At 45.8% G+C, this 115,343-nt stretch carries 99 protein-coding genes and 1 pseudogene (2 of these 100 running past the window's edge); 18 read left to right on the top strand and 82 right to left on the bottom strand.

Annotation, left to right across the window (positions count from 1 at the left end; translation table 11 throughout):
• Together ABD014_RS05140 and ABD014_RS05135 are read right to left on the bottom strand one after the other, a co-directional pair.
• A protein-coding gene (locus tag ABD014_RS05140; RefSeq protein WP_343858260.1) for a glycoside hydrolase family 1 protein crosses the window boundary here: on the bottom strand, positions 1-1,349 show its 5' portion. It extends 103 nt beyond the left edge of the window; 1,349 of the gene's 1,452 nt are visible here — the first part of the coding sequence; its start codon is at positions 1,347-1,349; its stop codon lies off the left edge, out of view.
• Between the two features lie 121 nt (positions 1,350-1,470).
• Complete coding sequence (locus ABD014_RS05135) at positions 1,471-2,310, bottom strand: PRD domain-containing protein (protein ID WP_343858258.1); 840 nt, start codon at positions 2,308-2,310, stop codon at positions 1,471-1,473.
• A gap of 203 nt (positions 2,311-2,513) precedes the next feature.
• Here ABD014_RS05135 and ABD014_RS05130 point away from each other — a divergent pair, with 203 nt between their 5' ends.
• Genes ABD014_RS05130 through ABD014_RS05120 form a run of 3 tightly spaced genes read left to right on the top strand, consistent with a single transcriptional unit; the run spans position 2,514 to position 3,476 of the window.
• Positions 2,514-2,843, top strand: coding sequence for a hypothetical protein (locus ABD014_RS05130; RefSeq protein ID WP_343858256.1), 330 nt, complete (start codon positions 2,514-2,516; stop codon positions 2,841-2,843).
• Positions 2,819-3,034, top strand: coding sequence for an HAD hydrolase family protein (locus ABD014_RS05125; protein ID WP_343858254.1), 216 nt, complete (start codon positions 2,819-2,821; stop codon positions 3,032-3,034). The genes ABD014_RS05130 and ABD014_RS05125 overlap by 25 nt, the downstream gene beginning before the upstream one ends.
• Complete coding sequence (locus ABD014_RS05120) at positions 3,021-3,476, top strand: HAD hydrolase family protein (protein WP_343858252.1); 456 nt, start codon at positions 3,021-3,023, stop codon at positions 3,474-3,476. Before ABD014_RS05125 ends, ABD014_RS05120 begins: the two co-directional genes overlap by 14 nt.
• Here ABD014_RS05120 and ABD014_RS05115 read toward each other — a convergent pair.
• Positions 3,468-4,364 (bottom strand): hypothetical protein, encoded by an 897-nt coding sequence (locus tag ABD014_RS05115; protein ID WP_343858250.1) that lies wholly within the window; start codon positions 4,362-4,364, stop codon positions 3,468-3,470. The two genes, ABD014_RS05120 and ABD014_RS05115, sit on opposite strands and share 9 nt — an antisense overlap.
• A 231-nt stretch (positions 4,365-4,595) precedes the next feature.
• Here ABD014_RS05115 and ABD014_RS05110 point away from each other — a divergent pair, with 231 nt between their 5' ends.
• The gene (locus ABD014_RS05110) at positions 4,596-6,842 is read left to right on the top strand and encodes an ATP-binding cassette domain-containing protein (RefSeq protein ID WP_343858248.1); all 2,247 of its coding nucleotides are present in this window, start codon (positions 4,596-4,598) and stop codon (positions 6,840-6,842) included.
• A 69-nt stretch (positions 6,843-6,911) separates the two neighbouring features.
• Here the strand turns inward: ABD014_RS05110 and ABD014_RS05105 are convergent, their stop codons facing one another.
• From ABD014_RS05105 to ABD014_RS05065, 9 genes and pseudogenes are all read right to left on the bottom strand, one after another.
• Entirely contained in the window at positions 6,912-8,096 is a 1,185-nt protein-coding gene (locus ABD014_RS05105; RefSeq protein WP_343858246.1) for an aminotransferase class I/II-fold pyridoxal phosphate-dependent enzyme, read from the bottom strand.
• On the bottom strand, positions 8,089-9,027 hold the full coding sequence (locus ABD014_RS05100; protein WP_343858358.1) for a D-alanine--D-alanine ligase: 939 nt from the start codon (positions 9,025-9,027) through the stop codon (positions 8,089-8,091). Before ABD014_RS05100 ends, ABD014_RS05105 begins: the two co-directional genes overlap by 8 nt.
• 29 nt (positions 9,028-9,056) lie before the next feature.
• Positions 9,057-10,547 carry an aminotransferase-like domain-containing protein gene (locus ABD014_RS05095; RefSeq protein WP_343858244.1) on the bottom strand — a complete coding sequence of 497 codons (1,491 nt, stop codon included), beginning with the start codon at positions 10,545-10,547 and terminating at the stop codon, positions 9,057-9,059.
• Between the two features lie 166 nt (positions 10,548-10,713).
• Positions 10,714-11,244: a DinB family protein gene (locus ABD014_RS05090; protein ID WP_343858242.1), complete on the bottom strand. Its 531-nt coding sequence runs from the start codon at positions 11,242-11,244 to the stop codon at positions 10,714-10,716.
• A 69-nt stretch (positions 11,245-11,313) separates the two neighbouring features.
• Positions 11,314-12,261 carry a helix-turn-helix transcriptional regulator gene (locus ABD014_RS05085; protein WP_343858240.1) on the bottom strand — a complete coding sequence of 316 codons (948 nt, stop codon included), beginning with the start codon at positions 12,259-12,261 and terminating at the stop codon, positions 11,314-11,316.
• A 181-nt stretch (positions 12,262-12,442) separates the two neighbouring features.
• A complete protein-coding gene (locus ABD014_RS05080) occupies positions 12,443-14,689 on the bottom strand; it encodes a M56 family metallopeptidase (RefSeq protein WP_343858238.1) in 2,247 nt (748 codons plus the stop codon).
• A gap of 47 nt (positions 14,690-14,736) precedes the next feature.
• Complete coding sequence (locus ABD014_RS05075; protein WP_343858236.1) at positions 14,737-15,147, bottom strand: BlaI/MecI/CopY family transcriptional regulator; 411 nt, start codon at positions 15,145-15,147, stop codon at positions 14,737-14,739.
• A gap of 219 nt (positions 15,148-15,366) precedes the next feature.
• Positions 15,367-16,644 carry a DUF4179 domain-containing protein gene (locus tag ABD014_RS05070; RefSeq protein WP_343858234.1) on the bottom strand — a complete coding sequence of 426 codons (1,278 nt, stop codon included), beginning with the start codon at positions 16,642-16,644 and terminating at the stop codon, positions 15,367-15,369.
• Positions 16,628-17,174: pseudogene (locus ABD014_RS05065) on the bottom strand (sigma-70 family RNA polymerase sigma factor). Before ABD014_RS05065 ends, ABD014_RS05070 begins: the two are co-directional and overlap by 17 nt.
• A gap of 187 nt (positions 17,175-17,361) precedes the next feature.
• Between ABD014_RS05065 and ABD014_RS05060 the strand changes: the two are divergent.
• A complete protein-coding gene (locus ABD014_RS05060) occupies positions 17,362-17,973 on the top strand; it encodes a nitroreductase family protein (RefSeq protein WP_343858232.1) in 612 nt (203 codons plus the stop codon).
• Between the two features lie 109 nt (positions 17,974-18,082).
• Here ABD014_RS05060 and ABD014_RS05055 read toward each other — a convergent pair whose 3' ends face one another.
• The 21 genes from ABD014_RS05055 to ABD014_RS04955 all read right to left on the bottom strand — a co-directional run bounded on the left by ABD014_RS05055 (position 18,083) and on the right by ABD014_RS04955 (position 43,107).
• Entirely contained in the window at positions 18,083-18,496 is a 414-nt protein-coding gene (locus ABD014_RS05055) for a hypothetical protein (RefSeq protein WP_343858230.1), read from the bottom strand.
• Between the two features lie 124 nt (positions 18,497-18,620).
• Positions 18,621-19,139: a GrpB family protein gene (locus ABD014_RS05050; RefSeq protein ID WP_343858227.1), complete on the bottom strand. Its 519-nt coding sequence runs from the start codon at positions 19,137-19,139 to the stop codon at positions 18,621-18,623.
• A gap of 73 nt (positions 19,140-19,212) precedes the next feature.
• The gene (locus ABD014_RS05045; protein WP_343858225.1) at positions 19,213-19,971 is read right to left on the bottom strand and encodes a GNAT family N-acetyltransferase; all 759 of its coding nucleotides are present in this window, start codon (positions 19,969-19,971) and stop codon (positions 19,213-19,215) included.
• Positions 19,972-20,162: 191 nt separating this feature from the next.
• Positions 20,163-21,149 (bottom strand): peroxiredoxin family protein, encoded by a 987-nt coding sequence (locus ABD014_RS05040; RefSeq protein ID WP_343858223.1) that lies wholly within the window; start codon positions 21,147-21,149, stop codon positions 20,163-20,165.
• 76 nt (positions 21,150-21,225) lie between these two features.
• Positions 21,226-22,524, bottom strand: a complete 1,299-nt coding sequence (locus ABD014_RS05035; protein WP_343858221.1) for an MFS transporter — start codon at positions 22,522-22,524, stop codon at positions 21,226-21,228.
• 36 nt (positions 22,525-22,560) lie between these two features.
• Positions 22,561-23,226, bottom strand: coding sequence for a metalloregulator ArsR/SmtB family transcription factor (locus ABD014_RS05030; RefSeq protein WP_343858219.1), 666 nt, complete (start codon positions 23,224-23,226; stop codon positions 22,561-22,563).
• 207 nt (positions 23,227-23,433) lie between these two features.
• The gene (locus ABD014_RS05025) at positions 23,434-24,825 is read right to left on the bottom strand and encodes an outer membrane protein assembly factor BamB family protein (RefSeq protein WP_343858216.1); all 1,392 of its coding nucleotides are present in this window, start codon (positions 24,823-24,825) and stop codon (positions 23,434-23,436) included.
• A gap of 101 nt (positions 24,826-24,926) precedes the next feature.
• The gene (locus ABD014_RS05020) at positions 24,927-28,040 is read right to left on the bottom strand and encodes a hybrid sensor histidine kinase/response regulator (protein ID WP_343858355.1); all 3,114 of its coding nucleotides are present in this window, start codon (positions 28,038-28,040) and stop codon (positions 24,927-24,929) included.
• Between the two features lie 73 nt (positions 28,041-28,113).
• Complete coding sequence (locus ABD014_RS05015; protein ID WP_343858353.1) at positions 28,114-28,890, bottom strand: SDR family oxidoreductase; 777 nt, start codon at positions 28,888-28,890, stop codon at positions 28,114-28,116.
• 291 nt (positions 28,891-29,181) lie between these two features.
• On the bottom strand, positions 29,182-30,066 hold the full coding sequence (locus ABD014_RS05010; RefSeq protein WP_343858214.1) for a YwqG family protein: 885 nt from the start codon (positions 30,064-30,066) through the stop codon (positions 29,182-29,184).
• Between the two features lie 56 nt (positions 30,067-30,122).
• On the bottom strand, positions 30,123-31,754 hold the full coding sequence (locus tag ABD014_RS05005) for a thiamine pyrophosphate-binding protein (protein ID WP_343858210.1): 1,632 nt from the start codon (positions 31,752-31,754) through the stop codon (positions 30,123-30,125).
• Positions 31,751-33,370: an ATP-binding protein gene (locus ABD014_RS05000; RefSeq protein ID WP_343858208.1), complete on the bottom strand. Its 1,620-nt coding sequence runs from the start codon at positions 33,368-33,370 to the stop codon at positions 31,751-31,753. Before ABD014_RS05000 ends, ABD014_RS05005 begins: the two co-directional genes overlap by 4 nt.
• A 658-nt stretch (positions 33,371-34,028) precedes the next feature.
• Positions 34,029-35,162 carry a zinc-dependent alcohol dehydrogenase gene (locus ABD014_RS04995; RefSeq protein ID WP_343858206.1) on the bottom strand — a complete coding sequence of 378 codons (1,134 nt, stop codon included), beginning with the start codon at positions 35,160-35,162 and terminating at the stop codon, positions 34,029-34,031.
• Positions 35,163-35,299: 137 nt separating this feature from the next.
• The gene (locus ABD014_RS04990; protein ID WP_343858204.1) at positions 35,300-36,106 is read right to left on the bottom strand and encodes a DUF2935 domain-containing protein; all 807 of its coding nucleotides are present in this window, start codon (positions 36,104-36,106) and stop codon (positions 35,300-35,302) included.
• A gap of 77 nt (positions 36,107-36,183) precedes the next feature.
• Positions 36,184-37,020 (bottom strand): alpha/beta fold hydrolase, encoded by an 837-nt coding sequence (locus ABD014_RS04985; RefSeq protein WP_343858202.1) that lies wholly within the window; start codon positions 37,018-37,020, stop codon positions 36,184-36,186.
• A gap of 55 nt (positions 37,021-37,075) precedes the next feature.
• Positions 37,076-37,498, bottom strand: coding sequence for a MarR family winged helix-turn-helix transcriptional regulator (locus ABD014_RS04980; RefSeq protein ID WP_343858200.1), 423 nt, complete (start codon positions 37,496-37,498; stop codon positions 37,076-37,078).
• A gap of 71 nt (positions 37,499-37,569) precedes the next feature.
• Entirely contained in the window at positions 37,570-38,418 is an 849-nt protein-coding gene (locus tag ABD014_RS04975) for an NAD-dependent epimerase/dehydratase family protein (RefSeq protein ID WP_343858197.1), read from the bottom strand.
• Between the two features lie 174 nt (positions 38,419-38,592).
• Complete coding sequence (locus ABD014_RS04970) at positions 38,593-39,540, bottom strand: SDR family oxidoreductase (protein ID WP_343858195.1); 948 nt, start codon at positions 39,538-39,540, stop codon at positions 38,593-38,595.
• Between the two features lie 223 nt (positions 39,541-39,763).
• On the bottom strand, positions 39,764-40,396 hold the full coding sequence (locus ABD014_RS04965) for a TetR/AcrR family transcriptional regulator (RefSeq protein WP_343858193.1): 633 nt from the start codon (positions 40,394-40,396) through the stop codon (positions 39,764-39,766).
• Positions 40,397-40,463: 67 nt separating this feature from the next.
• The gene (locus ABD014_RS04960) at positions 40,464-41,933 is read right to left on the bottom strand and encodes an MFS transporter (RefSeq protein WP_343858191.1); all 1,470 of its coding nucleotides are present in this window, start codon (positions 41,931-41,933) and stop codon (positions 40,464-40,466) included.
• Positions 41,934-42,126: 193 nt separating this feature from the next.
• Entirely contained in the window at positions 42,127-43,107 is a 981-nt protein-coding gene (locus ABD014_RS04955; RefSeq protein WP_343858189.1) for a helix-turn-helix transcriptional regulator, read from the bottom strand.
• Positions 43,108-43,291: 184 nt separating this feature from the next.
• Between ABD014_RS04955 and ABD014_RS04950 the strand changes: the two genes are divergently transcribed.
• Positions 43,292-44,215, top strand: a complete 924-nt coding sequence (locus tag ABD014_RS04950; protein ID WP_343858187.1) for a LysR family transcriptional regulator — start codon at positions 43,292-43,294, stop codon at positions 44,213-44,215.
• Between the two features lie 115 nt (positions 44,216-44,330).
• On the top strand, positions 44,331-45,491 hold the full coding sequence (locus ABD014_RS04945) for a cobalamin-independent methionine synthase II family protein (protein ID WP_343858184.1): 1,161 nt from the start codon (positions 44,331-44,333) through the stop codon (positions 45,489-45,491).
• Between the two features lie 71 nt (positions 45,492-45,562).
• Here the strand turns inward: ABD014_RS04945 and ABD014_RS04940 are convergent, their stop codons facing one another.
• Positions 45,563-47,839, bottom strand: a complete 2,277-nt coding sequence (locus ABD014_RS04940) for a glycoside hydrolase family 3 protein (RefSeq protein WP_343858351.1) — start codon at positions 47,837-47,839, stop codon at positions 45,563-45,565.
• A 69-nt stretch (positions 47,840-47,908) separates the two neighbouring features.
• Positions 47,909-49,198: an MFS transporter gene (locus tag ABD014_RS04935; protein WP_343858182.1), complete on the bottom strand. Its 1,290-nt coding sequence runs from the start codon at positions 49,196-49,198 to the stop codon at positions 47,909-47,911.
• Between the two features lie 339 nt (positions 49,199-49,537).
• Between ABD014_RS04935 and ABD014_RS04930 the strand changes: the two genes are divergently transcribed.
• Positions 49,538-50,776 carry a helix-turn-helix domain-containing protein gene (locus tag ABD014_RS04930; protein ID WP_343858180.1) on the top strand — a complete coding sequence of 413 codons (1,239 nt, stop codon included), beginning with the start codon at positions 49,538-49,540 and terminating at the stop codon, positions 50,774-50,776.
• Between the two features lie 218 nt (positions 50,777-50,994).
• On the opposite strand, the gene ABD014_RS04925 is transcribed toward ABD014_RS04930, so the two are convergent.
• From ABD014_RS04925 to ABD014_RS04885, 9 genes are all read right to left on the bottom strand, one after another.
• Positions 50,995-52,035: a YdcF family protein gene (locus ABD014_RS04925; RefSeq protein WP_379341119.1), complete on the bottom strand. Its 1,041-nt coding sequence runs from the start codon at positions 52,033-52,035 to the stop codon at positions 50,995-50,997.
• A 173-nt stretch (positions 52,036-52,208) separates the two neighbouring features.
• Positions 52,209-53,384: a DUF4272 domain-containing protein gene (locus ABD014_RS04920; RefSeq protein WP_343858177.1), complete on the bottom strand. Its 1,176-nt coding sequence runs from the start codon at positions 53,382-53,384 to the stop codon at positions 52,209-52,211.
• Between the two features lie 39 nt (positions 53,385-53,423).
• Positions 53,424-54,257, bottom strand: a complete 834-nt coding sequence (locus ABD014_RS04915; RefSeq protein WP_343858174.1) for a TIGR02452 family protein — start codon at positions 54,255-54,257, stop codon at positions 53,424-53,426.
• 9 nt (positions 54,258-54,266) lie between these two features.
• On the bottom strand, positions 54,267-54,827 hold the full coding sequence (gene ybiA / locus ABD014_RS04910; RefSeq protein WP_343858171.1) for a riboflavin biosynthesis intermediates N-glycosidase: 561 nt from the start codon (positions 54,825-54,827) through the stop codon (positions 54,267-54,269).
• Entirely contained in the window at positions 54,828-55,718 is an 891-nt protein-coding gene (locus ABD014_RS04905) for an NUDIX domain-containing protein (RefSeq protein ID WP_343858168.1), read from the bottom strand.
• A gap of 161 nt (positions 55,719-55,879) precedes the next feature.
• A complete protein-coding gene (locus tag ABD014_RS04900; protein WP_343858165.1) occupies positions 55,880-56,371 on the bottom strand; it encodes a DedA family protein in 492 nt (163 codons plus the stop codon).
• A gap of 12 nt (positions 56,372-56,383) precedes the next feature.
• Entirely contained in the window at positions 56,384-56,905 is a 522-nt protein-coding gene (gene pssA, locus ABD014_RS04895) for a CDP-diacylglycerol--serine O-phosphatidyltransferase (protein ID WP_343858162.1), read from the bottom strand.
• Positions 56,905-57,609 (bottom strand): response regulator transcription factor, encoded by a 705-nt coding sequence (locus ABD014_RS04890; RefSeq protein WP_343858159.1) that lies wholly within the window; start codon positions 57,607-57,609, stop codon positions 56,905-56,907. The genes pssA and ABD014_RS04890 overlap by 1 nt, the downstream gene beginning before the upstream one ends.
• A gap of 84 nt (positions 57,610-57,693) precedes the next feature.
• A complete protein-coding gene (locus ABD014_RS04885; RefSeq protein ID WP_343858156.1) occupies positions 57,694-59,454 on the bottom strand; it encodes a sensor histidine kinase in 1,761 nt (586 codons plus the stop codon).
• 261 nt (positions 59,455-59,715) lie between these two features.
• Between ABD014_RS04885 and ABD014_RS04880 the strand changes: the two genes are divergently transcribed.
• Positions 59,716-60,345 carry a LysE family transporter gene (locus ABD014_RS04880; RefSeq protein WP_343858153.1) on the top strand — a complete coding sequence of 210 codons (630 nt, stop codon included), beginning with the start codon at positions 59,716-59,718 and terminating at the stop codon, positions 60,343-60,345.
• On the opposite strand, the gene ABD014_RS04875 is transcribed toward ABD014_RS04880, so the two are convergent.
• The 4 genes from ABD014_RS04875 to ABD014_RS04860 all read right to left on the bottom strand — a co-directional run bounded on the left by ABD014_RS04875 (position 60,287) and on the right by ABD014_RS04860 (position 65,122).
• Entirely contained in the window at positions 60,287-61,723 is a 1,437-nt protein-coding gene (locus tag ABD014_RS04875; RefSeq protein WP_379341113.1) for an amino acid permease, read from the bottom strand. The two genes, ABD014_RS04880 and ABD014_RS04875, sit on opposite strands and share 59 nt — an antisense overlap.
• A gap of 119 nt (positions 61,724-61,842) precedes the next feature.
• Positions 61,843-62,313 (bottom strand): GNAT family N-acetyltransferase, encoded by a 471-nt coding sequence (locus ABD014_RS04870; protein WP_343858146.1) that lies wholly within the window; start codon positions 62,311-62,313, stop codon positions 61,843-61,845.
• 155 nt (positions 62,314-62,468) lie between these two features.
• On the bottom strand, positions 62,469-63,065 hold the full coding sequence (locus ABD014_RS04865) for a C40 family peptidase (RefSeq protein WP_343858143.1): 597 nt from the start codon (positions 63,063-63,065) through the stop codon (positions 62,469-62,471).
• A gap of 365 nt (positions 63,066-63,430) precedes the next feature.
• Positions 63,431-65,122, bottom strand: coding sequence for a cellulase family glycosylhydrolase (locus ABD014_RS04860; protein WP_343858140.1), 1,692 nt, complete (start codon positions 65,120-65,122; stop codon positions 63,431-63,433).
• Positions 65,123-65,365: 243 nt separating this feature from the next.
• On the opposite strand from ABD014_RS04860, the gene ABD014_RS04855 reads away from it, so the two are divergent.
• On the top strand, positions 65,366-66,358 hold the full coding sequence (locus ABD014_RS04855; RefSeq protein WP_343858138.1) for a quinone oxidoreductase family protein: 993 nt from the start codon (positions 65,366-65,368) through the stop codon (positions 66,356-66,358).
• A 56-nt stretch (positions 66,359-66,414) separates the two neighbouring features.
• Here ABD014_RS04855 and ABD014_RS04850 read toward each other — a convergent pair whose 3' ends face one another.
• The 5 genes from ABD014_RS04850 to ABD014_RS04830 all read right to left on the bottom strand — a co-directional run bounded on the left by ABD014_RS04850 (position 66,415) and on the right by ABD014_RS04830 (position 71,117).
• Positions 66,415-67,536, bottom strand: a complete 1,122-nt coding sequence (locus tag ABD014_RS04850) for an NAD(P)/FAD-dependent oxidoreductase (protein WP_343858136.1) — start codon at positions 67,534-67,536, stop codon at positions 66,415-66,417.
• 23 nt (positions 67,537-67,559) lie between these two features.
• A complete protein-coding gene (locus tag ABD014_RS04845) occupies positions 67,560-67,850 on the bottom strand; it encodes a hypothetical protein (RefSeq protein ID WP_343858134.1) in 291 nt (96 codons plus the stop codon).
• 181 nt (positions 67,851-68,031) lie between these two features.
• Positions 68,032-68,967 (bottom strand): lipoate--protein ligase, encoded by a 936-nt coding sequence (lplA, locus tag ABD014_RS04840; protein ID WP_343858132.1) that lies wholly within the window; start codon positions 68,965-68,967, stop codon positions 68,032-68,034.
• The gene (gene lpdA, locus ABD014_RS04835) at positions 68,960-70,666 is read right to left on the bottom strand and encodes a dihydrolipoyl dehydrogenase (RefSeq protein ID WP_343858130.1); all 1,707 of its coding nucleotides are present in this window, start codon (positions 70,664-70,666) and stop codon (positions 68,960-68,962) included. The genes lplA and lpdA overlap by 8 nt, the downstream gene beginning before the upstream one ends.
• 97 nt (positions 70,667-70,763) lie before the next feature.
• Positions 70,764-71,117: a carboxymuconolactone decarboxylase family protein gene (locus ABD014_RS04830; protein ID WP_343858128.1), complete on the bottom strand. Its 354-nt coding sequence runs from the start codon at positions 71,115-71,117 to the stop codon at positions 70,764-70,766.
• A gap of 187 nt (positions 71,118-71,304) precedes the next feature.
• On the opposite strand from ABD014_RS04830, the gene ABD014_RS04825 reads away from it, so the two are divergent.
• On the top strand, positions 71,305-72,660 hold the full coding sequence (locus ABD014_RS04825) for a sodium-dependent transporter (protein ID WP_343858126.1): 1,356 nt from the start codon (positions 71,305-71,307) through the stop codon (positions 72,658-72,660).
• A gap of 72 nt (positions 72,661-72,732) precedes the next feature.
• Here ABD014_RS04825 and ABD014_RS04820 read toward each other — a convergent pair whose 3' ends face one another.
• The 5 genes from ABD014_RS04820 to ABD014_RS04800 all read right to left on the bottom strand — a co-directional run bounded on the left by ABD014_RS04820 (position 72,733) and on the right by ABD014_RS04800 (position 78,299).
• Complete coding sequence (locus ABD014_RS04820) at positions 72,733-73,161, bottom strand: MarR family winged helix-turn-helix transcriptional regulator (protein ID WP_343858124.1); 429 nt, start codon at positions 73,159-73,161, stop codon at positions 72,733-72,735.
• A gap of 77 nt (positions 73,162-73,238) precedes the next feature.
• Positions 73,239-74,477, bottom strand: a complete 1,239-nt coding sequence (locus ABD014_RS04815) for an aminopeptidase (RefSeq protein ID WP_379341106.1) — start codon at positions 74,475-74,477, stop codon at positions 73,239-73,241.
• A 211-nt stretch (positions 74,478-74,688) separates the two neighbouring features.
• Positions 74,689-75,822 carry a glycoside hydrolase family 18 protein gene (locus tag ABD014_RS04810; RefSeq protein ID WP_343858119.1) on the bottom strand — a complete coding sequence of 378 codons (1,134 nt, stop codon included), beginning with the start codon at positions 75,820-75,822 and terminating at the stop codon, positions 74,689-74,691.
• Between the two features lie 4 nt (positions 75,823-75,826).
• On the bottom strand, positions 75,827-76,927 hold the full coding sequence (locus ABD014_RS04805) for an acyltransferase (protein WP_343858116.1): 1,101 nt from the start codon (positions 76,925-76,927) through the stop codon (positions 75,827-75,829).
• Positions 76,928-76,940: 13 nt separating this feature from the next.
• Positions 76,941-78,299 carry a glycosyltransferase family 2 protein gene (locus ABD014_RS04800; RefSeq protein ID WP_343858113.1) on the bottom strand — a complete coding sequence of 453 codons (1,359 nt, stop codon included), beginning with the start codon at positions 78,297-78,299 and terminating at the stop codon, positions 76,941-76,943.
• Between the two features lie 289 nt (positions 78,300-78,588).
• On the opposite strand from ABD014_RS04800, the gene ABD014_RS04795 reads away from it, so the two are divergent.
• The gene (locus ABD014_RS04795; RefSeq protein WP_343858109.1) at positions 78,589-79,515 is read left to right on the top strand and encodes an ArsR/SmtB family transcription factor; all 927 of its coding nucleotides are present in this window, start codon (positions 78,589-78,591) and stop codon (positions 79,513-79,515) included.
• Entirely contained in the window at positions 79,512-80,807 is a 1,296-nt protein-coding gene (locus ABD014_RS04790; protein WP_343858107.1) for an MDR family MFS transporter, read from the top strand. Before ABD014_RS04795 ends, ABD014_RS04790 begins: the two co-directional genes overlap by 4 nt.
• A 1-nt stretch (position 80,808) precedes the next feature.
• On the opposite strand, the gene ABD014_RS04785 is transcribed toward ABD014_RS04790, so the two are convergent.
• From ABD014_RS04785 to ABD014_RS04770, 4 genes are read right to left on the bottom strand one after another with little or no spacing between them, the layout of a single operon-like run.
• Positions 80,809-82,119: an MBL fold metallo-hydrolase gene (locus tag ABD014_RS04785; RefSeq protein ID WP_343858105.1), complete on the bottom strand. Its 1,311-nt coding sequence runs from the start codon at positions 82,117-82,119 to the stop codon at positions 80,809-80,811.
• Complete coding sequence (locus tag ABD014_RS04780; protein WP_343858102.1) at positions 82,119-83,798, bottom strand: ABC transporter permease; 1,680 nt, start codon at positions 83,796-83,798, stop codon at positions 82,119-82,121. The genes ABD014_RS04785 and ABD014_RS04780 overlap by 1 nt, the downstream gene beginning before the upstream one ends.
• Before the next feature lies 1 nt (position 83,799).
• Positions 83,800-84,861 carry an ABC transporter substrate-binding protein gene (locus ABD014_RS04775; RefSeq protein ID WP_379341099.1) on the bottom strand — a complete coding sequence of 354 codons (1,062 nt, stop codon included), beginning with the start codon at positions 84,859-84,861 and terminating at the stop codon, positions 83,800-83,802.
• A gap of 37 nt (positions 84,862-84,898) precedes the next feature.
• The gene (locus ABD014_RS04770; protein ID WP_343858097.1) at positions 84,899-85,870 is read right to left on the bottom strand and encodes an ABC transporter ATP-binding protein; all 972 of its coding nucleotides are present in this window, start codon (positions 85,868-85,870) and stop codon (positions 84,899-84,901) included.
• Between the two features lie 202 nt (positions 85,871-86,072).
• Between ABD014_RS04770 and ABD014_RS04765 the strand changes: the two genes are divergently transcribed.
• Together ABD014_RS04765 and ABD014_RS04760 are read left to right on the top strand one after the other, a co-directional pair.
• A complete protein-coding gene (locus tag ABD014_RS04765) occupies positions 86,073-86,975 on the top strand; it encodes a LysR family transcriptional regulator (protein WP_343858346.1) in 903 nt (300 codons plus the stop codon).
• A 139-nt stretch (positions 86,976-87,114) separates the two neighbouring features.
• Positions 87,115-87,978, top strand: a complete 864-nt coding sequence (locus ABD014_RS04760; RefSeq protein WP_343858343.1) for a CYTH domain-containing protein — start codon at positions 87,115-87,117, stop codon at positions 87,976-87,978.
• Between the two features lie 77 nt (positions 87,979-88,055).
• On the opposite strand, the gene ABD014_RS04755 is transcribed toward ABD014_RS04760, so the two are convergent.
• The 11 genes from ABD014_RS04755 to ABD014_RS04705 form a co-directional block, all read right to left on the bottom strand.
• Positions 88,056-88,304, bottom strand: a complete 249-nt coding sequence (locus tag ABD014_RS04755; protein ID WP_343858095.1) for a hypothetical protein — start codon at positions 88,302-88,304, stop codon at positions 88,056-88,058.
• Positions 88,305-88,377: 73 nt separating this feature from the next.
• Positions 88,378-90,354, bottom strand: a complete 1,977-nt coding sequence (locus ABD014_RS04750) for a methyl-accepting chemotaxis protein (RefSeq protein WP_343858093.1) — start codon at positions 90,352-90,354, stop codon at positions 88,378-88,380.
• 163 nt (positions 90,355-90,517) lie between these two features.
• Positions 90,518-91,456 (bottom strand): VanW family protein, encoded by a 939-nt coding sequence (locus tag ABD014_RS04745; RefSeq protein ID WP_343858090.1) that lies wholly within the window; start codon positions 91,454-91,456, stop codon positions 90,518-90,520.
• 203 nt (positions 91,457-91,659) lie between these two features.
• Positions 91,660-92,388, bottom strand: coding sequence for an amino acid ABC transporter ATP-binding protein (locus tag ABD014_RS04740; RefSeq protein WP_343858088.1), 729 nt, complete (start codon positions 92,386-92,388; stop codon positions 91,660-91,662).
• Complete coding sequence (locus tag ABD014_RS04735) at positions 92,381-93,781, bottom strand: amino acid ABC transporter substrate-binding protein/permease (RefSeq protein ID WP_343858341.1); 1,401 nt, start codon at positions 93,779-93,781, stop codon at positions 92,381-92,383. Before ABD014_RS04735 ends, ABD014_RS04740 begins: the two co-directional genes overlap by 8 nt.
• Before the next feature lie 445 nt (positions 93,782-94,226).
• Positions 94,227-94,490, bottom strand: a complete 264-nt coding sequence (locus tag ABD014_RS04730) for an HPr family phosphocarrier protein (RefSeq protein ID WP_343858085.1) — start codon at positions 94,488-94,490, stop codon at positions 94,227-94,229.
• Positions 94,491-94,492: 2 nt separating this feature from the next.
• Positions 94,493-96,217: a phosphoenolpyruvate--protein phosphotransferase gene (gene ptsP / locus ABD014_RS04725; RefSeq protein WP_343858083.1), complete on the bottom strand. Its 1,725-nt coding sequence runs from the start codon at positions 96,215-96,217 to the stop codon at positions 94,493-94,495.
• A gap of 65 nt (positions 96,218-96,282) precedes the next feature.
• On the bottom strand, positions 96,283-97,419 hold the full coding sequence (locus ABD014_RS04720) for a mannitol-1-phosphate 5-dehydrogenase (protein WP_343858080.1): 1,137 nt from the start codon (positions 97,417-97,419) through the stop codon (positions 96,283-96,285).
• The gene (locus ABD014_RS04715; RefSeq protein WP_343858078.1) at positions 97,416-97,853 is read right to left on the bottom strand and encodes a PTS mannitol transporter subunit IIA; all 438 of its coding nucleotides are present in this window, start codon (positions 97,851-97,853) and stop codon (positions 97,416-97,418) included. The genes ABD014_RS04720 and ABD014_RS04715 overlap by 4 nt, the downstream gene beginning before the upstream one ends.
• Before the next feature lie 6 nt (positions 97,854-97,859).
• On the bottom strand, positions 97,860-100,007 hold the full coding sequence (locus tag ABD014_RS04710) for a BglG family transcription antiterminator (RefSeq protein WP_343858076.1): 2,148 nt from the start codon (positions 100,005-100,007) through the stop codon (positions 97,860-97,862).
• Between the two features lie 79 nt (positions 100,008-100,086).
• Positions 100,087-101,550 (bottom strand): PTS mannitol transporter subunit IIBC, encoded by a 1,464-nt coding sequence (locus ABD014_RS04705; protein WP_343858075.1) that lies wholly within the window; start codon positions 101,548-101,550, stop codon positions 100,087-100,089.
• 316 nt (positions 101,551-101,866) lie between these two features.
• Here ABD014_RS04705 and ABD014_RS04700 point away from each other — a divergent pair, with 316 nt between their 5' ends.
• Positions 101,867-103,009: a family 8 glycosyl hydrolase gene (locus ABD014_RS04700; RefSeq protein ID WP_343858073.1), complete on the top strand. Its 1,143-nt coding sequence runs from the start codon at positions 101,867-101,869 to the stop codon at positions 103,007-103,009.
• A gap of 352 nt (positions 103,010-103,361) precedes the next feature.
• A complete protein-coding gene (locus ABD014_RS04695) occupies positions 103,362-103,757 on the top strand; it encodes a hypothetical protein (RefSeq protein ID WP_343858071.1) in 396 nt (131 codons plus the stop codon).
• A gap of 170 nt (positions 103,758-103,927) precedes the next feature.
• Here the strand turns inward: ABD014_RS04695 and nhaC are convergent, their stop codons facing one another.
• From nhaC to ABD014_RS04660, 7 genes are all read right to left on the bottom strand, one after another.
• On the bottom strand, positions 103,928-105,316 hold the full coding sequence (nhaC, locus tag ABD014_RS04690; protein ID WP_343858069.1) for a Na+/H+ antiporter NhaC: 1,389 nt from the start codon (positions 105,314-105,316) through the stop codon (positions 103,928-103,930).
• A 210-nt stretch (positions 105,317-105,526) separates the two neighbouring features.
• Entirely contained in the window at positions 105,527-106,444 is a 918-nt protein-coding gene (locus tag ABD014_RS04685) for an alpha/beta fold hydrolase (RefSeq protein ID WP_343858068.1), read from the bottom strand.
• Positions 106,445-106,448: 4 nt separating this feature from the next.
• On the bottom strand, positions 106,449-107,060 hold the full coding sequence (locus ABD014_RS04680) for a TetR/AcrR family transcriptional regulator (RefSeq protein ID WP_343858066.1): 612 nt from the start codon (positions 107,058-107,060) through the stop codon (positions 106,449-106,451).
• Between the two features lie 124 nt (positions 107,061-107,184).
• Positions 107,185-108,954 (bottom strand): oleate hydratase, encoded by a 1,770-nt coding sequence (locus ABD014_RS04675; protein ID WP_343858063.1) that lies wholly within the window; start codon positions 108,952-108,954, stop codon positions 107,185-107,187.
• 182 nt (positions 108,955-109,136) lie between these two features.
• Positions 109,137-109,697 (bottom strand): TetR/AcrR family transcriptional regulator, encoded by a 561-nt coding sequence (locus ABD014_RS04670; protein WP_343858061.1) that lies wholly within the window; start codon positions 109,695-109,697, stop codon positions 109,137-109,139.
• 285 nt (positions 109,698-109,982) lie between these two features.
• Positions 109,983-110,615, bottom strand: a complete 633-nt coding sequence (locus ABD014_RS04665) for an HAD family hydrolase (RefSeq protein ID WP_343858059.1) — start codon at positions 110,613-110,615, stop codon at positions 109,983-109,985.
• 65 nt (positions 110,616-110,680) lie between these two features.
• Positions 110,681-111,211, bottom strand: coding sequence for a GNAT family N-acetyltransferase (locus ABD014_RS04660; protein WP_343858057.1), 531 nt, complete (start codon positions 111,209-111,211; stop codon positions 110,681-110,683).
• 317 nt (positions 111,212-111,528) lie between these two features.
• Here ABD014_RS04660 and ABD014_RS04655 point away from each other — a divergent pair, with 317 nt between their 5' ends.
• Positions 111,529-112,710 (top strand): multidrug effflux MFS transporter, encoded by a 1,182-nt coding sequence (locus ABD014_RS04655; protein ID WP_343858055.1) that lies wholly within the window; start codon positions 111,529-111,531, stop codon positions 112,708-112,710.
• Positions 112,711-112,818: 108 nt separating this feature from the next.
• Here the strand turns inward: ABD014_RS04655 and ABD014_RS04650 are convergent, their stop codons facing one another.
• Both ABD014_RS04650 and ABD014_RS04645 read right to left on the bottom strand, forming a co-directional pair.
• Positions 112,819-113,574 (bottom strand): HAD-IIB family hydrolase, encoded by a 756-nt coding sequence (locus ABD014_RS04650; protein WP_343858053.1) that lies wholly within the window; start codon positions 113,572-113,574, stop codon positions 112,819-112,821.
• Between the two features lie 100 nt (positions 113,575-113,674).
• A protein-coding gene (locus tag ABD014_RS04645) for a cache domain-containing sensor histidine kinase (RefSeq protein ID WP_343858051.1) crosses the window boundary here: on the bottom strand, positions 113,675-115,343 show its 3' portion. Its footprint extends 110 nt past the window's final position; only the last 1,669 of its 1,779 coding nucleotides appear in the window; the start codon falls outside the window, past its right edge; it ends in the stop codon at positions 113,675-113,677.

The following is a 115,343-nucleotide window of genomic DNA, read 5'->3' as shown; positions in this document are numbered from 1 at the left end:
TATACAAAGCCATAACGTTTTTCCATTTCCTGCGTGGAAGCACTCACTAGATCTATAGGTCCCCAAGCACAGAAACCCATGATCTCAATTCCATCTTTAATACACTCTTTTAACTGAATCAAATGATCTTTAATATACTCAATTCTATAGTCATCATTTACAGTTTCATTTTCTAATTTGTCATACATACCTAAGCCATTTTCCGCAATTAGAATCGGTTTTTGGTAACGATCCCAGTATTGAGATAAGCAATTATAGAAACCTTTGGAATCGATAGCCCATCCCCATGGACTCACCTCAAGAAACGGATTTTTCTTAGCTGAACTATAGGAATAAGAGACATGTTGCTCCTTGTTCAACTCCATAGATACCATTTGTGAAAAATAATAAGAAACCGCTAAGAAATCAAGTGTGTTTTCTTTCAACAATGCTTCTTCTTCAGCAGTAATCTTGATATCAATTTCACTTTCATTAAAGAATCTTGTGATATATCCAGGATATTCACCTCTAAACTGAACATCGGTATAGAAATAATTCAAACGATTGTGTTTCATCGCCAATAGCACATTATCAGGGTGAGCATTTTCCGGATACGCCGTTAAGTCAGCCAGCATCGTACCCATTTGTATATCATACCCTTGTTCTTTAGCAAACTTCTTCAACAGGGCGCTTCCTACAATTTGATTGTGAACGCCTTGGTATTTTGCTTCTTCAAAGTTCTCAACGGTATCAATGCATGTCCCTATGGAGAGGAATGGTTCAATATGAAGCAAGTTAATTTGATTGATTGCAATCCAGTATTTAACTTTGCCATGATAACGTTCTAACAAGGTTTGTCCATACTTTTCATATAAATCAATGACGTCTTTATGTTTCCATCCTTGATATTTCTCTGTAATATATAGTGGAATTTCGTAATGTAAAATGGTTACGATAGGTTCCATCCCATTTTTGATGACCTCATCAATAAAGTTATCGTAAAATTCTAATCCTTTTTTATTAGGAGTATAGTCTTCTACATTAGGAAAAATCCGAGCCCAGTTAATTGAAAAACGCAGTGTTTTAAATCCCATTTCTTTAAGATATTTCAGGTCATCTTTATACGAATGATAGAAGTCAATGCCATGTCTTTTCGGATAGTATCCGTCTTTGTCATTGACTGCAAAATCAACCTCTGCTTGAGTCATATTCGCCGAGTGAAGTTTGGACTTATCCGCTTCAGGTCTATAAATAAACAAATCTGACAAGCCGATACTTTTCCCATCTTCATTCCAAGCTCCTTCAATCTGATTGGCCGCGATGGCCCCTCCCCATAAGAAATTCTGCGGAAATCCCTTCATGTTTTTCATTCTGTATTTCTCCTCCTGATCAAAAATATTGATATAAAAAAAGACACCTAAAACAGCATAGAGAACATCTCTATGTCATCCCAGGTATCGCCTGCATCGCAGTAACAATCCATTTTGATTATTATTTTGTTGTTAATTTATAAATATGCACGAATAAATAAAATTTTTCTTCATCACCAATGGTTATATCTTGTGACTCTTGCATGTACTCAGAAATCTTCTCAACACATTCATAAACCTGAGGCGTATTCTTCCTTAAAGACTTCAACATGGTGAGAGTTTGTGGATTATCTTCTTCATTTTGAGCATCAAGGCTTCTTTTAATGAAGTGTTTCAAGTGAGTAATAAACCGATCATAAAAAATTGACGACGCTTCCAATTGAATTGAAAAATGAGATTCCACAATCCGCAATATTTCTTTGATCATTTTGGGAATTTTCATGGTCTCATTATTGGTAACCTGCCCTTGTTGCGCATTTACAAAGTGTAAGGTAATAAAACCGGCCTCATCCTTTGCTAACCTGATTCCCGTTGACTCAAAAATGAGTTCCAACGCTCTTAAAGCGGCCTCATATTCTTTAGGATAGACGCCTTTAATCTCATTAAGTAAAGGATTACTAAGATCCATTCCTGCTTCATGTCGCTTAAAAGCATAAACCAAGTGATCTGAAAGTGACAAATATATATAATCATTTAATTGAACCTCAAGCAAACTCTCAGCAAGTTCAATTATATTTTTAATTAAATCAAGATGTTCTTTAGGAATATCAGCTAATAAATCAAAAGCTGCTTCCCGATTGTAATTCTTATCTAACACAAAAGTCTTTTCAATTTTACCTTTGTTAATTTTATCTCCTTTGCTCACTCCAAAACCAAGACCACAGCCAATCAAAATAACTTCTTGTTTGTTTTCGTTAAGTGACATAATTACATTGTTATTAAATTTCTTTACAACCTTCACTACCATCACCCCCCGTTCGTACAAATGCAAGAGAACACATAACCTCAAAAAAAGCACACAATCCAAAAACAATTATATAGAAAAAAATCTCTATATCACTGTTTTAGGTATTGCCTGCTTTACCAGTAACAATCCAGTTAATTAAATTTTACGTTATAAATATAAACAATAATAAAGGATAAGTCAATCCCCCGAAGTTTACCATGACTTGGATTATTCGAAAAGTAAATTATGCGAGTTATTTGCGCTGGAGTATGTTCGGCACCCTCGTAGTGATCGTCGTGTTTGCGTTATCCAGGGATGCTGTCGTCGGCTTTATCCTAGTCATCCTTATGGGCTTAACGATGTCGGGTGTTTATTCGATCACCCTGGTGTATGCGAATCATACGTTGCCTGGCATGACGCGTCTCGTTACCAGTCTAATTACAGCTTTTGCCGGTTTTGGAGCCGCGGTCTTCCCTGCACTGATTGGATATTCGATGGACCATTCAGGCATAGTGTCTGCGCTGTGGATGTACAAATCATTGCCGTAGACATGGATGGCACGTTTCTGAATGACCGTAAGGATTATAATCGAGATCGCTTTCTGGAACAATATGCACAGATGAAAACAAAAGGCATTCGATTTGTTGTGGCTAGCGGGAATCAATATTATCAGCTGCGGTCGTTCTTTCCTGAAATTGAGCATGAAATTGCTTTTGTTGCGGAGAATGGCGCTTATTGAGGATCAATTGTTTAAATTTGCCCTTCGTTTTCCACTTGAAGATCTGGATCAAGCACTTGTGAACCTGAACCTGGAAGAAGTTACGGCCGTATCGTGCGGTTATGGGGATGTGGATATTATTGTAACTGGCATTCACAAGGCGCATGGAATTCAGCTTCTTCAGCAAAGATGGCAAATCGCGAACGATAAGACGGCGGCTTTTGGAGATAGTGGCAATGATATCGAAATGCTAAGGCATGTACATTATAGTTATGCGATGGAACATGCGAGTGAACTTGTGAAGAGGACGGCGAAATATCAGATCGGTTCGAATAATGCCGAAGCTGTGCTGGATGCGATAGACCTAGACCCTATTTTGTGGACATTGAAAAAAGACCTTAAACTGCAAGCTGGTGCCGGTACTCAACCGGCATCAGCTTCTTTAATGCGTTTATCAACTTAACCTCTGCTGGAGGATTGACGCCAGCTCTTCAGCGGAATCCCAAACGATGGGGCGAATCTCTTTTATTTGTACAGGAAGTGTCTCTGCATCACGGCTGCTCATGCTCCAAATCACCGGAATGTTCAGACCAAGTGCATATCCCGCTGCAAAATACACCTCAGGGGGTTGTCCCGTTAAATCTGCGATAATCAATTTACTGTCAGCTATAAGCTCCAAGGAATACTTTTCGGCACCCGGTGTTTTCATATTTGCGTGTGGAAGCAATCGTGGCAGATAACCGTATTGCTCAATAATCGGCAATAATCTTTCCTGCCACTCCGTGCTCAAATTCTCATCATTCCCGATAAGAATCGTGCATGGCTTCAGCTTCTTTCCTCCGGCGCTTGCTGCCGCTTCGCGCCATCCTTGCTCCGTAAGCTGAAAGCTGGTTCCTTCTCTGATCATAAGCTGCTCGTTCCTTAATTTATCAATAATATATACGAGCTCTTGCAGATTAGGGGAATACGTCAGATTATAATTGCTAGAGAGTGGATGAATGACAACGGGTTCTCCTGCACGATCAGAATGCCTATATAAATATTGCAGTAGACGGATTCCTTTATCCTCTATGGTTACAGGAATCATCGGAGAATTAACAATCGTCTCCAGATCATTGGCGGATAGAACGACTGCTTCATCGCGATCCGTTAGCTCACGGATATAAGCCGATATGATGTGAAGCATATTACGCTTCTCAGGGTGGGGCAACGAATTAATAGATTCGTAACTATCTCTAAGTAAGCTATAGGATCCGTCCGGTGAACAGGAACAGCTTATATATCTATCATAATCACCTTCCGGTTTAGTCGGTACAATCTCATCGCAGAACAAACAGCGTTTCTTCATCATAATAACTCATCACCTCTTATCCATTTGCTATTCTCTACCTTACCAAGTTTTTGATATAAAATAGACAAGAAAAATCTTCCTGAATATTCAAATGCATCATTGATTCAAGCAATCAAAAAGAGAATCCCCCCAGAAAAATGGGGAAATTCTCAGATGTGACTATTAGTTTGCAGGACACGAAATAGTAACATATAATCAAAACGACACTAAATGATTAGATAAGGAGATACGATGTCCCAAGAATATATAGAAATTCGCGGCGCTCGGGAAAATAATCTTAAAAACGTATCTTTGCGCATTCCTAAGCGTAAGATCACGATTTTTACCGGTGTATCCGGTTCGGGTAAGTCTTCGATTGTATTCGATACTATCGCCGCTGAGTCCCAACGTCTATTGAACGAAAACTTCAGTATGTTCGTCCGCAATTTCCTGCCGCGTATTCCGCAGCCGGAAGCAGATGCAATTGAGAACTTGAGCATGGCAGTGATCGTTGATCAGAAACGCTTGGGTGGCGGCGCTCATTCAACCCTAGGCACGATTACCGATATCTCCCCCGTTCTCCGTCTTCTCTTTTCCCGTGTTGGTCAACCCTATGTAGGAGAAGCGCATATGTTCTCCTTCAATGATCCGCAAGGCATGTGTCCCGAATGCAACGGAACAGGCCGTATTCGCTGCGTAAATATGAGTAAGGCGCTGGATATGTCACTCTCATTAAATGAAGGAGCCATCCTGCTGCCGGACTACTCAATAGACAGTTTCGATTGGACGATGATCGTACAGTCAGGGTCCTATGATCTCGACAAGAAGCTGCGCGATTATCCGGAAGAGGATCTGGAAGAACTACTGTACGGCAAGGCGAAGAAAGTGGCGACACAGTTCGGCGGGAAGACCATGAATATAACAGTGGAAGGCTTCATCGAGAAGTTCACCAACAAGTATATCAAGCGGGACATTAAAGCGATGTCGGAGCGCACGCAAAAGAGGGCCCTGCCCTATATCACCGATGGACTCTGCCAGTTATGCGGCGGCACTCGTCTCAGCCAGGCTGCACTTAGCTGTAGGATCAATGGTAGCAATATTGCTGAACTATCTTCCATGGAAGCAAGTCAGCTGGTTAAGGTTATTCGTGAAATCACAGACCCAGTAGCTGCCCCAATGGTTAAAGCATTAACTGAAAGACTACAGCACCTGGTGGATATTGGCCTTGAATATCTGAGCCTCGACCGTGAGACTGACACTTTATCCGGCGGAGAGTCCCAACGGGTCAAGATGGTCAAGCATTTGAGTGGCAGCTTCGTCGATGTGGTCTACATCTTCGATGAGCCGAGTGTTGGGCTGCATCCTCGTGATGTGCATCGGCTGAATGAATTGCTGCAGAAACTGCGGGATAAAGGCAACACGGTCATCGTCGTTGAACACGACCCTGATGTGATCCAGGTGGCTGATCATATCGTTGATGTCGGACCATTGGCTGGTAGCCGCGGCGGGACCATTGTTTATGAAGGCAGCTATTCTGGGCTGCTAGATGCGGATACTCTGACAGGCAAGCATTTGAAGCATTCGATGCCGATCAAGGATCATTTTCGCATGGCAACGGGACAATTGTCCGTCGTGGACGCCAATCTGCACAATTTGAACCATGTCAATGTTGATATTCCTAAGGGAGTCTTAACCGTAGTGACAGGCGTAGCTGGTTCTGGCAAGAGTACATTAATCAACGAGGTATTCCTGCAGCAGCATTCCGACGCCATTGTGATTGACCAGGCGGCGGTCGGTACTTCGACCCGTTCAAATCCAGCCACGTACACCGGCATCATGGACGATGTGCGTAAGGCCTTCGCTTCAGCCAACAAAGTGAATGCTGGATTGTTCAGCTTCAATTCCAAGGGAGCCTGTGAGAACTGCCAAGGTCTTGGTGTTGTTTATACTGAATTGGCATTTATGGAAACTGTGAAGACACCTTGTGAAGTATGCGGCGGCAAACGCTTCAAAGAAGAAGTATTGGACTACAAATTGAATGGTAAATCAATCGCTGATGTTCTGGCGATGACTGTTCAAGATGCCCTCGATTTCTTTGAGATCAAGGAGGTTGTACGTAAGCTGCAGGCCCTGAGCGATGTTGGACTGGATTATCTGACACTCGGACAACCGCTTAGCTCATTGTCCGGCGGCGAATGCCAACGTATCAAGCTGGCCAGTGAACTGCATAAAAAAGGAAGTATCTACGTTATGGATGAACCGACGACCGGATTGCATATGTCGGACATCACCCATCTGCTAGCGATCATGAATCGCCTTGTAGATACCGGCAATACGGTCATTGTCATCGAACATAACCTGGATATCATTCGTAACGCCGATTGGATCATCGATATGGGTCCCGAAGGCGGCAGCAATGGCGGTCAAGTCGTATTCGAAGGCACGCCAAAGCAGCTGCTGAACGCAAAAGATTCGCTCACAAGCAAATATTTGATGTAGTCAAAATAAAAAACAGATCACTTTATGGTTTTAATTACCCATCTAGTGATCTGTTTCTATATGCTTTCATCAAACCGGCTGCAAGACCTGCACGAACCGTCCCATCCTCTCCAGTGCTTTCTCTAAATCAGTGAGCGATGTTGCATATGAGCAGCGGATAAAGCCCTCTCCTCCCGATCCGAATACATGACCTGGCACAACTGCGACCTTCGCTTCCTTCAGCAGCCGTAGAGCGAACTGCTCCGATGACATCCCTGTAGATGTAATAGAAGGAAATGCATAGAATGCTCCTTCAGGTTCATGACAGGTTAACCCGATCGCATTCAATACCGCTACAAACAGCTTGCGACGTTCATTATAGCTGGCCATCATCTCATCTTTGGAGGCCAGACCATAACGCAATGATTCAAGGGCTGCGATCTGTGCTATTGTAGGAGCACACATAGCCGTGTACTGATGGATTTTCAACATGCCTGCTATCAACTCACGCGGACCGCAAGCATAGCCTACGCGCCAGCCTGTCATCGCAAACGCCTTGGAGAAGCCGCTAATCACGATCGTACGCTCCTTCATCCCTGGCAAGGAAGCAATACTTGCATGTTTTCTCCCATAGGTCAGCTCGGCATACACTTCATCCGAAATGACAACCAGATTATGCTGGATCACGAGTTCAGCAATGGGCTGCCAATCTTGTTCCGTCATGACTGCTCCGGTCGGATTACTCGGATAATTAAGCATCAAAACCTTAGAATGGGGCGTAATCGCCGCCCGCAATGCTTGTGGCGTCAGCTTGAACTTCTCCTCTGGCTTCGTCGTCACCTCTACAATTTTACCACCATGCAGATGAGTGATGGGTTCATAAGCTATATAGCTTGGTGCTGGAATCAGTACTTCATCTCCCGGATCAAGTACGGCCCGTAGTGCCAGATCCACCGCCTCACTGCTTCCGACCGTCACGAAGATTTCATGACTGGGGTCATAGGAAAGTGCGAAGCTGTTAGCTAAATAAGACGAGAGTTCCTCGCGTAGCTCCATTAAGCCAGCGTTAGAGGTGTATTTTGTCTTCCCTTCACGCAAGGCCTGAATGCAGGCTTCACGTACCTTTTCCGGTGTAACGAAATCCGGTTCCCCAACTCCAAGAGCGATCGTATCCCCATCCGCCGTATTCAGATCAAAGAAAGCGCGGATTCCTGATGGTCGAATGTCCCTTACACTTGAGGACAAAAATTGTCCTGCATTCTTTTCACTATACATGCTGCAGCTTCCCCCATTCCTGTCTCCGCTCACGAAGCGAGCAGTCAATAATACGATCCAGCAGCTGGGTAAAGGTCAATCCTGCTGCTGCCGCACTCTTGGGAAGCAGGCTGCCTGCGGTCATTCCCGGCAAAGTATTGACTTCCAGTACATAAGGGATATCCTGACACAAGATCATATCGACCCTCGCATAGACTTTGCATTGCAGCAGTTGATAGCTGGCGAGCGCCGCCTCGCGCACGCGCTGATGAGTAGCTGGAGGAAGCTCGATCACCTTCTCCTCAGCGCCGCCAACCTCATATTTGGCCGTGTAGTCGAACCACTCCGAATGGGCGGAGCGAATGCCGATAATCGGCAGCATTTCCCCATCTATTATCGAGCAGGTAATCTCCATCCCTTCAATATAAGGTTCAATCAAGATCGTCTGATCCAAAGCGCAGGACTCTTGAACAGCATTCAGCAGTTCGGTCTCATGATGCACGAGCTGGATGCCGATACTCGATCCCCCCGTGTTCGGCTTTACAATCACCGGATAACCCATCCGCTCCACCGCCCGTGGATTATAATCCTCCATTCCCTGCCAGCAAAGGCCTGCCGGCGTATTCACACCCCCTGCCGTAAGCAGCATCTTGGATAGCCGCTTGTTCATGCACAGACTGCTTGCCAGAATACCACTGCCTGTATATGGAATCCCTAGCGTCTCCAGCGCTCCCTGTACCGTGCCGTCCTCGCCATATTGACCATGCAGAGCCAGTAGCGCAAGATCTATTTCAGCCAGTTGTACCTGTTCAATGAAGTCCGCTCGTTGATCAATTACAATAGGGACCGCCTCATAACGGCTATGATCCAAATGACGGATCATCTCCTGACCTGTCCGCAGCGAAATCTCTCGCTCGGAGGAAATACCGCCCATAATAACGCCAATCTTCATCATGACACCTCATTTGTCTGTAGTTATTGTTATGCCTTAAGAAGGTCGCGAACCTGCTCGGCGATGATCTGAATCCCCTGCACGATATTCTCATCCGTTACTCGTGAGAATCCGAGCCGCAATGTATTTGTCCCTTCTCCCTCTTGAATGAAAAATCTGTCTCCCGGTGTAAAAATAACCCCCTGTGCCGTACAAGCTTCCAGCAGTTCATGTGTGTCTATCTTTGATGGGAAGGTAAGGAACAAATGCAAGCCCCCGTCGCCAGACAGCTGCGCCTCAGGGAGATATGCTTCACAGCATGCCTTCGTCAGCTCGTATTTGCGTTTATATTCCGTTCGAGCTTTTTTGACATATTTATCGAAATTCCCGTTCAGTAAATATTGATATAGGATCGATTGATCGATCGTTGATGTATGAATTGTGCGTGCCCGCTTAATGCTCTCCAGATTGTCAATCAGCGCCCGGTCTGCGAGCACCCAACCAACCCTCAAACCCGGGAACAGCACCTTGGAGAAGCTGCCGATATAGATCACACCATTCCCTTGCCCTGCTGTCGCAATTATTGGTGCGATATGCGCTCCTGAGTAGCGCAGTTCCTCATTAAATCCATCCTCAATCACCGGAATCTGATAACGCATCATTAATTTCACAACGGCACTACGCTTGGCTGCCGACATGACAACCCCGGTTGGATTGTGATAGGAAGGCGTTAAATAAGCCAGATCGAAGTGGTTCGTCTGCTTTTGCAGCTCCTTCTCGAGCTGATCTACATCCATACCATCCCGCTCCATCGGAATGCCGGTAATCTCAAACCCCTGCAGCTTCAAATTTTTGATGGCTGTATGATGGGTCGGATTCTCGCAAATGGCTGCCCCGCGGCGTCCAGAAGGACGCAGTGCAGACAGGACAATATCGAAGCCTTCGGTAAAACCGCTTGTAATTAACATATCCTTGCCACTGATATCGACACCCTTATTCTCCATATAACGCATCAGATAATCGATCAGCGGCTTATAGCCTTTGGCATAACCATAGTTCAGCAGCACCTGCCCTTCGATGGCCATGCGATCCATAAAGGCTCGCTTCACATCTCCGAGATCGAATAATTGCTCATCCGGAGCAATGCTAGTGAACGAGATCGTCCCTTTCTGGGCCCGAATGCCTTGCTTCATCATATCCAGCTCTACAGCCGATCCGGCATACTCGTTCATTCTCGCCTTCCAGTCAATCTGCCATGTGGAGGAAGCAACTGAATCACCGTTGTCTCCAGCCAATTGAGTTCCCATTGCTGCTACATAGCTGCCTTTCCCGGGAATAGCGTACGTATATCCGTCATCCTCCAGCCCTTCATAGGCGGCAATGACTGTATTGCGGCTCACTTTGAGCAATCCGCTCATTTCTCTTGTAGAAGGCAGCTTCTGATCCGCTTGAAGCGCCCCTTTTATAATTAAACGTTTGACGTATTCTTTCACTTGTATCGCGACCGGACGGTCGTCAACGAGCTTGAAATCCTGGAACACTCTTCATCGCCCCCTTCTGTAATTCTGGCATAGGACGCGTAAGAAAAAAAGAACCACCCTGCAGGATTTTTCATCCTTGGGTGGTTCCCCTGAATATTATGCCACATTCATCCTCACATTTGTATTAGGGTATCTATATAAGTTGACAAACTGGACACAATCTAGTTCAAAGCTCCCTTTTCAAACGTTCCAACTGCAATAAGTGATGCCGATAATGCATTTCGACCAGTAAGAACCACTCTTTGGCGTTTAACGGGCCGAAAGCGGGATGTAGGATCTTATGCCGTAGAGATGCCTGACACAAAGCGGGTTCCGTTCGTCTCATCCGTTCTACCACACTTTGTAGCCCTTCCATCAGTTCTTCCTTGCTTTCCGGTTGCTGTGGGGTGTATTGCGGCGAGGCAGGGACCCGGATCCGAATGGGCGGAAAACTTCCTTGCTCGAATACGGCCCTGCCTTGCTCCGTTTTTTCTTCCTCATGGGCCAAAGTTTCATTACTTTCAGCCAAACACTGGTCGACATGTTGTAAATGCATAAATTGTGCCGATTGAATCAAATGCTTATACATTTGCCCAATGGACCAATCCTCTTCGTTCGTTTTTTTTAGCAGCTGCTTCAACTCGAGGTTGTCCAGTTCGAGTAAATATCGTTCTACCGTCACTTCAAAATCCTGTAATGCTTCCTTTGTACTTCTCATCAAGTAAACAACTCCTCATCAATAGTAGATATATTCCCAATATAAAAAAACGCTGCTGACAACAGTATGTCAGTAGCGTTTTAGTATTTTTTCGACCTCTGTCCGAATGCGAAGACGGAAGGATTCTGGCTTCAACACCTCGACATCTTCACCCCAGCCAAGGATATAAGGCAGTAACTCTTCCGGATGTCTAACGCGAAAGGTGACCAGAAGATGATTCTTCCGCGCCTCCATCGCTTCCATATAAAAATTAGCCATCTCGACGATTTTGTCGACAATATCAGGATTCACCCGAACCAGTATACGCATGTTGCGGTCGTCCGCTGGGCGGTATCGGCTCAGGTCAAACCCGGGCAGCATGGAAAAGCCCTCTTCCAATACGATAAGCTCCGTCATCCGCGACAATCGGAAATGACGGATATCCTGCCGTAGATCACAGCTTGCAATCAACACCCAGTTTCCCTGAACAAGTACTAGTCCGTATGGAGCAACCTCCCGCCTGCTTTCACGTTTACCGTCTGATTCTGAAATCTTTTTCAGATAGGTAAAACTTAATTTGCGACGTTCCAGAATCGCGCGCCGTACTTGTCCAAGATAATCCTTCTCCTTCCAACCAGCTACCGGTTCGCCAACATGAAGAAGGCGCATTGTCTCCCGTACGAGCGCTGATTCTTCACGCACCTGCTCCGGCAGGACCGCTTCGATTTTGCGCCTGGCCGCCTTGGCAGCGTTGCCGTATTCGCCATCCAGCTTCTGCTCGATAAAATCCGTTCCCATAAGCAGGGATACTGCTTCTTCTGCCGTAAATCCGACAGGTGGAAGAAAATACCCTTCCATCAAGGAATATCCCTGTCCGGGAGCTCCGACGATCGGGACCCCGGCTTCGCTTAGGGCTTGAATATCACGATATATCGTCCGTACGCTCGTCTCAAACTGAGCCGCCAAATCTTCCGCCCTGAGCACCTTACTCCGTTGTAGTTCAAGCGTAATGGCGAGTTGTCGTTCGGTTTTGTTCATTATAATTCCCTCTCTGCTCTATCAATTGCCTAATTCACAAAATTATGAGAGTGTTAGCTTTGATTATAACGCATACCAACGGGGTGAATACAAATGCTCCTCGACAAATGCTTGCAATCTATCGAGTAGGTAAGCAAACCCCCATCCTGCCTATTGCAGAATGAGGGCTGTTCTCTATAATTTAGCGATCCGTTGACATCAAATATCCAACGATTTTTTGCTCCTCCGGCCCTTGGCCTTGGAATACCGCCTGATAACAAACTTGACCGTCATACCAGAAGTAACTGACTAGTCTAACATCATCAGATCCTTTTGCTTTGCCATCCAGATTGTAAGGCTCAGTACGAAGCACTTCTTTCCCCTGTAAAGATAAAGCTGTGAGCTTAATAATATTCCGTTCACCGTTCATTTTCTCAAAAGAAACCTGGCCGTTCTTTTTCATCTCCTGATACATATCTCTGTCTAACATCTGCTTAAATGAAACGCCCTGGATACCCGGATTCGCTTTATTGTTGCTATGATCTTTGTCCCGACTGTATGCAACCGACAACAGCTTGCGCATGGAATCCTCATCATTTTCTACGTAATTGAAATTCGCTTTGCGGGACACATAGGAACTACTGGCGATAAAATCACCAGGCAATGCGCGAGGAAAAGCCGCTTTAAAACCAATCAACTCCTGAGCACGCCGGATATCCTCGGTATCATACAAAGCATTGAGGATTTTCCCATGATAATCATTATTTGCATGAAGCTGGTTCAGCTTCGCATCCGGCAACTTCATAGAAGCTATTAATTGCTCCATTTCATTGCTGGTTAGGATGTAGGAGCTTAATTCATAACTTATGCCTTGATCCTTCCAAATATAATAATATCTTTCCGGCTGCCCTTTCCAGGTGGTCATGCGAATGGTAATTTTATAGCCTCCCTCTATGCCAGCTAGGGCTAGAGGCTGTTTCTCGATCACTTTCCCGTCATCCGCCTGATCGGTTCCATCCAGCTCAATTTCGCGAATCAGATCATATTGTTTCTTGAGATCAGCGCCTGGCTCGATTCTTAAGCTGAAGTTGCCACTACTTCTGCTTATTTTATCTTTAACATACCCTAAGTGGACACGCGGTGGCGAATCATTGAACGTAATGCTTAAATCGCTAAAACCATAGCCCTCTGGCAGCAAGGATGGAACTTTAAATTTAAACGGTACCACCTTCGCTCCTTTTTCAAGGTTGTCATATACCCGGAATTTTTCATTCGGAAATAGCATTTCATTCCCGCCGTCTTCGGCATGAACCCAATCGGAAGATTTCGCTTCCGATGCTCGTGCATCGGTCAGCGTCGCCGTACCCATCAAAAGTACGAGAATGACCGCCATTATGGAAAATTTATAAGAACCCTTTTTAAAAGATTGAATCATTCGAATTCTCCTTACCATCTCTCTTTGACCGTTCGAACCTTTGAAATATAGAAGATGCGCCTGACTTCTTCCCGCAGCATACCTTCTCAGAAATCCGATCATCGTCATGCCATAAGGCACTGCCTCTTCTTCCCCAAGCACCTCCAGGACACAGGCGTCACAAGCCAGTTCCCGGTCGGCTTTCATCTGCCGTAGCATGAACCAGACGAAGGGATTCATCCAGTGAACAGCTAGCACTAGACTACCGATCATATTCCAGATTGTATCCTTTCGTTTGCAGTGGGCCAATTCATGCGCGATCACATGCTTAAGCAACTGCTCAGGAGCTTCTTCTGAGATAAGCGATTTCGGCAAATAAACGGCTGGACGGAAAATCCCCGTAATATACGGACTCTGAGCGGCAGAATCTGCAAATATCTCCACAGGGCGTTTAATAGAAAACAAGACTCGACATTCTTCTAAAATCTTTAATATCGCAACATGGTTTACGGGTCTGAGATATTTTTGTTTTCTTTGGATTTGCAGCCAATAGATCAGGTTGTATCCCGTCAAGATGACCGCACCTGTCAGCCAGACTACAGCCAGTATACGAATAGCTGGATGGCTTTCTCTCTTTATACCAGCTTCGGCATACTCATCCGTACTATTCTTGGTCATAGTTGGCTGTAAAATAGTATTCTTCTCAGCATCATTTGTTGTATAATATGGTTGATATGTGTTTTTTATTTGGCTGTGTTCGGATATCGTGTCAGACGTTTTCCACTGATGCGAGAACCCGATTACAGCATTTTTTATTTCTGTCCATGCAGGCACTGCATTGAACAAGCTTACCGGACTTTGCGGCAGTACCGGCAGCATGAGTCTCAACAATACAATGAGCCATAGTGCATGCCTTAATCGCGCATGGATGTGTCTGCGGAACAGATGCTGAACTGCCAGCACTACAAATGCAGCTGCACTTGCCATCAACGTTGAGGCAACAAACCAATTGAAGAGACGTTCAGCGATATCCATGGTATAACCTCGTTTGCTTTAATTTCACGCTCTTTGAACACATACTTTTAAGGCTGTGATCCATCTTTTGAATCTCTTGTTTCTTTTCCTTGCTTCTCCAATAGAATCCTCTGTAGCTGCTCAATCTCCTGATCCGACAGCTGCGTTTCCTCCAAGAAGTTGGTCATCATCAACCCGGCTGCACCGTTAAAGACCCGGTTTAGAAAAGAACGGCTTTCTTCGCGCACGCACTCTTTTTCCGAAATTAACGGATAATACAGGTAACTCCGGCCCGACTTCTGGTACCCCAACGCTTTTTTCTTCATTAACCGATTAATAAAAGTTCTGACCGTCTGATCACTCCAGTCCGTTCCCTCCGGCAAATGCTGCACGATTTGCTCCGCTGTCATCGGATTTTCCCGCCAAATGATCTTCATAATCTCCCACTCCGACTCCGAAATCTTTGGCATTTTCTCCATAGAACTTCCTCCTTTCCCTTTATAAATTAACTATTACATATGTAAATATAACCTATGATACTAACTATTACAACTGTAAATTTTAAAAATGCCTGAATATTTTTTAGATACCAACCTCCCCTTTCAAAATAGAAGAACTTATTTGCAATCATGATTGCAAATAAGTTCTTCACTACTAACAAATACCATTTTCATATCTTGTTTTTTTCTATATAAGAATCATTTTCTGCGATCTACGGGAATCGAAATTTTCTTATTGTAGGTTTTTATATATTGGTATCCGTCGCAAATTAAAAATTCCGGTATGTCCTCCGTGTTAAAAGAATACGTCTGCTCCCACAGGATATTGCCATTATTCAAGGTCCAAGGACGTTCCTCGGAAATCGACGCTACAGACACTGTTTTACCACCCGCTTGGATGGCTAAATTGTCTGTTTCCAAGAATGTAAACTGTTTTCTGGCAATGACGATATCATAGCCTGTTCTGGTTTTAGTAACGCTTCGAATCCACAACTTCTCATCACCCACTTTAACAGATCGATCAGACGGTGATGCCAGCGAGATGGGCTCATTGATTTTATGGTATCCTTCAAAATTATCAAGAACAAGTTCAATAGACTGAATATGGTCTGTAGGAAACGGATCAAATTGAAGCGAAAAGTCCGGATTATGTGCCTCTGCTCTCGTCCTTCCAACTTCTATTCCATTCACATAGAGCTTGGTTTCTCCTGAAAACCTCGGATACTCTTCGAGTTCATAATGTCCCTTCACGATAGTTGAAGTAGGCGAAGCCGTGATATAGTCATAGTGAATCGTTCCCTTATCAACCGCAATGGATTCTGATAATTTTTCTTTAATGATACTCTTCATCGCTTTATTCGCTTCAAAATCGAAGGAGATGGAATAGGATACCTTCTCCCCATTATCCAGCCATTCGTTAAATACAAGGGTTAAAGTTCGAGCGAATGGACTCACGGGTTCGAATTCATTTTCCCCTATGAACTGGCTCTTGTCTTTGCCTGGAGACCCGCCTCCACCAAGCGACTTGGAATGGGTCAAGAACCCTTGCACTTGATCAAAGCTATAACGTAAAAAATCATCGTCAGAATACTCAGTACCTGCAGGTCGATCAATCGTGTAATACATTCGAAATACATTATCGTCCGCAATCACGCCATTAATAGTAAGAACTGTACCGTCATTAAGTGTTAGGCTTTTGTCTACCCTTTGGCCAACCCCCTGCTCCATCACCTCAGCAAAACTTAGAGAGTTCAAGCTGACTTTGTTGAAATAATAAGCCAAGGCAGGATACTCATAAGCTCCGACCATTAGAATCAGTGCCGCAACAGCTGAAGATATCCACACCACCGTTTTACTTACTTTTCTATGTTTTACGGGAACATACTGCAATGCATCCCGAAGTCTTCCCTCTAGATCTGACGGAGCTTGTACCTGAATCTGTTTGTACTCCTCGAATTTCTTATCGATCGTTCTCATAACGATCCACCTCCGATCACAATCTCTAGCTTTTGAATTCCTTGCGAGATTCTCGATTTAATGGTTCCAAGCGGTGCACCGGTTATATCCGCAATCGTCTGATACGGAAGGTCATGAACATAACGAAGTTCAATCGCTTCACGCTGCTGTGCGTTTAGATGAGATAGCAATACCTGCATATTCATCTCGGACTCTGCATCACGATAGGGATTATCGTCAGTTAATGCAGCAAATAGTGGTACTATCTCGTTCTCTAGTGGAAGTAATCGATCCTTTTTACGAAGTAATGTTTTGCACCGGTTAACGAGAATGGTTTTACTCCAACTGTAGAAGGCCTCCCCTTTTTTCAACTGATCAATTTTTTCATACAGGGTAACAATCATATCCTCCATGGCATCCATGGCGTCATGCTCGTTCCCCATGTATGTATAGGCAAGACGATAATAAGCGTCCTTATCAGCCATGATGAGTTGTAATAAGGCTTCCTTGTTGCCTTTTTGGGCTTGTTTGACAAGATGATTTACTTTCATGCTCACTCCCCTTTTCATAGATAAGAGGTCGTTAAGGTTATAAAAGTTCATTTTATACGAAAAAATTTTCTTCGTACTATATTTATTTTACTTTGCAGTGTCCACGGCAGTTCAAAAAGTAATTTGATAAGTTTAAGTAAGTCGCATATACTGGAAAAGTAAATTACCTTCGGAAGGAGATATTCAGATGAGCAATGTACAAACCATCGTCAATCAAATTTCAGCAGAGGTGCAGGCTACACGCGTCTCCGAGTATCCGGTCAGCCCTCTCTTTCTGAATCGCTGGTCGACGCGCGCTTTTTCAACTCGTGAAGTGAGCGATCAAGATCTATATACGGTGTTGGATGCCGCACACTGGGCACCCTCTTCTTTTAACGATCAGCCATGGCGCTTCATTGTCGCCAAAACCGAGCAGCAGCGCAGCGTATTCCATCAATTCATTAATGAATTCAATTTAACCTGGGTGTCTACTGCCCCTGTTCTGATTGTTGTTGCTTCCGATAAACTAAGAGACAATGGCGATCCGAATGGCGCTCATGCTTTCGATGCAGGTGCAGCATGGGCTTCGATGGCGATTCAAGCGACGTTGCTTGGTATGGTCACTCATGCCCTGGGAGGTATTGATCGTCATAAAGCTAGACACCTGCTGAACATCCCGGATAACTTCGAGATTCATGCTCTTATCGCTCTTGGATATCATGGGGATAAATCCTTGCTGCCTGAAGGCATCCAACAGCGCGAAGTCCCGAACGGCCGCCGCCCGCTGAATGAACTTGTGTATGAAGGGAAAATCGAGTAGTAGTCATATCAACATCTAGCAAAAAAAATATAGCTGGCCTATTGGCCAGCTTAGTTGTATTTCCGCAAAATATAAATCTAATCAGATCAGCAACGACTATCCTTATGATTCATTTTGCTTCATTGTTGTCTATGGGTTGAATCGTACCTACAAATATCCATCCTGGTTCCCAACCACGATCTTTGTGAAGTTGATCTTTGACCGCTTGCTTCACATACGCCATATGGCTTACTTGAACGACAATACTTCCTGTTCTGGTATTTTTATCTCGGCCATGGTACGTGTAATTAGCTTTGAAAGCCATATCCTTTACGGGAATCTCCCCAGCACTACTTATCGTCGTGCCATCATCTGATAATCGTAAATCAAGAACCTTCTCGAATACCGATTGAGCAACTTTAATCTGATGATTAAGGAACTCCTTATCTGAAGGGTCTTCAAGCTCTCCTCGTAATTTTAGCAAGAAATGCTGAACACTTTGCATGATCAATGCAGACTCTTCATTAGATAAATTTTCTTGCATATCACGCACGCTCCTTAGCATCTAGTAACAGAACTATTTAGAATTACATCTACTAAATACTATTCTGTACTTTCTTTAGCAATTCCTCTTGTTCCTGTCCGTTTTTCCTGCAAGAATTCTCCTATTAGCGGTGAGTCCAATGCCAAATCAAGGCTTGCTTTTCTACTTTCTTTACAAAATCATCTTTTCCGTCACTATAACTCTCGTTGTCATTTGGATATTTCTTCGCCAATTCATCTTTTAATTCACCGTATTCCTTTGCTATTTCAGGATGATGGCACAGATAATCCCTGAAGGCGAGATGACGCTCAATTTCCTGGATATGATCATATTGAAAGGCATGAATGTGATGCGTCCGATTGTCTCCCCCTTTACGGAAATATCTTCTGCCAGGAATACCGAACTCTCCCATCACTTCATATCCAAGCTGCTCAAATTGAGCGGAATATTTGTCCAAAGCGTTGATATCACAAACTACAAGTAAGATATCAATAATAGGCTTCGCCTTCAGACCGGGAACCGAGGTACTACCAATATGAAAGCTATTCACTAATTCATCATGAAGAACGTTTTGAATATCACGCTCTTCCTTTAAATACGCTTCTTTCCACTCAGGATGATGTTCCACAACCATAATTTTCATAGTCTCACCTCATTTTTATTTGATATTTTCACGTTGCAGTCTGTTGAGGACATTACATCTTTCTAGTCGGATTTCAGTTCATGGAGTCGGGAGAAACCACATCCCACTTTCCAAACAGCGTCAACCCCGCCGCTTTAGCCAGTGAAATAGAAGCCAGATTATCGAGTTGGCAGCGGTACTGGGGCTCGTACCCCTGACCGTAGGCATATTTGCTTATTGAACGCACTACTTTGCGGGCGTGGCCTTTTCCTCTAAAGGTTGTCAGAGTCAGTACGCCGAGGTCGGCAATTTTCGCATTCTCCCAAGGATACATGCTGGCGGCGCTGACCAGGCGGTTCCGTTCAAAAGAACCGAACACCGCCCAGTGATCCAATTCTACATAAGCATCGTCCAAGTCTTGTTCCGAGGCGGAGGATTGGAAATTAGAGAAAACCGCATGATCTTGCCCTGTTAACCGGCGTAATTCACCTTCCAGATTTTCTTCCAGCACTACATTCTTATCGGTTTCCGAGAAATAAAATAAATAATCCGCGCCATGAAGGGAGATTCCAGCTTCATTTAATTTCCGGCGAAAAGTCTTTTCAGACAGGTCTTGTTCTTTATTCAGGGCTATCTTTTCAGCTAGTGCAGGTGTCAGGACCACCATAACCCTACCGTCAATGGTTTCAAGCATCATGATCCGGCGGTCTTCGTCCAGGTCTGGATTGATAGCGATACTAAAAACTTCATCCCTATAAAGAACGTCTCCATTCAGAAATTCTGTCTGCCAAAAGTCAGTTATCGTTTGCGAGAATAGAGGCATCCCTGTTTCTCGACTTGGTACATTCGCCACTATATTCACTTCCCTATACTTTGACCCCTCTACAATGAAGGGCAACAGATTTGAACTTTTATCATATCAAAGTAATGAAAGGTTAACCTGTGAATGTTCTACTATAATCGAATTTTACTAACTCTAGTTATTATTGAACTGGCTTGGATGGTTAAAGGTCTTTTGTACGCTAATTCAAATAAATAGCCTTATTAGTTGCCCTGATCCGTCAGTTTCGCCGCCTTCTTGAGGCTCTCATAGCTGACCGCACCTAAATACCGCTCTCGGATGTTGCCAGAAGGATTGACGATATAGGTAGTCGGATACGCGGTTACATTATACTTTTTCAACACATCTCCACTCTTGTCCAACACGATAGGGAAGCTTAGCCCTTCGTTATCCACGTAATTTCCTACAATATCACTGCTTCTCTCCTGGCTTGTTGCATTAATGGAAAGAACAACAACATCCTCATTCTGTTGTTCTCGATAAAACTTCTCCATGTGAGGCATTTCAGCCTGACAAACACGACACCAGGTTGCCCAGAAATTCATTACGACGGTTTTGCCGCGATAGTCGGATAACCGAATCGTGTTTCCATCCAAATCAGTTAGTTCAAAATCAGGAGCAGCTTGATCCATTCGAACGTTATTGCCGCCTGTCGAGTTGAGTACGGTATACCCCAGCATCATAGCGATAAGTGCGATTCCGAGCCACCGGGAGGCAATTTTGGGAGATGGGCTCAGTAGGAAAGCCAGTATAGTGACCGCCACCGCAAGTCCCATATATTCGATAATGCCGACCGCATCATCAAATACAATGAAACCGAAGAACGCAGCGGATGCCATTCCGGCTCCCCAGGTTATCGCAACTGTAATCGCTTCCCGACCTCCAGCCCGGCGATAGTTTCGTAGAAATAGATAAGCTATCGCAGCAATGGACGCAAGTAATACACCTCTCAGCCCTCCGCTAAAGAAGACTAAAGAAAGCGGATGCTTGATGACCCCTTTGGGGTCGAACAGAAATAAGCTTAGCTTCCAAGCGATTAACCATATAAAGACCGCGTTCCAAGCCTCTGATATTTGCATTTCTTTCTGCGGGCGTCCCCGTTCCCGAAAACGGACTGCCAGAACACCAACGATGCCCGAGATCAAATAAATTAACAGTTCAATATTCAGCACAAACGTACCAATTTGCAAATTCGGCAGTGCTATCGCCCCCTTTATACAACAATGATAGACTTAATGATTAGCTTAGCATCATTAACATGATTTTTTAACCAATCGACCTATTCTTTCTTTGTAACCATATCATCATTAGAATTAGTAAAAGAGAAAATATACTTCCAGCAAAAGAAAGAAAAGCATAGCTAGATTGAGCAACAACAATACCGGACAACGCTCCCCCAGAAGCGCCTGCCAGTGCAATCAGTACGTCAACAGATCCTTGAACTTTAGCTCGGTTGGATGGCGAGGTTGAATCCACGATAAGTGCCGTACCACTGATTAGTCCAAAGTTCCAGCCCAATCCTAATAGAGATAGCGCTACGATTAAGACGGTCAAAGAGTCACCTGGTGCCAGAGCAGCGACCACACCTGCTAGAAGCAAAGTAACACCCGAAGCGATCGCCATGATCTTACGTCCAACTTTATCAACCAGAATCCCTGTAATTAGAGATGGAAGATACATGGAGCCAATATGAAAACCAATAACCAAACCTACTTCACTTAATCCGTGTCCATGATGCTTCATATGAACCGGAGTCATTGTCATGATGGCTACCATCACAATCTGAGTCAAAATCATGATGGTAGCTCCAATAATTATTCCACGTTTCCCTACTTGTCTATCTACTCTTTCTGCACCAGAAGAAGAATTAGTATGATGACTGAACAGATCGGCAATCGCATTTGCCACTAGTAAAGGATCGGGACGAAGGAACAAGAGTAGAACGACTCCTGCTAAAAAATAGGCGACCGCAGCCAATATAAACGGACCTGCCAGGCGGGGGACTCCGATAGAAAATGCAAGCTGTCCTGTCACCTCTATCAAATTCGGTCCTGAAACCGCTCCAAATGTCGTAAATACCATTGCCATGCTTGCGGCAGTCGCTCGCTGCTTAGAATTAGCCAGGTCAGTACCAGCATAACGTGCTTGTAAATTTGTGGCTGAACCCGCGCCATAAATAAGAAGTGAAATCATAAGTAATACAATACTGTTTACGAGAGCGGATACTACAACTCCGATCGCTCCAAGCCCGCCTGCGAGAAAACCTAAACCAAGTCCAAGACGTCTTCCATATTTTTGAGAAAATCGACCTACTAGAAAGGCGGCCACAGCAGATCCCAGAGTAAATAAAGCTGTTGGGACGCCAGTAAAATGATCTGTTCCCAACATATCTTGAGCTAATAAAGCACCCACAGTTATGCCTGCTGCAAGCCCAGCCCCACCAAAAATTTGAGAGAAAATAACCGTTGCCAGTGTTCGACGGTACAATTTTTGTTGATTTTCAGGTGAATGGATATAGCTTGTCAGCTGTTCCTGTTGTTTCGTTGTATATTGTACTGACGACATATGTTAATTCCTCCATAATTCATATAATTCCAACTTTCATGACACACTCGCTCTCCTATCCATGAATTTATTCCAATCCATAACGCTCTTATCCAATCTAACGGCATCGTATCCATTGGCTTTCAGCAATTCAATAGCTCTAACGGACATCAAGCAATAAGGACCTCTACAATAAGCGACGATCTTAGTGCTTGCTGGTAATGAAGCGAGCTGTTCAGCCAATTCTTCAAATGGGATCGAGATTGCCCCGGGTATATGGGCCGCTTCATATTCATCTTTAGGACGTACATCGAGAAGGGTAACTTCTCCTGAGTCCATACGTTCCAGCAGTTCTTCCATAGATACTCCCTCTACATCCGCAAATTGACCGAGGAATTGATACTTCACATGTTGTACCTCAATTAATTGTTGTTCAGAGAGTCCATGCAAAGTGTCTAGAAAATTCATGACAGCTGGATCTGCCAGCTCATAATAAACAAAGTTACCTTGCTTCTTGGATACAACTAACTTAGCCTGATTCATGGTCTGTAAGTGTTGCGATACGTTAGCTATTGACATCGAAGTAAGCTTGGATATCCCTTCTACTGATTTCGGTCCTTGTGTCAAGATATCTAATATTTCTAATCGTTTTGGACTAGAAAGACATTTGCCAATACGGGCAAACTCCTGATAAAGCGCATCTTTAAACTCTCTTTCATTCATATTCCAAACCCCTCATCTATTCAATTGATCTATTGAACGGTTTAATTGTAGCTAGTGTCTATGGGTTTGTCAAAACACTTTCACCGTAGAGATGACCCCTATGCTTGGCGTACCAATAAAAAAACCACTGATAATCGTGATCAGTGGTTTAAAAAAAATTATTTAAACGTTTTATCGAAATATTCTATGCACTCGCTAATCGGCATATTACAGCGATGCTGGCAGTTTAACACCGAGAAGCTTACCCTCGGCCTGTATGATTAACATTCCATCCGTCTTTAGCGTCTTTTCATGATAGTCTACTCCAGTTTTCACTCTAAAGACTGGCGTTGTCGTCACCATATTAATTGCGAGGAGTGTGCCATTTCGCTGCGCCCGGTACATCCCCTTGCCATACACGTCAATCTGTGAAAATGGTGCATCGCCGGACCATACGACCTCCTGTCCATTCGCCAGCTTAATGCCCTTCAGCTCCCACGTTACTTTGTCTTGGAAGATCAGCCGTTCCTGGGTGATGTTGAGCAGCATCCAATCATCCCCATAAGGATGTTGAAATGTCTTTAGAGGAGCCGCGCCAGTCTTATATTGGTCAAAATCATATTGTGCCACTTTATCGCCTTGATCAATGTACAGCTTGTCTCCACTCATAAATACGCCCATTTGCCCATACTCATAAGGAGGATCACCAGGCATTTTCCAGTTATATTCGCGGTTACCCTTCTTTGCACCAGTCTTAAGGTTAAATATATTTAACGACAACTTCCGATCAGGCTGAGACTGATATTCAAACAGCAGTGGAGAATAGTAATCAACTGAATATACAAGACCGTCTTTAATTTGAAGCGCTTCCCCTTGACCCAATTGGCTCCATATCTTCTTGCCCGTCTTTTTATCATAAGCATTCAACTGAATGGTTGAGAGTGCACCTTGTACATAAAAGGTCCTAAGAACGACACCGTCCGACTCTTCCAGGTAAGCAGTTCCGTTTCCTTCAGCAAGCGGCTCATCTACTTTCCATTTCAGCTTGCCCGTCGCCATATCAAATGCGAAGGTTGTGCTCCCTTTAATCACATAAAGCGTATCTTCAGTTGGGATCAATGACTCCGTGCGCATCCGCGTATCGATCCAGGTCGATGAATCTGACCGCCACTTTACTTTTCCCGTCTTTGCATTCAATGCGTAAGGCTTGTGATCTCCTGATAGACCATAAATGACGCCCTTAGAATAGATTACAAAAGGTGTCAGATCTTTTCCATACGCCCATAGTCGTTTGCCTGTTTTCGCATCAATAGCAACCAGCTTAGTCTCGGCGAAAGTGAACACTTTGCCCTCTTCAGCAATAGCCTGTTTCCCAATATAGGGTTCATTCATATTAAGATAATTATCCACCTGCAGCGTCCAGACAGGTTTCAACTCGGGAACCGTGATATGTGGATAGGAATACCAATTTTGCACCGATACATCCGCTGTTTCTGCACTTGCCCGCGTAGGCAGGAAAAGGACCACTCCCTGCACAGTAAATACCACCACTGCGATGCTTGCTATAAAATACCGAAGAAGTTGATCTTTAAAGTTTTTATTCAATTTTCCCTTTACCATACTAACCACGCCCCCATTTGTAACGGTTTTTACCATATCAAACATAAAACGTTTGATGATTTGATAATGTTGCAATTACATAAGTCCAGGCCGCATACAACTCACCTGTTGTATACATAAAAAGTTACTTTTGTCCCTTCACCTAACACACTTTCTATATGAAGTCCCGATCCGAAATGCCGTTTTAAGCGTTGATCCGTGTTGATCAGACCAACTCCCGAACTGCGATCCGCTCTTCTCTCCAATATTCGCTGTAATTGAACCTCGTCCATCCCGACCCCGTCGTCTTCGACAGTAATCTTGGTATGCGAATCATAGACAGCAATCTGGATGATTAATTTGCCTCCACGGGTACGCTTCATAATGCCATGTCTTATCGCATTTTCAACCAAAGGCTGGATCGACAGGAATGGGACCATTAACCCCTCGCACTCATCAAGCTGCCAAATCACCTCTAGCCGTTCATCAAACCGAACCTTCTCAATATATAGATAAGAGCGCACTAGACTGAGCTCCTCCTCGATCGGAACAAGCCCATCCATATGATGAAAAGTGAACTTATGCCTCAAGAAGTGGCTGAACTGATCTAGCAGATCACGCATCTTATCCAGATTAACATCGCTTAAAGCGGCGATAGCGTTCAATGCATTAAATAGGAAGTGAGGCTGAATTTGCGCTTGCAGCCATGCAGCTTCTAAATGCAATTGCTCCTGTACACTTTGTTTTATCGTAACAAGCGCCTCAATCCGCGATCTGATCTCAATAGCTTCTACCGGCTTGGTCACATAATCATTGGCCCCTGCCAAGAAACCGTATTGAATGTCCATCGGTTGGCTTCTTGCCGTAAGGAGCAGAACAGGAAGCTCTGTAAGGGTAAAACGCTCGCGAATGATTCGTGTCAGCTCATAACCTGACATCTGCGGCATCATAATATCCGAGACGACCAGATCCCATTCCTTGGCATCCAGTACAGCGAGCGCTTCTTTGCCGCTTGTTACCATCGTCGCATCATACTCCTCGAACGGCAGAATGGCTTCAAGCACCTGTAGATTCACAGGATCATCATCCACGACGAGTATGATCGGGCGCTCGCGACTCATTTCAACGGAAGCTGTTGGGTTCGCTATCGCGGGAAGCTCCTCTTTCTCTAGACTGGCCGAGACTTGACGTAGTGCAGGCATATGTTCGGTTGCCAACTGCGCGAAAGAGTTAGGGATCGCATAGATTTCATTCTCTATCTCTGCTTCGTCAGATGCGAGCTGCAGCGAAAATGTAAATTTGGAACCTTGGCCGAGAGTAGACGATACATTGAGCCTACCTCCATGCAGCTCAACCAACTGCTTGCTGATACTCAAGCCTAATCCGAAACCGCCTTCAATCATCGTGTCGTTCGTGGCTGCTTGTTCATAGGGACGAAAGAGACGCTTAAGCATGTTCTCATCCATACCCATCCCGGTGTCGGCTATCTCAATATATGCTCTACCGTCCTGGACAGCTGCTTGAATCGAGACCGTTCCTTCATGGGTATATTTCACAGCATTATGTAGTAGATTGAAGACGATTTGCACGACCCGATTCTCATCCGCAATGACTGCGGGGAAATCTTCAGAAACTTGATTTACGAATTGAATGGATTTCACTTCCGCATTAAATTGCAGCATATCCATGACTCCAGTGATGACCGGTTGAAGGCGTATGGCCTTCTTCTGCAGACGCGGATTGCCTTCCCGCAAACTCATTACGTCAATTAAGTCATTTAATATCAAGCTAAGACGCCGTCCTACAGTTAGAACCGTTTCAAGCTCTTTGATGCTTCTCTCCTGCAACAGATGACGCTCCCTCTTTAATACTGATTGTGACATGTTCAAAATACTATGCAGCGGATTTTTAAATTCATGCGATGTATTCGCCAAAAATTGATCTTTATGGTCGTTCATTCTTTGCAATGTGGCAGCAAGCTCCTTGGTATTCGCATGCATCTTGAAATAGTCCTTAAACCATACGGAAGCAAGGCAACCCATTGCAATGATCAGATCGAATGGATAGTGAACATAGCTCATACCGCTATCCCGCCAGAATAACGACCATAGGACATGATGAAGCAGTGCCAGAATAGAAGACAACAGCAGCAGATTGCTCTTGATATCCTTGCTGACTAGCTTAAAGATAGCAGCCAATGCAACCCCTGCACCGGAAATCCCCAGCAGAAAATAAACGGGGAAGAGTATAATCACCTGTTGAGGGGCTAGAAACAACGTAACGACAGCCGTTCCTAAGATCAATACCTTATAAACAGGATATATCCTTCTCCAATATCGAAGTTTCTGATGGTTCGTACACTCCAACAAAGCATAGACACCGATCATTAATGAGACATTAGAGAACCGAAAGTCCCAGCCAGCGCCCATATAGAATAATTGATGGAACAGCTTCTCATCATTACTTAGCACATTCGAGAGAGTGATGCATAAGGTCAGCAATGAAAAGTAAAGCAGCCGCTTCTCTTTGTTCCCAAGCAAATACAACAGAATTGCGTAAATCGAGTGCATCAGAAAGATAATGACTGCTAGAAATTGCATTGAAATGGAAAGCTTCATCTCTCTAGTAATAGCTGATTCTGAACCGAATTTAATGGAGCGAATAATCCCGCTGCTTCGGCTATCCACATAGTTGGCCGCCTGAATTACCAGATCGATCTCGCCGTTCTCATCTGCTGCAAAAGTAGAGGAATAGGGGAGATTCTTAGCTGTATATTTATCCTTTGCCTCCCCAATCTGCCCTGATTTGGCTAGCAATCGACCATTGACGTATAACTCAGAGGCTGTGCGTACACTCGGTATACGAATACCATAGTTCATGTCCTTCGACGGATTCACATGAATGCGCAAACGATAAGAACCATAGCCATATGGAGTTGGCACCTCGGAATTCAGCGATTTATTCCAGCCTCCGGGGACATCGATAAATCTGAGGGGATTCCCGTTCGGTATGCGGAGCGACTTCCCATCCATCAACCATTGTGAAGGGTAGAACTCCCACTTTCCATCAAGTAATAGGATTTTACCGTCCTCTGCATCCCAATCACGTAAATCCAACTGACCATTCTGAATGGAGACGTGAGTCCGCTGAGGAGATACCTCCATCCACAAAATACGCAGACCGGACAAAGCTACTATAAATAGTATTAGTAATATAACAACATGGTTCTTCTTCATACCGTCATTTGGCGAAGCATCTGCCAAGGACCATTCCTCTCTTAATCATGATCTGTTATTACAACACGTTAGATTACCAGAAGCCTCCGTCTGAATGAATGATTTGTCCCGTAATCCACTCCGATTCCTCACTCGCTAGAAATACGATTAGCTTCGCAGCATCTCTAGGTTCACCGAGGCGGCCCATAGGGAATTTGGGCAATAAATGTTCCTTCAATTCAAGAGGCATCCATCCACTGTCCGTTGGTCCAGGATCTACAGCATTTACCGTAATTTTAAGCGGCGCTAGTTCAATAGCAACGGACTTAGTGAAGGTAGAGACAGCTCCCTTGGTCGCCACATAAGCCAAATTGCCAGGCTCAGGCGACTTGTCTTGACCTGATACCATATTAATAATTCGTCCCCCATGCTTCCCTTCGATTTGTCGCGCGAACTCTACCATTAGCAGACAAGTTCCTCTCACATTCATCGCATAATGGGCATCAAGAATATCCGCCGTGATGGAGCGAAAATCTACGTCCACCGAATGGGTTGCATTATTTACAAGAATGGAGGGTGAGCCTAATCTCTTGTGGACTTCATCAAGCAGGATCTTTGGAGCATCGGGGAGCGTCAGATCTATTTTCATCGATTCGCACCTTACTCCAAGCTCGCGGATCTCCTCCATCAGTTGCTGTGACCAATCCATATCATCTGCGATAAAATAATTCATTTGGCGATCATACTTTGACCAGTGCGTGAAGAATATATCTGCACCCTCTTGCGCTAATTCTCTACAAATAGCCGTACCAATACCATTTACCCGGCTAGCGCCAGTAACAATGGCGACTTTGTTCATTAATCTTTTTATGATCAGCATCCCCTTGTGGAAACGCCGAACAAAGTACTATGGGAGATGAATGTGCACCAACAAAAAAAAGCGAACACCATAGATTGGTATTCGCTCGGTGCGTTTATAGCACATGAATTCAGCGATCCTATAATGGTCTAATTAGAAATGGGCAATCGACCCCTTCAAAAAAGGAATCAACAAGGCCACTCAATTATTTAACCATTAAAGGGTACCTGCCATTATAATCCATGCTCCTCTCGTACATCTCCTGCTTCATATCGTATCACAATTACAAATTATAGTAAAACGTTAACTCGAATATAAAGAACAATAAGTATGCGAGAAGTCCCCTGCCAGTAGGTCCTCCTTGCGAATGAAAAATTGCAGTTCTCCAGCGTCCCACCAGCAGAACCCGACTTCTTGATCCGAGTCCAGAGCCAGGAGCAGAAGCGTATCGCAAACCTCCTGCTCTGCCTTGTTCACATCGCCTTTCAAGTGCTTAGTTATTTGCTTCATCGCATCCTGCACGGAATAATTATACTCTGCTCCCGTTAACATCTGCAGTGCCGCTTCATATTCACAATCCCCGTGCTGGGTTGCAGGATAACCAAACATGACGGCAAGATCATCTGAGTCCGTCTCAGTCAACTCGAAGCATAGATCTTCATATTGCTCATAATCATGCTCCTCGTCTTCCACCCGCTCGTAATCTACATAACCATAATTGGGGGGCTCAATGGTAAATCTGGCCTTTAACTTGTAACCCTTGAATTTCTCCTCAAGTGACGTCTCTTCAGGAGCCATCCGACGATAAGCTTCTTTCAGCTCCTCATCTCGCAAATACAGCACCTTATGTTCAATATTGTAGGCTGGCTCATCCACCCCCACAAAGAAATAAAGCATCCCTTCCTTTGGAAGCAGTGAAGACTCATCCTGAGCCGTTAATTCACTCAGACGAAGCTGAGCGAGGAATGTCATGGGGGTTCCGTCAGAATCCAGCGGCCATTCCAAACTCATGGGCAAATCCGGGTCACCGCCAATGCGGGAGGCACCTGATTCTCTATAATCCTCCAATTCCTTCTTGGACCATCGAATACCTTGGCGTACAGACTCCTGTAAATAACCTAGCGCATGTTCAAACTGGTGTTCACGGACCATTCGCTCCAGTCTGTTCTTGTTGTTCTCGCTCAACATCGCCTTCACCTTCCTTGTAGTTCGAATAAGTAATTTGGTTATGTAACCTGAAATGTTTAATCAAGCTTCATTGCTCGTGCTAATGAGGAAGGAATTTCTTCTTTATCAACGATCGCATCAATGACATATGGCTTGTTCAAAGCGAGTGCCTGTTGGAGTACCTGCTTAAAATCGTCAAGTGTGGAACACTTTGCACTATTTGCGCCCATTGAGGCAGCATAGGCGGCCACATCAAGGGGCTGCTTGAAGATTGTACCATCCGTTCGCCCGGTAAACTGCTGCATCCCTTTCAGAGCCATATCTAACTGTCCATTATTGATGACGATAAATATGACCGGCAACTGCTCAGCAACACAGGTATTGATCTCAGAGCCTAGCATAAATAAACAGCCGTCCCCTGTCAGACAGATGACGTTCCGTTCCCGGTCGGCGAACTTAGCGCCAATGGACATTCCGATCGCATTAGCCATCGAGGCGAAATAAGAATCGAAGAAAAACTTCACGCCAGGCTTGAGATCAAGCCAGCGAACAGCATGATAGCCATGAGCTCCATCATCGGCAAAGATCGTTGTATTCTCCGGAATAATATCACTAACGGCCTGACAGACTTCAGCAACAGACAGAAATTCCAAGACGGGAAGTGGATCATGATATGGTGTAGCCGTATGTAAAGGAACTGGTTCTTCATGGGGGTATAAACGTAGAATCTCCTCTAGATTAGTTCGTAAATCTCCTAGCACAGGCATATATTCTGCTGGAATGATGCCGCCCATAAATTCACGTGCTATATCAAACTGAATGATCTGCTGAGGATAATGAGAATGGTCGAGACCAGCCAGGGCCGTATCACTTAGCCGGGATCCCATCACCAAGATCAAGTCAACTCCTGATTCTAGCAAATCCATAGCTCTTCGATGTCCGCCTAGACCCAAAGGCCCATAATAAAGAGGATGTGATGAATGAATGCTTCCCTTGCCACCGGGGGTTGTTACGATTGGTAGATGAAACTTCTCGGCGAACCCGGCAAGCGCCTCTTGTGCACCCGAGAGTACTACTCCCTTGCCTGCAAGAATAACAGGCTTGCGAGCACTCTTCAGCTGATGAACAACGTCTGTCAGATTGGTAGCTATATAATCGATACCGCCGGACGGTAAATGAATAAGTGATTTACTTACAGGTGAGATCATAACATCAAAGGGAATGCACAGGTGCACAGGTCCTTTTCTATCGGTCAACGCCTCACGTAGAGCATAAGTCAGGATCGCGGGAAAAGTATCGGCCCTTGTCACCATCGTACTAAATAAAGTGACAGGCTTCATAATTTCCACCAAATCAATCCCAAATTGCGAAGAATCCTGACATTGCGGGATCCCCATTTCCGCTACCGACTGATGTCCGGTAATAAAAAGTACAGGCAGGCAGTTCATTTTCGCATGCGCTGCGGCTGTAACAAGATTAGTGCCTCCCGGTCCAGACGTTGCTACGACAACCCCCAAATTGTTATTCGTAAGAGCGTAGCCCCCGGCAGCGAATCCGGCTCCACTCTCGTGTCTTCCCAAGATAAATTCAATATCCTGGTTGCCAAACTCCAATACCAGAGGGGCAATCGATTTTCCTGGAATTCCAAAAGCATGTGAAATACCAAGGTTGACGAGGGTCTCAACTAAGATTTGTACAACATTTTTCACATTGAACACTCCTTTATGTTGTCACATGTCAAAGGTAAATGAATATTGAAATCCGTACCTACACCTAGTCTTGAATCGATGGTAATTTCTCCGTTGTGATTATTAATAATACGATAGGAAACAGATAACCCGAGGCCCGTTCCATTATCTTTCGTTGTAAAGAAAGGATTCTGAATTTTGGTCAGATTCTCTGGACTAATCCCGATGCCATTGTCAGAGACTGTGATTACTAGACTATTGCCCAGCTTCCTTGTCTTCAAAGTAACGATCTCCTTTGGTTCGGAAGCCTCAACGGCATTTTGCAAAATATTAATCAACACCTGCTTGATCTGAGCTGCGTCAGCAAGCAAAATCTCCTCAGAGGCGGTATAGTAGTCTCGAGCAAAGCGTACATCATGCAGAGCGGCATGCCCTTCCATAAATCGAAGCACGCTATCCAGAAAGGTATTGATTTCAATCGGTTTAATTATCGGAACAGATGGCTTGGACATCGTAACGAAATCGGAGACGAGGTTCTTAACACGCTCCAATTCTTCATGAACATAGCCCAGATACCGTGTAGTTACAGGGTCAAGTGGTCGTGAACGGGTAATTTGCACGAAGCCCATAATCGTAGTTAGCGGATTACGTATCTCGTGCGCCAGACCCGCTGCCAGCTTGCCAATCGCTGAGAGCTTCTCACTGACAATCACCTGCTGCTCTAAATAATAGCGTTCCGTGATATCGCGAAACTGAGCATATGCGCCTTCAATATTTCCCTTCTCAAAAATGGGAATGATATCCACGAGACAAATCGTGTGTACTCCTTTGTCATTGTAATGGATCTCAAAGTCCCGCTGAGGAAGGCCATTCGTAATCGCTTCACTAAAATAAGGTCCCAGCTCAGTGATATGGAGAGAAGACCGCCCTATCGCAATGAAATCCGGGATCATATTATGCGCGACCTTGTTATAATCAACAATAATTCCTTTACGATCCACCAAGAGGATTCCTGTATCCAGATTATTGACCATCAAGTGATGCAAATCTAATTGACGCTGATTCGTTCTTCTTAAGATCAACTCTCGCGCCATTGACTCAACCATGTTAACTAGCATTGCAAGGGGATAATTGCTAAATTCAACAACACTGGTCATAAGTGAGATTGTACCTTCCAACACTCCCTGTCCTCCATAACCGTCAGGGAAAGAAAACGGAACACTATGACAAGCAGAATTGTGTAAAGCAAGATGGAAATGATCCGTCCCTACTGTCTGGAAAGGAATCTTCTTGTCAAGGGCGATCAGAGTGGCGCAAATCCCCACTTCTCGCTCAATAAGCAAACTACCTTCTTTAATGTTTAACTGCGATAGATTTTCTTTCATGATCCGATCCCCGAAGGAATCAATAACGAGACCTTTGTCATCCGTAACGAGAAATAGTACCATCTGACCATTCAATAGCTTAATTGTGTTCTCTCCAAAAATCTCCGTAACCTCTAGGATGTCGGCATAAAGCCTCTGTTGCTGCTGTAAATGTTCTTCAGTCGCCATTGTTAATGGAGAAGGGACATCTGTTGGCTGCATGCCATTCTCAATACAACGCTGGCGGATCTCAGCAAGGAGATTGTTTGTCATATGATCGCCACCTCAGGTTAGCAAATTATACTACATTCTCTACTAGTTATTCTATATACTTTATCGGTACTTTAATAGGTTAACGGTATAGGTCTTGCCGCCTTCCTTAACGTCTCGTAGCTCGTCACCCCCAAGTACTCAAGGCCATCGCTCCTTGTATATTATTTGAACAGATCCTCGATGACACTAGGATTGAATTGGTTCACAATTTCATATTCGGGAGCTATATTTCTTCTGATTACTGGAACCGTTATAAATTCGCAGGTAATCTGGACTATCATAACGTATACCAAAGGTTGGACCGCTCCATGTATGAAACCAGATTTCATACTCATCCCCGTTATACCCCTTAGCAGAATCCTTCCGCAGCTTGATGCCGGATAAATGGTTCATGATAGATTCGATCGTTGCTTGATCGGTAATTTTCAGTTCACTTTATCTAGCAATCTACTATGTGATCATAGAATGCATCCATCAAATGAAAAAACATCCTCAAGGATAATTTCCATATCTTACGACATGAACACGATCTCTTGAAGATGTTCAGCTTAGTCCGTCAATAATATTTTAATTTTGTATCATCTACATTAATATTAATGGAATTCTTCATCCTAATCAACATATTGCCGAGCTCCTTACACAATTAGAGACATAAAACTTAAGGCTTCAATACAACCTTGATGCAATCTTCTTCGTGATCATTGAAAATCCGATAAGCATCGCTTGCTTGTTCCAATGGTAAACGATGTGTAATGATATTCGTTGGATCAAAACTTCCCTCTACGATTTTATTGTACAGCTCAGGCATGTAGTGTATGACTGGAGCTTGTCCCATCTTCAGGGTAATATTTCTCGCGAAAAAAGCACCAAGCGGGAATGCATTGTAATTCCCCCCGTATACTCCCGTGAATTGAACGGTTCCGCATTTCCGCACTGCCTTTGTAGCAATTTGGATTGGACCGAGTGTTCCGCCCTGCAGCTTCAGCTTCTGTTCGATATATTCCAGGGCAGACTTCTTGCCGTCCATGCCAACGCAATCGATTACAACATCGGCCCCGCCGTGAGTTATTTCCTTCAGATGCTCCCCCATATCGTCATGCTTCGTGAAATCAAATGTCTCCACATGATTGATTTGCTTTGCCCGCTCCATGCGATAGGTGAGATAATCGACGGCAATAACGCGTTTGGCTCCTTTCATCCAGGCGAAACGCTGAACCATAAGTCCGACTGGTCCACTTCCAAGTACAATGACCGTATCCCCAGGCTTTACTCCTGCATGATCGACGCTCCAATAAGCAGTAGGGAGCACGTCGGACAAGAACATGAGGGATTCATCCTCTAGCTCGCATGAGGGAGGAATCACGAACGGTGTAAAGTTGCCGAACGGAACACGTAAATATTGTGCTTGTCCGCCTGGATAGTCGCCGAATTTCTCCGAATATCCGAAATATCCTCCTGAATCGTAATGGGGGTTGCTATTATCGCACTGGCTTTCCAAATGACGCTTGCAATAACTGCAATGACCGCATGCGACATTGAAAGGAATGACGACTCGATCTCCCTTTTTGACCCGTGTGACTTCAGGCCCCACCTCTTCTACGATCCCCATCGGCTCATGACCGATAATATACCCTTTCGGCAGCGGGAAGTCCCCCTGGTAAAGATGCAAGTCTGATCCGCATATCGCTGTGCTCGTAATCCGGACGATAATGTCATCTTTATGTTCAAGCGCCGGATCGCTAACGTCTTTGACTTCTACTGACTTTACTCCTTGATATGTTACAGCCCTCATTGCTTGCACCTCGCGTCCTCGATCAGTTGACCGGATTATTCATGAAAACATCCATATTATGTATCGCGAGGAGGATGTTATGCGCTGAACTTGAATAATCCTGTCAGTAAATGAAAAAGCCGCTTTGCAGCGGCATGCTAGATCTCCTCTTCTATTCTCGGTTTATCCGGTGTACATTCCGGATCTTGCACCAAACCTAATTGAGCCAGCTTCATTAAGTAATAACACTCTTCCCTCATCATATGATCCGGCATAAGCGGTGAAATGCGATCCAATACTTCCGCCGATAGCTCCAAGTCCTCCAGCTCTTTCAAAAAGGCCCTGAACAAATTCATTTCCATATCAACATCCGTATGAAATCTCCGGAATGCTGGAAAATCCCGAAGTTCTGTTCTCATGTAACCCGCCATCTCAATACTTTTCAAATAAAACTGTTGAAAGTGCCCCTCAAAGGCCTGACTTCTGGCAATCAACCGCTTCTCGACAAAATCCAAATCACTGGATATGGCTGCAGCATGACCGGCCGCATCAGACAGCCATAGAAAATCATGATGCAGCGCATCGAATTGCGGTACCGGCTCCCCTTCAAGCAAGCTGTTTAGAATACGCAGATACTCCTCTAGCTCATTCACCATATGATTAATGAAGGTTGGCGTTAATGCAATCGTAATTTGCTTGACGAGTTGACGTTCCAGAATGTTCAGCTTGAATTGTCGTAGGTTAACGGTCAGACTGTAGGCTTGCTTATTTAGCGTTCCAAGCTGAGCATCCGACCCTACATCACGCGCTTGATTGAGAAGCTGGTCGAAGGCTTGAATGAACTGATGGGCGGTTTGTATATCTGCCGTTTCTTTCGGTGAGAGTGTGTTGAAAATAAATCTTGAGTGATCACCTAAAATTTGCAGCCAGAAGCGATGCTCGAAAAGTGCCGATTGGTCCAACATATAACCTCCTTTATTCGTTCTAAAGAAGGTTTATGAGGTAACCTTATAAATAATTACACTTAGAAAATCAAGCAGTGCTATTGCTGGACTGACTGCTTCCTCAACCATTCCAGGATTTTCTCTACGGATTCCATATATCTCTGTCCTACGAGTACACCGGTGTGCGTTGTGCCCCATAGTCCAAAATACTCCCCGCGAAGCAGCTCTGCGGTTATCTTCCCCTGGAGATCATCATTATCGCTAGATACGGCTTTGATCACCAGACAAGGGCAGGAGATTAATGAGCTGTCTATAGATATACCTTGTGATTCCGTTGTAAAAGAAAATGCATTGTATGCCTTAGCAGACTCCGTTCCTAGATACTTTCTTTGGAACTCAATATCATCTGCTGATTCATCTATGCTAGAATGTTCTTCGCGAACCGGGGCGGGTACGATGATGTCCGTAATCGTCTGGGCTAATTCCTCGTATGGTGCTGCTTCATGAACTTCTCTGCTTATGACCGAGTCGATTAGGACTAAACCAGTAATATCGACGGTCTCAGCCAGTTTTTGGCTCAATATCCCGCCCATGCTAAACCCGATAAGAATCGGCGCGATCTCGAACTCTTCCTCCATGATTTCTTTAATATCCTCTAAATAATCTTCAAAGGTTATCTTCGTCATATCCAGCTGTCTGCTCTTGTAGTGACTTCTCAGGTTCATACAATAACAGGTCCATCCCTCACGGATAAAATAAGGAATGTACTTGCTCCACATCCAGCTCCCTGTAAAGGCGCCGTGCACAAATAGCAAAGGGGGTCTGGATGCAACTACCTCTATGGAGCTCTCCCCCTTAAATACCTCCAGGTACAAATCGTTATCCCCCACGTACTTCGCCGTATGATCTGGTAATAATTTCGTATAGTCCTTCATGATGAATCCCTCCAAAGTAATTTAGTTTGACATCAAACCATTTACCGAAAAAAATTTAGAAATTGTTATAGATCTTTGATAATACTTGAAGCAAGTCTTCTTTTTCTTGATCAGAGATGTTGGAGTAGAATACGTCTAACATTTTGTGGGATATGGATTCAAAGATGTGCTCTAACTCTCCACCCTTGGGAGTTAATGCCACATGAACAACTCTCGCGTCCTCTTGGCTCCTTTCTTTTGTCACATATCCCAGTTGAACCAGCTTCTCAACAAGTGCTGTTACTGTAGACTTATCCTTATTAATCTTGTGGGAGATCTCGGCCATAGTCATTCTAGGCGTGGTGAAGAGCGCATAAATAATATCGCCATGTGACGTGCCTATGGTGTCAATCCCGTTCTTCTCCATCTCTGATACAATAAACCGATTGACCTTCTCTCTAATTTTGGAGATTAATGAAACGATGTCTCTTGTTTGCATAGCTATATTATAGTTTGATATCAAACCAATGTCAAAAGGAAATAAGCATCTGATGAAGATGCTGTTCTAGCTTACACCTGAAGCAGCCCCGTTCTCCACGTAGGATATAGCAGTTCCCAACCATATACGGTCCTCGCTGTAGCGTTCGATGCGCCGCGTTCCCATCCCTGTCTCCCTTTCTGATATTCCGGAGCAGGGGCTTGCAAGGCTTTCGCGTAGATCGGTAGCCAGTCGATTCCCGTTGCCGGCTCATCATCTACGATATTGATGGGACCGGGTGGCCAATTTAGAGCCAATAATGCCGCATGGGCCGCATCCTCGACATGAAGGAATGACATAACTCCATCGGTGGCTGGAAGCTGATGATTTAGTACCTGCTTCGCCATTTCACCATCAATGTCGTACCACGTCCCAGGGCCATAGAACATCCCGTAACGTAAAATCACATGATCCGGGATTTCAGCCACCGCCTGCTCCAAAGCAACAATGCCATCGATATTTGTCTTTCGTGGTAATGGTGCATCTATATCTAGTGGATCTTCTTCGCTAGCCGGCTGATCACCTGGTTCATATGCCCAGGCAATACTCTGTGCAATCATTCGCTTCACCCCTGCAGCCTTCGCAGCATCCACCAAATTACGAGTCCCCTCAATTCTAATTCTGGAATTTTCCTGGAAGTTCCGAGAACTTAATGAGGTGAGTTGATGAATAACGACATCCGGCCGGATGTCCATCATTGCGGAAAGCACGGCTTCCCGGTCAAAAATATCAAGTACAAGGGCTTCTGCGCCTAATATTTGAATAAGCTCTGTTCGTTCCTGATTCCGGGTCATTCCGATAACTTCATGTCCTGCTTCCACCAATTTGGGGAGCAGCAGGCGGCCGATCACTCCTGTTGCACCTGCTACGAGTATTTTCATATTACACCTCCCTATCTTCATTTTTAGAATTGGTCATTTTTATGATAACAAGCCAGCTTACCACCCATAAAATACCACTTCTAAGCAAAATTGAACATACCATTTTTAAATAAAGGAGGCTTCCTCTGAGATTTAATTTTATACATCAAGTGATCTGAAGTATTTACAGCTGATTCATTTTTGAGACCTGTTTCTGAACCAATCCATCGTTTCTGCAATCGCTAGCTCATGTGGCGTCGTATCCGTACCAAACACTTGTTCATATTTGCTCGTGTTAACAATGAAAGGTTTCTCAAAAAAATAGAGCGTTTCTTTAATCTCTCTCATGTTGGCGTTGAACAAGCCCATCAGAGATACAAAGAATTTAGGTGCGATGCGAAATTTAGGCCGTTTGCCTACCGTTTCATAGACCATATTGACGATTTGTCTCGTTGTTATTGTAGATGCGCCTGGAATATGCCATGCCTGACCTAACGCCTCTTGGCGCTCCCCAAGTGTAACCAAACCTTTAGCAAAATCGCGGATATAAAGATACGTATGAGGAATATCAATATTTCCTAGTACTTCTGCAGGTCTGCCATCTAACGCAGCTTGGAAGATTCGTTCACCTAACGAGGAATCCAGCACTCTAGGACCGTAAAAGTCAGCGCCGCGGCCTATTGTCGCCTGTATCTTCCCGCTATGATGCGCATCCAGCAGCGCATCAGCCATTTGAGCGCGAGTTCTTCCTTTGCGCCCGATCGCGTCATTCGGTAAATCTTCTGTTAGAACCTGGTACTTGCTTCCGTACATATATAGATTATCTCCATAAACGATTTTAGCCTTTTCCCTTGCGGCTGCATCAATGATGCCCTGCATGATTGGCGGGAACTTCTCCGGCCATTCTGTATAAGGAGCTTTAGCACAGTGATATATAACCGAAGCTCCCCTGCAAGCATGACTGATACTCTCCACATCGGCGGCATTCCCTTTGACGACCTGTACTCCTGAAGGTACGCTCGCCCGGCCGCTTCGGTTCACCATCCGTACACTTTTCCCCTTACGAAGAAGTTCCTCCATTACTGCTATTCCTAGTGGTCCTGTTCCGATCACAACCTGCAGCTCATCAATCCCTGTAGCCATATAAATCTCCTTCCCGAAATTGAGATCATAATTCTTATAAGGCAAATTATAATCCATAAGTTAACTTGAGTAAATATATTTATTGGAGTAAGTATATGTATTTTAGGGACTATTGGGCTGGTTCTCGACGAATACAAAAGTTAAAAAGCCAACACCGTATAACGGTATTGGCTTTTACATAAAGTCATCAAGTATGACACTAAACTCCGTAATGCTCTCATTATTAGTTTTCAAGCAATTGAAGATGCACTTCATAGAAGCCGATAATATCGGAAGAAGCGTATTGCTGAGCGGTCAGGAAAGAGCCATAAAAGATAGTAAACAGAATCTTCACTGCATCATCGACGGATATTCCCTGCTTGAGCTGCTGCAATTCCGCGGCTTCTGACATGCTGCGCTTAAAAAGATCATAAAGATTCGGTGCCTGACTCCCTATTTCTTCTTCATCGGGGAACAGGAGCCGGATTTCAGCTCTGCTAAAGTCCGGCAGAGAGGGATGCATCTTCATTTGGGCGAGGAAAGAAATCAGGCTTGGCATGATGCCGGTGATCGTCCCGGCTTGCTCTCCTACTTTGGAGAGCAGATACCTGATCGCATCGAAACCACGCTTATGCATGCTATCGATTTCGATAATCCGTTCAGTAAGCCATATTTGCATGAAATAGATAAGCACATCTTCCTTTTTTGGAAAAAACTTAAAGAAAGTAACGCGCGATAGCTCCGCTTTCTGACAAATGTCTTCTACCATGACTTCGTGAAACATCTTATCTTCCATTAAAGACAGACTGACTTCATAAAGCGCAATCTTAGCTCGCGCCTTTTTGATCTCCCTTAGAGAAATATCCGTATTGGTCATGCTCATCATCCTATTAATTTAGTTAACTTATATTAATAAATTAACTAATGATAATCAAGTTTGTCAATCATTCACGTTCCCGTACTTCCTTCTCTTTTAACCTGCTGATGCAACCAAATGCCGCTATAGCCAAGCCACCGCTCACTGCAGTCGACATGGAAAAAGCTCGAACATAATCCTCCAGGCTGGCTTCCGCAAAGGGGGAGCGCAGGACAGCCGAGAATAAAATGCTAATCAATGCTACCCCAAAAACGTTTGCCAAATACATCAAGGTTGTGAATAGCCCTGAACCAGTTCCGGCCAATGCCGGTGGCACCTGATGCAGGATCTTATTAGCCAGCGGTGTTGTCGCCATGCCCAGACCTAGCCCATATACCGATAGAATCATTATATTTTGCCAATGGAATAAATGAACAGCATCGATTCGCAAGGACCAGATCAGTATAAATAAGCTGGCTCCCATCGTAAGCATCCCCGTTTTTAATACCACAGCCCCCCATCTCTGCACTATCCGTGATGACAATAATGAGGTGGTGAAGAATCCAAGGCCCAGCGGCAAAAAGACAAGACTTGTCTCTGCAATACCGAAATGTAGTCCCGACTGTAAATAATAATTCAGGATGAAGAAAAAAGTAAACATGCTAAGATATACCACCAGCTCTGTAATGATTCCAACGCGGAATGACCCAATTTTAAAAATGGACAGCCCCACCAATGGTGTGCGCCCCGTCTCTTCTCTCTGTTTCTGCAAAAGCACAAATACCAATAGCAGCAAGATGGACACTATCAAACAGCCCCAGGTCCATAGCGGCCAGCCTTGCTTCTGCCCAATCGTTAGCGGATATATGAGCATCAGCAAGCCGGGTATAATCAGGACAATCCCGAACCAGTCAATATACTGGCTGGCCTGTCCGCGGGATTCAGGAACGATGTGCAGTCCCATCATCACTATCAGTCCAAACGGTACATTAAATAGAAATACGATTCGCCAACCAAGACCAAATAAATTCAAGTCCACCAATAAACCGCCCAGTATCAGTCCCAAAGTGAATCCGATACCGATAACTGCGCCGTAAATGGCGAAGACTAACCCTTTTTCACTGGGGAGAAAGCTGCTTTGCATGATGGACAAAACCTGCGGTTGAATCATCGCTGCCGACAGCCCTTGAACGATGCGAATCATAATGAGTAAAGTAGGGTCGGACACCAATCCGCCGAGCAAACACATACAAGTAAAGCCCATAACCCCAATCCATAGCATTCGTTTTCGGCCATACATATCTCCCAGCTTCCCACCCAGGATCAAGGCAATGGCCAGCCCTAACGAATATCCTGAGAATATAAGCTGTGCTTCAGCGAAGCTGGCATGAACGCTCGCTTGCATGCTTGGAAGCGCCACCTGCATCATATAATTGTTCAGCGAAATCAGAAGCGTTGGCAGCAAAATCAGTATTAAGGCGAACCAACGGCGCGGATTGGCCTGGGGTATCGCTTCAACTTCACTCGCAAGGGCAGCAGTCAGATTATTCAAAGTCATTTATTGCAACTCCCTTCCCTATAGTGAACTGGATGATCAATTGATAACCATTATCAGCGATAATAAAATGGCGTTCTACCTGCAAAGGTATTTTCTTTCCCTGTAAAAGGAGAGAACACAAATAAGGGACTCCGAACATGCTGATCATGTCCGAAATCCCTCTTATAACATCTCATCTATTCTTTTACTATAATTAATGAGAGAACCTCTTGAGATATTCGCTTGGATTGTATCCATAAATTTTACGGAAAGCTGTCGTGAAATTGCTGACATTACTATAGCCCACTGCTACCGCCGCTTCCCCTATATTCATCTGCTGTACTTCCATATAATACAGGGCCTTCTCCATTCTCTGCTTCCGAACTAGCTCGAATACGGTCATGCCAAAACGTTCCCGGAAGCCCTTCTTCAACTTGAATTCATTAAGCCCAACTCTACGCGACAGCTCCTGTAGCGATAACGGCTGTTCGAAATTGCAGATCACTAGTTGCCTGGCTTGATCCAGTTTCAGTAGATCATCACGTGTCAGAAAGCGGCTATGGCTCTCCATTTCATAACCTTCCACTTCCCCAAACAAAGCGATCAGCTCCATCGCTTTACTCTCCATATACAATCGTTTCAGCGCACCATCATAAGAACAGTTCATCATATCCAACACACATCGATGAATCTCCGGTGTATTCTGGTAGGGATTAATATGTCCCTTATGGCGTGACAGCCAAGTCTCCATTCTATGCTTTTCGCTCGGATCAGCTGCATAATGGAACAGCGCCTGCGGGGACAAGCGGACTTCCAACATTTGATGACGGACATCCGCCTTCTTCTCTTCATAGACCAATTCATCCTCGAAAAATAGCACATTGCCCGTCCAATGACGAGTATGGCTTTCTTTGCCATCCCATTCACAATAAATGTCTCCGCTAAGACAATAGCTAAGCTCAAACAGCGGGCAGGCTTCCTGAATGCGAAGCTTGATATCCTGTGCATAGGTCAGGTCGGTTACAACAATTTCCATACCGGGACGGATCAGCGTTCTCAAAATGCTTCCCTCTCCAACCTGCGAAGGAATCGTGATATGCTGTTCCCATGACCGCTGCCGGGTTTGTCCTTGGATTAGATCCGTGAATTGATCAAAGAGGCTGTGCACCTCGCTGTTTAGTATATTAAGGGTCAATTTGGCCACCTACTAGCTTCGTTGATTTCATTTCTTCATTCAAAATATTTTGCTCATACTGAATATGATATAATTCTGCAAACAGCAGTCAATATTTTACGCAGATACTATGTATATAGCATAGAGAGAATTAAAGCACAAAAAATAGAACAAATATCCCATACTTGACCGGGAGGAAAATCCGATGACATTGCAGCAACTTAAGTACTTTATCGAAATCGTGAACTGTGGATCGATCAATAAGGCGGCGGAGAGCCTTTTTATATCACAACCATCCTTGTCCAACGCTGTGAAGGACTTGGAAGCCGAAGTCGGTGTCGAACTTTTTACCCGAACCCCGAAAGGCATTACACTGACGATGGACGGCGTGGAGTTTCTTGGTTATGCCCGGCAAGTCGTCGAGCAAGCAAGCCTGCTTGAACAGCGCTACTTGAGTAAGAAACCGTCGCGCCGATTATGTTCGATCTCGACCCAACACTATGCCTTTGCTGTTAACGCGTTCGTGAATATGGTCAAGAAGACCAATACTGACGAATATGAATTTACATTACGTGAGACACGAACCCATGAAATTATCGAGGATGTAAAGACTTTGCGGAGTGAGCTTGGCATTCTGTATATGAACCCGTTTAATCGAAGGGTACTCGAAAAGCTGTTACGCGAGAACGGATTGACCTTCCATCCACTGTTTACCGCCAAGCCGCATATTTTCGTTAGTACGTCGAACCCTCTTGCCCAGCAAGAGTATGTCACGCCTGAGGATTTAGAAGAGTATCCCTGCCTCTCTTTTGATCAGGGTGAGAACAACTCGTTCTATTTTTCGGAGGAAATCCTCAGCACGGCATATAGCAAGAAAACCATCCGTGTTAGCGACAGGGCAACCATTTTCAACCTGATGATCGGTCTCAACGGCTACACGATTTCAACGGGAATTGTCAGCGCGGATTTGAATGGGGATGACATTACGGCTGTGCCGCTTCGTGTCGACGATTCTATAGTTGTTGGCTGGATTGCTCACAATTCCATACAACTCACTAAGCAGGCCATGATGTACCTGGAAGAATTAAAACAAGTAGTATCCGAGTACGATGTTCTTATGGGCGGTTAGGTATAGCCAATAGCTATAACGGAACATAGAATAATGGCGTTACCCTATACGACCCTTCTTATATTAGATTGTTTATATCAAACATTTGGTATCAATCATTTAGGAGGGCTTCACAATGAGCAAGAAATTTCAAACCGTCGGCAGTCTACTACGTCCCGAAAATCTACTAAGCTACAAACACCAAATCGAACATCGCGACGATATTACTTATCCATTTTATGCTGATTTTTTAGGATATGAAGAATGTGAATATGAAGCAACGAAACATGTAATAGATAAGGAAATTCAGCATGGGCTTGAGATCATTACGGACGGCGAGTTCTCGAAGTCTATGTGGCACCTGGACTTTGTATGGGGATTAGCAGGTATCAGCCGCTATATTGCTGAGCACGGCTACTTCTTCCGTGACCTCGACGAGACGCAAAAATATGAAACACGCCGTGACATTGGTCTACGCATTACAGAACCTCTTAGCAGTAAGAACCATCATTTTATTGAAATTTTCAAAAGACAAGCAGAAATTGCAGGTGACAGAGAAACAAAGCTATGCATTCCATCACCATCGCATATCTTCGGAGAGCTCTCGTGGTCGGACAACATCGGCGGCAAAGATTCCGTCTATGCCACACCGCAGGAATTAAAAGCGGGTCTTATTCAAGCGTACAAAGAATTCGTTCAGGAATACGCCGCAGCGGGGGGTAAAATTCTGCAATTCGATGATTGCCTTTGGGAGATTTTTGCGGATGACAACCCCAACTCTCCGTACACGGGCCAAAATATTGATCAAGAAACCGTGCAGGCATTGGCGACGGAATTTATCGACATCAACAACACTGTAATTGACTATGGTCACAGCCTTGGGCTGAAAATGTGGACACACAACTGCCGTGGCAACTACGATTCTCGAAATATGGGCGGCGGCTCGTACAGCAAAATTGCCGATTTGTTCTTGAAGCAACTGAAATACGACCGCTTCTTCCTGGAGTGGGATGACGACCGAGCTGGTTCACTTGACGCACTTGCAGTGTTCAAGGATAAGCCTGATACTGAAATCGTACTTGGTCTGCTATCGAGCAAAACAAATACCCTTGACGACGAATCTCGTGTACTCCAATTGCTTGACGAAGCGTCCAAGATTATCCCGAAAGAACGCTTGCTCCTCTCGCACCAGTGCGGCTTTGCCTCCTGTGACGGCGGCAATGAACTGACTGAAGATGAGCAATGGGCGAAGATTGACCAAGGGCAAAGAATCGCTCAGCAATATTGGGGCGAGTAATTGCCAAATGGCATATAAAATGACTCCTGTACCGGACTAGACAGGAGTCATTTTTTTAGCTAATTAATTGATTAACGTGTTTTCTTGTATTTCACCGTACGTTCATCTTCAATGACGCCGCCCCAGTTCATACCATAGCCGAAATCATAAACATGACCTTCCGAATCAACATAGCATTCCATATCGTGTGGAACGTCCTCAAATTGTTCCTCAACCGTCTTCATGTTAGCCGGCATTTGGAATGGGAGCAGACCGGATGGCTCAAAGGAGCCCATCAGCACTTCCATAATAGCCCGTACGTTCACACCGAAATTAGTGAGGATTACATCAGCAGCAGACTCAAATTCAGCAACGATGGTCGGATTCGATTGTAGCAAGGATACGATAATTGGTTTACCCTTCATCTTTTCCCTCGTATCGAGAACAGCTTCCAGATCATGTGAATTACGTGTCCTCACGGTTTTGCCCTTATATGTGCGATTCAGCACATCATTGTCTCGTCGATCCCCTGCAATACTGCATTCACGAGCAAATTCTGCGGTATACGGACGGTATTGAAGACTAATCGGTACATAGCCATTGCCTCCTTGATCCGCATCTTCTTGGCTATACCCAACACCAGAATCCGGATTCTCAATGAACACAAGTCCGAAATCTGCTTCTTCCGAGTTCTCAGTGAAATCGAAATACTCAGCTATGATACTAAGATCAACTGGGTACTCCAACTTCTCTGGTGTTGGCATGCCGACCCAGTTCATACCCGCAGGTAGCAACCGCTGTGGAATATAGACTTTCTTGCGCCCTTGGATCGGAAGTACCTTCCCCTTATTCTTCAGAAGAACCATCGATTTCAGTTGTGCCTCATAGCCTGCTTCCATGAACTCAGGACAGCCGACGACCTTGCTGCTCTCCCCATGCTTCAGATAAGGATTCTCGAATAAACCTGGACGGAAGATGTTCAGCAGCAGCCGAACTGCGGATTGCTCGAAACGAGTTCTCATGAACTCCTCTCCGTGTTCCGCCACGCCCATTTGATAGGCTTCCAATACAGGCCCCGCATCATTATTGCCGCCAAATTGGTCTACACCTGCCATTAACAGCTTATAATGCCGTTCTGCTACGGAGAGATGCTCTACCCCCCATGATTTCCCGCTAAATACCGTATCTTTACGATCGGATTCATCGGCAGTAATGCTCCAGTCCGTACATACAACACCATCATAACCGTATTGCTCTCGGAGCAGATCCGTAATCAAATAGCGGTTAAAAGAATTGCCGACATTCTCTCCATTTTTCTGATCCTGCTCATATGAGATCGTGTAGTATGGCATTACCGCCGCAGCTCGTCCAGTCTTGCCCTCCAACTGGAAGGCCCCTTCAGTGAACGGTATCAGATGTTCATCAAAATTATTGCCTGGATATACGGCATATTTGCCGCAGCCGAAATGCGCATCTCTACCGCCTTCACCCGAACCGCCGCCAGGCCAATGCTTCACCATAGCATTTACACTATCTGAACCCCAGCCCTCTGACGTTTCATCATCAGATGTCTGGAAACCGTCTACATAGGAACGGGCCATATCAGCGGACAACTTGGAGTCTTCACCGAATGTTCCGTTGAAGCGATGCCAGCGTGGATCGGTGGCGATGTCAATCTGCGGTGATAGCGCTGTTAGTATACCGAGGGCACGATATTCCTTCGAAGCAATCTCAGCAAATTTGCGAGTTACCTCTGGATCAAAGGTAGCCGCGAGTCCTAGCGTTTCCGGCCAGAATGACACTCGGGACGTTGAGGCTGCACCTGCATTGAACTCGGAACTCGCATCAAAGCCGTGACGAGGGTCTGAACTGTTGTTCACCGGAATCCCTAGGCCACTTCCTTCAGCTACAGCCTGGAGACGATTGTTCCAACGTGCCGCCATCTCAGCATTATCAACCGTCATAATCAGCACATGACGAAGATGAGCCTGCTTCAGGAAGGCAATCTGTTCATCCGTTAAATCCCATGGCTTGGCACCACTCTCTTCATAAGATTTACCAGCGTATGTTCCCCCGAACCAGCCGCCGTTTCTTGCCGGAATATTCTGGTGTGAGCTATATAGCATTAATCCTGCGATTTCTTCAATAGAAAGTCTGGAAGCAAGGTCTTTGGCGCGCTCCTCAGCTGGCAATCTCCAGTCTTCATATGGCTTCAGGATTCCGTCTTTACTTAAGTTCTTAAAATGCAAGCCATCCTTCTCGATAATGCGAACTCCTGAGTCAGTTGAATAGCCTAATGTTGGACCGTTAACATTCTGTACATATTGAATCGTTGGTTCATAGTGTAGAGCAGTATCATGGTTCGACATATAAAAAATCATACCTTTCATCTATATGAATATCCTGTTGCTTTCAACTTAGATATAGCAATTGCATAGTTACTTCTCTGTTTTCGTTCCATCTGTTCTATTTGTTCCGAACGGCTCTCCTATTTCAGGAAGTGGCTTCGTGGCAAGAATACTCATGAGGAGACACACTGCCAAGGTGACATAGAAGAATCCCCATCCTCCAAGACCAAGCAGCAAGGGCGCTATGGCCGGAACAATCGATTGTGGAAGTGCATTAGCTACATTCATGAGTCCAAAATCTTTAGCTGCGTCTTCCTTCCGCGGTAAAATACGAGCCACTAAAGCTGTATCCACTGCCGAGAAGCAGCCCGCACCAAGGCCAATAAAAATAATGGCGATAATGAACGCCGTGAAATCCTGCATAAACGCGAATACTAAAGTACCGATCACCATTATCAAGGCAGACCCGTAAAGGAACGGCTTCTGCTTCTTAACCTTGTCAGACAACATCCCGCCAAATATACTCGTGAGAGACATAGCCGCGAGCATAATCATTTGCAGCGTTGCAACCCCCGAAGTTGCTTGAGTCTCAGAATAACCCATGCGATTCACAAGCATTACAGCTAAGTAAGTACTGCTGCCAAATCCCAACATCAGCAAAAATTTAGAAATAATAGCCCAAGTGAATTCTGGGTATTTCTTCGGACTTGGGTATAGGTTGGCGAGCTTTTTAGAAAACGATATGTTGACGGGTCTTGCTATAGTGACTTCAGCTTTACCATCTTTTATTAGGAAAGTGCTGATGACCGGTCCAAGAATACCGATGGTCGCAAGCGTAATCCATTTCACCATAGATGATGCGTCCGTCATTACCGTCATCAGTGCCATACCGATTACAATCGCAAGTGGTGAGACAAGACCGAGGATACCCGAAATGGTTCCTTGCTTCTCAACGGGTACTTGATCAGGAATAAGCGCCGTATACGCTGCCATACCGACATTAAAGAAAAATTGTGCGATAGACCAGGCAATCATAACTTGCCAGACCTCAGTCGCCATACCAAGCCACAATAGACTTGCACAGCCCACGATCGGTCCAATAATGAACCATGTGCGTCTGCGGCCAAAAGGGTTATTCGTCCGATCACTGATCGCTCCCCCGATCGGATTACCGATCAGAGCGAAAAAAGCGCCGATTCCGGCTACAAGTCCAAAAGTAGATGTGTAATTCTTAGGACTGATCTCGATCATTTTAAATGTTAACAACAGAATGGCCGGGGTTATGAGAGCAATCATCATGCACGAATATCCAAGCATTATACCGAATGTTAATCGTCTGAACGGTGTTACTCTCTGTCCGCTATTTATTGAACCGTCCATTTTCTAAGCCTCCCAATTAATAAGTGAACGTTTTCATTACATGGAATACAAGCACTTCAAGCTTTAGTTGATGAAGAATTGTATCATCTGCTTCCTTACTCTCTATCTATTACGCCATGACCTCCTTAGATGAATTAGTCAGATAAATATAAGGATTAGAAACTTCTACAGTTTTCACAGCTTGTACCGCCCGGTGTCCAACTGCCATTCTGGTCGGCTCGCTGCCCCTTAAATCTTCATCTGGTGAAATTGTAACGCATTCAAGAATGAATTTATGGTATAATCACAGCCTTACTAGTATAATTTTAATAGATTGTAAAGATGAAATGAGGCATATCCTTGGAACAAACTATCATAGATAACGAATTTTGGTTAGGTAAGCTAATCCATGACAATCTTCAGCTCCCCGTTCGGCTCCTAAGAACCGATCATTCCGTAGAAGCTGTATTTGACTCCGGGCGTGGTGGAGCGGAACATCCGCTTGATCCGAATAGCGAGACGGTGTTTGCGGGTATTTTCTCAGATCACTCGCCATTCGATGTCCCCTGCTATAGCACATGGAACGGATTCGACCAATATGTATGGCTCCGCTTCGGCGAAATGTCCGGTCGCACGGGAGCGATCGTAATTGGACCAGCCGTGAGTTCGACGGTGACGGACGAGATACTCGAGGGCTTCTTATACGACTACGGCTTGTCGGGAGTTCATCTCGAATCGCTGCGAGAATACTACAAGCAATTGCCTGTACGCTATCAAAAATCGATGTTGCATGCAGGAACGCTACTATACTATTTAATTTTCCGCCGACCGCTTGATATAACAGAAGTGATCGATCGCAGCGTTCCGTTTCTCAAGCCCCACGAATTGAACGACGAATTAGAACGAAACCTGATGGATAGACGTTTAGGCATGAACTTCCACGATCAATTAAAAGCGGGTAAGTTGCTGCTGCAATGGGTGAAAGAAGGACGCAAAGAGAAATTATTCCGATATCGTGACCTCTTCTCGATTGAGAATAGCGGCACCTTGTCTCGTAAAAGCCGGCTCCGCCATGAAAAAAATATGGCCATCTGTCTCGTTACACATTCGATGCAAGCCGCGATCGACGGTGGTTTATATCCTGAAGTAGCCTTCAACTGTTGCGATCTCTGGATTCAGCATATTGAGGACCTTAACGATACAGAAGAGGTCTCACAAGCCATGCAAGAGATGCTGTTTGATTTCGCCGATCGTGTAAGTCGCCAGCGTATTAACATCAGCTCCAAGCCGATTGCGATCTGCCAGGACTACATTTTCAACCGAATCTATGAGCCGATTAATCTGACCGATCTTGCGGAAGCGGCAAGCATGCATCCGGCGTCCCTTTCTAGGCTTTTCAAACAAGAGACAGGCATTACCGTCTCCGATTATATTCAACGGCAGAAGATCGAAGAAGCTAAGAAGCTGCTCGCTTTCTCCGATGCTTCTCCCCTTCACACCGCCAGTCTGCTTAATTTCCACGATCAGAGCCATTTCACAAAAGTATTCAAGAAATATACCGGCCTCACGCCGAAGCAATTCAAGAATCATGCTGTCTAGATGTATTGCAGGTCCCAAAAGACAAAAATCAAAGGCTACTTATCCATTTACTGGATAGGCAGCCTTTTTCACATCATATCTACTACTCTTGAGCTAACGCTAAGAAATAATTATAGAACTCATCGTCCTTGACGTAGCCTTCCTTCTCATACAGTGACTGCGCCTTGACATTATCGGGGGCCGTTGAAAGTGCAATACCTTTTGCCTTTAACCTGTGATTACCTCGCAAAAAATGTAAATATCAGCACGATGACCGGAATCCCTAATAAGACACCGGAGACAATACTATGCCGCTTCTTATTCATGACGACAACAGCGACATATTCTCGAATCATCGCATTTGGCCAATAATATAGGGCCGTCTTAGCCCCGATCCCTTGACTAGGCAACCCCGCTAAGCGCGCATACATTCCAGCTCGGAACAAGTGAAAGTTATTTGTTGTGAAAATACTGTTATATCGGCTGCCTCCGCTCAAATCGTCCATAATCTGCTTGGAGAACAGCATATTCTCATATGTATTCGTAGATCGATTCTCTTGAATCGTATCCTCAATCGGAATCCCCTTGTCCAATGCATAAGCTTGCATCGCTTCGGCTTCTGACACTTGTTCATCCGACCCTTTTCCCCCAGAGAAAATGATCTTGGGCGGCGTTGTCACCGCTTCCTGCCGATAATAAAATTCAATCGCCTTATTAATGCGATTTGCGAGCAGGGGTGGAACTCTACGTCCAATTATTCTGCTCCCGAGTACAACTATAAAATTCTGATTCAATTTCGGACGATTGAACTGATACAGGAAATAAGCCGATAGGAAGCTGGATAAATCGATGAAGAAATAGAATAGTAAGAGCGTTACCCCTGAATATAAAATTTGTACCCACCACGGCATGTAACTAACCGGCTGAATAAAAGAAAGGACGAAATAAGCTAAGATGCAGATCCCTAATAGTAAGGCTAGATAGTTAGAAAATTTTCGACCTTCTTTTTTGATTAAGATTCGACCATTAATCAGCAAGAGGATCGCCAAGGCGAATCCACCAAAGAGTAATACAAGAAAGATTAAAATGACTGGAAATATAGCAAGTATTCGAAGAATCGGAATATCGGACGTTATTGCTGCAAGAATACATATTCCACCTGTTGAAAGAGCAAATATGTTGAACAAAAAGCCATTAATAATTCGCCTTGGATCTCTCAGGTAGAACCAGAGGAATATAACTAATGTAACGAGCGGAATTATCCAAGTTGCAAGTATCATCTATGCTGTACACTCCATCCATAAATAAATTACTTATATGTATATATCGTCTCTTCGACAAGTGGAGAATATTCCCCACCCAAACGCCTTATAAGAATACCATAAAAAAAAGAAAACCGCCCATAAAAAGGCGGTCATTCATGTAAACAGCGACTATTTAACTATACCTAAGACTACGTATCCATCGATATATCGTCCCAGCCTTCATCAAAGCGTCCGATCATCCAGAACAGACCACGGCGTCTCTCCATGACGATGCTCTCATTCATGCCCGCCGGTGCTTCCTGCCCATGGATCCGGCTGTCTACACACGCCCAGTGCAGCCGATAGATTCTGTCGGCTTCATCCAGAATTTCCTCATGACTGCGGTTCGATGTCTTTCGATAGAAGTCATCAAAGGAATCGCATTCCGAGACAGCCTGAATAGCATAGTCGCAGTCGCAAACCTGATTGGGAAAATCAAGCTTCTCCACGAGCCCAAGCGCCCAGATCAACGCCCAATAGGCTTCGTATTGCCAAGTTATATTGATAGCAGCCTGGTTTGTCGGATTCTCGTCCTGCAGAAGCTCTCTTTCCTTGTTGGTCAGCTCCTCCTCCACACCGAATTTCCGTAATAAGTTGATTATAAAGTCCCTGGACTCCCCAAGCTCTTCTCCTTGAGCAACATCGCAAGCATACTGAATGACAATCAGCAGGGCCACAGCCCTTCTGGCAATTTCCTCTGGCGTCTTCCACTTGCATTCCGCTGCGGGTGGAAGCTCAGGCATCGACTCCAGATAAGGTATACCATGATCTCGTATGTAGAAGATAGACGTTTGCTTTCTCCGCGCGCCTTCCTCAGATGTCCTCTGCGGACCCAAAATTTTATTCGTACATGCATGAGGTCTGAAATCCGCCGAACCCGAGCTTCCGTCCGGGTGAACGATCGCTTGCCCGTCACTGTTAAGCAAGGTACCTTCCTGCAGGAATCCGATGCCTCCAAGTGCAGACATCAGTTCAAGGCATAGTTGCCATTGGCCTTCACTCAGTTCCTTCTCCGCTTCGATCGCAAGCAATGTATTAAAGACGGAGATTTGCGTAAGTACCAATTCCTTCAGATGCTCATCGGCAAAAGGAATACGGTCGTAAAAGCCCATCATCCCCGGAATATTCGCTTCGAAATAATCAGGATTAGCATCCTCGGTCAAGATTCGAATCGTCAGCTTCTGCTTCTTAAATAGTGAATTGGATTGCAGGAGATAATCGCTTCCGTTCCTTTCGATCTTATAGCTTCTTGCGAACACCCTCGCTATCTTGCCCTCTAGATCATCAATATCATTCTTGGAAGCAAATATGGAGAAATATTTCAAAATCTGTGACCTCCTCAAAAGTGCGAATAGAGTATAACGTTAGCCTACTTGACTTCCGAAACGGTTGTCAAATGCTCGAATACATTTCTGATCCTTGGAGCTGTCAAGGACTGCGTATACAATATGCTCGAAGAATTTGCCGTAACCTTCCTTTATGAGGAGCTCATGCCACCAACCCGCGACCTTGACCGGGTCGTTACGGAATACGCCGCAGCCGTATGCTCCAAGAATCAAGTTACGGTCGCCTCGTTCAGCGAAAATAGCCAGAGAAAGACGCATACGATCCAGCATGACTTGAAGCGCCTGCTCCGCATTTTCCCCCTTCAACAGTACCTGTCCATAGTTGACTGCTGGCAGCGTCAATACGGAGGCAGTTACCGGCCGATCCAGCAGCTCAAACCTCTCATCCCGGAAAAACACCACATCTGGCGAATAGATCGCATGGTCGGTATACATCATGGACTTGCAGGCACGGTTAGCCTTGTAGTAGCCTTCGTTGCACAGCTGAGTACCGTATAGACCGCTTGATGCAGCAAGGCTCTCCTCCTGCGCCATTGCACCATTCAGGAAGCCGCCTCCCGGATTTTTGGCACTGGCGAAGTTGAGCACGCCAACCCGTTCATCTCCCGCTTGTGTAAAATCTAGTATCGCCTTGACTGTTGCCGCATTAACGACTGTTTGCTTCGCCTGTTCACCAAGCGTAGGCGGCGTACAAGTGCGCACCAGTGCATCCCCTTGTTCAGGCGTAATCAGCATGCTGCGATCCTCGGAATGCTTCTGCTCCGCAGCGAAATCAACCCGTTGTCCGTTTACTTCATAATATCCTTGCTGAATATATTGCAGCGTATTTTGTGCAATTTCTTTTCGATTCATGGTAATCCCCTACCTTCTATCATCTATGATGAGTTGATCCCGAACCTCTGTCAGTGCAAAGCCCAATAAGTTGCGTCCCCGCCATTTCAGCGGATTCTCCACATGAGGATCGTTATCCCCCATTCCTATACCCCAGATACGGTCAAGCGGACTGGCTTCCACGAGAATCCGGTTCTTCGTCGACTTCAGAAAATTCCCCATCTGCGGATTTTGTGAAAATTTGGCCAAGTTGCCTCGCTTCACAATTTCATAGCAGTTCTGTTCCCATATTTCATTGTCAAAGCTCTTCACGGCGCGACCATAAGCCTTCATCTCCTTCGGATGCCTGGCGTTCATAATCGCAGTTTCCATCTCTCCGTCGTTGAACAGGCGCGCCTTCTCCGCCATCATATATTGCTCTGTGCAGGAATAACGCTCGTCGTCCACCGTAAATTCGCACTTCCACCATTGGCTGAAGCAGCTCCGATTGATGCTGCCGTCTGACAGAGGCGTATGTCCCCAGAAGAACACATACTTAAACTTCTGGCCCGCATTATGTGCTTTGCGCAGCTCCTCGATGTTATAGATCAATTAAATCCTCTCCCTACTTCTCCGGTACAGTCTTGAAGGACGATGACCGGCGTTCTCCGTATAATGATCTGTTTCTTCGACGAGATCGGCGATCTTCCGACGGAATGCCGCCTTCAGCAGATCCCGGTCCAAAATAACCTCGTATACTTGCTGCAGTTCTGTTAAGGTAAACAATTTAGGCATTAAATGAAGCGCAATGTCCGTATACTCGACCTTGCCCCGCAGGCGTTCGATAGCACAGGCGATAATCTTCGCATGGTCGAAGGCAAGCCCTTCATTGGAAATAATAGCGTACTCCGTTGCCTGGGCTATATCTGTCGATGTGGTCTTCCGTTCTACGACAGCATTCAAACAGACATCTCCGTGGATCAGGCTAAGATCGTACTGCCTCGTCTTGATATACCCGTCCTCCAGCAGTTCCTTTGACTCCCGCAGCAATCGATAAGAGAGCCGGAACCAAGCTGCATGATCCGCATCATCCCCGGCTTCAACCTGAACCTGACTGCTATCGATGAGCGCCATATAAGAGCAGCTCATCACCCAAGTGCGCGGATCACGCCCCGGTTCGCTGAAGGTGTATAGCTGCTCCAGGTAGACATGATCGACGCCGGTCTCCTCCCGCAGTTCCCGCTGAGCCGCCTGCTCCGTCGTCTCCGTAGAACGGACGAATCCCCCCGGCAGCGCCCATTGTCCTAGATAGGGATGCCCACCGCGCTGAATAAGCAGGATCCGCAGCTCCTTCTCCGGCAGCTTGCGATAATTATCTTCCTCTGTATCACTTACTGTAAAGATGACCATATCTGTGGCCACCGATGGACGCTCGTAATCTCCAGCTCGATATTGTTCCAGGAACTCCCGTTCCGTCAACCCATTGCGATCCCTTAATTCCATTCATCGTCACCTGCACCGTCATTATAATCCCATCTTAGTAACATGTTGTTATTATCAATTTGTTACTAACAATATATGTTATAAATCCCACGTTGTCAACTTAACGCGGGATCCCACCCAACCGGAAGTTTATTGCGAAAGTCTTTCCGTATTTATGTCTATTACTGCAGAAACCGGCCACCGATGAAGTATCCTAGCGAAATAAACAAGATGGTCCACACCAATGCTCCTGTGCAGCAGAAAGCGATGTATTTTCGAAACGGAAGATATGAAATCCCGGACATATAGCCGGAAACATGCCGGATGCCGGGAATAAAATAGGCGAAAACAATCGTCCACGCACCGTACTTGTTGAACCAATTCTTGACCTTGTCGTATCGTTTAGGAGTCAACCCAACCCATTTCCCACACTTCTCGATAATAGCTGAACCGACTCTTCTCCCAATTACATAAGTAATGGCCATTCCAGTCACTGAACCGATGAAGCTAACTATAACAGCTAGAAAATAGTTCAATATATGCTCTGATGCTAAATAACCAACAAACAGCATCAGTGTCTCATCCGGGATCGGAAGCCCCACAATCCCAAGCGCCAACAACAATACAATTGCGGCATATCCATATTGCGTTACAAAATCAATAGCTGTCTCCATAACTTCCTCCGATTATTTCCTGATGCTGATATTCTTAAGTGAAGGGAACGGAATACGGCTAACCATTAGAAATGATAATACAACGATAAACGCAATAATGACCGATGGTTTTAAGTTGTTCGTAAGCGACAAGCAGGCCAACAGGGTTCCGGCGCAGGTTATAGGCATTCCCGTAAAATGGGGGCTTGACATCGAAATGTTGAATCTAGCAAGCCTCGAGGCACCGCATACTAGAAATATAATTGCTGCTACAGCGCTCAACCAATGAAATTCACCGGTTCTATGTAATAAAACCAGAAAAACCGGCGCCACACCGAAAGAAACAATATCCGCTAAAGAATCCAGCTGCTTGCCGAAATCACTACTGCAGTTCATTATCCGTGCCAAGTACCCATCGAACACATCAAATAGAGCTGCAATAGCTATAGAGAATAGAGCAAGTCGATACTGCTCATGAATCGTCAATATTAAAGAGGTTGCACCCGCAGATAAATTAACAAAAGTACAAGTGTTAGGAATGAATTTCCAACTCATTATAATTCTCCTTTCTGATCGAGGGAATCTTCTTGTTGAAATTTATAGCCGACGCCAATTACGGTTCGGATAAATTGTGAATCATAGCCAAGCTTCGACCTTAGCTTCTTAATATGCGAATCTACAACTCTGTTATCTCCCTCGAACTCAATTCCCCATACCCGGGCGATAATCACTTCACGGGTCACAACTAGATTCTTATTGTTGATGAGAAGCAGCAGGAGTTCATACTCCTTAGGTGTTAATTCAACCTCCACACCATCAACTTCCAGCCGATGCGCCAGCGTATTAAGAACGGAGGAACCGAACAGGATTCGGTATCCATCCGGTTTATAATTGTCTATGACACGCTTCATTAACGAGTTTGCCTTGGCAACCAATACCTTCGGACTGAACGGCTTCGTAATGTAGTCATCCGCTCCAAGCTCGTAACCAAGCAACTTGTCCTGATCCGCCGATTTGGCTGTTAATAGAATAATAGGAACCCCCGAACGAAGTCGCAGCTCTTTGCATACCTCAAATCCATCCATCTGAGGCATCATAATATCTAAGATGACGAGATCGGGATAGAGGGCTTCGAACCAGCTCAGTGCATCTCGCCCATTATCCGTCTCCGTGACCTGCCAGCCATCTTTAATGAAGTAATCCGAGATCACCTCTCGAATCCGCTCTTCATCCTCCACTATAAGCACATGTTTACTCACGATATTCCTTCTTTCTAAATCTGTCTCCATTCACAGTCGCACCCTAGTTGAACTCCAAAATAGCTTGAATGAGCCATCTCCGGATCAAACCGGGAACTTGACGATAAATTGAACGCCATCCTGCAGATTTCTCACCGAATAGCTGCAGCCATGCAAATCCATGATTTGCTGTGCAATCGAGAGTCCCAGGCCAGTTCCCCCGGTCTGCCGACTGCGTGATGCTTCTCCACGATAGAATCGCTCCCATATGAGGTCCAATTGCTCTTCACTTAGGGTCTCCCCTTGATTCGACACCAACAAGGTAGTTCGATCTGGTGTGCTAATGACCTCAATAAGAATTGTGCTTCCTGTTACTGCATGACGAATCGCATTCGTTATCAGATTCAAGACGACTTGCTCGAACCACAGCGGATCAGCCAGAACCGGCTGTTCATTCACCGGCACTACGACGATCTCCAATCCCTTGTCCTGCAAAGGGTACATTAATCTGCTGGCGACTTTCTCTACCAGTTCACTGAGCATAAGGGATGTTTTTCGCAATTCGATGGTTCCTGAATCCAACCTCGCAAGATCCAGCATATTGGTAATCAACATCTCCATCTTCTCGGCCTCTTCGACTATGACGGAGACGTAATGATCCTGTTTGTTCAAATTCACCCCGTCCTTCAAGCCTTCGGCGAAGCTCTTGACGATACTTAGTGGGGTTTTTAGCTCATGGGACGCATTGGTGAAAAATTCCTTCTGCGTCTTTTCCATTCGTTCTTTCTGTTCCATATCTTTCTGTAATTGTTGATTCGCTTCTTTTAGCTCACGTAGCGCATTGTCCAGCTTCTGCGACATCGTCAGCATACTCATAGACAAACTCCCTATTTCATCCTTCTGCCGAATCGGTTTCAAGGATCCAAATTCAAAGTTGAGCATCTTCTTGGCCATTATATTTAATGCGATTAAAGGCTTCGCAACCATTTTGGAGAAGAAGAGCGCCAAGATCAGAATGAGTATAATGCCGCCGCATCCAACATAAATGAACAACCAACGCAGCGCCTCATTCGCATCGCTAATCTCCTGTAGTGAAGTTACGGTGAATAGCAGATCCTTTTTCCCATTCTTCTTCATGACAGGCTCAATAATGATAAAATTGCTTGTGCCGCTCCATGGCTCCACCCACTGGAATTCCTGCTTAACCATCGAATTAAGCTGCTCTTTGACCTCTGGAGAGAGCGGAAAATGCTCATACAGAGCGACCATGAGCAAGCCCTGACGCTGATTCCAGTTCTTGATATTTGGCAGGACGAGATCGACGACAGTACCCGAAATTTGTGTGGAATCTCCATCGAAGTTCTCGCCAATCGAGGAGGATTTAGAGTTCAACTTATTGATCATATCCGGATATAGGACCATGGTTGATTCATTCTCGCGAATGTCCTTCTCTCCCCAGATCGTCAACTTATCTCCGACTTTAATGTTGGCATCCTTGAACTTCTCCGGATTCATACTCATAAAAAGAGATAGCGCAACGAGGACCCTCTTATGATCGGGAAGCTCCAGCACTAATCGGTAAGGGTCTTCCATCACCATATTTCCGTCCATATTTACGACAGCCAACTGACTACGGCTGTGGCTCATAAATTTGACAGCTTCCAGTAGAAGCTCTTTGTTATCTGCCTTCTCCTGCGTATATTTCAAGGCGAATTTATCCAATTCCCGCTCCACCTTAGTTATGCGGTAATTCTGATAGAACTTCTCAAAGAAGAAGAACTGCGACAAAATAATCATAAGATAAAAACAAGCAAAAAAAATGACAGACAAAATAAACAGTTTGAATGTAATGCTTCTATTTCTCATATTTTTTTCACCTACAGAATTCTCTGTAATCAGACTTTCTCGATATATACACTATAACTGAGTCATTTGTTCTTTATGTGTCCTACAATGTAACTACTATAACAATTAAGCGGTAAATATCTATAACGACAGATGATACGGAATACCCACATCCTACCAATCGACTATGGATACTGGAGCGGTACATGGAATATTTTAGTTGTACAAGTCGTTTTCCATCATAGGATATAATACAGGACTTAAGGTTTGGGGGTATGAAAATTGAACATATGGATCAGCCATTTATTGCTTGGACTTTCGTTGGCCGCGCCGATCGGGCCTATTAATGCCGCCCAGATGGACCGGGGGATAAAGGGGGGGTTTCTTCATGCCTGGTTAGTCGGACTCGGTGCTATGGTAGCGGATGGGATTTTTATGCTGCTTGTTTATTTCGGTGTTATCCACTTTCTTAACATTCCATTTATGAAAACATTCCTTCTGTTATTCGGTTTCTTCATTCTGACCTACATCGGAGTGGAAAGCTTACTTACAGTCGGCAAGACGGGGATGGAAACCCGTGGCGGTAATGAGTCGCATGTAAAATCCTTTAGCGCCGGATTTATTATGTCCATCTCTAATCCTCTCTCCATCCTATTCTGGATGGGTATTTACGGATCGGTACTGGCGGACATGATCGCTAAATACGACGCCAAAAGGGTGCTACTCTACAGCTGTGCTATCATGGCCGGCATCATGCTGTGGGATGTGGTCATGGCCTTGGTGGCCAGCATGTTCAGACGAATCCTTACCGGGCGTCTCATTGGCGCTGTCTCGGTAATCTCTGGTCTATCTCTTATCGGATTCGGCCTTTACTTCGGATATGAGGCATACCGTATTTTGTTCGGGAATTGATATTGGCAGGAAGCTTGGCTCCTTCGCCACTCTCGGATGAATCCTTCTTTGCCCCATCGGCCTTATTCCAGAAATGACGCATGATGAGAGTGACACACCCGATAATGACGATAAATCCAAGGCTAATAAAGAATCCGGGACGGCTGATTTTATGAAACAGGGTTCCCACCAGCGTCATACTGATCAGCGACATGCCGATGTAACGCTTGGCTTTCCCCCAGCCCGTGAGCTTAAGCAGCTTACCTGACATCAGTAAAATAAACAGCCAGTTGTACAGGAGCATAATTCCTGCGGCCGTGGTGATGTATTCATAAACGCTTCTGGGCATTAACAGAGCAAACACAACGGAGGCGAGCAGCCCTGCCGTCGTCAAACCTATAGCCGGCAAGGGCTTCTTCCCTTCAACTTTCTTCCCTTTAATAAAAAATCGCGGTGCATCCCCATCCTTGGCTAGAGTAACGATCATTGTTGTGACTGCAAATAACGAGGCTGTCATCGTTGAAAATCCTGCAATAATGAGGACGGCGTTGAACAAATGCGGAACAAAGGACAGCCTATAATCAACGAGAGCTACTACAAAAGGGCTTTCTCTGACAGTATAGGATTGCCAGGGCTCGAGAATCAGCGCCAAGCCAATTGAGATGACATAGATGAACATCAATAGCAAGAGCATCACCTTACCGGCCTTGGGGGATTCCTTAGGATCTTTAAGTCGCATCGTCATTAGTCCAAGTGCTTCCAGACCTCCATAGCCGTAAAAAGCAAAAATGAGCCCCGCCCAAAAGCCGAGAATGCCATTGGGAAACCAGTCCCTAGGGATTGTCGGTCCATGAGCATTGGTCCTGAGTACTCCGGCAATCGCAAGTATAGCGATCACTAGAAACATAAAAACGGCCGCAATCTTCATAACAGCAAAAATGCTCTCCATCCGTTCAAACCCTTTGGTCCCGATGAAAATAATGATAAGACCCAATATGCCATATCCTGCCGCAAAGCACCACATCGGTACTTGCTGGAACCAAAATCTCGAGAACAGGGCAAGGGCTGTTAGCTGGCTCCCCATAATCAGCAGCTCTGACGACCAGTACACCCAGCCGCTGCTGAATCCTGCCCAACGGCCGAAGGCCTTCTTGGCGTAGGAACGGAAAGAGCCCTCCATCGGATCCTCCGCCGTCATTTGCGACAGCTTGTCATAGACCAGATAGGCTCCGAAAGCTGCCAATATATAAGCTATAACTGCCGAGGGGCCTCCAAGTTGAATAGCAATATGGGATCCCAGAAAAAAACCCGTACCTACCGTACAGGCTACCCCAAGCAACGACAGCTGCCACCATTTCAACTTCTTCTCACTTGTCGCAGGGCTTTTATTTTGAGACACCATAAACTCCCCTTCATAGAAATTTATGAATCTCTGTTAACATTCCCTAGGGTGTTGAGATTATGTAGAATCCGAAGGAATATCGTTGCTTGTAATGGCTGCTGCCCGCTTTAATCATTTTATAAATCAATAATATACCATGTGTCACAAGCGAAATGCTCCGTCGCGTTCAAAGGCTTGTCTAATTGCTTAAATCCTTTTTTGGCATAGAACTTGTTAGCTGCAATCATATTGCTAAGCGTCTCCAGATAGCATTGCTTATAATAATCCTTGGCGAAATCAAGGGCAATCTCAAGCAATTGACTCGCTGCTCCGGTACCACGCGTTTCATGCAATGCATACATCTTCTGCAGTTCGCATATATCAGGGAAGCCATGAACTGGCCCAATGCCGCAGCCGGCTACAATCTGGCCTTCATGTTCGACAACCCAATATTTGCATCCCTCAGCACTATACAGATGATAGAAATCTCCTAAATTGGGATCGGCCCACGCTGTGCCCGGTTTATTTGCACCAAATTCTATCAGGCAAGTTCTTATAAGTTTCTCAACCTGCTTATTATCCTTTTCCTCAATCTCTCTAATTAGCATTTATTATCCCCCTCCAGACACTAATATAGCATGAGTTTAATTGATTCATGCAGTGAATAACTTATGTGTTTAAGAATACAATATTAATACACAAGAAAAAGCCGCATTGCTGCGGCTTATCTAAGTTATCGACCAGAACTACAAGCTTACTATTTCTATTTCAAAACACTTCCTCCATATAAGAAACGATTCTGCCAGGACGATGAAAAATCAGTCACAACCACACCGCCCGCTTTTTGGGAGTACGTATGCAGAAGCTTTCCATCTCCCAAATACAATGCCACATGCGTAATCCGCTCCTGAGATTTGTCAATCCGGCTGTATGCGGAGCTGCTAGAACCTTTATAGCTCATGAAAAATACGAGATCACCACGTTTGAGCTTGTCTATACTATAGACAGGTGTACTATTCTGTTTAATCCATGTTCCCTGCTGCCTAGAATCAGTAGGAAGCACTACACCTGCGCTTTCTTTAAATATTTGCCGAATGAAGTCGGAGCAGTCAAATGTTGTCGTAGTGTTGCGGTTAGAGCCAAACTCATACGGAGTACCCAAATATTTCATTCCAGTTTGTATTACTTTTTCAATAGTAGAATTGGCAGTTGCCTGACCCTGAACATTTTGTGTTGTTGTATAGGATGGTACCATATCTTTCGCAGATGCTGCATGCGATGGAGTTGGAAGAGTAACGACCGCCGAGACTGCTGCAGAAACGATCAGGCTGCCGATCAAGCTTTTCTTGATATTAATCATATGTTGTTCCTCCTCTTAGATGACAATTTTGTAACCATTAGGTTGTACCACTGCCTTAATAGTGTGTAATATCCTTCTATGTTTTTCATTATCTCAGAGTGGAAACGATAACACAAAGCAATATATTTTCCATTGCAGGACTTATTTAGGTGACTTTCAGCGGATGTTACCTAGCTGCTTCTAATTTATGTTTAATTTGGAATGATGACATATTTGTAATATTATTTTAAGAATAGCTAGATTACACCCTTAAAAAATAAATTCTTTCTCCAATTAAAACTTTCGGATTGCTCCAAACTCCTAGGCCAATGATTGCAATAAAAAGCGCGAGCAGAATTATATTTCTGCCCGCGCTTTATCGGTCATCAATTCATTCTCGTAATCTTGAATGCTTCCCAGGCGCCTGCCACTCTATCCTGAGTCGCTTCCAGCCTACCTCCAGCATTCAGATTCGCCTGTACGAATTTGCCGTTGGCAACCGCCTTAATTCCGTAATCTCCATTCCCAGTACTAACCAATTCAAACTTCTCCCAGGTTCCAATTGAGGCGCTGCGTGCCAACAACTGATTGCTCTCATCGATTACCGCACAGACATACTTCTGATTAGCTATCGATTTGAAAGATACTGTCCCGTCGCTGTTATTCTCCAGCCGCAGACTCTCCCACGCCCCTCCTACAGAGGTACGATTGGCCACTAATGGCTCAGCCCCTCCATTCTCCGCAGACACAACCCTGCCATTCGCAACAGAGGTCAGATAATATTCCCCATCCGCGAATAACGGTGAACCGCCACTACCCGGATCTGTAGATCCTTGCAAATAAGGCTTGATTACGTTGTAGATTTTGGTGTTCATCGCGCTGTAATCCGCTCCGACCTTGGACCATTTCTGCCGGATCGTATCCTTGGAATCACGATAAATATCTACCGCTTCCGCATTGAGATTGTAAATTCCCCAAGAGTTGTTGCTACCTGTTACTTTATAAGTCCAGGTGGTCCAATGCCAGCCTTCACGGTTGAATGTAGAGAGTGTATTTTTCCAAGCATCTTCAATATCGAATGAAGTGAATTCACCGATAAAGGTTGGAACTCCGTAATTATGGCTGCGGATATCGGCCACTTTGCTGGAGATATAAGCCGCTTGGCCGGGAGCACTAGTCACTGAATCCCACGGGTAATAGTGGTACTCGTAGACGACGTTAGTCCAGCCGTAGTCCCGTGGATGCGGCAAGTTCCCAGCATCCCAGCAAGATTCCATAATGATGATATGATCACCATCCACTGCCCGAATCCGATTATAAATTTCGTTATAGAAATCCCATTGTGTACGCCCTGTTGCCGCTGCTTTGATTCCTGGCTCATTTAGGATGTCATAGGCTGCTACAGCTGCATTTCCCTTAAAATGCTCAGCAATTTTCTCCCATAGCCATAAGGTCTTCTGACGGTTATTCGGATTCCCGTACAACTGATTGCCATCATTAACTTCCCCGGAATGATCCATTCCGTTCTGAGAACCGAATGCACCATGCATATCAAGAATGACATAAATTCCCCGCTGGCGGCTGTTCTCTACAAACCAATCCAGGCGCGCCCATGCATCCGCTTTCAAATTTCCGGAATCGTCCACCAAGTTCATATACGTAAAAGGAAGACGGACAACTGTCATCCCCATCGCTGAAATGTTATCAAAGTCCTGTGTAGTCCAGTAATGGTCCTCATAGATCGAAAGAAGCTCATCCCGTGCCGCTGCGCCGAAGCGATCCTTCAATGTATTCATCATTGTCTTCTGATCCGGAGCATTCGTCGGGTTCATCCAGGACTCCTGAATCAGCCAGCCGCCAGCATTCGTCCCCCTCAGATATACAGTGCTTCCCGTTCCCTTGGATTTACGAATTGACGTTCCGTTAGTCTTTAGAAAATCGGCATCCGATAAACTGCCAGCAGCATGAATGGAAGCTGGAGGACCTAAGCTCCAATCTGCCAAGAAAGTACCCAACAACAAAATAATAGTCAACAAGATTCTAAAGCTTTTCTTATGAAATCGATTTCCTTTTTTCATACAATACCTCCGCTTTTATAGAATAATGAACCATGGTAAAGATAAAATATGTACAGCTCACCCCCTTTCTCAATAATAAAAACGTTTTTATTATCATGCCTAAAGACAATTTAGCAGATTGGCTTTGTCGAAGTCTGTCGTATCATAAAATAATATTATTTTTCTTTAACACACTTCCTTTTAGATATATAATTAAATTATCGAAACATAGTTTCGCACAATGAAACTAAGGCGGTGTTTGTTGTGAAAGCAATCGTTGTGGAGCAGTTCGGCTCAACCGAAAACATGAAATACATCGATGTAGAGATCCCTTTGATCCGTTCCAAGCAAGTCTTAATCCGTGTAAAGACGACGTCTGTCAATTTTGCGGATATCAAAGCAAGATTGGGCAATAAGGGTCAAGGAAAACTGCCCTTTATTCCTGGCTTAGAGGCTTCAGGTGTCATTGAACAAGTAGGAGATGAGGTAACTACATTACATGTGGGGCAACGCGTACTTGCCTTTCCAGCGAATGGGTCGTATGCAGAATACATTGTTGCCGATGAGAGCCTAACCTTTGCGATTCCTGAATCTATAAGCTTTGATGTTGCAGGAGCAAGCGGCATTGTCTCATTTCTGTCTTACAAATTACTTGTTGATATCGCTAGGCTTCAGGATGGAGATCAGGTTTTAATTCATTCCGCCTCCGGCGGGGTAGGAACCACAGCGATTCAAATGGCAAGGGTATTAGGAGCGAGGACCATTATCGGAACTGTAGGCCATGAAGCAAAGATCCCTGTGGCATTAGAAGCTGGAGCAGACCATGTGTTATGCTACACCGATGGAGGTTTTGCCGAGAAAGTAAATGAACTGACTAACGACCAAAAGGTAAATATCATTTTGGATTCGATTGGTGGCGAAATAACGGAGCAAAGCATAAAATGTCTTGCCCATTACGGCCGTCTGGTTGTTTTCGGAAATTCTAGTGGAAAGTATGGACGATTGCACGCAAAGGATTTGCATGCGAGCTGCCGTTCTGTTCTAGGATATAGTCTGGGAACCACAAGAAAAGAACGCCCCAAGGCTTTGCAAGAGACGGCATCGCAAGTATTCCGAATGCTAGAGGACGGGCAAATCAACATAAAAATAAGTGAGCGATTCCACTTAAGCGAGGCTGCTGCGGCACATCTGCTTTTAGAAAGTCAGAAGAGTACGGGGAAGGTACTGTTATACGCTGAGAACTCACAGCATTCATAGTCATTCCCCGTCTCCAACAGAGTTATGATGTGTTAATCATTCAACCCTGAACTTTGTTATTCTATCGCGCCATTAACATCATAGTCATCAAGATCAATGTCCAGCGGCATCCCCATTGCGAGCTTAGCAAGCTGGCTGCCAATATAAGGCCCCATCGTAAGTCCAGACGCTCCTAGACCATTGGCCGTGATGAGTCCTTCCCATTCGGGAACCGCGCCAATTACAGGAAGAAAACCAGGGGTAAAAGGCCGGAAGCCAACTCTTACCTCCTGAAAGGTACTCTCCCCTAAGCCTGGTGCCAGCTCTAAGCCTTTATTCAGTATTTCCTGCATCCCGCCTGGAGTTATTCTTGTATCATAACCCTGAACCTCATTCTCGTGAGTAGCCCCGATTACGATCTTATTATGATCGAATGCAAGCAGATATTGATCTGATGGCGGCATAACAACGGGCCAGCTTCCGGTATCCAGACGATCATTCACCTCTAGATGCATAATTTGCGCTTTCTGATAACGCACATTAAATGGAATGCCCAGTGGCTGAAGCAGTTCCCTGGCCCAAGCTCCTGCACAGACAATCGTCTTGTCTGCAGCGTAGGTGTGACTACCCACACGAACTCCTGTAATCTGATTCGATTCAAACTTCAGCACGGCATTTCCTTCAATCAGCTTCGCCCCATGTCTCTGTGCTGAGCGCAGTAAGGCGTCCCGCAGAGCGCGACCATCTACCCGGGCAGCCCCGCTAATATGGACGGAATGATAGCCTTCTTCCAACAGAGGGAACAGACGATGAGTCTCTGTCTCGTCTAATCTGGTAATCTCACCGATCTCCGGTGCACCCGCTTTGCGCTGCTGGGCCCGTTCCTCCATTTTGATTACTTTCTCCAGATCATGATGAATGCTGAGAGCGCCGACCCTGGCGTAACCTGTCTCTGTCTCCCCTTCACTCTCAAGCTCTTCAATCAATTCTGGGTAGAAGCCTGCGCCTGCCTTAGCCAGGCGATACCAAGCCTGATTGCGCCGCTGCGATAGCCAGGGGCAAATAATGCCAGCGGCTGCATCTGTAGCCTGTCCCTGCTCTTTACGATCTATAATAAGAACATCTGCCCCCATTTTAGATAATTGATAGGCTGTCGATGCCCCTAAAATTCCTGCCCCGATAACAATGTACTTCTTCATGAATAGATCCCCTTCTATATCTCCTACACCTTCAGTGCAAGATCATCTACATATTGCTTGGCTTCCAATAACGACATGCCGTACAATTCTCTCGATTTCTTAATAGCTTCGATCTTCTTGCCCTCATGTATTAGACGAATGACTTCATCTTGCCCGAAGTACGACGTTGGTCCCTCAGTTTGAGCTGTAGGAACTGCCTGGGGCCACGGGGACTGCATCGATTTGATCCGTGCCTCTAAAGCAGATACTTTGTTATATACACCCAGACATACGATCAAGGCAATAAACGAGAGGAAGATTGCAAGATATTCCATGAGCTATATCCTCCTTGTCTGTATACGTAAGACCATTATAGCTTATTTAGTGCTCTTCCATAATTCCAGACAAATATCATTAGCCTTTCATACTGTTACATAAGTAAAACACCCTTGATAATGCATCGGAACCGCTCAGGTTAACCAATGATTAGAAGGGTGTTTTCCAGTTCCTTTATGATTAGAAGCCAGACTCAAACCAGTCTTCGATTGCACCAAATAATTGATCCTCGAAATGCAGATCAAATGCGCTACCGGTGAATTGCTGCTCAACCAGTTCATAGGAAACGGTGCTAAGGCTGTCGGAATGGATTGTTATCCGCTGAATCAATCTATTCTCTACACGAAGTAAGGCCTGAATCATTCCTTGATGGATTCTTCTCTCCAGCATCACATCGTATTTCGGGCTCTCACCATAAATCCAGTTGGAATCCTCATACAGACTCAACTGCGACGGAATGTAGTTTCCATTATTATACTTGAGCAACTGCGCATCTCCATAGCTTTCTGCAAAGCTGGTTGCTAGCAAGTCAATCAATTGATTCACTGTACAGGAAGGAGCAAGCTGCTGTAAATTAACGACCCTGCTCTTCACGGATGTGATTCCTTTGGCCTGCATCTTTAGCTTGGAGGGCCTGAGCACCTGACCCAATCGACTCAAGTCCACATCCACCATGAGAGTCCCGTGATGAAATTCATGACCGTTCTCTGTGTAGAAGGCATGGCCGGAAAATTTCTGTCCCTGGATGGTCAGATCATTTCTGCCAGAGAACTCAACCGTAACTCCCAGTGCTTCAACCGCTTTTTTAATAACATTCAGCTGCTGTTCCAGATTCTTGTTATGCTCCTGATAAATGAAAGTAAAGTTCAGATTGCCCAGATCATGATACACCGCACCCCCGCCCGAGATCCGTCTGGCTAACCGGACACCACTCGCTGTCAGCTGTGAAATATCGCATTCAAGATATGGATTCTGATTTCTGCCGATCACAACCGTCTTCTCATTTTGCCATAAATACAGAATGATCTCATCTGGGTTAACGCTTCGCAACAAGTCTTCCTCCAGAGCTAGATTATAATAAGGATCATACTCCTCGGATACTATAATCCTATTCATCGTAATGCAAAGCCCCAATCCCCAGACCCAATACAGCCTCATGAATCACTTCACCCGTTGTCGGATGGGCAAAAATGGTGTGCGCAATTTCATCCTCACTTATACCCGAGCCGATCATGACTGTCAATGTACTAATCAATGCCGAAGCCTCAGGGCCAATGATCGAAGCGCCGATCAGCCTGCCGTTGTCCAGATCCTTAACTACCTTGATGAAGCCTCTTCCCTCTCTCATCGTTAATGCTTTGCCATTGGCCTGGAATGGGAATTTGCTCACATGAATGTTCCTGCCCATGAGCCTGGCTTGGTCTTCATTTAGACCAACAGCAGCGATCTCAGGCGATGTAAAGATGACGTTTGGCACCATTCCATAATCAATATGGGCATCCGTGCCAAGAATATGATCCACCGCCGCTATTCCTTCATGGGAAGCAACATGAGCTAATTGAATCCGGTTCGTGACATCGCCAATTGCATAGATATGCTCAACTGAAGTCTGCAAATGCTCATTAACAGCAATGCCTTTTCCATTGTCGTTCAGCTTGACTCCTGGCTTCCCGAGCTCAAGCCCGTTCACATTCGGCGTTCTGCCAATCGCAACTAGAACTTTCTCGCTTGTTATATACTTCTCGACACCATCCTGTTCAAAGATAACCACCGCTCTTCCCGTCTGGTCCTCCTCAATTCGGGTCACCTTGGATCCCGTAAATATGCCGATTCCCTTCTCATCCGCTATATGAGCAATCTCTTCCGAGACGTCTTTGTCTACCATCGTCAACAGCCTGTCGCAAAATTCTAAGACATTGACCTGAATGCCAAAGTTGGAATAGAGAAAAGCGAATTCCATACCGATGACGCCGCCGCCGATAATCGTAACCGAGCTAATATTTTGTCTATAGGCAAGAGCTGAGGTGCTGTTCATGACAAAATCATGATCGATTCCTGGCAGGGCAATGTCTGCGATTTGAGATCCGGTAGCAATGATTGTATTATTGGCTTCAATCGTATATTCATCTTTTCCACTCTTGACGAGCAACTGTTTGTCATTCAGAAAGGAAGCCGTTCCTTTAATGACTCGGACGTTATTTTTCTTAAGCAGGTATTCGATGCCTGACACCAAGGTCCCCTTAATCTCATCCTTCTTATCGATCACCTTGGCCATATCTAGTTCGATCTCCTTAACGGAAAGACCGAAATCATCGGCATGCATCATTTGATGGAAGACTTCGGAGGATTTAATCAATGCCTTGGTCGGAATACAGCCAACATTCAGGCAGGTTCCACCCATGGAATCCTTCTCCACCAGCACGGTTTGAATGCCTTTCTTGGCTGCGTAGAGAGCAGCGACATAGCCCCCCGGTCCTGCGCCGATAACTAGCAGATCAGTTCTTATATCCTCCTTCTTCCCGTTCAGAAGCCCGCCGAAATAGTCCAACTTCGGTTTAACTTCTGCCGACTCTTTGGCGGTTTCTTCTGCAGTCACTTCAAATAAGCTCTGACCGAGTTCAATTTCCTGGCCTTCATCGACCAGCACTTTCTCAATCTTGCCCTTATATTTGGATAGTACAGGTGAATTTCCTTTCTTGCTTTCCATCTGAAGTAGGGGTTGACCCACCTCAATCTGATCCCCTTCGGCAACATTCAGCTTCCCGATTTTCGCCGTTTTGGCGTGTCCTGTTAGCTGCTCCAGCTTGATAATCATGATGTCCCCTCCGATATTCATTAGTCCTTAGCTTTACCTGAAAAAAAGCAACCTCCCGAACCATTCAGAAGGTTGCCGTGTATAACATCATCAAGTTTTATTTAAAGTCCTTTTCGAACTCATCAATTGAATCCTTTAGCAGGGTAACAGAATAAGCCATGCTTGGTCCGCCGCCAAAAGCAACGGCAACCATAGCCGCTTCAATAATCTGTTCACGGGTTGCTCCTGCTTCGAGCGCTTTATAGACGTGGAACACGATGCAATACTCGCAGCGGTTATAAGCGGCGATCCCTACGCTGATCAGCTCTTTTGTCTTCGTATCAATTGCACCGTCGGCATAGTTGGTTCCCAGCAAGTTCATAAACGCATTGACGCTCTCCGCATTCGTTCCGGACAATTCCTGTAATCCACCCGTAAAATCATTCAGCATTTGTCTAACGTCCTTCTTCATTTCTGTCAGCTCCTTATTTTTGTGAAATAATTCACTTATGATCTAATATTACTTTACACTGCATTAATTGCATTGTAAAGTGTTTTGCCGAAAATAAGGTTTTCTTTTTTGAAACAATTTTCCATGGTTTTCTCACAAAAATGCAATATAATAAGAAAATATTTATATTAATACTGGGGGAGCTTCTATGACTACACCGAAAAAAGGCCCAGAGATGTCAGGAAAGAACGATCGTTTTTCCTCGTCAGGGTTTATCTTGGCTGCTATTGGCAGTTCCGTGGGGCTCGGAAACATGTGGAAATTTCCGTACATTACCGGCGAAAATGGAGGGGCGGCCTTCTTCCTGCTCTTTATCGTCTGTCTGATCGTGATCGGTCTGCCGGTCCTGTTGGCCGAGCTGGCCATTGGCCGTGCAGGCAGGGGCAGCGCAGCTACTTCGTTTGTAAAGGCCGGCGGTTCGAAAGTATTCGGAAAACTCGGGATTCTGCAAGTTATAGCACCTTTTCTGATCTTGACCTTTTATATTATCGTAGCTGGGTGGACGCTGAACTACGCAGTTCAATCCTTTACCGGCGATTTGTACAGCAATCCTGATTATAAAGGGCAATTCTCTTCCTTTATTGGCGGGTACATGCCGATCGTCTGGCAGGCTATTGCCATTCTGATTACTGCATTTGTCGTCATCAAAGGGATTTCCGGAGGGATTGAGAAATTCAACAAAGTACTCATTCCTGGGATGATCATTTTGCTCATCGGTCTGATGATACGCGCCGTAACTCTTCCGGGCGCAGGGGAAGGAGTAGCCTTCTTCCTGCACCCTGATTTCTCCAAGCTGAGTCCTGAATCGGCATTGGTTGCTCTGGGACATGCCTTCTTCTCGCTCTCGCTTGGCATGGGGATCCTGCTTACTTATGGCGCTTATGTGGACAAGCGTCAATCGCTTGGAACGGCTACGCTCGCTATCGGAGCTGGTGATTTGATCTATGCCTTTGTTGCCGGTCTGATTATTTTCCCAACGACTGCATCCTTTGGCATTGCTCCCGATTCCGGACCGAGTCTCGTGTTCATGGCCCTTCCGGCCGCTTTTTCGGCAATGCCGTTCGGAGCGTTTTTCGGAGGTTTGTTCTTCATCTTATTAGCCATTGCGGCCCTTACCTCGGCTGTATCGCTGCTGGAAGTACCGGTATCTTTTACGATGGACCGCTGGGCCTGGAGCCGTACGAAGTCCGTAATCATCATCAGCGTTCTAGTTATGCTCATTGGACTTCCATCCGCGCTGTCCTTCGGGATGGTACCTGCCCTGTCCGATCTGGGCGGCAAGAACTTCTTTGACTGGCTCGACTTCATCACCTCAAATATTATGCTGCCTATCGGCGGGCTTATCACCACTTTGTTCGCGGGCTACTTCTGGAAGGGCGCTGCGGAAGCGGCGGGCCTGAAATCGAAATGGTTCAAGATATGGCTGTTTATGCTTCGGTATATCGCGCCGGTTCTTGTTCTTCTGGTCCTTCTGCATACAACAGGGATCATTAAAATCGATTAGCACCAAAAAAGGCAATCTCGCGGCAGCTGTAAACAGCGCCGTAGCGAGATTGCCTTTTTAAATGATATCTCATTAATCTTTGGTGACATTCGCAACCATTTTATCCAGCACGCTCTTGAAAATCTCCAGATCCCCCGCAGGAATCCCATCCGTCGCATCTTCATGGAAGCTTTGTCCTAATGGCAGCAGCTCCGTTCGTAGTTGCGCTCCCTTGGAAGTCAGGTTAACTCTAATGATTCTGCGGTCCGCCGCATCTCTCTCCCTCACGCATAAGTTGTCTCTCTCCATCCGTTCCAATAATCTGGCTATAGAGGATTCGTTGGCATTCATCTTTTGGGCCAGCTCTTTCTGAGAGATGTTTTTCTCCTCACCGATGAAGAACAGAGCAATCCATTTTACTCGGGTAATATTATTATCCCGCAAGCGTTCATTAAAAGCGTCAACTATTTTCTTGGAAGCTGTATTCGTAATAAACCCGATACAATCCGTTAGATTAAACACAATAAACTCCCTTTCCTGGACATTCAGATAGATAGTATTATAAACCAAACCTACGCTTCATTTATCATATCATCCATCTAAAAAGCCCAGTTGCCGTTTCGGAAGATCGCTTCTTTCCGACCATCCTGGGTAATGCCATCAATGGATAGCTCGGCAGCTCCGATCATAAAATCGACGTGAATCAAGCTTTTATTTACTCCATGCTTCGCCAGTTCCTGTTCATCCATGTCCGTTCCGCCCTCAATAGTAACCGGGTACGCTTGACCCAACGCAAGGTGACAGGATGCATTTTCATCAAATAATGTATTATAAAAAATGACATTCGAATTAGAAATGGGCGAATCATGAGGAACCAGCGCGACCTCGCCAAGATATCTTGCTCCTTCATCAGTATCCAGCAGCTTCTGCAGCGCTTCAGCCCCTTGTTCCGCGCTAAAATCAACGACCTTCCCATCTTTAAATGACAGAGAAAATCCATCGATAATGACTCCGTTATTGTTCAACGGCTTCGTACTGCGAACCGTCCCGTTTACGCCATTCTTGCTAGGCAGCGTGTAGACTTCCTCTGTCGGAATGTTAGGATTGAACCATACGCCACGGGAGTTCTCCTTAGCTCCGCCAAGCCAGACATGTCCTTCAGGAAGCTCAATCGTCAGCGATGTGCCAGGGGCTTCATATTGAAGCTGCTTATAACGTTTATCATTCAAGAAGGTGACCACTTCACTTAGCTTCGCGTTATGGTTGCCCCATGCCTCTACCGGGTTGTCATGATCAATTCGAGTCGCATCGATGATACGTTCCCATAGTTTCTGCTGTGCAGATTCTGGACTTTCGTCCGGAAACACCTTGCTTGCCCATTCAGGAGTAGCATAAGAGATCAGCGTCCATGCGTTATGGTGGGCCATCAAATAACTGCGGTACTTGTTTAGTGCAGTGGCAGCCGTCTTGGCAGCGGTAGCGATCCGTGCAGGCTCAACGCCGTTCAGCAAATCCGGATCCGGAGAGTAAATCTGGATAAAAGCTGCTCCCTTTTCCGCATATTCCTCCATCGCTTTCGCTCGCCATTCCGGATATTCGGTGAATACCTCTTCCGGTGCATGATGGTATTTAATTTTGGACAGCTGATCATCATTGTACTCAACATAGACATTATGAGCACCCGCTTTATACGCATGGAGCGTAATTAATCGAACCAAATCGGCAGCCGTAACAGGTGCCATGACAACTACCGTTTGTCCGGGCTGAACATTAACCCCTACTTTAACTGCAAGCTTCGCATAATTATCCAATTGCTGCTTCGTTGGATACATCTTCATTCCCCCATATTAGTCAAAGTTATTACTCTATTATATCCTTGCTTAGGCGTATCGCGAAATAAATTAACTTTGATAGGATAGATATAACCCCTGCCAGACATCATGTCTGACAGGGGTATAAAACCGGCCTTTTTTAACACGCACTAATAGTAATTATTATACTATAAAAGACTACACACTGGCTGCTGGCTCGACATCCTCTAATTCATCATTAACGCAGCTGATCTCCCAGAAATTTCACGATCCCGTCCTCGGCGTCCTGGGAGTACTCCCAGACCATCGCGCCGCCCAGATCATGCTGATAGATATACTTCACCTTTTCAAGCAGAGCTTCCGGGTCTTCATAGGCGATGAACATATCTCCATTATAGAGATAAGCTGCTTTTGCTTGATCATCATAGTAACGCTTGTAACCATTTTTGTTCAAATATGATTTCTGAATTATCTTGTAGGTAAGATCCTCCCGCTCGATATCAACCGCTTGTCCGGGAGCAAATGCGCCGTTATTCTTACTGTCCTTAACCTTCTTCCAGGCGTAGGAGTATGCAGGAATACCGAGCAACAGCTTCTTGCTATCAATCTCATGATCAAGATACATCGTAATGATCTGGTCGACGCTCGTCTGCGACTTGTTCCCGCGGTCCATATATAGATTGGCGTTAAAGCCAGTCTGATCCGACCATTGGCCGGTCAAATCATAGCTCATTACATTGACGTAATCGACATATTCTGCAACCTTCTGAACCTCAACGTTCTGAAAATACCAATCCTGCGTGCCCGCAGCAAAGGTCAATAGATACCCCTTGCTCTTGAAAGGCAGCCGGTACATCTTCTCCCTCAGCTCTCTCATCAGGCTGGTGAAGTTTTGTGTATCCTCGGGACGTGACTTCTGTGTGTCCCAGGCATGAAATGCAGGATACTCCCAATCGATATCTACACCGTCCAGATTCAGCTCTCGAATCATCTCAACAATGCTCTCCGTAAATAAATAACGGTTGCCGTCCAGTGCAGCATCAGAGAATCCATCTACTCCATATCCGCCTACAGCAAGCACGAATCGCGTTGTAGGATTATTCTCCTTCATTTTCTGAATATTACGTTTGATCTGCTCGTTTGTTACCTCATCCTCATGAAAATAGAGCTTCGTTCCCGCGATCTTCGCAAAGGCAATATAGGCGATATCGACATTTTTCTCGGACAAGCGGACATTGGCTGCATCCCTCCAGGCTTCCACGTACACCGCTGTTATTTTACGGTCGTCTGCGCTTGAGATTTGATAGAAATAGAGGCCCATACCCGCCAGCAATACAATCACAAACACTTTTGTATATATACTGATTTTCATGGAATCACCCTCTTCCGCCAAATAGAATATAGGTCGTTGCCTTATTCAAATTCAAAATCTTGACGGTGACATAACTGATCATAAGGATTAAGGAAATATTCGTTAGAAGGCCCAGAGTCGCCTCCAGTACCGAGGCCTCAAACGCCGTTCTGCCCGACACCATCAACTCGATCAGCAGATGAATCAGATATACGCTGAAGCTAGCTTTGGAGACAGATCCGATCAGTATTTGTACTTTATGATTCACTTTTGCGCTCAGCGTCTCCTCTTTAGCTTGGAAATAAATGAACATGCCGACAGCCATGAAAAAAGTAGTGATAGAATAGTTGCCATAGAACATTTCGTCAAGCACACCTCTGTATACGGACACAAAATAAGTCGCAACAGGGGCAATAAAAAACGAGAGGAAGCCTAGATTGAACAATATATTTTTCATTCTTGCGGGCAGATCAAAATGATATAAATAATAGCCTAATATAAAATAACCGAGATATCCCGTAAAGAACGGAATGTTTAAGAGCGGTATATTTATCCCTGTGCCTGTCAGCCGTTCTACGATATCGTACAGCAAGCGACCCCCGATGCTTATAACAAACCATAAGGTCAAATAATATCTCAGATCCTTCTCACTACAGGCTTTGATGAATTTGCTGAGCAGAGGAACCGTTAAATAAATGGCGATGATCGCATAAAGGAACCAAAGATGCACATAATTACGATCTGTCAGCAGACGATAGCCAAAATCGAGAAAAAATTCGAAGCCATTCATATTGCTGTTCAAAATCACGTATTGGTTGTACAACCCGTAGATTAGCGACCAACTAACCAGTGAGATTAGCAATGGTACAATCCTCTTCTTAAAAAAAGCCTTATAAGAATGAACCTCTGTCCGCAAGATCATAGCTCCACTAATCATAAAAAATACAGGAACAGCAAACCGCGATATGGAGTTGAAAAAATTACTGATCCACCAGGAAGGCGTATTAAAGTTATTTGATGTGGTCAATATTTCCGCCGTGTAATGCAGGGCAATGACAGCAATAATCGATAGAATTCTCAAGCAATCTACGTATATGATTCGTTTATTGGCTATAGCTGTGTTCATAGGAGTCCCCCTTCTATCCTGAATGCGATCCAGATGCGATATTTTGACTGATGGCTGCTACGCCTTTTCTCTCCACGAACCCCCAGCCTTCATCATTATCAAAATACTTGAACGTTCCAACAATATTAATATAAAACAGCAGATTCCGATAAGTGAGCAGATCCAGTTGACTAAAAAGGAACATCCTAATATAGTCTTGAATCTTATAGCTGCTGCCGTATTTCTTGCAGAGGACTAATGAAATCGCTATCTGCAGCGCATTGATCGCCACGGTGATCAGGAAGAAAGTCAACGCGTGGATCAGGTTGCCGTCAGCAAAGAATATCATCTGCATGATATAGACGAGCAGCATAAATGCCGAAAAGGTACCAAGCAGGAAGCCGTCAATAGCAAAGAACAGATTCACCCCTACGCGAAAACGGCTAGATAGCCGTGACCAATAGATCAGAATGCAATCGATGAACGCCTTCTGCCAGCGGATGCGCTGCTTGTAGAAGTTGGGCAAATTCTCTGGGCATTCGGTATAACAGACCGCCTCCGGCGCATATACCAGCTTCTTCCTTAAGCTATTGGCCTTTAAATACTCGTGAATTTTCAAAGTAATATCGATATCTTCGCCAACCGTGCTGCGAAATCCGTTGACCTGAACCAGAACATCCTTGTAAAATGCGCCGAAAGCGCCGGATATGACGACAATGGAATTAAAGAAGGATTGCGTTAGCTTACGTACATAGAAACCGTGTGTATAATTGATGATCTGACTCTTGATCAGCCCCGATCCTCTGAACTTCTCAACAATAGCTCCGTCCCGCTTCTCCGCACCTTGCACAATTTTGACGGTGCCTCCGAGGGCAATAATATCGCTGTTATAGAAGTATTGATTGACGTATTTCAATGCGTCAGTTTCTAGCATGCTGTCGGCATCTAATGTAATGACGATCTCAGATGCAGCGTAATCAATCCCTGCATTCAGAGAGTCAGCTTTGCCGCCATTCTGCTTGTCGATAACAAGGATATGGGGGTAATAGACCGAGCGGTACACGCCTATAATCGGCTTGTAGGCTAACTGATTTCCGGGGGCTCGGCAGTCAGGTTCGAGCTGAAGCAGTTCGTCCAATCTGGAGAGAGTCTCATCCTTGGACCCATCGTTAATGATGATGATCTCATGGTTGCTATAATTCAGGCCGGCCATCGCATCCAGACAATTTTTAATCGTTAGCTCCTCGTTATAGGCCGGAACGAGCACCGCTATCGATTTCTCCACAAGCTCGGGATTTAGCCCTTTTACCTTACTGCAGACAAGGGGAATAATCGTATATAGAGCTTGAAAAATGAGAAATACAGCTGCTGTTACATAAAACAGGTATGACAAAGTAGGGCTCCTCCTCTCTTTCTATCTCTAATCTAAGACTAGCTTAATCTTCGTCCTGTAGTAAAACCGCCTAAAACCGCAAGAAAACGAATACATAGGCCATTTTCATGCCTATTCGCAATCTTGGATTATATTTCCTATATAAGTTAATTTTTATCTTTTTATGTATTATTAGGGATAAATTTGTCCAATTATGGGGGTAAATATCTATCACTTGTGCAAATACAACCATCTTTCTTTTAAGAACAACTTGTTGTATAATTCTTAAAAAACGTTAGATGGTGATCGAATGAATAATAACTATTCTATACACATAGAATCCAGTCCGGCATATGAGCTGATCATAAGCTTGTACACTTTTATCTACAATCAGAAAATGAAGACTATTGATCTGAAAAACAACTGGGTCAAAGAAACCAAAGAGCAATTGCCGCCTCATGTACTGAGCAAATTAGAGGATGAGAGATGGGAGGTATTACACCGGATCGTGTTGCTGGTATCGCAATGCGAGAACAAAGGAAGCGTCGCTGCTTTCCTAAACTGGTTTGAAGGACTATCGGCAGGCGATATTTATGAGAGGCTGGCTCCCTGGGTGGATACGATTTCGACCGATTTGGGTTTGATTCGCGATAAGACCGTCGAGATTCTGTATCTATGGAACGAACATTATTTCCAAAAGTTTGACCCTGCCCTCCTTGCCTTATTGGAACAAAATGCTGAAAACAAACAAAGTAAGGTCAACTCCTATCTGCCTATCGACCTCATTGAAGAGGCTACCAACGGGCTCAGGATAGAGAACTCGGAGCAGCTGGAACGGGTTATTTTAATTCCCCAATATCACTGCTCCCCCATGACGATCCTGGATTTCTTCCATGGTATTGCAACTTGCTTATATCCTATAAAAAAACTGTTAGCGGTTAGCCCGGCTCAAGAAATGCTGGGTGCATTGCAATGCCTTGGCGATGAGACGAGGCTGAATATTTTGCTGTATGTGGCAGAGCAGCCGCGGACACTCATCGATTTGCATAAGCATTTCGGTCTGGCCAAGAGCACCATTCATCATCATATCGCCCATTTAAGGCGTGAAGGAGTCATTCGAAGCCATCTTATAGGCAGCTCGACTCCTGCATATTACAGCTTAAGAGAGAGCTTTATCTCGAAATTTTCAGATGACTTTAGAACTCTGTTCGATCTGCAAGAGGAATTCCCTAAATGAAAAAATTGAAGGCATATTTAAATGATTATCATCCCATCGTTCATAGCTTAATATTTGGAACTGTCTTGATCTCTTTAACGAGCTCAATGAGTTTGCCTTTCTTAGCGATTTACCTCAGCAGCGTTAAGGAATTAAGCCCTTCGCAAATTGGCTTAATTATTGGCCTAGGTTCCTTAGCCGGCACCTTCTGCGGTTTAGTTGGTGGTGTATTGTCAGATTTCATCGGCAGGAACAAGCTGTTGATTATATCATTACTCGGACTCTGCGCCGCTTTCTTAGGATTTGTGTCTACTTCGGAACTTGGTTTATTAGTCTGCTTCAGTATTGTAAGAGGAGTCAGTCAAGCCTTCTTTGGAACGATATCCAAGGCATTGATGGCAGATTTGACCCCAGAAACAAAGAGATTCCGGATGTTCTCCACCCGCTATTTTGCAGGGAATCTAGGGTTTGCCGCCGGTCCTGTCATCGGCGCGCTGCTTGGCATCGGCGGCAATAGGATTGCCTTTGTATTGACTTCTTTCATCTATCTAGGCTACGCGCTGTCTTTAATATTCCTGTTAAGATCCAGTGGCGTTGCAGAGGTGAAGGCTAATCGGGAAGATAGCATTCGTCCCGCCCTTATATGGCAGGTTTTGCGCAGCGATGTACCTCTATTGTTTTTTATACTCGGAGGCATCTTGTTAACGACGGTTTACGGCCAAATGTCAGTTACGCTTTCTCAATATCTCAAGGACCATATCATGGACGGTGTTGCGCTGTTCGCCGTGATGATGAGTCTGAATGGAATTACTGTGCTTATCTTTCAACTACCCTTGAGCCGCTGGTCAGAACGGTATAGTCTGTTGCAAAGAATGATCACGGGGTGTATTTTATTTGCCTGTGGAGAGATTGGTTTTGCAGTTTCACAGAACTGGTCAGGTTTTATCGTATCTATGTTCATTTTCACGCTAGGTGAAATTCTTGTCATACCGGCTGAATATGCTCAGGTGGACGAGATCACTCCTAATGAATTAAGAGGAACGTATTACGGGGCTCAGAGCTTGAGTGAGTTCGGGAATTTCCTAGGTCCGTGGTTTGGGGGTGTACTCTTATCATTATTTAATGGAACGATAATGTTTCTCTTTATGGCCTCGGTCTCCCTGCTAAGTATATATTTCTTCTTTGCGGGCCGACAAAAGTATCACAGAAGAGCACAGTCTATTATAATGACTGAGATCAACTCTCCGGATAGACCAACAAGAGACGTCAAAAACCCCCCGTCAGGCATAACGTCTGACGAAGGATTAATGTAAATCATAATCGCAATATGGATCCCGCCTGCAAGGACAGCAAGCCTGAATACCCTTCCCTGGCCAGGCGGACAATGACCCGGTCCGTCTCGGGCTTGGGGGCATGGACCAATACCGTGTGATGGCTGGGGATCTCCTGCAGCATATAGCGGACATCGTCCAGACCTTGGTGGATCTTATAGCCCATCTGCACCGTCTCGCAAAATGTCTCCTCAGTCTCCCCCTTCAGCAGCCGCCGGGCAAACGTACCTTCACTTGCATGACCCGTAATGACGATTGCGTGATTGGTTGATAATGAGAGACGTTCCGCATACCAGCGGGCACGGGGTGATTCCATCATGCCATCGGTTGTGAAGATGATGAATGGCTCCCCTCCCTCCAGTAATTGCAGCCGTTCCTCCTGGTTTCCTGGTACATATACATGCGGTGCATTCATCGCTTCCACTATCGAATGAAGGCTCCCCGGCTTCAGCCATGCCTCCCACTCGGCCATCTGACGCAGCCCTTCATGGATCGCCCGCTCCAGCAGGATTGGCTGATCGGGGAATGTTCTTAACACCCACACCAGCAGCTCCTGTCCCCGTCCAAATGCGGGAACCGGCAGCAGGACATGCCCGCCTCGCCCTAGCGCTTCGAGCATAAATTGTCGAAGTGCATTCAGCTTCTGCTCCTGGGATTCTTCATCCATTCCGTACGCATTGTCCATAATGGATAAGACCGTCTCTGACATAGACGATGTAGAAGCAGTAGAGCTTTCAGGAAGTAGCTTACCTGGATCATCAGCTGCCAGCAGAGCAGATTCCCGGCTGAAATCTCCAGAGAAGAACAGCTGCTGTCCCTCCATTTGAATTCGGAACCAGACAGAACCGAGCATATGGCCGCTCCGCCCCCACTGCAATGTCAATCCATCGTCCAGATCCAGCCATTGTCCTGCCAAGGCCTCTTCCTCCAGAATGCGAAATCGGAGGGCGGAGATGTGTTTGGGCCCATAGGGCAATTCCCCGTCCCGGCCAGCTACATATTTAGCCCAATTTGCAAAATATAGCTCCAACTGAGATACCGTTGGCTTTGTCGTCCAGATTTCTCCTTGATAACCGTGCTTGTATAGAAGCGGCAGGGCCATAGAATGATCCTCATGGGCATGCGACAGAAATACGGCCGTCAGCTTAGGAATCAGATTGACATCAAGCAAGGGGTATTGTCCTGTTCCCACCTTCTTGACACCGCAATCGAGCATGATCCGATGCTGTTCTCCTGTTAGCACATAACAAGAACGGCCATGCTCGCCGGCTCCACCCCATATTTTCAGTTCCATTAGGCAGTATTCCACTTCTTCCGGGAGCCGAGGACTTCCAGCAGCATAAGCAGAATCGTCGTTACTCCCACCGAGACCACGGCCATCGCCATGCCAAGCGATACTTGCCCCTGCTCGAACTGGGCGTAAATATACGTCGCCGAGGTCTGCACGGACGGAGGCAAGATCAGCAGAGAACCAACAAGCTCGCGCGAAGCAATGGTAAAGGTCATCATCCATCCGGCCAGCATCCCCGGAATGATAAGCGGCAGCAGCACTCTGCGGAATATATATCCCGGCTTTCCGCCAAACACTTGGCCCGCCTGGAATAGCGAAGGGTCGATTTGGGTGAAGGCGCTCTTGACGTACTGCACCGTATAAGGAACAAATAATACAACATAGGTGAGGATAACTATACCATAGGTGTTATATAGCGGGATCGGCATCCACGGGGCATTCCAGAGCAGAATCAATCCTACGACCAGAACAATTCCCGGTACCGTATTCGGCAGCAGGCTGAACAGATCAATCGCCTGCTGTAGACGAGATTTGGATCGCCCGATTGCTACAGCAAACCAGGTGCCGAGCACCACAGCAATCGTAGAAGCAGCCAAAGACAACCATAAACTATTCATCAAAGCCTTCATGCTGGGTGAATTCCAGCCCAGAAGCTCTTTGTAGAAATCGATCGTAAAATTGTTCCAGGCGAGCCCAACTCCGCGCAGCTTCATCGTAGAAGCCGCGATAATGGAGAAATACGGGATGCCCACAGATATGAGCAGAAGCAGAACCGTGTAGATTCCTCCTGCCCATTGCAGCCAGCGGCCGCTGTTCATCGAGGAGTGACGTACACCTTTTCCCCCAACCAGACCATAAGTATATTTGCGGTTCAACAAAGATTGCGCATACCAGACCAGCAGACAAGTCGTTAGCAGTACAGATGCCAATGAGGTCGCCTTGCCGAAATCGATGGGCCAGCTAGAGATATATTTATGAATTTCCGAGGTCATCACTTGGTAGCCTATGCGTTTGCCGAACGTAACGGGCGTACCGAATTCAGCAATCGTCTTAACGAAGACAAGCATGGCTCCCATTCCGAACGCCGATAGCAGCAGCGGAGCAATCACGCGGCGGAAGCGATACAAGAACGGCGCACCCATTACGGCTGCCGCTTCCTCCATATTCCCGCCGATCCGCTCCAGCGCACCGCGCAGCAGCAAGTACAGGAAGGGATACAGATGAAGACTCATAATCGCGACCATTCCTCCAAAGGAGAAGAAGGACTGGCCTAGCCCGGCGAGCCCAGGAGCAAGCTGCTCCAGATAGCCGTTCTTCTGCATGAACAGAATCCAGCCCATCGAACCGATGTAAGGCGGTGTCATGAAGGGAATCAGAAATACGATCTCTAACCAGCGAAGTTGCCCCAGTCGAGTATTGACCATAACCCAGGCGAGCGGCAGCGCAAGCACGGTCGTCCCCAGAATGACGCATACGCCCAGCCAGATTGAGGATAGCATCACCGTCATCATATCGGAATTTGCCAGTGTACGGAACGGAGCTGACCACGTCAGCTCCCTATCCTGATACACGCTTTGAATGAAAATTTCGGCCAAAGGTACAACAATGAGAAGACCAAGAACCAGAAGCGCAAGCACCATCGACCAAATTTTGAATTGACGCTGTAGTACCGTATTATTCATATTATTTGAACAGCTTCGTGAATTGATCAGTTACTACCGGACCATGCTCGCCCATCCATGCCCAATCTGTCGTAAGCAGCGGAATTTCGTCTAAGTTAGCGCGGTTCTCGGCCTTAACATCTGTACGTCCTGGCAGCAATGCTGCATCGGACACTAGCTTCTGTGCTGAATCAGAGAGCAGATAATCAATAAATGCCTTCGCATTCTCTTCATGCTTGGTAGACTTAAGAATGGCTGCAGGACGAGGACTGATAACCGTTCCTTCCTGCGGATAGACAATATCGATCGGCTCGCCCTTGGCCTTCGCTTTATAAGTCATGTAATCTACCGCACTTACTACAACGCTCTTTGCACCAGTAATGACCGGATCAAGCGCTTCTTGGTTGGCGCCAGCCATCGCTACGCCATTCGCTTTGTACTGCTCGAACAGAGACCATCCGCTCTCGCCTTTATCGCTAAGATAACCTGTAATGAAGTCCAGCGCAGATCCGGACAGCGATGGATCGGGAATATTAACCTGGTCCTTGAACTCCGGCTTGGCCAGATCGCTCCACGATGTTGGCGGTGTCGTTACCAGCTTCGTATTATAAGCAATGCCGAGCGCCGATGCGCTTGTGCTGAAGTAATGACCTTCCGAATCGGACCAATCCTTGTTCAGCTTATCGGCATTTTTGGCTTCTGGGTAAGCAAGCGTCAAACCTTCGTTCTTCAGACCTTGTGCTGACGGCAGCGAAGCAAGAATGACGACATCAGCTACCGGATTGGCTTTCTCTGCTTCTAGACGGGCCAGAATTTTACCGGTGGTGCCTTGGAACATCTCCACCTTTACCCCAGACTGCGTCTGGAATTCTTCGATCAGCTTATTCGCTAGTCCTTCCGGACCTGCCGTATATACCGTAAGAATCTTGTCCGCAGCTTGCGCCGGCTTATTCTCAGCGCTAGCCGGAGCTGCTGTATTCTGGCTGGCATTGCCGCTTCCGCAGCCGGCTAATGCGGCGCCAAGTGCTAATGATAGAACGAGCGTACTTCCTTTTTTCCATGCATTACGTGTTAAATTGAACATGATCATTTCCCCTTTAATCATTTTACCTAAATTTTGATTAGTTTTTATTCAAGCAGTGAATGTATCTCTGTGGTACATAGATGGTCAGTTCTGTCCCTTCACCTAGTCGCTCTGGATAGTGGGCCAGCCATGACTCGGCCGCTTCATTCGTCTTCAATCGGACCTCATAACGATCCCCAACATAACTTACCTGAGTTACGACGGTGTTGTAGGACTGAACCTCTTGTTCGCTGCCCGGCTCAAAGCGGATATGCTCCGGTCTGAACATCGACTGCCCGTCAGCCAACCAGTTCGACTTCCCAATGAACCTAGCGACAAACGAATGCTTGGGCAGATTGTAAATCTCCTCAGGCGAACCTTGCTGCAGTACTCGCCCACCCTGCATGACAATCACTTGATCGGACATGGACATGGCCTCAATCTGATCATGCGTTACATAGAGAGCGGTAAGTCCCATTTCGCGGACCAAGTACATCATCTCCAGACGCATCTCATCCCGCAGTACGGCATCAAGCGCACTCAACGGCTCATCGAACAGCACCAGCTTCGGCCGGGTTGCCACGGCTCTTGCGAATGCCACCCGCTGCTGCTGACCGCCTGACAGCTGATGAGGATATCGCTGCTCCATTCCACTGAGCTTGACCTTGTCCAGCGCCTCCATCACCCTGCCCTGAATCCCGTCTTTGCGCCCGGTCGCTCGGAGCCCGAAAGCTACATTCTCAAAGACAGTCATATGGGGCCAGAGAGCGAAGTCCTGGAACACCATCCCGAAGCCGCGTCGATGAGGCGGCACTTCCTTTCCAGCGCCGTACAGAATATCCTCGCCGAAGCGGATGCTGCCCGTATCCGGCTGTTCCAGCCCGGCGATTAAGCGCAGCAGCGTAGTCTTGCCGCAGCCCGATGGTCCAAGCAGCGTTGTGAACTTCCCCTGACGGATGCTCAGATCGGTGGGATGCAGCGCGACATTGCTGCCGAAGCTCTTGCCGAGACCGCTTATGTTCAAATCCATCTGATGATTTCCCTTCCTTGTTCGCATTTGGTACGTTTTCTTGCTCTTACGTTCCTACATAAGTTAGTCTACCTGCGGGAATCAAAGGGAGTATTAGAGTTATGTAAAATGAAAATTAATTATTTCAATGAACTGCGTTTATATTCATAGATTAAATCTATAGGGAGAGAATCTTAGACTATAAAGGCGGGAATGACAGATGATGAACCTTAATTTATTAAAGCTGGAGATTATAGAACTGCTGGAGAAGCACCATAAGATCACCACCGTTGCCGACCTGCTTGGGCTCAAGCAGCCTACTGTCACCTTTCATATGAAAAATCTGGAGCGCGACTTCGGCGTAAAGTTATTCGATGCTCGCATGGGGCGAATTATTTTAACGGATGCCGGCTATGCCCTGCTTCATTACGCAACTAAAATCAATGCACTCGCTGCGGAAGCCCAGCGGGTCGTCAAAGACTTTGATACCCTGCGGCAAGGAACGCTGTCGATTGGGGCCAGCTACGTACCTGCGACATATATCTTGCCCAAGCTGCTTGATAAATTCGCCAAAGCCTATCCGGGCATCCATATCTCTCTATCCGTCAAGACGGCTCCGGCCATCACTCAGATGCTGCACTCGCATCAAATCGATATCGGCATTATTTCCACCGGCTCCTTCCATGAGAACCCATTAAAAGCTTATGCTCTGTGCATGGACGAGCTAGTGCTGGCCTGTTCCCCTGCTCATCCCTTCGCCGCATCTGAAGAATGGACCCCGGAACTGATCGCCGCCTCTTCGTTCGTGCTACATGGCAGGGCATCAAGCACTCGGCGAATAACGGATCAATGGCTGGAACAGCATGGAATTAGCCCCTTCTCCAGACTGGACCTCGATTCTCTGGAAGCGATCAAACAGGCGGTTATGCTTGGTGAGCACATCTCTTTCATTTCCAGAATGGCCGTTCAATCCGAGGCTGACCGTGGCTTGCTGCGGATATGGCCGATCCCCGGTCTCCCTGCAGAACGCCAAGTATATGCGATTACTAATCAGGACCGCTATATGTCTGTAACAAGCAGCCGGTTCATTGAGCTTCTCCAAGAATGGAGCCGTTCTGTCCAATAGCCTCTCTTGGGTAACCAAGAATAAATCTTGTAATTTTTGATCGGAATCAGCCGTTAATTTGATCTGAAATTGACACTTCAGCCTTAGAGTAGATATCGAACCATAGATTTCCATATTACTATTCAAAGGAGCTGAAATGATGAAATTGAACAAGACCAAGATGGGCAAATCCTTTATGATTGCAGCATTGGCCGCGGTAATGCTAGCTACAGGCTGGCAGTCCCCGACGAAGGTAGATGCCGCAGCCAACGCAGTCCCAACCTATGAAGTCAAATTTCTGCTAAGCAATGACACGGTATTGAAGCAGGACTTTACACTAAAGAATGAGGTTAAAGAGGCTTTTCAGATTAATGAGCCTGCAGCACGGATGCTCGTGGAATATTTCGATACAACGGATCTGTCATTGAATGATTCAGGCTGGAATGTACGCTTCCGCAAAAAGGAGGATAAGAAGAAATACGAATTGACGTATAAGAAACGCTATGCCGTGGTGAACGGAGATATCAACGCTGCCTTGACCCAGGCTAACCTCGACGGCTTCAGCGCGGCGGACACGAATTACGAGGCTGAGGTGAATTGGGGCTACGGCAAACAGACGCTGAGCTTCTCGAACGATAAAGAAGAATCGACCTCCAAAGGGTTGAATTTGCCTAATGAATCTGAGGCGCTCAATTTGCTGGTAAGCAAGATTCCTGGCAAGCTTGATAAGACGAATGCGCCAGGTTGGGGAACGGCCAAGTTGCTGCAAGCCTACGCGCATGGTCCGATTCTTGTAAGCAGATACAGCGGCACATTCGAAGGACTGGAGACGGATATTGAGGTGTGGCCGATTATCGGCTCGAACGGCAGCGGAACGGAGTATGTTGTGGAAATCTCCTTCAAGACTGATGACTACCAGACGGCAGCCTCCAAACGCACCAACCTGATGAATCTGCTGAATAACAAAGGCTGGCTCGTACCTGCCGATTCCTTGAAGACGAATCTGGTACTGGAACGCTATTAAGCAGTAGTTATCTAATAATATTGTGCGCAAGCCCGCAGAACGGCCTATCGCCGTCAACTGCGGGCTTTTCAATGGTTTTACATTTTCAATACTTCCCGGTTATCTAGTGGAGTCTGGTGTATTCGAAAAGATACTGTCAAGCTCACGAGAATGAACAACAATTGAAGCGATAAGGCCAAGGCTACAAACAAGCCTCTTGAAGCAATTGTCGCTGGCAATCCTTTTCTCGCAGTTAAGGTTCCTTTTGGCAGCAGCTTACGTAATGGTTGTATCATAATGAGTCCCCCCGCCAGAGCAAGCAAGATCCCCTTCCAATTCGTAATCATGCCCAGCCCGCCTAACAGCATTCCTGTTCCGATTAAGCCTGGACTGCCGTGGTATCCCTCAAGGGTTAATTCCCTAAATCGTAAATTTCTTAACCAATTGCTCTAATTCGCTGCTGGATTGACTTAAGTCTTCTGCTGCTTGCGAGACCGTATCGATCGCCTTCAATTGATCCTGCGTTGAAGCGCTGACTTCCTCCGCAGCAGCAGCCGATTCCTCTGAAATCGCGGACAGACTCTCGATCGACTGTACTACATCATCCTTTAATGTCACTGTTTTCTTCATTTCACCAGACATTTGATTGATAGACTGAATGACTTGATGCATCAATTCCTGAATCGTCATAAAAGCTGTCTCTGTATCTTTAACCGCTGCATTTTGTTCCAGCGTAATTTTCTTTGTCTTGGTCATCGCCTCAGTTGCATTTTCTGCCTTTTCAACAATACCTACAATGGTGTCGCGAATTTGATCGGCATGTTCGGCAGATTTCTCAGCCAGTTTGCGAATTTCCGAAGCAACCACCGAGAAGCCCTTGCCAGCCTCCCCAGCTCTTGCAGCCTCGATTGAGGCGTTCAGGGCCAGCAGATTCGTCTGTCCGGAAATGCCATTCATCGTAGCAGCCACTTCTTTGATATCATTAATTTTCTCAACAAGAATGCTTAATACCTGCTCAATAGATTGGATCTCCTGGAAGGATTCATCTGAACGCGTCTGGAGGACGACCAGCTTATCTCTGCCGTCAACGCTTGCCTCCTGCGTCTTATTGGAATTATGCTGCATTTCATCCATCGTCTCTTGAATTAACGTGAACTGCGAATCCAGATCCATAGTAACGCGCTGCATATTCTCTATGTTGGTCGCACCTTCCATCGAGCCCCTGGCCACATCTGTCATCGCATGAGCAATCTCTTCACTGGTTGCTTTCGTCTCCTCAGACACCGCGCTAAGACTTACAGCCGAATCCGACAACTTCTCAGAAGAGTCCACAACCCGAGATATAACCTCGCGCATTTTTTGCGCCATTAGATTGAAATGACTGGTTAATTGCCCGATCTCATCTTTGGATTTGACATCGCCTTGTACAGTCAGATCGCCTTCGGCCATTAATTGTACCCGGTTCGTTAACTGAGTAATTGGCTTCGTAAAGAATCTAGCAACAAAATAAACGATAATGCTAGCTACGATGATGGCGATTAGCGTAATGATTAAATTCGTCTGCTGGATCTGATTAACGAGCGTCAGCAACTCTTTCTCTTTATATACAGCACCGATCTTCCAGCCCGTCAGATCTGAGGTCGTATAATATGTAATCTTCTTCGTTCCCTCATCCGTGTACTGAAGCTTCCCTTCATCCTTTTTGTACATTTCTGCTACATATGGCTTGTCCATTTGATTCTTGCCGTCTGAATTCGGCAATACTACCGGATCTCCAGCTGAATCCAGAATGAATCCGTAGCCATTGTATCCAACATTGGTCTCATTAATTTGATTCGTAATATGCTCAAGATCCAAATCAAGGGCAATGACGCCCAGAACCTTATTATTCTCTACAATCGCTTTAGAGATCGCAACTTTCATTTTGTTGGTTATCATATCCACGTAAGGCTGGCTAATCTGTACATGATCTTTATTTTCATTGGCCAGCTTGTACCACAGCCTAGACTGTGGGTCATAGGTTGACTCGTATACATTATCCTCAGGATCATACATATTCTTTTTGGAGTCCGCCATATAAATAGCAGATACCTCCGGGTTATTCTTCGTATAGGATTTCATTTCATTTGTCATGGACGAAGTAAGCGTGCCTTTATTCATTAGAATATCTCTAATCTCATCCTGTTCGCTGAATTGTAAAATATCCTTGGCGAAATTATCAATACGCAAATCCGTTATCTGTGTAAGCGACACCGCTTCTTCAGTGCCAATTGAATCCAATTCTTTCTTGAAGCTATCACTCATTTCATAACCGGTTATAAATTGTGAGGTAACCATAGCTACAATGAGCAATAAAGCGAAAATGAGAATAAGCTTGGTCTGTAACCTTTTAAACATGATGAATCCCCCCCTGTGAATGTCAGCGTTACAAAACCATTACTGATTATGTAGAAATATGTCAGCAATGACGTAATAACGTTCCACAAAATATTAGCATAATTTAACTATGTATAACATGTCTTTTTCTATAAGTTCATCGACATTTTTGACCATTTTGTTGTTATCTTCCTGATACCGGTTCCATACGGATATCTTTAATTTCTTCGGGAAGTCGATTGGACATGCTTGGAATCTTTCTAGGGGAATATTCAATGACATCGGATGAGAAAATGTTCACAACCATGTTTCCGCCTCCGGCGAATGCACGGATTAGAACGGGTTGGTTGTATTCATTATCAAATACAAAGTCAGGACCTCCCCAGCTTACCGTCGCATCTCTGCCGGGAGGAACATATGACACATGACGACTGTGGGAATAGCGTTGAACAACCTTCAATCCCGCCCGGTCAACGGCGTTAAATAGTGTCGAGGATACCTGACAGATCCCGCCTCCCACGCCCTCTGACATTTCCCCTCTTACGATAACTCCAGCACGTTTGTATCCTTTGTCGGTCGTACGAATTCCAACTACCTGATTGAAGGAAAAGGTCTCTCCGGGAAATACAACCGTACCGTCAATCGCTTTGGCCGCCAAGGCGATATTATGAGAACGATCTGCATTACCAGAGTTGTAATAGGTTACATAATAGCCAATCTGCTTAGAACGCAGCGAAGCAAGCAGTTCCGTATCTACTCGCGGATAGACTGGATAGGTCGGAACCTCGATCGTAGTAGAACCGCTGCTATACATATATTCATAGTAAGCCTTCAAAAATTCTTTCCTGTTCAGCTTATAGCCATTCTGCTCCGGATCGATCTTTCCCGAACTGTTAATACGCGCGTTAGTTGCTTCCTTATATGTAATCCGATCTAACTCATCCATCCATCGTTCATATCGGCTCATATCGAGAAGAGGAAATACTGGTAAACGATGCGCCTCCCGTGTCAGGCTTGAGATTGGTTTCCCTTCGTGAGTTACCGTTAACTCATCCTGCTGCTGAACAGCTTCAGGGCTCTGGAGCAGCAAGAGAAGCAGATATGATACTGATGTCCATTTCAAATAAATCACTCTTTCTAATTATTCTTGAGGGAATTCACATTCATCCTGATAGTATGATTGGATTTCCAGCGATTCATTCAATTTGGCTGTATGCACCAGCTCAGCTAGGCCTATCCGACTGTATCGTTAAATCAAACAAAAATCCCCTTCAAGTGAATAAATGCCTTGTTATAGCACTTGTTCACTTCGAGGGGATTCGGTTATTACAGAACCTTCTCCAGGAAGCTGATTGTACGTTCGTTCTTCGGATTGCCGAACACTTCTTCCGGTGGACCTTCTTCAACGATATAGCCGCCGTCCATGAATACAACCCGGTCAGCTACTTCACGGGCAAAGCCCATCTCATGCGTAACGATAACCATCGTCATACCTTCGCGTGCCAGATCCTTCATGACACCGAGCACTTCACCGACCATCTCTGGGTCAAGTGCCGAGGTAGGCTCATCAAACAGCATGACATCCGGATTCATCGCCAGCGCACGGGCGATCGCTACGCGCTGCTTCTGCCCCCCCGACAGCTGATTGGGGTAGACATCGGCTTTATCCGACAGCCCGACCCTTTCCAACAAGCGTAGCGCGGTATCACGTGCTTTCGCTGCATCCATCTTCCCTAACTCCATTGGAGCGAACATAATGTTCTTCAGCACACTGAAATGTGGAAACAGGTTGAAGTGCTGGAACACCATACCGATATTTTCGCGGGCTTTATTGATATCTGTCTTCGGATCATTGATGTCTTGATCATCAACGATGACCCGTCCTGCCGTAATTTCCTCCAATCGGTTAATGCAACGAAGAAAGGTACTCTTCCCCGAACCGGAAGGCCCGATCAAGCAGACGACTTCCCCTTCTTGAACCTGCATATCGATTCCTTTCAGCACCTGATTGGCGCCATAGCTTTTCTTCAAGCCTTCGACACGAATCTTACCCACGGCGTACCCTCCCTTCCAGATTGCCAGAAATTTTCGTTAGAACGGTGATAACCACCAGATACATAATAGCGACCACCAGCCAGATATCAAACGAAGCGAACGTTCTTGCAATAATGATCTTACCGGATTGCGTCAACTCGACAAGACCGATCGCAGACAGAATCGAAGTATCTTTGAGTGTAATCACAAGCTGGTTAATAAATGCTGGAATCATTACACGAATCGCCTGCGGAATAATAATCTTCATCATTGCCTTGCGGTAAGGAAGACCGAGCGAACGAGCTGCTTCCATCTGTCCACGGTCAACAGACTGGATACCCCCGCGGATAATTTCTGTCACATAAGCGCCTGCATTCAGACTGAGCGTCAGAATCGCCGCCAAGAACAGCGGCATCGTGAAGCCAAGCGCTTGTGGGATTCCGAAGTAAATGAAGAATGCTAGAACGATCAGCGGAATGCCGCGGAACAAATCGACGAATACGGTAGCTACGCCACGCAAGAAGCGATTTCGACTGACCTTCATAAATCCGAAAATAAGTCCCAGGATAAAAGCGAAGAACAGCGAGACGATCGTATACAGTAACGTCTTGCCTAGACCTTTAAGCAGCGCTGGCAGCGATTCCTGAATCAGCCCCCAGCGGCTTTGACTTATCGGTGCGGAGCCATCCTCGCCGAGATACTTCCCTAGTATCGTCTTATACTCACCACTGGTCTTAAGATTAGCGAGACCCGTATTGAACTTATCCATAAGCTCCTGATTCTTGCCCTTGTTCACGGCAAAACCATAGGAACCGCCCTTTTCCATCTCGGTTACGATTTTCAGTCCATTGTTCTGTTCCACTCCGTATCTTAGGACCGGATAATCGTCGAAGCAAGCTACAGAATTACCCGTCTTCACATCGTCATACATCTGTGAGGATTCATCAAACGGCACGATCCTGAAGCCATATTCCGCAGCGATGGATTCTGCGAACCGATAGCCTTCAGTCCCTGTCTTGACTGCAACCTTATTCCCTTTCAGATCCTCGTAGCTTTTGATGCTGTCATTATTCTCTTTAATCCCCATAACTACCCCGGAATCATAATACGGTTCAGATAGATTGAATTTCTGCTTTCGCTCATCGGTAATACTCATCCCTGCGATGACACCATCAACCTGTCCTGATTCCAGCGCCTGAACAGCCGCATTGAAGCCGAGCGGCTTCACTTCATACTTGAAGTTTTGATCCCGGGCAATTGCCTCTAATAGATCCATGTCAATGCCGACGAATTTGCCGTTCACATCCTGAAATTCAAACGGTGCAAACGTAATGTCTGTACCGATCACATAAGTTTTGCCAGAATTCGGCTCTGCCGCGACTCCTCCTGTCCAGCCAGACAAGCCGGTCAGCATGAAGAGCAGCAGTGTTATGGTAAACAATGCGAGCTTTTTAGATTTCATATGTTCTCCCCTCTTCAGTCCACGCCCGAAATTTCTCCTCTTCATCGTTTCCTCATGGCAGGTTTCCTACCATCAGATAAGTTATTTTAACAAAAAATATATCGATCCTGAAAATACAATTTCAACCAATGGGGTATGAGCTACTTTATATTCGAGCATGGAAAACCCCGTCACTGCGCTGTTTTCATTAACTTTCGCACACGCAAAACGACTTGTGATCAAAGTTTTTTATAGCTCTAATAACCACTTCTCCCCATTCACCATTTCACAAATTTGTGTAATGCTCCCAGCGTTAAGTTAATAAAAGTCTAAGCTCAGCAGGATGATAATATGCACTAAACAGCAAAACCATCCTGGCTATGGATTTACCACAGCTGGATGGTCCTAAGGATCATTTCTATTCCTCGTAAATTTGCGTTAACATACGGCCAAGCTCCTGGAAAGCCTGCGCTTCTTGCTCGCCTTCGACCTCAAGTCTAATCTCATCCCCGGCTGAGATTCCAAGCGTCAGCAGACCGAGCGGACTTTTCCCATTAGCTTGCTTATCGCCTTTATATAGAGTCACCTGACAAGGGAATGCATGGGCCTTCTCGGCGAAAGATTTGGATGGTCGCGCATGAAATCCTTGCGGGTGTATGACGGTAAATACTTGCGATATCATCGTTATGCTTCACTCCTCAGCTGGTTATTTACGAAATCAAGCACCTCTTGTTGACTGCTCATGTTCAGCGCTTCTGCCGCAAGCCGTGACCATTCCTGCCTGGACAACCGTGACAGCAGTTCCCGCGCCGGAAGCACGGATGATGCGCTCATGCTGAACTCATGCAGACCAAGACCAAGCAGCAGTGGAATAGCTGATGCATCCCCCGCCATTTCCCCACACATCCCCGCCCATTTACCGTGACGATCCGCAGCTTGAATGACAAGCTGTACCATACGGAGGATCACTGGATGATGCGGTTGGTATAAGTAGGAGACGGATTCGTTCATCCGGTCCGCAGCCATCGTATATTGAATCAGATCATTAGTTCCAATGCTGAAGAAGTCCACTTCCTCTGCTAATAGATCCGCAGCAAGGGCAGCAGCCGGAGTCTCGATCATCATGCCAACCTCAAGATCGCTTGCAACCATAACTCCTTCTTGCTCCAGACGAATCCGTTCTTCGTTCAAGATTCGCTTCGCTTCACGCAGCTCACTCAATAGGGAGATCATCGGGAACATAATAGCCAGCTTCCCATGCGCACTAGCTCTGAGTAGTGCTCTTAGCTGCGTACGGAACAGATCCTCCCGATCCAGACATAGACGGATAGCCCGGAGGCCAAGGAACGGATTCATTTCTTGCGGCAGCTGCATGTAAGTTAGCTCCTTGTCTCCCCCGATGTCGAGAGTTCGGATGACCACCCGTTTGCCGTTCATTTTCTCCAGTACATGCTTATAGACGGAATACTGCTCCTCCTCCGAAGGGAATGTTGAACGTCCCATATACAAGAACTCTGTGCGGAACAATCCAATCCCATCAGCACCATTGTCCAAAACCTTCTCCAGATCCTCGATCCCGCCGATATTCCCCGCTAATTCCACGTGTACTTCATCCGCAGTCACCGAGGGGCGATCCACATAGCTTTTCATTCGCAATACATCATCTTCATATTTACGCTTGCGTTCGGAGTAATCTTCCATCTGGCTACGCGAGGGATTCACAATAATTTCGCCACTCGTCGCATCCAAAATAACGGTGTCGCCTGTTCTGATTTGTGACGCATCGCTTCCCGCGCCAACTACAGCTGCAAGCTCCAAGGAACGAGCCATGATGGCAGAATGAGATGTACGGCTGCCGATTTCCGTAACAAAGCCGCGTATATAATCCATATTCAGTTGGGCCGTATCCGATGGGGTTAAGTCCTTGGCAAATAGAATGACCTCGTCATTCAGCTCGGAGAACATATGATGCGCACGTCCCTCCAGCTTGTTGATCACTCGTCTCGTAATATCCCCGACATCCGCTGCCCGTTCGCGCAGCATTTCATTGTCCATTGAGCGCAGCGCGTCCATAATCGCTGCTGCCACTTCATACAAGGCAAATTCCGCACAGACGCCCTCTCTATCAATTCGAGCCAATGCCGCATCGGTCAATTCCGGATCATCCAGTAGAAATAGATGCGCTTCGAATATTTCTGCCTTTTGCGGCCCTAACCGTTCCAGGGTCTGCTCCCTGATCCGATCGATATCGACCTTTGCTGATTCAATCGCTTTCTTTAGACGCCGCATCTCGGCAGCTCTGTCTTCAATCTCTTCACGCTGTGGTATGGATTCTTCCATTTCCAGCCGGTAAGCCTTCGCGATAGCAATCCCTGGTGAAGCAGGTACGCCAGTCAGTAAATGGCTCATTCCAATCCCTCCTATTATAGAAGCCAAACTAGCTTAATTAGGAGTTTAGCTTCTACTTTCTCTATTTATTTCTTATATGCATCTATCACGGATTGAGTTAATTCATGCGAAAGATCAAGCCCGCTTATGTCAGCAAAGGCCTGGCGAACGCCCTTTTCAGCAATCAATTCCTGCAGCTTCACGGCTTCAAGATCCTCCGAGTAATCAAACTTGAGGGCCAGCGCCATGACTCTGGCCAAATGCTCGGTAACGCCCCCTTGTTCCCAGGCTTTAAGCGCTGGCCGAACTAGACGATCCTCAGGCGACAGCTTACGGATCGGAGAACGCCCAACTCTAACGATCTCATCGCTAAGATATGGGTTGCGGAAACGATTCATAATTTTACGGATATATTCCTCATGCTCCTCTTCCTTGAAGCCGTAAGCTTCCACCAACATGCTCCCTGTCTCCTGCAGCGCTCCGTACACGAGGTTGATCACTTCTTCATCTTTCACTGCTTCCAGGATCGTTGAATATCCTTTGCGATAACCGGCGTAAGCCGTGCTGCAGTGGCCCGTATTCACAGTGAAGAGCTTGCGCTCAATGTAAGGAATCAGATCGTCAACATAGTGAACCCCGCTAATCTCATGCGCATCGTTGAACATCTGCTGCCGATCGATGACCCACTCATAGAACGGTTCCACCGTGACTTCAAGCGGATCTTGATGGTGTTGCATAGGCACGATACGATCCACAGCCGAATCTGGAAAAGCAATCAGCGTGGCTGCCGTTTCCTGCTCCTGAACTGATAACAGCTTCATAACATGCTCTTTTAATTGCGTACTCGCTCCGATCGCATTTTCGCAAGCAATAATATGCAGCTTAGGGCCGCCGAACTCCATGCGCAGTTTAATTCCTGCAGCAATGCCCGGAGCGATATGCTTAAGAGTCGTTACGCCAACGGCTGTCGTAATGAGATCAGCTGAGGCAACCTCTTTGGCAACCACAGCAGCATTTCGACCGTCAATAGCGGATACATTATTAACCGGGATACGCTGCTCTGATTCATCTGCGATCTTGACCTCATAACTTCCGCGCTCTTGCAAAGCCCGAATGACCGTCTCATTTACATCCGAGAAGACGACATCATAGCCAGACTCGGACAATAAGAGCCCGATAAACCCTCTGCCGATATTGCCCGCGCCAAAATGAAGGGCCTTCATTCTTCCATCCCGCTTTCAAAGATCATCAGAATCTCTTCAGCGGATGTAGCAGTACGAAGACTTTCCATGCTGTCCTCATCGGAACAGACCATAGCGAGGCTGGTCAGAATCCCCATATGTTCTCCCCGCTGTGCCGCAACCCCAACGACAAGTACTGCCGGCTCATCTCCACCAAAATTTACACCGTCTGGAATTTGCAATACAGCAAGTCCTGTCGATTTGATCATGGCTTTGGATTCATTCGTGCCATGGGGGATCGCAAGCCCGGAACCCATATAAGTAGACAAATTGTCCTCGCGTTCAATCATTTTCTCAATATAATCCTCGTGAACATGCCCGGTATCAACCAATATTTGACCAACTAAGCGAATCGCTTCGTACTTGTCCGATACCTTCACGTTTAATCGAATCTGTTCTGCGGATAAAATACTCATCGATGATCACTCTCTCTCCAGTTTGTTTAATAGATAAGTTCGAAGATGGGCCGACATCAGCTCTCTAATCTGTTGCTCCTGACCTTCCGCAAGCGCCTTCATGATTTCTATATCTAACAAGGTAGCGCTTATTTCACTTAACACTTCAATACTTTCTCTAGATAATTGCTTTGGTGCCAGCATAAGTAGAAACCGTGACAATACAGCCGACCCTGGTTCCTCCATACTGAAGCTGTGATCTAGTTCAAACAGCATCAGTAGAGGCCTCTTCACCGTATCCGATCGGGTATGAAAGAGCGCTAGTTCGGTTCCAGGAATCATCTGCGTTCCATTCTTCTCCCGTTCGAGCAGTAGTCTAGCGACTACATCGGGCTCTTCAACGGCTTCCTGGATCTGAGGATGAAAGCATGCGGCCTGCAGCCATTTCATCAGACTTGGCGTGCCGCTGATCTGCAGCGGAATCACACGGAATGCTTCCAATATCTCGATACTTAGCTGAACACTTTTGTTGAGATAACGCAGATCCTCAATGGCAGCCATTCCAACTGACTGCTCTTGATTTTCTTGCGTCTTCGCAGCCATACGAAAATCTTCATCTATTGCATGATGCAGTAATTTACCAGGCGTTTGCTCCTGTAACAGATGCCGTGAGCCTCGTTCTTTAATATAGTTCCGAAGCTGAACCGTCTCATCTTCATTCAGCAGCGGACTTAATTTCAAATATTGATCTTCGCGCAAAGGCAGTTCCACCGTGCTGATGATCAGATCATAATCCGACCTTGGAATTCGCACTGCCTCATACCATGAAGCCTGACCTGCGATCTTGATCTGCGGGAATTCCCTCCGCAGTCGTACAGCCAGCAGCTTGGAAGAACCGATCCCGCTCGTGCAGACGATAACCACCCGAATGTTTGGATGGATCTGCCCGATCCGTTCCTGGGAAGCTCCAAAATGCATGACCAGAAAAGCGATCTCTTCATCTGGAATGTTGTTGTTAGGAAAAGCAGCATTGGCCGCTTGCCGGACTCGGCCGAACAATTCCCCATATTCCTTGCGAATCGTATCCATTAATGGATTGCGAATGCGCTGTCCGGCACTAATCCGTTCCAGAGCTGCTCCCAAATGAGTGAATAATCCGTCCCTTAGCGAGCGGTCTGCCATATAATCCTGATCATCAAATTCTGCCATATAATGAATCAGGGATCGGACCGCTCCCGCCAGTTCCAGGTCATCAGCGGGCAACGATTCGCCCGCATGCCCTCTAGCCTTCTTCAACAAGCTAGCGGTATATATCATCTCAACCGTTGAATATTCCAGATTCAATGCTTCGCCAAGATGTTTACATAAGCTTTCAATCTCTGCGATTTGTTCTTCAGTTGCTCCTTGTCTGCCGCGGACAATCCGCCCAGCCTCCGCTTCGCTGATCTCCTTCTTCGATCCTATACGGTCCGCAGCGATTGACAGGTGGATTAGCAGATCAGTATATGCCTCTTCACTGAACGACTCCTCCAGAGACTGCTCTTCCCACTTCCACAATATCTCTTCGATCGTCTTAATCGAGTTGACACCAGCCATCGACGCAATCCGGCGATCCACTGGATGAAGCAAGCTCTGATCGGCTCCGGATATGAGTGTCAAGTCATCGAAGCGAATTCCAACGAGATCCCGAATGGCTTCACGGATTGCTGGTTCAGAACCTTTGATCTCAACACCATAACCTCGCCGCCGTATAAGCCTAAGCTTCTGCTTGCCAATCCAATCTGTCAGATCATCGAGATCGGCAGAAATGGTTGACACCGTTACCTTCATCTCGTGAGCCAGCGCGTACAATTTGATCGGTTCATGAGACTCAAGCAGTCTGTACAGCAGGAAGATCTGACGCTCATCCGCTGAGTATTCCGCATTAGCCGGAGTGAGAAGCTCTGATTTAATATGCTCAAGCCGCTCAGGCTCCCCTTCCAGACTAAGACCCGAACCCGCCTTCCGGTGAAGCAAGATCCCCCTGCGATGCAGATAGCTCTCTACCGCATCGAGTTCCCTATGCACCGTTCGCGGACTCACACGAATACTCTCGGCAATCTCGGCAACGGTGGATTCATGGGGACTGCGGAGAAGCAAGTCCAGGATCTGTCTCATGCGCTGTGTAATTTCCATAGATCATGCCTCCAAAAAAGCGGTCGTAATAAGCGAAAGATGCTGACAATTGCGCATCCTTCGGCCTATTGGTATATTGTTATTTCAATCGTTCAACAAGCACGTCATATTCCGGGCTCTTCAGGAAATTGTCGATGGAAATATGCTCGGCCTGCGGCGCAATTCCACGGGCGCGATCCGTTAACGTCTTATGCGTAACAACGATATCTGCATCGGACGGAATGTCGCCAATCGCTGTATTGCCGACTTCGATCAGTGACCCTGCCGCTTTCATTTTCTTGCGTAGAATGGAAGCACCCATAGCACTTGATCCCATACCCGCATCACAAGCAAAAATAATCTTACGAACCTCTTCCTTACTCTTCTGTTCTCCAGAAGCTTCCATGGCGATGGACGCGCTTGCTTCTCTTGCTGCTACCCCACTTGCAGCTAGCGAACCCGCCGCTTTCATATCCTTCACGCGCTTGGTTGCTTCCTCCAATTCATCCCGATCTTCTTCTTGTTTCTTCTCCGTCTTCAGCAATAGTGCTGAAACACCGAAGGAGACAATTGCCGCTGTAATAACACCGCTCAGTGCCGGGATAATCTCGCCACGTGGAGCCATAGCTAGATAAGCGATAATACTTCCCGGTGATGGCGGACCAACAAGTCCGGCGTTCAGCAACGAGAATGTGAGCGTACCTGTCACACCACCGGCTATAGCGGCCAGAATGAGTCGAGGCTTCATCAAAATATACGGGAAGTAAATCTCATGAATCCCGCCAAAGAAATGAATGATCGCAGCACCTGATGCTGATTGTCTAGCACTACCACGACCAAAGAACATGTAAGCAAGCAGGATACCAATACCAGGGCCTGGATTTGATTCCAGCATATACAGTAACGATTTACCCGCACTCAGCGCTTGCTCCGCGGCAATCGGACTTAGTACGCCGTGGTTGATCGCATTGTTAAGAAACAGTACCTTGGCTGGCTCGATCAGAACGTTGACCAGTGGAATCAGATGATTGCTGACTAGAAAATCCACACCCGCCGACAGAGCACTTGTAACCGCTTCAATAATACGCCCTACGATGGAGTATGAGATTAGTACGAGCCCGCCGCCGATAATCCCCAGCGAGAAATTGTTAACCAGCATTTCAAAGCCGGATTTAATCTTGCCTTCTACTGCTTTATCGAATTTCTTAAGCACCCAGGCAGCCCCAGGTCCAACAGCCATGGCGCCGAGGAACATCGGAATATCCGTACCGACGATAACTCCCATCGTAACTAGGGCACCAATTACCCCGCCGCGCTGCTTATGTACCATCGTACCCCCGGTGTAACCGATTAAGAGCGGAAGCAGAAACTTGATCATCGGATCAACGAGCTTGGCTAAGTATTCATTCGGAATCCAACCTGTTGGAATGAACAGAGCCGTAATCAAACCCCACGCGATGAACGCCCCAATATTTGGCATCACCATGCCGCTTAGGAAACGTCCGAATTTTTGGACTCCCACCCGTGCAGAACCAGACGAAGTGGAAGATGTTGTTTGGGCCATATGACAGCCTCCCTATAGTTTTGCGAGCGGACTATTGGGCTAATTACCGCTCGTTATGTACCCATCGTATTGGACATATGAGAGATACTCAACAAAATGAAAACGCTATATTGTCAGTATATCTACTGACAAGACTTTACTAATCCGCCTACAAACCTTTATAAATAAGCTTTCTTTAATATGTGAATTTCATCACAATTATGGTTTTATTCTTTCTGATCTCTTTCGGAAATCTATAATAATTAGGGGAAACACTTTATTTTTTACACCTCCCCATATGGTATACTTTGGACAAAAAGATATCCTGGAGGAAGCGATGACAACTTTCGAGCAAGCTGCTTATAACACAAAGCAATATAGAAATTTGTTCAAGGAAATCGGCTATTCTGAGGAAGAAATTAACGCAAAGCTTGAGGGCACATGGAATGAACTGTTCTACGGGGATTCTGATGTGCGGATCTACTACCCGTTGGATGAGAATAAAGGATATTTGCTTGATACCGGCAATATTGATGTGAGAACCGAGGGCATATCCTACGGAATGATGATGGCTGTTCAGATGAACAAAAAAGATGAATTTGACCGACTGTGGACATTCGCTAAGGAATTCATGCAGCATACGGAAGGACGTTATAAAGATTATTTCGCCTGGCATTGCAAGCCAGATGGTACGCGGTTGTCTCCGGGACCCGCACCAGATGGTGAAGAATTCTTCGCGATGGCGTTATTCTTCGCCTCGAATCGCTGGGGAGACGGACCTGAGCCGTACGACTACTCCGCGCAGGCGAGAACAATTCTCCGCGCCTGCCTGCATCAAGGCGAGAATGGGGAAGGCGATCCCATGTTTGATCCGGCAACCAAGCTCATCAAATTTGTGCCAGAGTCTTCATTTAGCGATCCGTCCTATCATCTCCCCCATTTCTATGAGTTGTTCGCCCTGCATGCTGATGAGCAGGATCGAGCATTTTGGAGCGAAGCTGCTGAAGCAAGCCGAAGCTATTTGCATAAGGCCTGTCATCCCGTAACCGGACTGGCTGCAGAATATGCGAATTACGATGGAACGCCTGCAGACCCTCAGCCCCATGGCGACTTCCGTCATTTCTTCAGCGATGCGTACCGGGTTGCAGCGAATATTGCCCTCGATTGGGAATGGTTCCGGAAGGACCCTTGGCAGGTGGAGCAGTCTAACCGGATTCAACGTTTCTTCCGTGATATTGAGGTATCGGACTACCGTCGCTATACGATTGACGGACAGCCTTTTGAAGAAGCGGCGCTGCATCCCATCGGGCTGCTGGCGACCAATGCGATGGCATCGCTTGCCGCGGACGGACCAGATGCGGAACGATTCGTACACCTGTTCTGGAATACCCCTCTTCGCAGCGGCGAACGGCGCTATTACGACAATTGTCTGTATTTCTTCGCCCTACTCGCTCTTAGCGGCAATTTCCGAATATATTGATTAACGAATATATATATCCCTCCTAAACAAAACGAAGAGAGGCAGCCTCCCGATGGGGCTACCTCTCTTCATTTCTTCTCGATTCTTATCCAATATTATCGTTTTACTACGGATGGTGAACACGGAGAAACCAATGAAGCTACATTGGCACCAATGGGAAGGGTTTGAGAAAAAAATATAATTATTAAAAAAGATTGGAAAACTGAATCATTAGTTTTCCAATTTTTTTAGATTATATTAAAGAACAATTAAGGTTCCCCTCAGGTTGGCTGCCTACAATAGTATCAAGATTAATTTCTCACTTAACCCAACATCATGTGTACTTAAAACTATGAAACGAGGTTTTTCTAATATGAACATAAAGCGAGTGATGATCATCGGAACGATGGTTGCCGTAATTTCCTTCGGAAACACCACGTTAAGCGGCTCCATCACAAGCTCAAATCCGGTCGCCAGACTGTCAGCAGCTGACAATAAGAATCCAGGAAAGGATGATTTGTTGGAAGCTTTGAATCAACCTTCCGACAAGGAACTGTATGAGTCGTTATATGAAGGTAAATCGCTGTATGACATTGCGGCTGATCAAGAAGGCGATATTGACCAAGTCATTGAACTGCAGACCAATCAATTGCAGAAGCAACTGGATGACCGCCTAAAAAGCGGAAGCATTACCGCTAAGCAGTATGAAGCACATAGTGAAGAACTCAAGGAGCTCATTGAGCAAAGTGTACTTACATCCTTCGGTTAACGAATCATTGAACCTTCTCTAACGAAACTGGGTATCGCTATTAAACTCAATTACGGGCTTAAAGCTAGTTTTTCTCTTAAATAACGATATGGAGATTCGTTAGAATAAATTTACCACTGTTTTCGAGGAAATAACGATCCGTAGTTTCGTTAGGGATTGCTCATATCTATTTACCCAGAGACTACCTGTTCCTGACCAAGCGAAATCTTCTGCAATCTCGGGATGAGAGCATAGGCAAATGTGATAAACGGACTCATCCACAAGAAAGTCGCATATGGCAGATATTCGATAACAGGAACCCCAAGTGTCGCGGCGAAGAAAGCGCCACTAACTCCCCATGGGATCAGTGGGTTCACGAGTGTGCCGCAGTCCTCTAGCGTACGGGACAAAGTCTTGGCAGGAATACCTCTTCGATTATATTCCTCCTTGAACATTTGGCCAGGCAGCAGAATCGACAAGTATTGTTCCCCTGTCATCCCGTTTATCGCGATGGACGAAGCTCCAGTCATTAGAACGATAGCGCTGCTTCGCTTCAAAGGCTGAATCACTTTGCGGAAAAAAGCGTCGATAACGCCGCAATGCTGCAACAAGCCTCCTAGAGAAAGGGCGATCAGAATCAGCGATACAGACCACATCATCGACTGCAGTCCACCGCGGTTGACGATGGAAGCTACAGTCTCATTGGCGATCGAGCTATGATAACCACTCTGCATGACGTTGAACCAGACATCGATTGCCGTCTGATGCTGAACGAATGCCGTTATTAGAAGTCCGGTGACGATCCCTATGACTAGTGTTGGAATAATAGATACCCGTTTGAAAGAGCAAGCAATAACGGCAATTGGCGACAAGAGCGTCAACCAATGGATCTGGAACCCTTCTTGCAAGGCTAGCTTGATCTGCTGGATAGAAGATAGATCCATCGCTTCAGGCTTTGGCGCAAACATGAAAAATACAGTAGTAATGATCAGTGCCGGGATCGTTGTGTACATCATATTGCGAATATGTGTGAATATGGAGACGCCTGCTACGGCAGGTGCAAAATTCGTCGTATCCGATAGCGGCGACATTTTGTCCCCGAAGCAGGCTCCACAGATGATCGCACCTGCAGCCAAGGTTGGAGATATTCCCGTCGTTAATGCAATGCCCATGAAGGCAACGCCAACCGTACTCACCGTAGTAAATGAACTGCCTGTAAACATCGAGACGATGATCGTTACATATAGTGCACTCACCGCGAAAAATTGCGGTTTAATATAGTCCATTCCATAGTATAGAATCGTTGGAACAGTTCCGCTCATCATCCATACAGCAATAAGAATGCCAATCAGTGACAGAATGAGAATCGGCATAATTGCTGTCTGGATCCCCTGAATGATCGCCGATTCGAGCTTCTTCCAAGGGAAGCCAAACAGGCGCAGCATAGTTGCTGTGCCAACGGTCGTTGCCAACAATGGTAGATGCGGCTCCGATTTCAAGAGAAATATGGAGACAAATAAAAGCGCTAGAATAAAAACAATGAGAAAAATACTTTTTGAGAAACTCAGCTCTCGGTTCATGATGTAAGGACTCCTTATTCAATTGTTGTTGCCAAGGAAAATAAATATTCTCATCTCCGATGAGACTAAAGAATTATTTATCGCCTTTATGCTTCCCTGCTTTCTTGCTTTCGGGCTTTCTTGCATTGAAGCACAAAGGTACTATAACGATAAATCCATAAGGAGTCAATGTCTATGTTTTGAACAAACCTATTAAACCCACAATAAATTTTACTGCTCATCCGCATCCATCGGATGCCTGCTCAGAAACTCAATAACCAACTCATTAATTTGCTGCTTCTGTTCTACACTAAGAAGATGCCCGGCCTTGGGCACGATTGCGAGGGTAATATCGGGAATCATAAGGGCCTTCGCCTGCACTTCCGGAATGGAGTGACGGTAGATAACCTCATCTTCGCCGACGACAAATAAGGTTGGAAATGAGCATTGAGAGAGTTCTGTCGCCATAAAAACCGAAGGAAGTAGACCAAGCCGAGGAAAACAGTTCTTATAGCTTGCTGACATCAGCGCCCGGTAAGAAGAGGGTAACAGATCAAGAGTATTTTGCTTCGACATGCACCAGGTAAATGCCCGGTCAATCAGCCACTGCGTCTTAAACATCACCGCTGGGAACATATGCAGATAGAACATTCTGGACAGTGGTGCGAAGGAACCGGCAGGTGCCAGCAAAGTAAGTGAGCGCACTCGCTCTGAATGAACCACCGCAAAATTCAAGGATATGAATCCCCCCATCGAATGCCCCAGTAAATGAAACTTCTCCAAGTGAAGCCCCTGGGTCAGCTCCAACAGCCACTTTGCTGCTGCCTCTTTACTGGATAATGGCTTCAGCAGCGTGCTTTTCCCAAAATCTCCAGGAACATCGATGCAATATACGTAATAGTCCCTGCACCATTCAGCGATGTTCGCGCTCCACATCAGTGACGTAGCGGTCATGCCATGAATGAGCAGCAGAGGCGGATTGGCTGGATTCCCGCATCGAATGATATGTGTTTCACCAAATTCGGTGGACACATAACTAATTTCGTAAGCGACGGGCCACTCGCTTAACGCTTGGTCATATGCTGCCAAGAAGCGGTCTCTCCCCTGCTCGTTTCTATATATGGATAATCCCTTCATTTCCATTTCCATCAGATCACTCCTCTTCACGTGCATGCGTGAAAATTCTCAAGATTTGATCTACCTGCGGGAAATCCTCCAGCTCGGAATAGGTTAAGCGAGTGAAAATAACACCGTTCAGCATGGAAGAGTACATAAGTGCTTGCTTAAAAGGATCGGCGTGAATGAACTCCCCTTGCTTCTGACCCTCGCGAAATAATTGCTCAAGTAATTGCAGGTTTTGTCCAGAGTATTCCTTGGATATTGCCGCGGCCTCTTCTGGAACCGTCTTCGATGTATTGGTTTGCAAGGCGATCAGGAAGAAATAACCACTCCCTGCGGTATGAGCAAAGATTCCTTCTGTCAACTCCTTCAGCCGTTCATACGGACTTCCGCCGTTCTCTACAACTTGACGGATTGTCTCATAGGACGTTGTAAACGCAGTTCTGGCAAGTTCAATATAGATATCTTCTTTGGAAGCGAAATAATGATAAATCAACCCATGGCTTAGCTGTGCTTCCCTGACAATATCACTTACTTTCGTACCCGCATAACCTCGCTCCCCAAACACCTTCGCTCCGGCTTCGAGCAATTGCTGCTTGCGCGCATCACGAATTTGCTGATTTTGTTCATCGATTCTTGGGGACATGACGTACCGCCTCCTTGATGCAAATATGGATTATAAAGGAATCATAATATTCATTGATTAATTAGTCAATCAAAAAAAACAAAATAAGGAAACCGCCCATACAGGCGATCTCCTTATCCCTAGTTTAAATCAACTTATATTCCTTCAAGAGCTGCATGATTCTGGTGTTAGAAATTTTCTTAACCCCTGTCATCGCAGCTAACTTGACGGTATCTGGAAGCTCCATGTCGGTTAGTTTGTTGCCATCCATCATTTTCGCTGTGGAATCCAAAAGCACACGGACATCATAAGCAGATCCAAATACTTCTGGAACGCCGCGGTCAATGTCTAGCAATGTGTATACGGCTTCCATCGCGGTACGGACGGAATACTCCGTAGTGAACACCGTATCTCGCGGTGTCTCTGCAAAGTTACCGATAAAGGCGGCGTTAACACAGCCATCAGGAACGACGTTCGGACGATCGCCTGCTGCTCTTGGCATAAAGTAAGAGGTAACATACGGCATCATGCAAGGAACACAGTTGGCGGAGTTTACTGCCATATCGTGAATCTCTGCTTCCGGTACGCCCATATGATAGAGCCACTCTTCCGTGATTTCAATACCCGTACAGTCTTTCATCGGTTTCTTGATGTAATCGCCTGGCACGTCGCAATACAAGCTATACACCCACACGACGAGCTGATCTTTTGGCTGGGATTTGAAGTGAGGCTGGCGATTCAGCGTAAAGCTCATCAGCCATTTCGAATCCTTGACTGTCACGATACCGCCGGTGACGACCTTGCCGCTGAATGGGTCCCGTTTGCAAATCTTCTCGATGTAAGGAGGAATTCGGTCATCCAGCGTTGTAATTGTAGCAGATTCCCAGTTGCTTTCGGCAATGTTGCCGCAGAATTTGTCTGGGCGGCCAAAGGCAGGATCCTGTTCCGCGATTTTCTTCCATAGCTCCCAGCTTCCACCGAGAGCAGTATTCATAACAGCTGGCGTGTTGTTATCTCCTAATGTGGAGCTTTCCGTATTACTGCCGTTCGTAATGAAGACCAGATCATTTTCGGTCAGGTCAATGTGCTTTTCTTGTCCTTTTTGAACATATACTAGCTTTTTAGCCACTTTCTTTGTACCTGTAATCTCAAATTCTACATTGGTTACGGTCGTAGCATATTGGAAGGTAACACCTTGGTCTTCCAAGTACTTCATCAGTGGCAACGCAAGTGATTCGTACTGATTATATTTAGTGAATTTCAGTGCCGAGAAGTCAGGCAATCCACCGATATGATGGATGAATCTAGCAACGTATCTGCGCATCTCCATCGCACTATGCCATGGTTCGAACGCAAACATCGTCTGCCAGTAAAGCCAGAAATTCGAGTTGAAGAAATCTTCAGAGAAGACATCTGTAATTTTCAAATCTTCAAGCGCTTCTTCTGGAGTGAAGAACAATTTGATAATTTCCATTGAAGCGGTTTGTGTAAGTGTAAACTTGCCATCGGTATGCGCATCCTCACCACGATTGAGAATCGCACGCTGTAGGGAGTAGTTCGGATCCTCTTTGTTGAGCCAATAAAATTCATCTAGTACCGATGCACCTTCTGTTTCCAATGAAGGAATGGAGCGGAATAAATCCCAGAGGCACTCGAAGTGATTTTCCATTTCCCTACCACCACGGATAATGAATCCTCTGCCGTCATCATAGATGCCGTCCAATCCGCCTCCAGAAATATCGAGTTCCTCAAGAATATGAATGTTCTCGCCTTTCATCTGACCATCACGTATGAGGAATGCGGCCGCGGACAGTGATGCTAGACCTGAGCCAATCAAATAGGCAGATTTTTGATCCACACCATGTGGTTTTTTAGGACGGGCAAAAGCTTCGTAGTTTCCATTGCTGTAATACATGCTTATAACCTCCATTTAGAATTTCATTTTAGCGCAACCTGCACATGATTATCTTCCCTGCAAATTCACTATACTGCTCATGTAGAACGTTTACACTAAACAGTAAAAGGGCTATGTATAAAATTTATACATAACCCTTAAAATGTCTAAATATTTGATTCCGCATTTGAGCCTGTCCCGCGCTAGCTAATGTGCACATATTTACTGATCGCCTTCTCAACATCGCCTTCAACCAGGATGCTTAACCGGTCAATTATCAAGCTGGGTTCTTCACCCATGCCGTTGCGAATCCATTCCAGCATGATGCCGATGAACGCAAAGGTATAAAAGTTGGCAATGAATTTCTTGTCTTCCGGTCGCACCTGCTTGCCGTCATTGACCTCTTCAATCACACCCATCAACAGTTCGAATACCGCCTGATGCAGGAAGAGATCCAGATGCTCCCGCCCCATGGAACGATAGGTACTGAGGCAGAACTTCTTGTTGTCTAGAACGTAATGGAATATTTTCAGGAAGCCCTGCTGCCAGGTGTCATAGGTACGACAGTTGGATATCGCGTCCAGCGCCTCCGTCTTATAAATCCAGCCTAGCAAATCATATATATCCTGAAAATGATAATAAAACGTCTGTCGGTTCACTCCGCATTCGGCAACCAGATCCTTCACCGTGATTTTCTCCAATGAGGATCGTTCCATCATCGATTTAAGAGTAGAAGCCAAAGCCTTCTTCGTCATTACGGACATCGTCGCACAGCCCTTTCAATAGATGATCACTCTACTTGCCAATTAGCGATTGAGAGCTTGATATACTCATAAAAGCTGTAAAAATTAACTTTTATTATTATAACTCCCTTTAGCTAATCGTTAAAAGGGCCTATGTGATCAAGTCGTTGCAGTTCCATCGGTTCAGAGCGGTCGGTATATTGCCGCTGTAATCCCAGACCATCAAAGAATAAATTGAAATTGAGATGAAAATCGGCACTCTAAATGAAAAAGCCGATTCCTTATACAAGGATCAACCCTTTTATCTTATGGTTTAGCGTACATATTAATTTCTTCAGGGTTATGGAAATAATGATCCGCCTCAATGTTATGCTCCGGGTTTGCTCCCCACATTGCCAGACCAAAGGCTACTTTGGAATCACGAGCACAGCTGGAATCATAGACAGTATCTCCTATGTAGATCGCGCTGCTCGGATCGGCTCTGGAGACCTCCAGGAACTTGTAGATCGGCTCCGGATGAGGCTTATGAAGCTCGGTATCGTCAGCGCACACAACAACCGAAAGATACTTCATCAGGCCGAAGGGTTCAAAATCGTCCTTGAGCTCCTCCTTCGTCTTCGAGGTCACGATACCTAACTGGACGCCTCGAGAAGCCAGCGTGTGCAAAGTTTCTTCCACGCCGGGATATACATGAATCGTATCCATAAAATCCTTCATATACCGATTCCATAATTCATTGGCCCGGTCAATGTCCTCGATTCCTAGCTGCGGAAGAGATCGTGAACCCGGAATTCCTAATACGAATGACAAGTCTTCACGCGCATAGCTCTTATTGTATTCGAGCTGAAGCATCTTCTGTAGCGATCCAAGCACCGCTTCTTCCGTATTGATCAAAGTACCATCAACATCAAAAATAAGAGTCTTATAGATTGCTCTCACCTCCGGTAATGCCCGAGCCTGCAACACTCGCGCTCAAGTATAATACGAATCCCTCCAAAGTAAAGTTACAAGATGAATTCAGACTCCAGTAAGGAGTATTGGAATGAATCATGCCATTTCCCCCTATGCCATAAATGCTCTCGCAAATGTCCCTCGTATTTCATTCCGTTCTTCTGCATGACCTTGGCGGAGCCAAGATTGTCCGGCCGACATGTCGCATAAATTCTGTGAAGGCCCAGTTGATGGAACCCAAAGCGAAGCATCGCGCCCGCAGCTTCGGTTGCATATCCTTGGCCCCAGTACGGATGGTTGAAGCAGTACCCTATCTCTCCTTGTCTGGATCCGCTGATGTGAAGACTGCAGCCCCCAATTAATTCTCCTGTCCCCTGAAGTACTACAGCAAACTCGAAATCTTGTCGAACCATCTGCCGCTGCTGTTCAATGACTACATTGATAAATTGCCTCGTCTCTTCCTCCGTATTTGGACCCCAGATCATGTATTTTGTAACTAGCGGGTCCGAAGAATATTGGTGAACATCTACTAAATCCTCTAGCCTAAATTCCCTAATAATCAACCGTTTTGTTACAAATTGCATTCAACCCACCTCCGGCCCTGTCTCTCGCTCCTCACTCATATCATGTACAGGCTTATTTTTCTCATTTTACTTTGAATTTTCGTTAATTCCCACTAAAAAATGTATTTCCGTTTGACTCCCCATTCCGCCATATGCTAAGGTAATCCGAGTATTACAAATGTTTGATCGACCCTCCTACACATACATATGAAAGGAATCTGAACGAAATGATGATATACGGCCGTATTGCGATCATGATGCCCCCGTTTCCCTAGCTAGGCTCATATTCTTGTTGTAATTCATAGACAGAATATTAGCTTGTAGGAGGGCTAAATAAAATGAAAAAATATGCAGTTCCATCTCTGTTATTAATGATTGTTCTTGTTGCTTTTCCACAGATTAGCGAGACCATATACACACCTTCACTGCCTGACATCTCGGCATCGCTCGGTGTCTCAAATAGTTCTGTACAATTAACACTAAGCATTTATTTTATCGGCTTTGCGATCGGCGTCTTCTGCTGGGGCTGGCTTTCCGATTTTATCGGTCGCAGACCCGCTATGCTCGGCGGACTGCTCGTATATGGAGTTGGAAGTCTGATGTGCTACTACTCTGGCTCTATCGAGCTGCTGTTGGTCAGCCGTTTCATCCAGGCTTTTGGAGCGGCCACGGGATCGGTTATTACCCAGACAATGCTGCGTGAGAGTGTATCTGGAGAGAAACGCCATGCTATGTTCGCACAAATATCTGCGGTCATCGCCTTCACTCCGGCCGTCGGGCCGCTGATTGGCGGCTGGATCGATCAGTATCTTGGCTTTCGAGCTGTATTCTTCGCTCTGGTCGTAATGAGTGTTCTGCTGTTCCTGTATGCTTTCTTGAAATTACCGGAGACGACAGATGTATCCACCAGAACGAAGGTTGCCATTATGCCGGTAATACGGAGAATAGTGGCATCACCACGAGTACTCGTATTCGGGTTACTCATTGGCGGCATCAACGGTGTTCTGTTCAGCTATTATGCTGAGGCTCCCTTTCTGTTCATCGAATATTTTCACATGTCACCGGGAGTTTATGGCTTCCTAGGTATTATTGTCGCTTTGGCTTCCGTCATTGGCGCAATGATCTCCAAGAGACTATTAACCAAGTATGCACCGGAGAAAATTATCCATATGGGCTGCTTGATTATGACTGGCGGAGCACTTCTACTAACAGGAGCTAGCAGCTTATCCATGCTACCGGATGTTGTGATGCTGCTTAGTATTTTAATTGCCTTGTTTGTTATGCTACTCGGATCTGGTATTGCTCTGCCGAACTGTCTGAGCCTCGCTCTAGTCAGTTTCCACGACGTCATCGGCACGGCAGGTGCGGTATTTAGCCTGGGCTATTACCTATTGGTGAGCCTGGCAACCTGGGGCATGAGCCTGCTGCATAATGGTTCGCTGCTAACGATGCCGCTCTATTTCCTGGCAATCAGCGGCATTATGTGGCTGCTAGGTCGGAAGTATATTATTGTAAAATAAAACGTTAGACTATAGGCCGCTTCATGGTTTATAAGGAGTGTTAGTCCGGGGCAACTATAGTAAAAAGGGCAGTCCTGCACTTAAGCAGGGCTGCCCTTCTATATAAATCTAGTAAATCCATGTATTAGCGAACTTCTCTATTCTCTTAATCACTTGTCCCTCATCTGTAGAAACCTGCTCACTCGCCACTTTTAATAGACCCGCATGATCTCCAACGCAGACGGAGTGCTTCGCTTGCTCAAACATCGAGACGTCATTGGCATCGTTACCGAACGCGATGAACTGCTGCGGCTGCAAGCCAAGCGCCTGAAGTCCAGCCCATTTGCTTACACCTGTCGGACTGATATCAATAATATTTTCTGACCCGTGCATATGAATAACGACCGGAAGCTGTTGTAGCTCATCCAGCATCTGTTCCGGCTCCTCGCTATGCAAAATAACGGCTTTGACCAGTTCATTCAATTGCTCCAAGCATCTATTCTCAGCTCGCTGCTCAGGATCTAGATTGCGCCGGATCGGATGATGCTCATCCCCGGAATACGCATAATCCCATTCACTATCGATAAGATAGCCTGCCTTATATTTTCCTATCAATCCGATGATGCTCTCCTTCGTCTGTTCATCGAAATGAATCGTCGAGATAATCCTACCCCCATTCGCTACAAAGGCCCCATTTCCTCCAACCATTGGATATTGATGCATATGAGCAGGCAGCACCGGCAGTAGATCGCGGATCGGTCTTGCGGAAGCGAAGACAACCTCATCCCCCCTGGCTATCAATTGATCAAGAGCCTGGGTCATAGATACACTTAGAGGCTTGCCGGAGAAGATAATCGTTCCGTCCAAATCAAACACAAACTTCATCGTTGAACTCCTTCTTTTCTATTAATGCGCGTGTTCGCCTCTTCATCATAGCAATTATCTGTGTAATGAAAAGGACATATGTCCGAAATTTGATTCTCTCCTAATCTTCGCTTCTCCCCCTCAGCTTCCGCTTTCTTGCCGGTATGCGGATTTGCACGGAAGTACCAATGCCTACCCGGCTGAAGATGGATACCCCATACTCATTGCCATAATGCAGCTTCACCCGTTGATCGATATTCCGGATGCCGCAGCCGACATGACTATCATCTCGGGGATCAAATATTTCATGAATCCGCTCCGCCTTCATCCCAAGACCGTCATCAATGATCTGGTATACGATCGAGTCCTCTTCCTTCATGACAGAGATGCGGATATGAATCCGGTCCCCGCTCCAAGCATGCTTGAGCACATTCTCAATAAAAGGCTGCAAAACCAGCTTCACTGTCTCATAGGGCCATATATCGGTATCAATATCAAAGCTTACTTCCATACGCCGACCGTACTTCACCTTCTGGATGTCCAGATAGGCCGTCGCTTGATCGATCTCTGCTGCGATCGGAATCATCGTCTTCCCTGAGTTCAGTGTAAGACGATAGAATTGCGCCAACTGTACAACCATGCTCTGAAGCTTCTCCATCTCGCCGAATTTCGCCAGCTGATTAATAGAGGACAGCGTATTGTACAAGAAATGAGGGTTAATCTGCGATTGCAGCATTTCAAGCTCTGCTTCCTTCTTCTGCAGCTGGGTCAGATATACTTTATTAATTAGTGCTTCAAAATCCTCGCCCATAGCATTCAAGGCATTCGCAATTTGAGCAAACTCTCCCTTTCCGCGGTAAGCAATCCGTTTGTGAAGATTCCCTTCCCGGAATGAATTTAGCACTGATACAATCTTCGTAATTCTCTTAGAGAATGAATGAGAGACTATAAAGCCCGCATAGGCAAACAACACCACGCACACTAAGCAAATGGCAATAAAAACAGTGCGAACCCGTTTGGCTTCCTGTTCAATGATAGTAAGCGGAACCTGAGCAACAATCTTCCAGTTTTGCTGAGGCAGATTCTCTTCAATCGTCAAATAATTCTGCGTATTCTGCTCAATGGTGCTTCCCGAAGCATAGACCACATTGTCATAAGGGTCTACGACCGCTAGCACGCTGCCCTCCCCGAGCTTCGTATAATCGACGCTTTCGAACAGCTCCGATATACGCACACTAAATCGCATGACGCCAACTTCCTCAATGTTGAGTGGATTGCTCATATCAACCATACGGCGAATAAATGAGATACGCCCATCTCTCTCATCCTCTTCCACTTGTCTCCACTGCATCGTCTCATTGTATCTTTCGGCTGGCAGCGTAAAATACCAGAACTTATTCTTAATCCGACTGATATGATAGATGTCAATCGTCTGCTCATTAAAGTCCCTATTGTTCTCTCCATCCCATATCTGGTAGCGTTCACTGATCGTCTCATTATGAAAGTAGACGGACAGCCGTAAATTTAATCCCACTGCCTTCGAGGCGCTCTCCAGCTTTGGTGTAATCACCTTCGTCATGCGATTATATTTGTTAAAGCCTGACTCCTTCCGGCGAATGCTCTGGTTTAACGAGCGATCGTCATATATCGTAGCGGAGGTTTGAACGATATCATCTACTTTGTAAGCTACATTATCACGTATCTGCATCAGCGTACCCTGGATGTTCGCACGGGTCTGATTGCGCATGGTAGCATCATACATCGAATGTGAGATATAGAAGTTTGCCGAG

This window comes from Paenibacillus motobuensis (assembly GCF_039521865.1).
Taxonomy (GTDB): Bacteria; Bacillota; Bacilli; order Paenibacillales; family Paenibacillaceae; genus Fontibacillus; species Fontibacillus motobuensis.
Note: the sequence above shows the minus strand (reverse complement) of the source record. Positions and strands in the feature narration are given on the sequence as shown.

Excerpts from the sequence above, each read along its gene's own strand:
- ABD014_RS05110 (WP_343858248.1), top strand. The coding sequence starts at position 4,596 with ATGTCCCAAGAATATATAGAAATTCGCGGCGCTCGGGAAAATAATCTT.
- ABD014_RS04925 (WP_379341119.1), bottom strand. The coding sequence starts at position 52,035 with ATGATACTTGCAACTTGGATAATTCCGCTCGTTACATTAGTTATATTC.
- ABD014_RS05080 (WP_343858238.1), bottom strand. The coding sequence starts at position 14,689 with ATGGATATCGCTGAACGTCTCTTCAATTGGTTTGTTGCCTCAACGTTG.
- pssA (WP_343858162.1), bottom strand. The coding sequence starts at position 56,905 with ATGAGTTGGAAATTCATTCCTAACACTTGTACTTTTGTTAATTTATCT.
- ABD014_RS04750 (WP_343858093.1), bottom strand. The coding sequence starts at position 90,354 with ATGTTTAAAAGGTTACAGACCAAGCTTATTCTCATTTTCGCTTTATTG.
- ptsP (WP_343858083.1), bottom strand. The coding sequence starts at position 96,217 with ATGAGCCATTTACTGACTGGCGTACCTGCTTCACCAGGGATTGCTATC.
- ABD014_RS04660 (WP_343858057.1), bottom strand. The coding sequence starts at position 111,211 with ATGCAATTTGTAACAAAACGGTTGATTATTAGGGAATTTAGGCTAGAG.
- ABD014_RS04805 (WP_343858116.1), bottom strand. The coding sequence starts at position 76,927 with ATGAACACAGCTATAGCCAATAAACGAATCATATACGTAGATTGCTTG.
- ABD014_RS04815 (WP_379341106.1), bottom strand. The coding sequence starts at position 74,477 with ATGAAGATGTATCCAACGAAGCAGCAATTGGATAATTATGCGAAGCTT.
- ABD014_RS04685 (WP_343858068.1), bottom strand. The coding sequence starts at position 106,444 with ATGGAAATGGAAATGAAGGGATTATCCATATATAGAAACGAGCAGGGG.
- ABD014_RS04865 (WP_343858143.1), bottom strand. The coding sequence starts at position 63,065 with ATGATTAATATCAAGAAAAGCTTGATCGGCAGCCTGATCGTTTCTGCA.
- ABD014_RS04825 (WP_343858126.1), top strand. The coding sequence starts at position 71,305 with ATGACTACACCGAAAAAAGGCCCAGAGATGTCAGGAAAGAACGATCGT.
- ABD014_RS04670 (WP_343858061.1), bottom strand. The coding sequence starts at position 109,697 with ATGTCCGTAATGACGAAGAAGGCTTTGGCTTCTACTCTTAAATCGATG.
- ABD014_RS04885 (WP_343858156.1), bottom strand. The coding sequence starts at position 59,454 with ATGAGAAATAGAAGCATTACATTCAAACTGTTTATTTTGTCTGTCATT.
- ABD014_RS04915 (WP_343858174.1), bottom strand. The coding sequence starts at position 54,257 with ATGAATCGAAAAGAAATTGCACAAAATACGCTGCAATATATTCAGCAA.
- ABD014_RS05050 (WP_343858227.1), bottom strand. The coding sequence starts at position 19,139 with ATGAAAATTATGGTTGTGGAACATCATCCTGAGTGGAAAGAAGCGTAT.
- ABD014_RS04680 (WP_343858066.1), bottom strand. The coding sequence starts at position 107,060 with ATGTCCCCAAGAATCGATGAACAAAATCAGCAAATTCGTGATGCGCGC.
- ABD014_RS04695 (WP_343858071.1), top strand. The coding sequence starts at position 103,362 with ATGAACATAAAGCGAGTGATGATCATCGGAACGATGGTTGCCGTAATT.
- ABD014_RS04970 (WP_343858195.1), bottom strand. The coding sequence starts at position 39,540 with ATGGCTACAGGGATTGATGAGCTGCAGGTTGTGATCGGAACAGGACCA.
- ABD014_RS04950 (WP_343858187.1), top strand. The coding sequence starts at position 43,292 with ATGACATTGCAGCAACTTAAGTACTTTATCGAAATCGTGAACTGTGGA.
- ABD014_RS04795 (WP_343858109.1), top strand. The coding sequence starts at position 78,589 with ATGAATAATAACTATTCTATACACATAGAATCCAGTCCGGCATATGAG.
- ABD014_RS05000 (WP_343858208.1), bottom strand. The coding sequence starts at position 33,370 with ATGACAAACAATCTCCTTGCTGAGATCCGCCAGCGTTGTATTGAGAAT.
- ABD014_RS04700 (WP_343858073.1), top strand. The coding sequence starts at position 101,867 with ATGACAACTTTCGAGCAAGCTGCTTATAACACAAAGCAATATAGAAAT.
- lplA (WP_343858132.1), bottom strand. The coding sequence starts at position 68,967 with ATGAATAGGATTATAGTATCCGAGGAGTATGATCCTTATTATAATCTA.
- ABD014_RS04730 (WP_343858085.1), bottom strand. The coding sequence starts at position 94,490 with ATGATATCGCAAGTATTTACCGTCATACACCCGCAAGGATTTCATGCG.
- ABD014_RS05075 (WP_343858236.1), bottom strand. The coding sequence starts at position 15,147 with ATGGAGAAAATGCCAAAGATTTCGGAGTCGGAGTGGGAGATTATGAAG.
- ABD014_RS04995 (WP_343858206.1), bottom strand. The coding sequence starts at position 35,162 with ATGAGGGCTGTAACATATCAAGGAGTAAAGTCAGTAGAAGTCAAAGAC.
- ABD014_RS04775 (WP_379341099.1), bottom strand. The coding sequence starts at position 84,861 with ATGTTCAATTTAACACGTAATGCATGGAAAAAAGGAAGTACGCTCGTT.
- ABD014_RS04860 (WP_343858140.1), bottom strand. The coding sequence starts at position 65,122 with ATGAAAAAAGGAAATCGATTTCATAAGAAAAGCTTTAGAATCTTGTTG.
- ABD014_RS05055 (WP_343858230.1), bottom strand. The coding sequence starts at position 18,496 with ATGCAAGAAAATTTATCTAATGAAGAGTCTGCATTGATCATGCAAAGT.
- ABD014_RS04705 (WP_343858075.1), bottom strand. The coding sequence starts at position 101,550 with ATGGCCCAAACAACATCTTCCACTTCGTCTGGTTCTGCACGGGTGGGA.
- ABD014_RS04675 (WP_343858063.1), bottom strand. The coding sequence starts at position 108,954 with ATGTATTACAGCAATGGAAACTACGAAGCTTTTGCCCGTCCTAAAAAA.
- ABD014_RS05060 (WP_343858232.1), top strand. The coding sequence starts at position 17,362 with ATGAGCAATGTACAAACCATCGTCAATCAAATTTCAGCAGAGGTGCAG.
- ABD014_RS05035 (WP_343858221.1), bottom strand. The coding sequence starts at position 22,524 with ATGTCGTCAGTACAATATACAACGAAACAACAGGAACAGCTGACAAGC.
- ABD014_RS04975 (WP_343858197.1), bottom strand. The coding sequence starts at position 38,418 with ATGAAAATACTCGTAGCAGGTGCAACAGGAGTGATCGGCCGCCTGCTG.
- ABD014_RS04770 (WP_343858097.1), bottom strand. The coding sequence starts at position 85,870 with ATGGATTTGAACATAAGCGGTCTCGGCAAGAGCTTCGGCAGCAATGTC.
- ABD014_RS05085 (WP_343858240.1), bottom strand. The coding sequence starts at position 12,261 with ATGAACAAAACCGAACGACAACTCGCCATTACGCTTGAACTACAACGG.
- ABD014_RS04715 (WP_343858078.1), bottom strand. The coding sequence starts at position 97,853 with ATGAGTATTTTATCCGCAGAACAGATTCGATTAAACGTGAAGGTATCG.
- ABD014_RS04830 (WP_343858128.1), bottom strand. The coding sequence starts at position 71,117 with ATGAAGAAGGACGTTAGACAAATGCTGAATGATTTTACGGGTGGATTA.
- ABD014_RS04965 (WP_343858193.1), bottom strand. The coding sequence starts at position 40,396 with ATGACCAATACGGATATTTCTCTAAGGGAGATCAAAAAGGCGCGAGCT.
- ABD014_RS04845 (WP_343858134.1), bottom strand. The coding sequence starts at position 67,850 with ATGGAATATCTTGCAATCTTCCTCTCGTTTATTGCCTTGATCGTATGT.
- ABD014_RS05070 (WP_343858234.1), bottom strand. The coding sequence starts at position 16,644 with ATGAGAACGATCGATAAGAAATTCGAGGAGTACAAACAGATTCAGGTA.
- ABD014_RS05010 (WP_343858214.1), bottom strand. The coding sequence starts at position 30,066 with ATGTTGAGCGAGAACAACAAGAACAGACTGGAGCGAATGGTCCGTGAA.
- ABD014_RS04755 (WP_343858095.1), bottom strand. The coding sequence starts at position 88,304 with ATGATTACGAATTGGAAGGGGATCTTGCTTGCTCTGGCGGGGGGACTC.
- ABD014_RS04655 (WP_343858055.1), top strand. The coding sequence starts at position 111,529 with ATGAAAAAATATGCAGTTCCATCTCTGTTATTAATGATTGTTCTTGTT.
- ABD014_RS04905 (WP_343858168.1), bottom strand. The coding sequence starts at position 55,718 with ATGGAATTAAGGGATCGCAATGGGTTGACGGAACGGGAGTTCCTGGAA.
- ABD014_RS05115 (WP_343858250.1), bottom strand. The coding sequence starts at position 4,364 with ATGATGAAGAAACGCTGTTTGTTCTGCGATGAGATTGTACCGACTAAA.
- lpdA (WP_343858130.1), bottom strand. The coding sequence starts at position 70,666 with ATGATTATCAAGCTGGAGCAGCTAACAGGACACGCCAAAACGGCGAAA.
- ABD014_RS04790 (WP_343858107.1), top strand. The coding sequence starts at position 79,512 with ATGAAAAAATTGAAGGCATATTTAAATGATTATCATCCCATCGTTCAT.
- ABD014_RS04900 (WP_343858165.1), bottom strand. The coding sequence starts at position 56,371 with ATGGAGACAGCTATTGATTTTGTAACGCAATATGGATATGCCGCAATT.
- nhaC (WP_343858069.1), bottom strand. The coding sequence starts at position 105,316 with ATGAACCGAGAGCTGAGTTTCTCAAAAAGTATTTTTCTCATTGTTTTT.
- ABD014_RS04765 (WP_343858346.1), top strand. The coding sequence starts at position 86,073 with ATGAACCTTAATTTATTAAAGCTGGAGATTATAGAACTGCTGGAGAAG.
- ABD014_RS04720 (WP_343858080.1), bottom strand. The coding sequence starts at position 97,419 with ATGAAGGCCCTTCATTTTGGCGCGGGCAATATCGGCAGAGGGTTTATC.
- ABD014_RS04810 (WP_343858119.1), bottom strand. The coding sequence starts at position 75,822 with ATGAAAATCAGTATATATACAAAAGTGTTTGTGATTGTATTGCTGGCG.
- ABD014_RS04945 (WP_343858184.1), top strand. The coding sequence starts at position 44,331 with ATGAGCAAGAAATTTCAAACCGTCGGCAGTCTACTACGTCCCGAAAAT.
- ABD014_RS04935 (WP_343858182.1), bottom strand. The coding sequence starts at position 49,198 with ATGGACGGTTCAATAAATAGCGGACAGAGAGTAACACCGTTCAGACGA.
- ABD014_RS04940 (WP_343858351.1), bottom strand. The coding sequence starts at position 47,839 with ATGTCGAACCATGATACTGCTCTACACTATGAACCAACGATTCAATAT.
- ABD014_RS04850 (WP_343858136.1), bottom strand. The coding sequence starts at position 67,536 with ATGAAGAAGTACATTGTTATCGGGGCAGGAATTTTAGGGGCATCGACA.
- ABD014_RS05130 (WP_343858256.1), top strand. The coding sequence starts at position 2,514 with ATGACTTGGATTATTCGAAAAGTAAATTATGCGAGTTATTTGCGCTGG.
- ABD014_RS05105 (WP_343858246.1), bottom strand. The coding sequence starts at position 8,096 with ATGTATAGTGAAAAGAATGCAGGACAATTTTTGTCCTCAAGTGTAAGG.
- ABD014_RS04650 (WP_343858053.1), bottom strand. The coding sequence starts at position 113,574 with ATGAAGTTTGTGTTTGATTTGGACGGAACGATTATCTTCTCCGGCAAG.
- ABD014_RS04870 (WP_343858146.1), bottom strand. The coding sequence starts at position 62,313 with ATGCTAATTAGAGAGATTGAGGAAAAGGATAATAAGCAGGTTGAGAAA.
- ABD014_RS04980 (WP_343858200.1), bottom strand. The coding sequence starts at position 37,498 with ATGCAAACAAGAGACATCGTTTCATTAATCTCCAAAATTAGAGAGAAG.
- ABD014_RS05100 (WP_343858358.1), bottom strand. The coding sequence starts at position 9,027 with ATGAAGATTGGCGTTATTATGGGCGGTATTTCCTCCGAGCGAGAGATT.
- ABD014_RS04785 (WP_343858105.1), bottom strand. The coding sequence starts at position 82,119 with ATGGAACTGAAAATATGGGGTGGAGCCGGCGAGCATGGCCGTTCTTGT.
- ABD014_RS04710 (WP_343858076.1), bottom strand. The coding sequence starts at position 100,007 with ATGGAAATTACACAGCGCATGAGACAGATCCTGGACTTGCTTCTCCGC.
- ABD014_RS05090 (WP_343858242.1), bottom strand. The coding sequence starts at position 11,244 with ATGAGAAGTACAAAGGAAGCATTACAGGATTTTGAAGTGACGGTAGAA.
- ABD014_RS04990 (WP_343858204.1), bottom strand. The coding sequence starts at position 36,106 with ATGTTGGACCAATCGGCACTTTTCGAGCATCGCTTCTGGCTGCAAATT.
- ABD014_RS04780 (WP_343858102.1), bottom strand. The coding sequence starts at position 83,798 with ATGAATAATACGGTACTACAGCGTCAATTCAAAATTTGGTCGATGGTG.
- ABD014_RS04735 (WP_343858341.1), bottom strand. The coding sequence starts at position 93,781 with ATGCTGACCGGCTTGTCTGGCTGGACAGGAGGAGTCGCGGCAGAGCCG.
- ABD014_RS04760 (WP_343858343.1), top strand. The coding sequence starts at position 87,115 with ATGAAATTGAACAAGACCAAGATGGGCAAATCCTTTATGATTGCAGCA.
- ABD014_RS04960 (WP_343858191.1), bottom strand. The coding sequence starts at position 41,933 with ATGACTTTGAATAATCTGACTGCTGCCCTTGCGAGTGAAGTTGAAGCG.
- ABD014_RS05030 (WP_343858219.1), bottom strand. The coding sequence starts at position 23,226 with ATGAATGAAAGAGAGTTTAAAGATGCGCTTTATCAGGAGTTTGCCCGT.
- ABD014_RS05020 (WP_343858355.1), bottom strand. The coding sequence starts at position 28,040 with ATGAAGAAGAACCATGTTGTTATATTACTAATACTATTTATAGTAGCT.
- ABD014_RS05120 (WP_343858252.1), top strand. The coding sequence starts at position 3,021 with ATGGCGCTTATTGAGGATCAATTGTTTAAATTTGCCCTTCGTTTTCCA.
- ABD014_RS05025 (WP_343858216.1), bottom strand. The coding sequence starts at position 24,825 with ATGGTAAAGGGAAAATTGAATAAAAACTTTAAAGATCAACTTCTTCGG.
- ABD014_RS04985 (WP_343858202.1), bottom strand. The coding sequence starts at position 37,020 with ATGAAGGACTATACGAAATTATTACCAGATCATACGGCGAAGTACGTG.